This window comes from Aeromonas sp. HMWF016, from assembly GCF_963878195.1.
Classification (GTDB): Bacteria; Pseudomonadota; Gammaproteobacteria; order Enterobacterales; family Aeromonadaceae; genus Aeromonas; species Aeromonas lacus.
This window is the reverse complement of record NZ_CAWNWX010000112.1, coordinates 40,781-129,982: the sequence shown is the minus strand read 5'-3', so window position 1 is coordinate 129,982 and position 89,202 is coordinate 40,781. Positions and strand designations below refer to the sequence as shown.

86 protein-coding genes, 3 tRNA genes and 1 other annotated feature are annotated in these 89,202 nt (G+C 57.8%); of the genes, 49 read left to right on the top strand and 40 right to left on the bottom strand.

What is annotated here, in order from left to right; all coding sequences use genetic code 11:
- From AACS24_RS19535 to acs, 6 genes are all read right to left on the bottom strand, one after another.
- Positions 1 to 603 (bottom strand): sodium:solute symporter family transporter (locus AACS24_RS19535; RefSeq protein ID WP_441296536.1); only part of this gene is annotated, 603 nt, incomplete at its 3' end.
- Complete coding sequence (locus AACS24_RS19530) at positions 593 to 856, bottom strand: YhdT family protein (RefSeq protein ID WP_108571724.1); 264 nt, start codon at positions 854 to 856, stop codon at positions 593 to 595. The genes AACS24_RS19530 and AACS24_RS19535, both read right to left, overlap by 11 nt.
- Before the next feature lie 162 nt (positions 857 to 1,018).
- Positions 1,019 to 2,359 carry an acetyl-CoA carboxylase biotin carboxylase subunit gene (accC, locus tag AACS24_RS19525; RefSeq protein WP_033114123.1) on the bottom strand — a complete coding sequence of 447 codons (1,341 nt, stop codon included), beginning with the start codon at positions 2,357 to 2,359 and terminating at the stop codon, positions 1,019 to 1,021.
- A 15-nt stretch (positions 2,360 to 2,374) separates the two neighbouring features.
- The gene (accB, locus tag AACS24_RS19520) at positions 2,375 to 2,833 is read right to left on the bottom strand and encodes an acetyl-CoA carboxylase biotin carboxyl carrier protein (protein WP_108571716.1); all 459 of its coding nucleotides are present in this window, start codon (positions 2,831 to 2,833) and stop codon (positions 2,375 to 2,377) included.
- Positions 2,834 to 2,869: 36 nt separating this feature from the next.
- Positions 2,870 to 3,319, bottom strand: a complete 450-nt coding sequence (aroQ, locus tag AACS24_RS19515) for a type II 3-dehydroquinate dehydratase (protein WP_041207949.1) — start codon at positions 3,317 to 3,319, stop codon at positions 2,870 to 2,872.
- Between the two features lie 286 nt (positions 3,320 to 3,605).
- Positions 3,606 to 5,552 (bottom strand): acetate--CoA ligase, encoded by a 1,947-nt coding sequence (gene acs, locus AACS24_RS19510; RefSeq protein ID WP_041207951.1) that lies wholly within the window; start codon positions 5,550 to 5,552, stop codon positions 3,606 to 3,608.
- Between the two features lie 170 nt (positions 5,553 to 5,722).
- Here acs and AACS24_RS19505 point away from each other — a divergent pair, with 170 nt between their 5' ends.
- On the top strand, positions 5,723 to 6,001 hold the full coding sequence (locus tag AACS24_RS19505) for a hypothetical protein (RefSeq protein WP_108571715.1): 279 nt from the start codon (positions 5,723 to 5,725) through the stop codon (positions 5,999 to 6,001).
- 57 nt (positions 6,002 to 6,058) lie between these two features.
- Here AACS24_RS19505 and AACS24_RS19500 read toward each other — a convergent pair whose 3' ends face one another.
- From AACS24_RS19500 to AACS24_RS19480, 5 genes are all read right to left on the bottom strand, one after another.
- Positions 6,059 to 8,464, bottom strand: a complete 2,406-nt coding sequence (locus tag AACS24_RS19500; RefSeq protein ID WP_375124332.1) for a sensor domain-containing protein — start codon at positions 8,462 to 8,464, stop codon at positions 6,059 to 6,061.
- A gap of 187 nt (positions 8,465 to 8,651) precedes the next feature.
- Positions 8,652 to 9,020 (bottom strand): hypothetical protein, encoded by a 369-nt coding sequence (locus AACS24_RS19495; protein WP_033114129.1) that lies wholly within the window; start codon positions 9,018 to 9,020, stop codon positions 8,652 to 8,654.
- Between the two features lie 4 nt (positions 9,021 to 9,024).
- A complete protein-coding gene (gene torD, locus AACS24_RS19490) occupies positions 9,025 to 9,690 on the bottom strand; it encodes a molecular chaperone TorD (RefSeq protein WP_108571713.1) in 666 nt (221 codons plus the stop codon).
- 122 nt (positions 9,691 to 9,812) lie between these two features.
- Complete coding sequence (locus AACS24_RS19485) at positions 9,813 to 10,211, bottom strand: GFA family protein (RefSeq protein ID WP_033114131.1); 399 nt, start codon at positions 10,209 to 10,211, stop codon at positions 9,813 to 9,815.
- Between the two features lie 27 nt (positions 10,212 to 10,238).
- Positions 10,239 to 10,535, bottom strand: a complete 297-nt coding sequence (locus AACS24_RS19480; RefSeq protein ID WP_033114132.1) for a hypothetical protein — start codon at positions 10,533 to 10,535, stop codon at positions 10,239 to 10,241.
- Between the two features lie 324 nt (positions 10,536 to 10,859).
- Between AACS24_RS19480 and glyA the strand changes: the two genes are divergently transcribed.
- The 14 genes from glyA (at position 10,860) to AACS24_RS19410 (ending at position 25,116) form a co-directional block, all read left to right on the top strand.
- Complete coding sequence (glyA, locus tag AACS24_RS19475) at positions 10,860 to 12,113, top strand: serine hydroxymethyltransferase (protein WP_108571712.1); 1,254 nt, start codon at positions 10,860 to 10,862, stop codon at positions 12,111 to 12,113.
- Positions 12,114 to 12,192: 79 nt separating this feature from the next.
- Complete coding sequence (locus AACS24_RS19470) at positions 12,193 to 12,669, top strand: hypothetical protein (protein ID WP_108571711.1); 477 nt, start codon at positions 12,193 to 12,195, stop codon at positions 12,667 to 12,669.
- 135 nt (positions 12,670 to 12,804) lie between these two features.
- The gene (nrdR, locus tag AACS24_RS19465) at positions 12,805 to 13,254 is read left to right on the top strand and encodes a transcriptional regulator NrdR (RefSeq protein ID WP_033114135.1); all 450 of its coding nucleotides are present in this window, start codon (positions 12,805 to 12,807) and stop codon (positions 13,252 to 13,254) included.
- Between the two features lie 317 nt (positions 13,255 to 13,571).
- Positions 13,572 to 14,681, top strand: a complete 1,110-nt coding sequence (gene ribD / locus AACS24_RS19460; protein WP_108571710.1) for a bifunctional diaminohydroxyphosphoribosylaminopyrimidine deaminase/5-amino-6-(5-phosphoribosylamino)uracil reductase RibD — start codon at positions 13,572 to 13,574, stop codon at positions 14,679 to 14,681.
- A 55-nt stretch (positions 14,682 to 14,736) separates the two neighbouring features.
- Entirely contained in the window at positions 14,737 to 15,390 is a 654-nt protein-coding gene (locus tag AACS24_RS19455; protein ID WP_108571723.1) for a riboflavin synthase, read from the top strand.
- A gap of 147 nt (positions 15,391 to 15,537) precedes the next feature.
- Positions 15,538 to 16,647, top strand: coding sequence for a bifunctional 3,4-dihydroxy-2-butanone-4-phosphate synthase/GTP cyclohydrolase II (ribBA, locus tag AACS24_RS19450; RefSeq protein ID WP_108571709.1), 1,110 nt, complete (start codon positions 15,538 to 15,540; stop codon positions 16,645 to 16,647).
- 199 nt (positions 16,648 to 16,846) lie between these two features.
- Complete coding sequence (gene ribH / locus AACS24_RS19445) at positions 16,847 to 17,317, top strand: 6,7-dimethyl-8-ribityllumazine synthase (protein WP_033114139.1); 471 nt, start codon at positions 16,847 to 16,849, stop codon at positions 17,315 to 17,317.
- Positions 17,318 to 17,331: 14 nt separating this feature from the next.
- Positions 17,332 to 17,745 carry a transcription antitermination factor NusB gene (gene nusB, locus AACS24_RS19440; protein WP_033114140.1) on the top strand — a complete coding sequence of 138 codons (414 nt, stop codon included), beginning with the start codon at positions 17,332 to 17,334 and terminating at the stop codon, positions 17,743 to 17,745.
- A 57-nt stretch (positions 17,746 to 17,802) separates the two neighbouring features.
- Complete coding sequence (gene thiL, locus AACS24_RS19435; protein ID WP_041207962.1) at positions 17,803 to 18,762, top strand: thiamine-phosphate kinase; 960 nt, start codon at positions 17,803 to 17,805, stop codon at positions 18,760 to 18,762.
- A complete protein-coding gene (locus tag AACS24_RS19430) occupies positions 18,759 to 19,253 on the top strand; it encodes a phosphatidylglycerophosphatase A family protein (protein ID WP_108571708.1) in 495 nt (164 codons plus the stop codon). The genes thiL and AACS24_RS19430 overlap by 4 nt, the downstream gene beginning before the upstream one ends.
- 486 nt (positions 19,254 to 19,739) lie before the next feature.
- On the top strand, positions 19,740 to 21,464 hold the full coding sequence (locus tag AACS24_RS19425) for a dipeptide ABC transporter ATP-binding protein (protein ID WP_108571707.1): 1,725 nt from the start codon (positions 19,740 to 19,742) through the stop codon (positions 21,462 to 21,464).
- A gap of 75 nt (positions 21,465 to 21,539) precedes the next feature.
- The gene (locus AACS24_RS19420; protein WP_108571706.1) at positions 21,540 to 23,096 is read left to right on the top strand and encodes an ABC transporter substrate-binding protein; all 1,557 of its coding nucleotides are present in this window, start codon (positions 21,540 to 21,542) and stop codon (positions 23,094 to 23,096) included.
- A 99-nt stretch (positions 23,097 to 23,195) separates the two neighbouring features.
- The gene (locus tag AACS24_RS19415) at positions 23,196 to 24,170 is read left to right on the top strand and encodes an ABC transporter permease (protein ID WP_041207966.1); all 975 of its coding nucleotides are present in this window, start codon (positions 23,196 to 23,198) and stop codon (positions 24,168 to 24,170) included.
- Positions 24,171 to 24,174: 4 nt separating this feature from the next.
- The gene (locus tag AACS24_RS19410; RefSeq protein ID WP_041207967.1) at positions 24,175 to 25,116 is read left to right on the top strand and encodes an ABC transporter permease; all 942 of its coding nucleotides are present in this window, start codon (positions 24,175 to 24,177) and stop codon (positions 25,114 to 25,116) included.
- A gap of 76 nt (positions 25,117 to 25,192) precedes the next feature.
- On the opposite strand, the gene dxs is transcribed toward AACS24_RS19410, so the two are convergent.
- Genes dxs through xseB form a run of 3 tightly spaced genes read right to left on the bottom strand, consistent with a single transcriptional unit; the run spans position 25,193 to position 28,225 of the window.
- The gene (gene dxs, locus AACS24_RS19405; protein WP_108571705.1) at positions 25,193 to 27,061 is read right to left on the bottom strand and encodes a 1-deoxy-D-xylulose-5-phosphate synthase; all 1,869 of its coding nucleotides are present in this window, start codon (positions 27,059 to 27,061) and stop codon (positions 25,193 to 25,195) included.
- A 21-nt stretch (positions 27,062 to 27,082) separates the two neighbouring features.
- Positions 27,083 to 27,973 (bottom strand): (2E,6E)-farnesyl diphosphate synthase, encoded by an 891-nt coding sequence (ispA, locus tag AACS24_RS19400; protein ID WP_108571704.1) that lies wholly within the window; start codon positions 27,971 to 27,973, stop codon positions 27,083 to 27,085.
- Positions 27,974 to 28,225 (bottom strand): exodeoxyribonuclease VII small subunit, encoded by a 252-nt coding sequence (gene xseB, locus AACS24_RS19395; RefSeq protein ID WP_041207970.1) that lies wholly within the window; start codon positions 28,223 to 28,225, stop codon positions 27,974 to 27,976.
- Between the two features lie 209 nt (positions 28,226 to 28,434).
- Between xseB and pomA the strand changes: the two genes are divergently transcribed.
- The 3 genes from pomA to greA all read left to right on the top strand — a co-directional run bounded on the left by pomA (position 28,435) and on the right by greA (position 30,718).
- A complete protein-coding gene (gene pomA / locus AACS24_RS19390; protein ID WP_041207971.1) occupies positions 28,435 to 29,193 on the top strand; it encodes a flagellar motor protein PomA in 759 nt (252 codons plus the stop codon).
- Between the two features lie 8 nt (positions 29,194 to 29,201).
- A complete protein-coding gene (locus AACS24_RS19385; protein WP_108571703.1) occupies positions 29,202 to 30,095 on the top strand; it encodes a flagellar motor protein MotB in 894 nt (297 codons plus the stop codon).
- Positions 30,096 to 30,241: 146 nt separating this feature from the next.
- Complete coding sequence (gene greA, locus AACS24_RS19380) at positions 30,242 to 30,718, top strand: transcription elongation factor GreA (protein ID WP_041207974.1); 477 nt, start codon at positions 30,242 to 30,244, stop codon at positions 30,716 to 30,718.
- 50 nt (positions 30,719 to 30,768) lie between these two features.
- Here greA and AACS24_RS19375 read toward each other — a convergent pair whose 3' ends face one another.
- Entirely contained in the window at positions 30,769 to 31,353 is a 585-nt protein-coding gene (locus AACS24_RS19375) for a PilZ domain-containing protein (RefSeq protein ID WP_108571702.1), read from the bottom strand.
- A gap of 103 nt (positions 31,354 to 31,456) precedes the next feature.
- Positions 31,457 to 31,753 (bottom strand): ribosome assembly RNA-binding protein YhbY, encoded by a 297-nt coding sequence (gene yhbY, locus AACS24_RS19370; protein ID WP_033114153.1) that lies wholly within the window; start codon positions 31,751 to 31,753, stop codon positions 31,457 to 31,459.
- A gap of 97 nt (positions 31,754 to 31,850) precedes the next feature.
- On the opposite strand from yhbY, the gene rlmE reads away from it, so the two are divergent.
- From rlmE to pnp, 15 genes are all read left to right on the top strand, one after another.
- Positions 31,851 to 32,480 carry a 23S rRNA (uridine(2552)-2'-O)-methyltransferase RlmE gene (gene rlmE, locus AACS24_RS19365; RefSeq protein WP_033114154.1) on the top strand — a complete coding sequence of 210 codons (630 nt, stop codon included), beginning with the start codon at positions 31,851 to 31,853 and terminating at the stop codon, positions 32,478 to 32,480.
- Between the two features lie 45 nt (positions 32,481 to 32,525).
- Positions 32,526 to 34,472 carry an ATP-dependent zinc metalloprotease FtsH gene (gene ftsH / locus AACS24_RS19360; RefSeq protein ID WP_033114155.1) on the top strand — a complete coding sequence of 649 codons (1,947 nt, stop codon included), beginning with the start codon at positions 32,526 to 32,528 and terminating at the stop codon, positions 34,470 to 34,472.
- A 59-nt stretch (positions 34,473 to 34,531) separates the two neighbouring features.
- Entirely contained in the window at positions 34,532 to 35,377 is an 846-nt protein-coding gene (gene folP / locus AACS24_RS19355) for a dihydropteroate synthase (protein ID WP_108571701.1), read from the top strand.
- Positions 35,378 to 35,392: 15 nt separating this feature from the next.
- Entirely contained in the window at positions 35,393 to 36,727 is a 1,335-nt protein-coding gene (gene glmM / locus AACS24_RS19350) for a phosphoglucosamine mutase (protein ID WP_108571700.1), read from the top strand.
- A 131-nt stretch (positions 36,728 to 36,858) separates the two neighbouring features.
- A complete protein-coding gene (gene tpiA / locus AACS24_RS19345) occupies positions 36,859 to 37,623 on the top strand; it encodes a triose-phosphate isomerase (protein ID WP_108571699.1) in 765 nt (254 codons plus the stop codon).
- Positions 37,624 to 37,950 (top strand): preprotein translocase subunit SecG, encoded by a 327-nt coding sequence (gene secG, locus AACS24_RS19340; protein WP_108571698.1) that lies wholly within the window; start codon positions 37,624 to 37,626, stop codon positions 37,948 to 37,950. It abuts the gene before it with no gap.
- 7 nt (positions 37,951 to 37,957) lie between these two features.
- Positions 37,958 to 38,042, top strand: a tRNA-Leu gene (locus AACS24_RS19335).
- Positions 38,043 to 38,133: 91 nt separating this feature from the next.
- Positions 38,134 to 38,210, top strand: a tRNA-Met gene (locus tag AACS24_RS19330).
- Between the two features lie 166 nt (positions 38,211 to 38,376).
- Complete coding sequence (gene rimP, locus AACS24_RS19325; RefSeq protein ID WP_005343544.1) at positions 38,377 to 38,835, top strand: ribosome maturation factor RimP; 459 nt, start codon at positions 38,377 to 38,379, stop codon at positions 38,833 to 38,835.
- A 14-nt stretch (positions 38,836 to 38,849) separates the two neighbouring features.
- Positions 38,850 to 40,349: a transcription termination factor NusA gene (gene nusA, locus AACS24_RS19320; protein ID WP_041207982.1), complete on the top strand. Its 1,500-nt coding sequence runs from the start codon at positions 38,850 to 38,852 to the stop codon at positions 40,347 to 40,349.
- Positions 40,350 to 40,373: 24 nt separating this feature from the next.
- Positions 40,374 to 43,076, top strand: coding sequence for a translation initiation factor IF-2 (infB, locus tag AACS24_RS19315; protein ID WP_041207983.1), 2,703 nt, complete (start codon positions 40,374 to 40,376; stop codon positions 43,074 to 43,076).
- Between the two features lie 55 nt (positions 43,077 to 43,131).
- Positions 43,132 to 43,569, top strand: a complete 438-nt coding sequence (gene rbfA / locus AACS24_RS19310) for a 30S ribosome-binding factor RbfA (RefSeq protein ID WP_033114161.1) — start codon at positions 43,132 to 43,134, stop codon at positions 43,567 to 43,569.
- 1 nt (position 43,570) lies between these two features.
- Positions 43,571 to 44,521, top strand: a complete 951-nt coding sequence (gene truB, locus AACS24_RS19305) for a tRNA pseudouridine(55) synthase TruB (RefSeq protein ID WP_108571697.1) — start codon at positions 43,571 to 43,573, stop codon at positions 44,519 to 44,521.
- Between the two features lie 145 nt (positions 44,522 to 44,666).
- Positions 44,667 to 44,936 (top strand): 30S ribosomal protein S15, encoded by a 270-nt coding sequence (rpsO, locus tag AACS24_RS19300; protein ID WP_005338797.1) that lies wholly within the window; start codon positions 44,667 to 44,669, stop codon positions 44,934 to 44,936.
- Positions 44,937 to 45,105: 169 nt separating this feature from the next.
- A complete protein-coding gene (gene pnp / locus AACS24_RS19295) occupies positions 45,106 to 47,247 on the top strand; it encodes a polyribonucleotide nucleotidyltransferase (protein WP_108571696.1) in 2,142 nt (713 codons plus the stop codon).
- A gap of 106 nt (positions 47,248 to 47,353) precedes the next feature.
- Here pnp and AACS24_RS19290 read toward each other — a convergent pair whose 3' ends face one another.
- The 11 genes from AACS24_RS19290 to AACS24_RS19240 form a co-directional block, all read right to left on the bottom strand.
- Positions 47,354 to 48,412 carry a protein-glutamate methylesterase/protein-glutamine glutaminase gene (locus AACS24_RS19290; RefSeq protein ID WP_108571695.1) on the bottom strand — a complete coding sequence of 353 codons (1,059 nt, stop codon included), beginning with the start codon at positions 48,410 to 48,412 and terminating at the stop codon, positions 47,354 to 47,356.
- Positions 48,409 to 48,900 (bottom strand): chemoreceptor glutamine deamidase CheD, encoded by a 492-nt coding sequence (cheD, locus tag AACS24_RS19285; RefSeq protein ID WP_108571694.1) that lies wholly within the window; start codon positions 48,898 to 48,900, stop codon positions 48,409 to 48,411. The genes AACS24_RS19290 and cheD overlap by 4 nt, the downstream gene beginning before the upstream one ends.
- 5 nt (positions 48,901 to 48,905) lie before the next feature.
- Positions 48,906 to 49,709, bottom strand: coding sequence for a CheR family methyltransferase (locus tag AACS24_RS19280; RefSeq protein ID WP_108571693.1), 804 nt, complete (start codon positions 49,707 to 49,709; stop codon positions 48,906 to 48,908).
- A 57-nt stretch (positions 49,710 to 49,766) separates the two neighbouring features.
- Positions 49,767 to 51,521, bottom strand: coding sequence for a methyl-accepting chemotaxis protein (locus AACS24_RS19275; RefSeq protein WP_108571692.1), 1,755 nt, complete (start codon positions 51,519 to 51,521; stop codon positions 49,767 to 49,769).
- 41 nt (positions 51,522 to 51,562) lie between these two features.
- On the bottom strand, positions 51,563 to 52,132 hold the full coding sequence (locus tag AACS24_RS19270; RefSeq protein WP_042032153.1) for a chemotaxis protein CheW: 570 nt from the start codon (positions 52,130 to 52,132) through the stop codon (positions 51,563 to 51,565).
- 12 nt (positions 52,133 to 52,144) lie between these two features.
- Positions 52,145 to 54,079, bottom strand: coding sequence for a methyl-accepting chemotaxis protein (locus AACS24_RS19265; RefSeq protein ID WP_108571691.1), 1,935 nt, complete (start codon positions 54,077 to 54,079; stop codon positions 52,145 to 52,147).
- A gap of 10 nt (positions 54,080 to 54,089) precedes the next feature.
- Entirely contained in the window at positions 54,090 to 56,300 is a 2,211-nt protein-coding gene (locus AACS24_RS19260; RefSeq protein WP_108571690.1) for a chemotaxis protein CheA, read from the bottom strand.
- Between the two features lie 22 nt (positions 56,301 to 56,322).
- Positions 56,323 to 56,649 carry an STAS domain-containing protein gene (locus tag AACS24_RS19255; RefSeq protein ID WP_104015558.1) on the bottom strand — a complete coding sequence of 109 codons (327 nt, stop codon included), beginning with the start codon at positions 56,647 to 56,649 and terminating at the stop codon, positions 56,323 to 56,325.
- Positions 56,650 to 56,662: 13 nt separating this feature from the next.
- Positions 56,663 to 57,031 carry a response regulator gene (locus AACS24_RS19250; protein ID WP_033114172.1) on the bottom strand — a complete coding sequence of 123 codons (369 nt, stop codon included), beginning with the start codon at positions 57,029 to 57,031 and terminating at the stop codon, positions 56,663 to 56,665.
- Between the two features lie 9 nt (positions 57,032 to 57,040).
- On the bottom strand, positions 57,041 to 58,258 hold the full coding sequence (locus AACS24_RS19245) for a methyl-accepting chemotaxis protein (RefSeq protein WP_108571689.1): 1,218 nt from the start codon (positions 58,256 to 58,258) through the stop codon (positions 57,041 to 57,043).
- A 251-nt stretch (positions 58,259 to 58,509) separates the two neighbouring features.
- Positions 58,510 to 59,598 carry a ketoacyl-ACP synthase III gene (locus AACS24_RS19240; RefSeq protein ID WP_108571688.1) on the bottom strand — a complete coding sequence of 363 codons (1,089 nt, stop codon included), beginning with the start codon at positions 59,596 to 59,598 and terminating at the stop codon, positions 58,510 to 58,512.
- A 214-nt stretch (positions 59,599 to 59,812) separates the two neighbouring features.
- Here AACS24_RS19240 and AACS24_RS19235 point away from each other — a divergent pair, with 214 nt between their 5' ends.
- The 4 genes from AACS24_RS19235 (at position 59,813) to AACS24_RS19220 (ending at position 66,359) form a co-directional block, all read left to right on the top strand.
- Complete coding sequence (locus tag AACS24_RS19235; protein WP_108571687.1) at positions 59,813 to 60,754, top strand: LysR family transcriptional regulator; 942 nt, start codon at positions 59,813 to 59,815, stop codon at positions 60,752 to 60,754.
- Positions 60,755 to 60,882: 128 nt separating this feature from the next.
- Entirely contained in the window at positions 60,883 to 61,491 is a 609-nt protein-coding gene (locus tag AACS24_RS19230) for a LysE family translocator (protein ID WP_181364236.1), read from the top strand.
- 97 nt (positions 61,492 to 61,588) lie between these two features.
- A complete protein-coding gene (locus tag AACS24_RS19225; RefSeq protein WP_108571685.1) occupies positions 61,589 to 63,448 on the top strand; it encodes a peptidase U32 family protein in 1,860 nt (619 codons plus the stop codon).
- 889 nt (positions 63,449 to 64,337) lie between these two features.
- Positions 64,338 to 66,359: a bifunctional 2',3'-cyclic-nucleotide 2'-phosphodiesterase/3'-nucleotidase gene (locus tag AACS24_RS19220; RefSeq protein ID WP_108571684.1), complete on the top strand. Its 2,022-nt coding sequence runs from the start codon at positions 64,338 to 64,340 to the stop codon at positions 66,357 to 66,359.
- A 139-nt stretch (positions 66,360 to 66,498) separates the two neighbouring features.
- Here the strand turns inward: AACS24_RS19220 and AACS24_RS19215 are convergent, their stop codons facing one another.
- Together AACS24_RS19215 and AACS24_RS19210 are read right to left on the bottom strand one after the other, a co-directional pair.
- Positions 66,499 to 66,993 (bottom strand): methylated-DNA--[protein]-cysteine S-methyltransferase, encoded by a 495-nt coding sequence (locus AACS24_RS19215; protein ID WP_108571683.1) that lies wholly within the window; start codon positions 66,991 to 66,993, stop codon positions 66,499 to 66,501.
- Complete coding sequence (locus AACS24_RS19210; RefSeq protein ID WP_108571682.1) at positions 66,990 to 68,534, bottom strand: AlkA N-terminal domain-containing protein; 1,545 nt, start codon at positions 68,532 to 68,534, stop codon at positions 66,990 to 66,992. Before AACS24_RS19210 ends, AACS24_RS19215 begins: the two co-directional genes overlap by 4 nt.
- A 207-nt stretch (positions 68,535 to 68,741) precedes the next feature.
- Between AACS24_RS19210 and AACS24_RS19205 the strand changes: the two genes are divergently transcribed.
- Positions 68,742 to 69,143 carry a VOC family protein gene (locus AACS24_RS19205; RefSeq protein WP_033114181.1) on the top strand — a complete coding sequence of 134 codons (402 nt, stop codon included), beginning with the start codon at positions 68,742 to 68,744 and terminating at the stop codon, positions 69,141 to 69,143.
- Between the two features lie 55 nt (positions 69,144 to 69,198).
- On the opposite strand, the gene AACS24_RS19200 is transcribed toward AACS24_RS19205, so the two are convergent.
- The 4 genes from AACS24_RS19200 to AACS24_RS19185 form a co-directional block, all read right to left on the bottom strand.
- Positions 69,199 to 70,677 (bottom strand): carboxypeptidase M32, encoded by a 1,479-nt coding sequence (locus AACS24_RS19200; protein WP_108571681.1) that lies wholly within the window; start codon positions 70,675 to 70,677, stop codon positions 69,199 to 69,201.
- A 39-nt stretch (positions 70,678 to 70,716) separates the two neighbouring features.
- Positions 70,717 to 71,298 carry a DNA endonuclease SmrA gene (gene smrA / locus AACS24_RS19195; protein ID WP_108571680.1) on the bottom strand — a complete coding sequence of 194 codons (582 nt, stop codon included), beginning with the start codon at positions 71,296 to 71,298 and terminating at the stop codon, positions 70,717 to 70,719.
- A gap of 146 nt (positions 71,299 to 71,444) precedes the next feature.
- Complete coding sequence (locus tag AACS24_RS19190; RefSeq protein WP_071912328.1) at positions 71,445 to 71,594, bottom strand: DUF3149 domain-containing protein; 150 nt, start codon at positions 71,592 to 71,594, stop codon at positions 71,445 to 71,447.
- Between the two features lie 134 nt (positions 71,595 to 71,728).
- Positions 71,729 to 72,619 carry a TraB/GumN family protein gene (locus AACS24_RS19185; protein WP_108571679.1) on the bottom strand — a complete coding sequence of 297 codons (891 nt, stop codon included), beginning with the start codon at positions 72,617 to 72,619 and terminating at the stop codon, positions 71,729 to 71,731.
- An 86-nt stretch (positions 72,620 to 72,705) separates the two neighbouring features.
- On the opposite strand from AACS24_RS19185, the gene AACS24_RS19180 reads away from it, so the two are divergent.
- The gene (locus AACS24_RS19180) at positions 72,706 to 73,038 is read left to right on the top strand and encodes a DUF1904 family protein (protein WP_108571678.1); all 333 of its coding nucleotides are present in this window, start codon (positions 72,706 to 72,708) and stop codon (positions 73,036 to 73,038) included.
- 34 nt (positions 73,039 to 73,072) lie between these two features.
- On the opposite strand, the gene AACS24_RS19175 is transcribed toward AACS24_RS19180, so the two are convergent.
- The 6 genes from AACS24_RS19175 to AACS24_RS19150 form a co-directional block, all read right to left on the bottom strand.
- Positions 73,073 to 73,900, bottom strand: a complete 828-nt coding sequence (locus AACS24_RS19175; RefSeq protein WP_033114186.1) for an SDR family oxidoreductase — start codon at positions 73,898 to 73,900, stop codon at positions 73,073 to 73,075.
- A gap of 122 nt (positions 73,901 to 74,022) precedes the next feature.
- Positions 74,023 to 75,462: an OprD family outer membrane porin gene (locus AACS24_RS19170; protein WP_033114187.1), complete on the bottom strand. Its 1,440-nt coding sequence runs from the start codon at positions 75,460 to 75,462 to the stop codon at positions 74,023 to 74,025.
- Positions 75,463 to 75,962: 500 nt separating this feature from the next.
- Complete coding sequence (locus AACS24_RS19165) at positions 75,963 to 77,900, bottom strand: methyl-accepting chemotaxis protein (RefSeq protein ID WP_108571677.1); 1,938 nt, start codon at positions 77,898 to 77,900, stop codon at positions 75,963 to 75,965.
- Positions 77,901 to 78,017: 117 nt separating this feature from the next.
- Entirely contained in the window at positions 78,018 to 78,902 is an 885-nt protein-coding gene (locus tag AACS24_RS19160; protein WP_108571676.1) for a DMT family transporter, read from the bottom strand.
- A 194-nt stretch (positions 78,903 to 79,096) separates the two neighbouring features.
- Positions 79,097 to 79,173: transfer RNA gene (locus tag AACS24_RS19155), tRNA-Arg, on the bottom strand.
- 50 nt (positions 79,174 to 79,223) lie between these two features.
- Entirely contained in the window at positions 79,224 to 80,378 is a 1,155-nt protein-coding gene (locus tag AACS24_RS19150; RefSeq protein ID WP_108571675.1) for a flagella assembly protein FlgT, read from the bottom strand.
- A gap of 218 nt (positions 80,379 to 80,596) precedes the next feature.
- On the opposite strand from AACS24_RS19150, the gene AACS24_RS19145 reads away from it, so the two are divergent.
- Positions 80,597 to 81,217, top strand: a complete 621-nt coding sequence (locus AACS24_RS19145; protein WP_181364235.1) for a FlgO family outer membrane protein — start codon at positions 80,597 to 80,599, stop codon at positions 81,215 to 81,217.
- 10 nt (positions 81,218 to 81,227) lie between these two features.
- Entirely contained in the window at positions 81,228 to 81,653 is a 426-nt protein-coding gene (locus AACS24_RS19140) for an LPP20 family lipoprotein (protein ID WP_033114192.1), read from the top strand.
- 354 nt (positions 81,654 to 82,007) lie between these two features.
- On the opposite strand, the gene pheA is transcribed toward AACS24_RS19140, so the two are convergent.
- The gene (gene pheA / locus AACS24_RS19135) at positions 82,008 to 83,180 is read right to left on the bottom strand and encodes a prephenate dehydratase (RefSeq protein WP_108571673.1); all 1,173 of its coding nucleotides are present in this window, start codon (positions 83,178 to 83,180) and stop codon (positions 82,008 to 82,010) included.
- Positions 83,181 to 83,218: 38 nt separating this feature from the next.
- Positions 83,219 to 83,340: a sequence feature (Phe leader region), on the bottom strand.
- A 170-nt stretch (positions 83,341 to 83,510) separates the two neighbouring features.
- Here pheA and AACS24_RS19130 point away from each other — a divergent pair.
- The 8 genes from AACS24_RS19130 to AACS24_RS19095 all read left to right on the top strand — a co-directional run.
- A complete protein-coding gene (locus tag AACS24_RS19130; protein WP_108571672.1) occupies positions 83,511 to 84,122 on the top strand; it encodes an HAD family hydrolase in 612 nt (203 codons plus the stop codon).
- 18 nt (positions 84,123 to 84,140) lie between these two features.
- The gene (locus AACS24_RS19125) at positions 84,141 to 84,419 is read left to right on the top strand and encodes a DUF6482 family protein (protein WP_033114194.1); all 279 of its coding nucleotides are present in this window, start codon (positions 84,141 to 84,143) and stop codon (positions 84,417 to 84,419) included.
- A gap of 87 nt (positions 84,420 to 84,506) precedes the next feature.
- Positions 84,507 to 85,343, top strand: coding sequence for a 7-cyano-7-deazaguanine synthase (locus AACS24_RS19120; protein WP_033114195.1), 837 nt, complete (start codon positions 84,507 to 84,509; stop codon positions 85,341 to 85,343).
- A 97-nt stretch (positions 85,344 to 85,440) separates the two neighbouring features.
- Positions 85,441 to 86,013, top strand: a complete 573-nt coding sequence (locus AACS24_RS19115; RefSeq protein WP_108571671.1) for a DUF3157 family protein — start codon at positions 85,441 to 85,443, stop codon at positions 86,011 to 86,013.
- A 173-nt stretch (positions 86,014 to 86,186) separates the two neighbouring features.
- Entirely contained in the window at positions 86,187 to 86,843 is a 657-nt protein-coding gene (locus tag AACS24_RS19110; RefSeq protein ID WP_108571670.1) for an autotransporter outer membrane beta-barrel domain-containing protein, read from the top strand.
- A gap of 172 nt (positions 86,844 to 87,015) precedes the next feature.
- Positions 87,016 to 87,963 (top strand): YbgA family protein, encoded by a 948-nt coding sequence (locus tag AACS24_RS19105; RefSeq protein ID WP_108571669.1) that lies wholly within the window; start codon positions 87,016 to 87,018, stop codon positions 87,961 to 87,963.
- A 146-nt stretch (positions 87,964 to 88,109) separates the two neighbouring features.
- Positions 88,110 to 88,997, top strand: coding sequence for a MerR family transcriptional regulator (locus AACS24_RS19100; protein ID WP_108571668.1), 888 nt, complete (start codon positions 88,110 to 88,112; stop codon positions 88,995 to 88,997).
- Positions 88,994 to 89,202 (top strand): deoxyribodipyrimidine photo-lyase (locus tag AACS24_RS19095; protein WP_258223000.1); only part of this gene is annotated, 209 nt, incomplete at its 3' end. The genes AACS24_RS19100 and AACS24_RS19095, both read left to right, overlap by 4 nt.

Genomic DNA, 89,202 nt, shown 5'->3' with positions numbered 1-89,202 from the left:
TGCCAGCAGGGCGCCGGTGCCGATCAGCATGATGATCCCCTGCAGGGCATCGGTCATCACCACGGCGCGAAAACCGCCGATGATGGTGTAGAGCAGCACGCAACTGGCAAACAGCATCAGCCCCTGCTGGTAGGAGAGGCCGGTAGCGGTCTCCAGCAGGCGGGCGCCACCGATAAACTGCACCACCATGGTGGCGATAAAGGCGAGGATGATGGTGACCGAACCCAGCACCACCACCGCCTTGCTCTGGTAGCGTGCCCACAGCATGTCGTTGATGGTCACCGCATTGACCCGACGGGCGATGATGGCGAACTTCTTGCCCAGTACCCCCAGGGTCAGCCAGACGGTGGGCAGCTGGATCATCGCCAGCAACACCCAGCCCAGACCAATCTTGTAGGCCGCACCCGGCCCACCGATGAAAGAGGAGGCCGAGGTGTAGGTCGCCACCAGGGTCATCGCCAGCACCAGCCCACCCATGCTGCGGTTGCCGATGAAGTACTCCTGCACGAAGTTGCCGCCGGCGCGGTGGCGACTGGCCCAGAAACCGACCCCCAGTACCAGCACCAGATAGATGAAGAGCGGCAGCATCAACTCAAGATTCACGGGCGGGCTCCTTCTGCGGGCTGGTGTGGGTATCGAGCGGGATATCCACGAAGAGGCGATTGACCATCAGGGCGCAGAGGATGATGAAGATAAGTGGCATCACCATGCAGCTGAGCAGGAACCAGAGCGGGATGTCCCACAGCTCCAGATGGACTGGGATGAAATAGGCGGTGCCATACCAGGCAAAGAAGTAGAGCAGGGTCAGCAGCAGACAAAAAGCGGCTTCCCGGCGGGCGAGAGCGAAACGGTTCACCTTGGCCTCCGACAAATTGAGGGGCGCAAGGATAACAAAAAAGGGCCATGTCGCCATGGCCCTTTTTCAGCAGAGGCTTCTTGCGAAGCCGCCTCCCGGCTGGATTGCGGATAAGCAGCGGGCTGCTATCCGGCCGGAAGTGATTGTTCTGCCTGCGAGATCTTACAGACCCAGCTTCTTGTGCAGGTAGTGGATATTGGTACCACCGTGCTGGAAGTTTTCGTCTTTCATGATCTCTTTTTGCAGCGGCACGTTGGTCTTGATGCCCTCGACCACCAGTTCGTCCAGCGCATGGCGCATGCGGGCGATGGCGATGTCACGATTCTCGCCGTAGCAGATCAGCTTGCCGATCATCGAATCGTAGTGGGGCGGCACCTTGTAGCCGGCATAGATGTGGGAGTCCCAACGCACGCCCAGACCACCCGGGACGTGGAAACTCTTGATCAGGCCCGGAGAGGGCATGAAGGTGGCCGGGTCTTCGGCGTTGATCCGGCACTCGATGGCGTGGCCATGGATGCGGATATCCTGCTGGGTGATCGACAGGGGCTGGCCAGCGGCGATGCGCAGCTGCTCCTTGATCAGATCGACGCCAGTGACCATCTCGGTAACCGGATGCTCCACCTGGATACGGGTGTTCATCTCGATGAAGTAGAACTCGCCGTTTTCGTAGAGGAACTCGAAGGTGCCCGCACCGCGGTAACCGATCTCGATACAGGCGCGTACGCAGCGCTCGCCGATGAACTTGCGCATCTCGGCGGTGATGCCCGGAGCCGGAGCCTCTTCCACCACTTTCTGGTGACGTCGCTGCATGGAGCAGTCGCGTTCGCCCAGATAAATGGCATTGCCCTGACCGTCAGCCAGCACCTGGATCTCGATGTGGCGCGGATTCTCCAGGTACTTCTCCATGTAGACCATGTCGTTCTTGAAGAACTGGCCCGCTTCGGATTTGGTCAGCGCGATGGCGCCCGCCAGTTCCGCTTCGTTGCGCACTACGCGCATGCCGCGACCACCACCGCCACCGGCGGCCTTGATGATCACCGGATAGCCGATGCGCTTGGCAATCGCAGCATTGCGTTTGGCGTCGTTGTCGACGGGGCCGTCAGAGCCCGGTACGCAAGGTACGCCAGCCTTCTTCATCGCCTCGATGGCGGAGACCTTGTCACCCATCAGGCGAATGGTCTCGGCACGCGGGCCGATGAAGACGAAACCGGACTTCTCGACCATGTCGGCGAAGTCGGCGTTCTCGGAGAGGAAGCCGTAACCCGGGTGGATGGCAACGGCACCGGTTACCTCGGCAGCGGCGATGATCGCCGGCACATTGAGGTAGGAGTCGGTACTGGCCGGCTTGCCGATACAGATGGATTCGTCGGCCAGCAGCACATGGATGAGCTCCCGGTCGGCGGTGGAGTGAACGGCCACTGTCTTGATCCCGAGCTCTTTACAGGCGCGCAGGATCCGCAGGGCAATTTCACCGCGGTTGGCGATGACTACTTTATCCAACATGGGTGGCGATATCCCTTATTCGATGATGAACAGTGGCTCGTCGAATTCGACGGCCTGACCATTTTCAACCAGGATCGCTTTGATCACACCGGCCTTGTCAGACTCGATTTGGTTCATCATTTTCATGGCTTCGACGATGCACAGGGTGTCGCCGACATTGACTTGCTGACCCACTTCCGCGAACGGCTTGGCATCCGGGCTGGAGGAGCGGTAGAAGGAGCCGACCATCGGGGAGCGCATCAGGTGACCGCTCGGGGTGGCATCTGCGGCCGGTGCAGCGGCAGCCGGAGCAGCAGCAACAGGGGCGGCAACCGGAGCAACAGCCTGTGGCATGATCATCTGCGGTGCGGCAGTAACCTGACCTGCGAAGTTGCGGCTGATGCGAACGGACTCTTCACCTTCGGAGATCTCCAGTTCGGCGATGCCGGACTCTTCAACCAGTTCAATCAGCTTCTTGATTTTGCGGATATCCATTAGCATTCTCTTTCTTCTTTATCTGATCAGTGATTATCAAGCCGCGCGCAGATGGCGCACGGCCGCGGTTAAAGCGAATTGGTAGCCATCGGCCCCCAGACCACAAATGACCCCTTTGGCGACATCAGACAGATAGGAGTGATGACGGAACGGCTCCCTGGCATGGACGTTTGACAGGTGCACTTCGATAAAGGGGATGGCGACACCCAGCAGTGCATCGCGGATGGCGACGCTGGTGTGGGTGAAGGCGGCCGGATTGATGATGATAAAATCCACCTGGCCCATGGCCTGATGGATGCGGCTGATCAATTCGTGTTCGGCGTTGGATTGCAGATGTTCCAGAGTTACACCGAGTTCGCTGGCGTTGAGCGTCAGATCGGCGACGATTTCATCAAGCGTCTTGCTGCCGTAGATACCCGGTTCCCGCTTGCCCAGCAGATTCAGATTCGGTCCGTTGAGCAGGAGAATGCGGTGATTTTGCGACATATTGAGTACATCCTCGATGATAATGCTGCTATCTATCAGCTATCTTGTGGACTACCAGAAATCTAGCCATTTTCTGCGCAAATCGGTGTGCCCTGGCACACAGATTTCGCAATTATATTGATTTCGTGAAAATTAGCAGCATTTTACTGGTCTAATCTCTACATCTGCCTATTTATTGAGCTTCCCCGCCCCGGGAGCGAGGTTCCGGTAGTGCAGGCTGTTTGCACCGTCCCGAAAACAACAAAGCCGGCACGAGGCCGGCTTTGAAAGTGAGTTGGCAGAGGGATCAGGCTGCTTCCGATTTCTCGCGGATCAGCTTGTCCACTACCCCCGGATCCGCCAGGGTGGAGATATCCCCCAGACTGTCGGTCTCACCGGTGGCGATCTTGCGCAGAATTCGCCGCATGATCTTGCCGGAACGGGTTTTCGGTAGTCCCTCGGCCCAGTGGATCACATCCGGGGTAGCGATGGCGCCGATCTCCTTGCGTACCCACTCCTTCACCTCTTTATGCAGCTCGCGGCTCGGCTCTTCGCCGGCAATCAGGGTGACGTAGGCATAAATACCCTGACCCTTGATCTCGTGCGGCACCCCCACCACCGCAGCTTCGGCGATCTTGGGATGGGCAACCAGCGCCGATTCAATTTCGGCGGTACCCATGCGGTGGCCGGAGACGTTCAGTACATCATCCACTCGTCCGGTGATCCAGTAGTAGCCATCGGCATCGCGACGGGCACCGTCGCCAGTGAAGTAGCGGCCGGGGAAGGTGGAGAAGTAGGTCTGCTCGAACCGTTCGTGATCACCGAACACGGTGCGCATCTGACCCGGCCAGGAGTCGGTGATCACCAGATTGCCCTCGGTGGCGCCTTCCAGCGGCTCGCCCATATTGTCGAGCAGCGCCGGCTGTACGCCGAAGAACGGCTTGGTGGCTGAACCCGGCTTGAGGTCGGTCACACCGGGTAGCGGGGTGATCAGGATGCCGCCGGTTTCGGTCTGCCACCAGGTATCGACGATGGGGCAGCGCTCATCGCCTATGGTGCGGTAGTACCACTCCCAGGCTTCCGGGTTGATGGGCTCACCCACCGAGCCCATGATACGCAGGCTCGAACGCGAGGTGCCGGTCACGGCCTCGGTGCCTTTGGCCATCAGGGCGCGGATGGCGGTGGGGGCGGTATAGAGAATGGTGACCTGGTGTTTGTCCACCACCTGACTCATGCGGTTGGTGGCCGGGTAGTTGGGCACCCCTTCGAACATGATGGTAGTGGCACCGTTGGCAAGCGGCCCGTAGACCAGATAGGAGTGACCGGTGACCCAGCCCACATCGGCGGTACACCAGTAGATGTCCTCTTCGTGGTAGTCGAACACATATTTGAAGGTGAGGGTGGCATAGACCAGATAACCGCCGGTGGTGTGTAGTACCCCCTTGGGTTTGCCGGTGGAGCCGGAGGTATAGAGGATAAAGAGCGGATCTTCGGCGTTCATCGCCTCCGGCGGGCAGTCACTGCTGACAGCTGCGGTCGCTTCGTGCCACCACACATCGCGATGGTTGTGCCAGGCAACATTGCCGCCGGTGCGCTTGAGCACGATCACCTTGCTGACCTGGGTATCCGGGTTGGTGAGCGCTTCGTCCACATTCTTCTTGAGCGGCACGGCGCGACCACCACGCAGCCCTTCGTCAGCGGTGATGACGATGCGGGAGCCGGAGTCGATGATGCGGCCGGCCAGCGCTTCCGGCGAGAAGCCGCCAAAGACGATGCTGTGTACCGCGCCGATACGGGTGCAGGCCAGCATGGCGATGGCGGCCTCGGGCACCATGGGCATATAGAGGCAGACCACGTCGCCGCGATGAACCCCTTGGGCTTTCAAGACGTTGGCAAACTTACACACTTCGGCGTGCAGCTCGCGGTAGGTGAGTTTGCGATCTTCGGCGGGGTTGTCCCCTTCCCAGATGATTGCGACTTTATCACCCCGTTCTGCGAGATGGCGATCGAGGCAGTTGGCGGAGACGTTGAGCTGGCCATCTTCAAACCATTTGATGGAGACATGGCCCGGATCGTAGGAGGTGTTTTTTACCCTGGTGTAGGGCTTTATCCAGTCGAGGATTTTGCCCTGTTCACCCCAGAAGGTATCGGGATCCTCGACGGAGGCCTGGTACATGGCGGCGTAGTCGCCCTTGTCGAGCAGGGCGCTGTTGCTGATATGGGGTTTGACCGGGTAGACCTTGCTCTCGCTCATCACTCACTCCTTTGAATACATTTTTTTAATGATTAAGTAACAACTTATACCTTTGGCGGGTGGGGGCAATTAGACTTTTGGATAGACGGCAATATTTGGTTACAGGGTAGTCGATGACAATTAATCAATGAGTCGGTAAAAAGGGGCGTGTTGATTAATTGGAGGTCGTCATGTTTTCCCTGTTGCTCTGTGCATCCCTCTGGCAGTTTGATGCGCCAGTTCCTGCTGGCGAACCTCTGAAAGAGTTCGAGATCACCCATCAGGAGTCCTCACCTGCGCTGCGGGATCGGGTGGCCGATCAGCTTGGTCATGCATGGCAGGCCAAAGATCCCGGCACCAGACTCACCTTCAGCGAGCCTGTCCCCCGTTATGCTGGCGAATCACCGCTGACGCGCATGCTCAATGACCGTGATGATGGTTGGGAATCCCGCTTGCAGATTGAGTGGTAATCCGGTTGGCAGCCAGGAGGCGGATGCCTCCCGGTTGGTGATAATGACTGTCTGCCACTATGAGTGCATGCGTTGATGCAGGTGGTCGCCCATATGGTTGACGTGCAGCGGTTTGCTGAACAGATAGCCCTGTCCTTCGCCGCAGTTGAGTGATTGCAGGAAGGTATACTGGGCCCGCGTCTCGATACCCTCGGCGGTGACCTCCATATCCAGACTGTCGGCCAGATTGATGATGGTGCGGCAGAGTTCCCGGCTATTCTTGTCCTCCGGCAAGGCCTGTACGAAAGCCCGATCGATCTTGATGCGATCGATGGGCAGGGTTTTCAGCAAACTCAGTGACGAGAAGCCGGTACCAAAGTCATCGATGGCAATCTGAACACCGAGACTTTTCAGACGGGTAAAGAGATCCAGACTCTGTTCGACCCGCTGGATAATGCTCTCCGTCACCTCGATCTCCAGCCGCTGTGGCGGAAATCCCGTTTCGCTCAGAATGGCAGCCACCCGCTCCACATAGCCGGGAGATCGCATCTCCCGTACTGACACGTTGACCGACATCCGTGGGACGGGCAGGCCGGCGGCCAGCCAAGCCTGGCCTTGCTCGCAGGCATGGCGCATCACCCACTCGCCAATTTTTTCGATGAGGCCGCACTCCTCGGCAACCGGAATAAAACGGGCCGGGTTGATCATCCCTTCATTCGGGTGTTGCCAGCGTAGCAGGGCCTCCAGACCACTCAGGTGACCATCGTTCAGATCGGTCATGGGTTGATAGAAGATACAGAGCTGTTCCAGCTCCATCGCCTTGAGCAACCCCTGTTCAATCTGCATCCGTTCACGGGCCCGTGCCGCCATGCTCGGGGTGTAAAACTGATAACCGTTGCGTCCCTGGCTTTTGGCTTCATACATGGCGCTGTCTGCCGCGCTGACCAGATTTTCCGGTGTTTCGGCATGATCCGGATACATGGCAATGCCGATACTGGCCGAAATGGCAACCAGCTCATGGTCCAGCTCTACCGGTTCGCGCAGCGCGGCGAGCAGCGTATTGGCCAGAGCAGACAGCTCGTCGGGATGTTCCAGATAGGGAATGAGTACCAGAAATTCATCACCCCCCAATCGGGTGGCCAGATCGTTTTGTTGCAGGCAGCCGTTGATCCGTTCGGCCAACCGCTTGAGCAGTTGATCGCCGACCCCATGGCCCAGGCTGTCGTTGATCAGCTTGAAGCCATCAAGATCGATGAAAAGCAGCCCGAGGCGAGTGTGATTGAGCTGCGCAGTTTTGAGTTCAAGGGCCAGCCGCTCTTGCAGCAGATGGCGGTTGCCAAGTTCGGTCAGTGTATCGTGATAGGCAAGGTGGTTCAGTTCGGCCTCTACCTTGCGGATAGCGCTGATGTCGGAGAGGGCAATCACATAATGCGTCGTGTTGTTGAAACTGTCGTAGACGGCGCTGATCTGCTGCCAGGAGGAGAAGTAGCTGCCATCCTTGCGCAGGCAGACCATCTCGCCATGCCAGGCGTGGTTGCCGGGACGCAGGTTATGCCAGGGATAGTCATGCTCCATGTAGCGCCTTGGGTGCATGATGATGTCCGGCGTTCGTCCTGTCACTTCCTCGGCATCATATTGGGTCAGCATGGTAAAGGCCGGGTTGACTGAGATGATACGCTGTTCGCTGTCGAGGATGATGATCCCCTCAGCCGTGGTATCGAACACCACGTTGGCCTGATGAAGCCGCTCCTCCTGGCGGCGACGGGCTGTGGCATTGTGGATCACACCCATTACTCGCTGACCGACCGACTCGGTGGCGGGCACATGGTCGGCATGAATATCGACCCAGTGACGCTCTTGCTGGGGGGTTAGATAACTCAGAGTGAGGTGGATGGGCTCCCGCCCCAGCAGGGCCGACTTGAGCTGGCGCGCAGATTCCGGTTCAAAGCAGTCGACAAATGTCTGCAAGCCCCCGCGAAAGCGGTTGGCCGGAATGCCGAGAAGAGGCTCTATCTGACCGTCGAACAGCATGCGATCTTCCTCTACATGCCACTCCCACACTCCTATCTGGGCCGCTCGCATCGCCAGTTGCAGCCGCTGCTCGGTTTCATACTGCTCGGTGATGTCACGCACAATGGCAAGGATACCGCTCAGCTCTCCTTGCTCATCGCGCATCGGGCTGTAGGTGGCCTGCCAGCGACGATAGTTGCTGTCGTGGGCTGCAGTCTGGCCGGTGATGGCGATATCGACGTAGGGAATGCCGCTGCGCATGATCTGCTGAAACATGGGTTCCAGAGTCGGCGCCAGTTTCGGAACGACCTCCCGCAGGTGTTTGCCCTGATGCTCCTCGATGGTTTTGCCATTGATGTCGGCCAGCACCTGATTGACCTTGCGATAGCGAAACTCCCGATCGAACACGCCGATGCCCAGCGGCGCAGTGCCCATGAGCTGCTCCAGCACCGAATGATCGGAGAGCTGTGTCATGAGAGCATCGGTATCGTTGCTGAGAGGTTTTCTGTCCATGATGGCCCCGGCATTGACTTATCTGTCATTAACATCGTCTCTGAGTATGGCACGAACTCTCTGACGGGGAGCCAGGCGAGATAGTTACAGCCATACAACGTGCAAGGGGATTGACAGAAATAGAGGCAGGTTATTGAAAGAAAAAGGTTTATCCCTTCTGGCGGCCAAAGGCCTGAACGCCGCGCACAAACACCAGCCAGCCGAGCAGGTGGAAAGGCAGGGCCAGCGCATAGAGTTGCAGCCAGTGGGCACTGCTGCCGCTGCTCTGGATGAAGTCAATCCAGGCTGCCAGCAGGGCCAGCATGCCGGCTATCTGGAAGCGGCGGCGCAACACCACCTCGACACCGAGGTTGGAAAGATAGAGGGTCAGCAGGATGCCGGCAAAGCCGGTGAGCTGGGCAGTACCGTAGAGGTCGCGATCCGGATTGAACAGCAGGGCCGCGAGAGGGGTAATGCCCTGATCCTGCGGGATCAGGGCCAACAGCCAGCATGCAATCAGAAGCAGGGCTGTTTTCATCGGTTTAGCTGGCCTGGGCCGGCTTGACCAGAGTCAGGTAGTTGGCATCCATCTTGAGGAATACCCCCAGCAGACGGGCACTGGCGCCGTAAAAGCCAAACTGGTCGGCGGCGCGGCAGGCAGTTTCGAACTTGTCGAACCAGCCCAGCAGGTGGCCGTGCAGCAGCGCTTCCTGTTCGTCGAGCCAGTTTTCCCGCTCGGCTGCACTCTTTGCTTCCGCCGCGCGGATGATGAGATTGCCCATCAGGTCCAGCTCGATGGCCAGATGGTCGGCAGGCTCTTTGTATTTGTCGCTGACATTGATGCCGAGGCGATCGAGGCGGGCCTGCATCTCGGCCATCGGGGCTTGCATCAGCAACTTGGCATCGCCACGGTAGAGGGACTCGTAGGGCAGGGCACCCTGCTTGGGATCCACCAGAAACAGGCCAGCGAAGTCGGCGGCGAGTTCCTGTTGGCGATCCTGGCGCACCAGCAGGCGGGCGATGGCATCGTTGAGTTCGGCCACGGCGTCGCGCATCGGATCCAGGGTCGAGAGGCTTTTCAGGAAGCTTCGCACATCATAGGTGTCATATTCGGCGATCTGCTCATCACTGAGTTCAGCGGCGAACAGGGTGGAGAACCACCAGTAGAGTTCGGCCCGGCGTTCGCTGGTAGCCATAAAGTCCTGCATTTTTCCTCCGTAGATGGCAATCGGGAGCCTTGATGGCCCCCGATTCTAACGACTTTAAAAATAAAGGAAACGTTGCGGGTCGCTTTGCGCCACCCCGGCGTACTTATGGCAGGTCGCCCGCGTCAGGGGCGAGTCTCGAACTGCGGACAATCATCGCCAATCTGATGCCAGGGCGCTTTGGATCCGACAAAGATATGGAAGTTGGGGCTCTGGGTCGGCACATCGTCGAGGATCCCCAGTCGCAGGTTGATCTTGCCGCTGCTCTGCTTCTCGCTAAAAAGGCTGGATCCGCAATTGCGGCAGAAGGCGAGGGTGGTCTCGGCCGATTTGCGGTAGCGTGTCAGCGCCTCCTCGCCCTGTGTGACGGTGACCTTGCTGCCATCCAGTCCACCGACGGATGCATAGTCGGAGCCGGAAAACTTGCGGCACTCCGAGCAGTGGCAGTTGCCCATGTAGTCGAACTGGTCAGGCAGGGTGAGGTGGATGGCACCGCAGAGGCAGCTGGCGTGTAACTGTTTCATTATCTGTTCCTTGTGCCATTTGGCACATCAGAGAGAGTGGGTATCGTCATCGCGAAAGAGCACCTGCTTGCACTTGGAACAGACCCATTCGCGACGATAATCTGCCAGATGTACCAGCCCCACTTCCATCAATTCGTGATGGCCGCAGTGGGAACAGAAGATGATGTCGCCATCGACCGCCTCCGGGTGGATCGCCAGATACTCCATCTTTGTCGGGAGCTCCTCCCACGCGCTGGTGGGGATATGCTTGCGCTGGCTGGTGTAGTAGACCCAGTAAAACAGAAAAAAGATCGCCAGGATCAGAAAGGTGAGCAGATGATCCATCTTCAATTCCTCCGGTTAGGTGCAGCCCCTCGGATGCATGGCTGCAATCAGCTCCATCATGATGAAATTTGTTTCGAATGAAGATGTTACCGGAAGGCTAACGGGATCGTTGTGATCCCCTTCTGGTTTTGCCCAGTTCAAAAGCAGGGTTGAATGAGACTTTTTGAGTCACGATTGCAGGCCGGGGCGGGCAGGCACTCCTGATTTTTACAACATAAATTCAACATTTTTTTAGGTGGTTGGACTGTCTCTTTGATCCAGCTCACGTTACAATGCGCGGGCCCACTTCACCTATCGCGCAAACGATTTTCAGGAGAGAAACGGATGTTGAAACGTGACATGACCATCGCCAATTATGATCCGCAATTGTGGCAGGCCATCACAGACGAAACCCGTCGTCAGGAAGAGCATATCGAGCTGATTGCGTCCGAGAACTACACCAGCCCCCGAGTCATGGAAGCCCAGGGCTCCCAGCTGACCAACAAGTACGCTGAAGGTTACCCCGCCAAGCGTTACTACGGTGGTTGCGAGTATGTGGATGTGGTTGAAACCCTGGCTATCGAGCGCGCCAAAGAGCTGTTCGGTGCCACCTACGCCAACGTGCAGCCGCACTCCGGCTCCCAGGCCAACAGCGCCGTCTACATGGCCCTGCTGCAGCCGGGCGACACCGTACTGGGCATGAACCTGGCCCACGGCGGTCACCTGACTCACGGCTCTCCGGTCAACTTCTCCGGCAAGCTGTACAACATCGTGCCTTACGGTATCGATGAGTCTGGCAAGATCGACTACGACGATATGGAGCGCCAGGCTGTCGAGCACAAGCCGAAGATGATGATCGGTGGCTTCTCCGCCTACTCCGGCATCGTTGACTGGGCCCGCATGCGTGAAATCGCCGACAAGGTGGGTGCCTACCTGTTCGTTGACATGGCCCACGTGGCAGGCCTCATCGCCGCTGGCGTCTATCCGAACCCGGTTCCCCACGCTCACGTGGTCACCTCCACCACCCACAAGACCCTGGCCGGTCCGCGTGGTGGTCTGATCCTCTCCGCCGCTGACGATGAGGAGCTCTACAAGAAGCTCAACTCTGCCGTCTTCCCGGGTGGTCAGGGTGGCCCGCTGATGCACGTCATCGCCGGTAAAGCCGTTGCCTTCAAAGAGGCGCTGGAGCCCGAGTTCAAGACCTATCAGGCTCAGGTCGTGAAAAACGCCAAGGCGATGGCTGCTACCTTCATCGAGCGCGGTTACAAGATCGTCTCCGGCGGTACCGACAACCACCTGATGCTGGTTGATCTGATCGGCCGCGAGCTGACCGGTAAGGATGCTGACGCTGCGCTGGGCAAAGCCAACATCACCGTCAACAAGAACTCCGTGCCCAACGACCCGCGCTCCCCGTTCGTCACCTCCGGTGTGCGGATCGGTACCCCGGCCATCACCCGCCGCGGTTTCAAGGAAGCCGAGTCCATCGAGCTGACCCACTGGATCTGCGACGTACTGGACAACCACGACAATGATGCCGTGCTGGCCACCGTACGCGAGAAGGTGCTGGATATCTGCCGCCGCTTCCCGGTGTATGGCTGATAAGTCAGACCGTCCGGTTTGAGACCAATGCCACCTTCGGGTGGCATTGTTTTTTATGGCGTTGGGCAACACGGGAGGAATGAGATTGAACCGCGAAGAGAAGATGCAGAGCGAAGAGGCACACTCCTGCGCAGAGCGGGACAAGGCGCTGGAGGCGGAGCTTCGGCTGGCAATCCGCGCCCAGTATCACTTTCGTGCCAGCGAGCAGGGGCTGCTGGCATGGGATGTACGGCGGCTGGTGCGACTGAGCCGTGATCTGCCGCGGCAGGCGGTGGCATTGAGCGACATTGCCGAGCTTGACCGCGATCACTGGTACGGTCATGGCAGCACCAGCCCCACGGTACGCAGCGTGGTCGAGCACTGCCAGCTCATCATGGCGGCGGATCTCGCCTATCCGATCATTCTCGATAGCGCCGGTCGGGTGATGGATGGCATGCACAGGGTCGGCAAGGCGCTGCTGCTGGGCCACAACCATATCGATGCGGTGCGGTTTATGGTCGATCCTGCCCCCGATTATCAGGATTGCGATCCCGATAGCCTGCCTTATGACGACTGAGTTGCCTCCTGGCAATAACGACTGGAAAAATCACGCTTTTGCGCTTTTTACCGCGGTTGGATGGCCGTGCTACACTGGCCGACCTAACACCCGCACCTGTGGCGGGTGCCCCGTTTTGTTAACGCCGGAGGTCAGATGCATTGCCCTTTCTGTAGTGCCGTTGATACCAAGGTGATCGATTCCCGTCTGGTGGCCGAAGGCCATCAGGTGCGCCGCCGTCGCGAATGCCTGCTCTGTCACGAGCGTTTTACCACCTTCGAGATGGCCGAGCTGGTGATGCCGCGGGTCATCAAGTCCAACGGTTCGCGCGAGCCGTTCAACGAGGACAAGCTGCGGGCCGGTATCCTGCGGGCGCTGGAGAAGCGTCCGGTGAGCATGGAAGCCATCGAAAAGGCGGTCAACCACATCAAGTCACGCCTGCGCGCTACCGGCGAGCGGGAAGTCGCCTCCCAGCTGGTGGGCAATTTGGTGATGGATGAACTCAAGGGATTGGACAAGGTGGCCTATATCCGCTTTGCCTCCGTCTATCGCAGCTTTGAAGATATCCGTGAGTTTGGCGAAGAGATCGCCAAGCTGGAGAAGTAACGGCTGCGAACCCCTCCCGGATCGGAGGGGGCATAATCGGCCGGGGCCGCCACGCTGGCTGCCGGCTGGCAAATGGACTGTTACGCCAGTGAAACATCCAAGCTGAGTATTGTTTCGCTGGTGAAAAAATATGAGGGCGTGCGACCGCAATCTGCGAGTCGGCGCCTGCCGCCATGGCAGGAGATGCCATGGCCGATCTGCCCGATGTTGTTGGCGATAAGATGGTGAGCTGCAAGAGGTAAGAGAACGCAACTCATCTTCTTGCCCCATCAGATTGCTGCACCACACGGGATACGTTGCTGGAAACAGGAGCCCGGATGTTTAGTCAAGATGATTACCAATGGATGAGTCGGGCCCTCGAGCTGGCCCGCCGCGGCCGTTACACCACGGCCCCCAACCCCTGCGTCGGCGCCGTGCTGGTCAAGGATGGCGTGGTGGTTGGCGAGGGGTGGCATCAGAAGGCGGGCGAGTCCCATGCCGAGGTCTACGCCCTGCGCGCCGCCGGTGACAACGCCCGTGGTGCCACCGCCTATGTGACCCTCGAACCCTGCTCCCACCACGGTCGTACTCCCCCCTGTGCCGAGGCGCTGATCAATGCCGGCGTGGCCCGGGTGGTGGCGGCCATGGTTGACCCGAATCCCCAGGTGGGCGGACGCGGCCTGCGCATGCTCTCCGAAGCTGGCATCAAGACCGATTTCGGCCTGCTGGCGAGCGAAGCGGAAGCGCTCAACCCGGGCTTTTTCAAGCGGATGCGTACCGCCTTCCCGCGAGTGACCGTCAAGCTGGGGGCCAGTCTCGATGGCCGCACCGCCATGGCGAGCGGCGAGAGCCAGTGGATCACCTCCCCGGATGCGCGCCGTGACGTGCAGCGGCTGCGTGCCCGCCACGATGCGGTGCTCTCCAGCGCCGAGACTGTGCTGGCCGATGGCGCCTCCCTGACCGTGCGCTGGGACGAGCTGCCCCCCTCGGTCAAGGCGAGCTATCCCAAAGAGACCCTGCGCCAGCCGCTGCGGGTCATCGTCGATTCGCAAAACCGGCTCACCCCCGACTTGCCGCTGTTCCAGAGCGAGAGTCCGGTGCTGCTGGCGCGTCACAAGGCGTCCGGCGAGTGGCCCGCGTGGGTGCAGCAGCTGGAGCTGCCGCTGCTGGATGGCAAGCTGGATCTGGTCAGCCTGTTCATGCTGCTGGCCAAACAGAATATCAACTCGGTACTGGTCGAGGCGGGCCCGCGGCTGTGCGGCGCTCTGCTGGAAAAGGGGCTGGTGGATGAGCTGGTGCTCTATCAGGCGCCCAAATTGATGGGCGATGAGGGGCGCGGCCTGTTCCATCTGCCCGGCCTGACCCGGCTGTTCCAGGCCCCCAAGCTCGCCATCAAGGATGTGCGCATGGTAGGGCCGGATATTCGCATTACCGCCAAAATAGCCTGATCTTTCAATGTTCAAGGGGGCAGCAGCTGCCCCCTTCATCAGCAAGGTGATCTGCATGTTTACCGGAATTATCGAAGCGGTGGGGACTCTGGCCGAGCTGCGCCGTCAGGGGGAGGACATGGCCCTTACCGTCCATGCCCCCGCACTGGATTTTAGCGACGTCAAACTGGGTGACTCCATCGCCACCAACGGCGTCTGCCTCACCGTCGTGGCGCTGGGCGACAAGCGCTATACCGCCGACGTGTCGCTGGAAACCCTCTCCCGTACCGGCTTTGCCGCCGCCAAGGTGGGCGATCGGGTCAACCTCGAGAAGGCGCTGATGCCCACCTCCCGCCTCGGCGGCCATCTGGTCTCCGGCCACGTGGACGGGGTAGGGGAAGTGAAAAGCGTCTCCAGCAGCGGCCGCGCCATCGAGTACTGGATCAAGGCGCCGGGGGAGCTCTCCCGCTACATCGCCGAGAAGGGCTCCATTGCGGTGGATGGCATCAGCCTTACCGTCAACGCGGTGCAGGGGGAGCTGTTCCGCCTGACCATCGTGCCCCACACCGCGCAGGAGACCACCATCGCCAGCTGGAAGCCGGGCCACAAGGTCAACCTCGAGGTCGATCAGATCGCCCGCTATCTGGAGCGGCTGATGATGGGCAAGAGTCAGGAGAGCTGCGCCTCCACCCTGACTCTGGACAAGCTGGCCAAGGCCGGTTTTCTCTGATGGTCGGGGGGCTGGCCCCGACCAAAACGATTTTCTGTGATCCCGCTCCGATTGAAATGGGGCCATGCGCCCCAATCTAGAGCAGCATATCTCGCATTCCCGTTGAGCCTGCGGGCTCAATCCCCAAATAGACAGATGGAGTAGCCCATGGCGCTGAGCACAACCCAGGAAATCATTGCCGACATAAAGGCTGGCAAGATGGTGATCCTGATGGATGACGAAGACAGGGAGAACGAAGGGGACCTCATCATGGCCGCCTCCTGCGTCCGTCCGGAGGATATCAACTTCATGGCCCGCTACGGCCGTGGCCTCATCTGCCTGACCCTGACCCGGGATCGCTGCAAGCAATTGGCGCTGCCGCTGATGGTGGATCGCAACAATGCCCAGTTCTCCACCGCCTTTACCGTCTCCATCGAGGCGGCAGAAGGGGTGACCACAGGTATCTCCGCCGCTGATCGCGCGGTGACCGTGCAGGCCGCCGTGGCGGCCAATGCCAAGGCGGCCGATCTGGTGCAGCCGGGCCACATTTTCCCGCTGATGGCGCAGGATGGCGGCGTGCTGACCCGTGCCGGCCACACCGAAGCGGGCTGCGATCTGGCCCGTCTGGCCGGTTTCGAGCCTGCCGCCGTCATCGTCGAGATCCTCAATGAAGATGGCACCATGGCGCGCCGCCCGGATCTGGAGCTGTTCGCCGAGGAGCACGGCATCAAGCTTGGCACCATCGCCGACCTTATCGAGTACCGTAACCAGCACGAGACCACGGTCGAGAAGGTGGCCGAATGCAAGCTGCCGACCGAGTTTGGCGAGTTTGATCTCATCACTTTCCGCGACACCATCGACAATCAGGTTCACTTCGCCCTGAAAAAGGGTGAGGTGCAGGCCGATCAGCCGACCCTGGTGCGGGTTCACCTGCACGACGTGCTGAGCGATCTGCTGCTGACCGATCGCCATGCCGCCCGCAGCTGGCCGCTGCCCAAATCCATGGCCCGCATTGCCGACGAGGGCGGGGTGCTGGTGATCCTGGGGGCGGAAGCCCACGGCGCCGAGCTGCTGGCCCGGGTCAGGGGCTTTGAAGCTGCCGACAAGGGGTTGGCGCCGGAAGGAGCCAAGTGGCAGGGCACTTCGCGCCGGGTAGGCGTCGGTTCCCAGATCCTCAAGGCCCTTGGCGTGAGCAAGATGCGCCTGTTGAGCTCGCCGAAGAAGTACCATGCCCTCGGTGGTTTCGGTCTGGAAGTGGTTGAATACATAGGCGAATAACAGCCACAGTTGCGGCTTGCCGAGGGCGTTATCCGTCCTCGGCAAGTCGTGGAGTATGCCGGCGCATGACCACGCCGGCCCGTTGAATTTGCGATCATGGCCGCTCGTTGCGGCCATGGTTTTTGTCGTGGGTCTGTTGTGCTAGAATGTGCGCACTTTTGACTCCGGCCCTTTTGCTTTCACAGATACAGGATTTCCAATGAAGGTTATCGAAGGAAACATTGCCGCTCCCGAGGCGCGCGTTGCCATTGTCGTTGCCCGTTTCAACAGCTTCATCAACGACAGCCTGGTGAGTGGTGCAGTAGACGTACTGAAGCGTCAAGGTCAAGTGCAGGACAGCAATCTGACTCTGGTGAAAGTACCGGGCGCAGTTGAAATGCCGCTGGTTATCAAGAAGCTGGCCAAGAGCGGCAAATATGACGCCATCGTGGCGGTCGGTACTGTCATCCGTGGCGGCACCTACCACTTCGATCTGGTGGCAAACGAGAACAGCAAAGGCATGGCCCAGGTGATGATGGAGTATGAAATCCCCGTCGCCTTCGGCGTGCTGACTACCGAAAACATTGAACAAGCCATCGAGCGTGCAGGTACCAAGGCGGGTAACAAGGGTGCAGAGGCTGCACTGGCAGCGCTTGAAATGATCAACGTCCTGAAAGAACTGGACGTGTAACGAGGAGAAATGCATTGAAACCGTCTGAGCGCCGTAAAGCCCGTCATTGCGCCACCCAGGCCATCTACCAGTGGCAGATGACCAAGGCCAACGTGGGTGACATCGAAGAGCAGTTCAAGATCGATCAGGACACCAAGGGTGTAGACCTGAACTACTTCCGCGATCTGCTGTTCGGGGTATCGCTCCACTGCAACGAGCTGGACAAGGTCTTCGCACCTTTCCTCTCCCGTCCGCTGGAAGAAGTGGACATGGTGGACAAGGCGATCCTGCGTCTGGCGACCTATGAGCTGACCCGTCGTGATGATGTGCCGCCGCGCGTGGTCATCAACGAAGCGATCGAGCTGGCCAAAGCCTTCGCCGCCGATGACAGCCACAAGTTTGTCAACGGTGTACTGGACAAGGTGATCAAGTCGCTGGACAAGCGCTGATAGCTGCGTTCATCAGCATCTAATAGAGGAGCCAGCTTATCGCTGGCTTTTTACTGTATGGGTGAATTCGAGCTGATTGATAAGTACTTCAAGGTCCCCCACGCCCGCAAGGACGTGGTGATGGGCCCTGGAGACGATTGCGCCCTGCTGACCCTGCCCCCCGACACCCAGCTGGCGGTGAGCACGGATACCCTGGTCAGCGGCGTGCACTTCTTCCCCGACATGGATCCGGTCGATCTCGGCTACAAGGCGCTGGCGGTCAATCTCTCCGATCTCGCCGCCATGGGGGCCGAGCCGCGCTGGGTCTCGCTGGCGCTGACGCTGCCGGCCATCAACGAAAGCTGGGTTGCCGGCTTTGCCGAAGGATTCCTGGAGCTCGCCGAGTACTACAACGTGGCGCTGGTGGGCGGGGACATGACCCGCGGGCCGCTCTCCATCACGGTGTCGGTCAAGGGGTCGGTGCCTGCCGGTCGCGCCCTGATGCGCAGCGGTGCCAAAGCCGGTGACGGCATCTATGTCACCGGCACTCTGGGGGATGCCGCCCTGGCGCTCTCCCACCTGCTGGGCAAACGCACCCTCAACGAGAACCAGTTGGCGGCCGTGCTGCCGCGCCTCGACCACCCTCATCCCCGCATTCTGGCCGGACAGGCACTGCGCGGACTGGCGGGCAGTGCGCTGGATCTCTCCGACGGTCTGGCATCGGATCTTGGCCATATCCTCAAGGCGTCCGGTGTGCGGGCCCAGATCGACCTCGATCTGCTGCCGCTCTCGCCGGTGCTGCAGGATGCGGTGAGCGAGCAGGATGCGTGGCAGCTAGCGCTGGCCGGCGGCGATGACTACGAGCTCTGCTTCACCGTACCGCAGGAGCATCACGGCGCGCTCGATACCGCGCTGGCCCACAGCGGGGTCAAGTTTACCCGTATCGGCCGCATCGTGGCGGGTGAACCGGGCATCGAGTACCTGCGTGGCGAGCAGCCGGTCGAGCTGCAACTGAAAGGGTGGGATCACTTCGCATGAGTCTGTTCACGATAAAGCCCGAGCTGAAACGACTGGATCTGAAGAATCCGCTCCACTTTCTGGCGGTGGGCTTTGGCTCCGGTCTCTCCCCCAAGGCGCCGGGCACCATGGGAACGATCGCCGCCATCCCGCTCTACCTGCTGGTGAGTGGGCTGCCAACCCACTGGTTTATCGCCCTGCTGGTGGTGGGTTTCCTGATCGGTATCCGCATCTGCCAGAGCGCCACCGATGCCATCGGCATACCGGATCACGGCGCCATCGTCTGGGACGAGGTGATCGGCTTTGGCGTCACCATGATAGCTGCGCCGGCCGGTTGGGAGTGGGTACTGGCGGGCTTCCTGCTGTTTCGCCTGTTCGATGTGCTCAAACCCTGGCCCATCTCCTGGTTTGATCGCCGTATCCACGGCGGCCTTGGCATCATGCTGGACGATCTGATCGCCGCTCTGTTCGCCCTCATTTGTATGCAATTACTGGCCGCCTGGCTCGCTTGATTGCCCTCTCCCGGGGAGTGACTGTTACAGCTCTCCCCGATTTATATCTGCCTAATTTTCATTCATCGGCATATGCTGCCGTATATCATCCATTTCACATAAATATTCACTACTCATTCGGGGCCTTACCGCGAACAGAGAATAGTGATAAATGCTGCTTGTTGCGTTCTTGTTGAAATTAAAGTAATGCTAGCGGTAGGTATATGGATATGCGGGCCGTTTTTGTGACTATAGTCATCATTTTTCGCTATGGAAATGGTGGTTATCTGCGCAAAACATTGCGGAATTGTATAACTCAATCATTTACACCCGTGGGCAAACCGTCTAATTTACTCGCGGGTTATTCCAAAAAAATGCAAAAAACCCGCCCGGATCGCTGGTTTAACTGCTACACGGATTGAGCATTAATTGCCCTGAGCAGCACCGGCATCTGCGGCCGATTTATGGACGAATTATTTGGGACGGATGTCCCCCGCAGAGGTAAACATGTCCTTGCTCGAAGTAAAGAACTTGCGGATCGAGTATCCCTCCCGCTACGGGGTACTGGCCGCAGTGAAGGATCTCTCTTTCTCCATCGAAAAAGGGGAGATTGTCGGCGTCGTGGGTGAGTCCGGTGCCGGCAAATCCACCATCGGCAACGCCGTCATCGATCTCCTGAGCCCGCCCGGTCGCATCGCCCGTGGCGACATCTACCTCAATGGCGAGCTTATCTCTGGCAAGAGCCAGAACGAGATGCGGGCCATCCGTGGTTCACGCATCGGTTTTATCTTTCAGGATCCGATGACCTCCCTCAACCCGCTGTTCACCGTTGAACACCAGCTGGTCGAGACCATCCTGGCCAACACCGATCTGTCACGCGAAGCGGCCTTTGCCAAGGCGCTTGATCTGATGAAGGCGGTCGGTATCCCGAGCCCGGAGCTGCGCATCAAGCAGTATCCGCACCAGTTCTCCGGTGGCATGCGCCAGCGGGTGGTGATCGCCATCGCCCTCTCCGGCGATCCTGAACTCATCATCGCCGACGAGCCGACCACGGCGCTGGACGTCTCCATTCAGGATCAGATCCTCCAGCTTATCCGCACCCTCTGCAAGGAGCGTCAGGTGGGCTGCATGCTGGTGACCCACGACATGGGCGTGGTCTCCAACGTGACCGACAAGGTGGCGGTGATGTATCGCGGCGATCTGGTGGAGTTTGGCCGCACCGAGCAGGTGCTGGGCAGCCCTAATCACCCCTATACCCGCAGCCTCATCTCGGCGGTGCCTCGCTCCGACGTGAAGCTGGTGCGCTTCCCGCTGGTCTCCTATATCGAGGATGCCAGCGCGCCGGATACCAATATCGACCTCAAGACCCACTGGCTCGGTCAGAGTCAGGACGAGCGAGCCTATGAAGGGGCGCTGCTGCGGGTGGAGAACGTCGATCTGAAGTTCGTTACCAAGGACTCCATCTTCCCGAGCCGCCGCCAGTATGTGCGTGCCTGCAACAACATCAGCTTCGAGATCTTCGAGGGTGAAACCTTCGGTCTGGTGGGGGAGTCCGGCTCCGGTAAATCGACCATTGCCCGCGCCATCACCGGTCTCTATCCGCCTGATACCGGAAAAATCGTCTTTGAGGGGATCGATCTGACTGCCCTCAAGAGCGAGCGCGAGCGCCGCCCCCTGCGTCGCCAGATGCAGATGGTGTTCCAGAACCCCTATTCGTCGATGAACCCGCGGATGAAGGTGCGCGACATCATCGCCGAGCCGATCCGCTTTCACCAGCTGGCGAGCAGCGAGAGCCAGATCGAGGGGATTGTCGGGGATCTGCTCGATCACGTTGGCCTTGGCCGCGGAGCCGGGGTCAAGTATCCCCACGAGTTCTCCGGCGGTCAGCGCCAGCGTATCTCGATTGCCCGTGCGCTGGCGACTCGCCCCCGTTTTCTCATCTGCGACGAGCCGACCTCGGCGCTGGATGTGTCGGTACAGGCCCAGATCCTCAACCTGCTCAAGGATCTGCAGCAGGAGCTCAAGCTCACCATGCTGTTCATCAGCCACGATCTGCCGGTGATCCGCCAGATGTGCGACCGCATCGGGGTGATGCAGCACGGTCATCTGGTGGAAGTGGCCGAGACCGAGAAACTCTTTACCAATGCCGAGCATGAGTACAGCCGCAAGCTGATCTCCCTCATGCCGGAGTTCAAGGGAATGTCCCGCGAGGGGCTGGAAATCGCAAGCTAGGAGAGCGCCGGTGCGCCGGATGGTCGCTCAAACCCGTTGTTCGTTAATAAAAAAGCCAAAAGCATGGAGAAAAAGATGAAGAAAGGATTTTCCAAGATTGCCCTGGCGCTGTTTGCCGCCGGTTTCGCCTTCAGCGTTTCTGCCGCTGATATCAAGGTAGGCGTCGCCTCCGATGCTACCTCGCTGGATCCGCAGGAGCAGCTCTCCGGTCAGACCCTGGAGATGTCGCACCTGGTATTCGATCCCCTGATGCGTTACACCCAGGATCTGAAATTCGAGCCGCGTCTGGCCGAGAAGTTCGAGCGTGTCGATGACAAGACCGTCCGCTTCCACCTGCGCAAGGGTGTCAAGTTCCACTCCGGTAACGACTTTACTGCCGATGATGTGGTATGGACCGTCAACCGTCTGAAGTCCTCCGTCGACTTCAAGGCGATCTTCGACCCCATCGTTGAAGTGAAGAAGGTAGATGACTACACCGTCGATCTGATCACCGCCAAGCCGTTCCCGCTGATCCTGCAGACCGTCACCTACATCTTCCCGATGGATTCCAAGTTCTACACCGGCAAGACCGAAGCGGGCAAAGACAAGGCCGAGATCGTCAAGAACGGTGACTCCTATGCCTCTACCCACGTCTCCGGTACTGGCCCGTTCACCGTCAAGTTCCGCGAGCAGGGCGTGAAGCTCGATTATGCCCGCAACCCCAACTACTGGGACAAGGCCTCCAAGGGTAACGTCGAGAACCTGACCGTGGTGCCGATCAAGGAAGACGCGACCCGTGTAGCCGCGCTGCTGGGTGGTGATGTGGACGTGATCTACCCGGTTGCGCCGAACGATCTGGAGCGCGTGAAGAATGGCAAGGACTCCCAACTGGTCACCCTGTCCGGTACCCGCGCCATCATCATCGAGCTGAACCAGAACACCAACCCGGCGCTGAAAGACAAGCGCGTGCGTCAGGCGATCAACTACGCCATCAACCAGGTGGGTATCGTCGAGAAGATCAACAAGGGCTTTGGTACCCCAGCCGGCCAGCTGAGCCCGAAAGGCTATGCCGGTCACAACGAAGCGCTGGTGCCCCAGTATGATCTGGCCAAAGCCAAGCAGCTGATGAAAGAAGCAGGTCACGAGAAGGGCTTCAAGATGACCTTCATCGCTCCGGCAGCCCGTTACGTCAACGACGTCAAGATTGCCCAGGCTGTCTCCGCCATGCTGGCCAAGATCAACATCAAGGTGGATCTGAAGACCATGCCGGTGGCCCAGTACTGGCCGGAGTTTGACAAGTGCGCCGCCGACATGCAGATGATTGGCTGGCACTCCGACACTGAAGATACCGCGAACTTCTTCGAGTTCCTGACCTTCACCAAGGATGCCAAGACCGGTATGGGTCAGTACAACTGCGCCGGCTATGCCAACGCAGAGGCTGACAAGCTGATCGAACAGGCCAACGCCGAGACCGATCCGGCCAAGCGTGCCGAGATGCTGAAGAAGGTTGAAGCCATGGTGATCGAGGATGCTGCCTACGTGCCGTTGCACTGGGAAGATCTGGCCTATGGTGCCAAGAAGAACGTCGACATCAAGCCGGTGGTCAACGTGATGAACTTCCCTTACTTCGGCGATCTGGTGGTCGGCAAGTAAGCGAACGCCACAAGGAAGGACGGGGCGGGGTGGTCAGCTGGCCACTCCGCCTGCTAACAGAAGCCTGTGCCACGACACAGGCCACGTAGAAGGACAAGCATGTTTACATTCCTGCTGAAACGGTTCTATCAGGCCGTGATAGTGATGTTCGTCATCAGCCTGGTCGCCTTCTCCATCCAGGACAACCTGGGGGATCCGTTGCGCGAGCTGGTGGGACAATCCGTCTCCGAAGCCCAGCGCCACGAATTGCGCGAGAAGATGGGCCTCAACGATCCCTTCCTCGTCAAATACAGCCGCTTTTTGAAAAATGCGGTGCACGGGGATCTGGGCACTTCCTACTTTTTCAAGCGACCGGCTCTTGAGGTGATCCTCGACAAGCTGGTAGCTACCCTTGAGCTGGTCTTTGCCGCCGCACTGATCATCGTCGTGGTCTCCATTCCGCTGGGTGTCTACTCGGCGATCCGGCCGCGCAGCATTCCCACCAAGATCATCATGGCGGGGAGCAGTATCGGCATTTCGATCCCGGTGTTCCTGACCGCCATCATGTTGATGTATCTCTTCTCCATCCAGCTGGGCTGGCTGCCAGCCTATGGCCGTGGCGAGACCCGTAATCTGCTGGGCTGGGAGTCGGGCTTCTTCACCTGGGACGGCATCAAGCACCTGATCCTGCCTGCGGTGTCGCTCTCTTCCATCATGCTGCCGCTGTTTATCCGGCTGGTGCGCTCCGAGATGCTGGAGCAGCTCTCATCCGAGTACGTCAAATTCGCCCGCGCCAAGGGGCTGGACAACAACAAGGTCTACTACCAGCACGCCCTGAAGAACACCATGCTGCCGGTCATTACCGTCGGTGGTGTGCAGATCGGCACCATGGTGGCCTACACCATCCTTACCGAGAGCGTGTTCCAGTGGCCGGGGACCGGCTTCCTGTTCCTCGAGGCGATCCACCGGGTCGATACCCCGCTGATCACCGCCTACGTCATCTTCGTGGGACTGATCTTTGTGGTAACCAATACTCTGGTCGACCTGCTCTACGGGTTGATCAACCCGACCGTTAACCTGACTGCCAAGGGGTAAGCGCATGACTAATGCTGTAACTGCAAGCCCAAGCCGTTGGGCACGTTTCAAGAACTCCGACATCGTCTACTACTTCCTGCGGGACAAGGTAGCCATGTTCAGCTTTGCGGTGTTCGTGGTGTTCGTGGTGGCTGCCTTGCTGGCTCCCTGGATCGCTCCGCACAACGTCTATGACCAGACCAGCTTTGACCTGATGGATGCCGAACTGCCTCCTTCATGGCTGGATGGCGGCGAGGAGCGCTTCTGGCTCGGCACCGACAACCAGGGACGGGATATCTGGAGCACCATCCTCTATGGTGCCCGTATCTCCCTCACCATTGGTCTGTTTGCGGTGGGGCTGCAGCTCGTGCTGGGGATCGTCATCGGCCTGATCGCAGGCTACTTTGGCGGTCGTATCGATAACCTCTTGATGCGCTTTGCCGACGTGCAGCTGTCGTTCTCCACCATGATGGTGGCGATCATCATCTCCGCCATCTTTCAGGCGACCTTTGGCTCCGAGTTCTACTCGCGCTTTGCCATCGTGATGCTGGTGGTGATCATCGGGATAGCCGAGTGGCCGCAGTACGCCCGTACCGTGCGCGCCTCGGTGCTGGCCGAGAAGAAGAAGGAGTATGTGGAGGCAGCCAAGGTGATGGGGTTCCGCGCCCCGCGCATCATGTTCCGCCACATTCTGCCCAACTGCCTGTCGCCGATTCTGGTTATCTCCACCGTGCAGGTGGCCAACGCCATCATGAGTGAGGCCGCACTCTCCTTCCTCGGTTTGGGGATGCCGGTTGATCAGCCCTCGCTTGGTTCGCTTATCAGCGTCGGCTTCAACTACATCTTCTCCGGCTCCTGGTGGATCACCGCCTTCCCGGGCATCTGTCTGGTGGTGCTGGTGCTGGTCATCAACTTGCTGGGTGACTGGCTGCGGGATGTATTTAACCCCAAGATCTACAAAGGGTAATTCGGGCCAGAAACGCAAAAACAAAAGAAGGGCGCCAGTGAGGCGCCCTTCTTTTGTTTGATAGCTTTAAGCGTTATCAGGCTTGCATCCAGCTTTCGATGCTGCGCTGGATACCTGCATCGTCCAGACCGAGCAGGGCATAGATCTCCTGCTGGGTACCCTGTTCCACGAAGCGATCCGGCAGGCCGAGGTTGAGCACCGGCTTGCACTGTTTGCTGCGCATCAGCAGCTCGTTCACTGCCGAACCGGCTCCACCCATGATGGCGTTGTCTTCGAGGGTGACGAAGTGATCGTGGCTGGCCGCCAGCGACAGCACCAGCGCCTCATCCATCGGCTTGACGAAGCGCATGTCCACCAGAGTGGCATCAAGCGCTTCGGCCGCTGCTTTGGCGTGTTGCAGCAGGGTGCCAAACGCCAGAATGGCGGTGCCTTTGCCCTCTCGAATGATGCGTCCCTTGCCAAGCGCCAGCGCCTGCATCTCCTGCGAGATGGGTGCATCGCTCAGGCTGCTGCCACGTGGGTAGCGCACCGCGGCTGGCCCCTGATGACGGTAGCCGGTATAGAGCATCTGACGGCATTCGTTCTCGTCGGAGGGGGTCATGATCACCATGTTGGGCACGGTGCGCAGGAAGCTGATGTCGAACGCACCCTGATGGGTCGGGCCGTCAGCGCCCACCAGACCGGCCCGGTCGATGGCGAACAGCACCGGCAGCTCCTGCAGAGCCACGTCGTGGATCACCTGATCGTAAGCACGTTGCAGGAAGCTCGAATAGATGGCGACCACCGGCTTCTTGTCAGCGATGGCGAGACCGGCAGCAAAGGTAACCGCGTGCTGCTCGGCAATGGCCACATCGAAGTAGCGCTCCGGATACTGCTGGCTGAATTTCACCAGCCCCGAGCCCTCGCGCATGGCTGGGGTGATACCGACCAGCTTCTCGTCTTTAGCCGCCATGTCGCATAGCCACTGGCCAAAGATGGCCGAGAAGGTGGGTTTGGCACCGCTCGCCTTGGGCAGGGCGCACTCGTCCGGATTGAACTTGGGCACGGCGTGATAACCGATGGGGTCTTTTTCGGCGGGCTCGTAACCCTTGCCTTTCTTGGTCTTGACGTGAAGCAACTGCGGGCCCTTGAGGTTGCGCATGTTGCGCAGGGTCTCGACCAGCGCCTCGATATCGTGACCGTCGATGGGGCCGATGTAGTTGAAGCCGAACTCTTCGAACAGGGTGCCGGGCACCACCATCCCCTTGAGGTGCTCCTCGGCCCGCTTGGCCAGCTCCTTGACCGGCGGCAGACCGGCCAGCACCTTCTTGCCGCCTTCGCGGATGGTGGTGTAGAGCTTGCCGGACATGACCCGGGCAAGATGGTTGTTGAGCGCGCCGACGTTCTCGGAGATGGACATCTCGTTGTCGTTGAGGATCACCAGCATGTCTTTATGGACATCGCCGGCGTGGTTGAGCGCTTCAAAAGCCATCCCCGCCGTGATGGCGCCATCACCGATCACCGCAACGACCTTGCGGCCCAGCCCTTCACTCTCGGCGGCAACTGCCATACCGAGTGCGGCACCGATGGAGGTGCTGGAGTGGCCGACGGAGAGCACGTCGTACTCGCTCTCGCCACGCCAGGGGAAGGGGTGCAGACCATCCTTCTGACGGATGGTGTGGATCTGGTCACGGCGTCCGGTCAGGATCTTGTGGGGATAGGCCTGATGGCCCACGTCCCAGATCAGCCGATCGAACGGGGTGTTGTAGACGTAGTGCAGGGCTACGGTCAGTTCGACCGTGCCGAGCCCGGAGGCAAAGTGTCCGCTGGAGCGGCTGACGGAGCGCAGCAGATATTCGCGCAGCTCGTTGCACAGCACCGGTAGCCGCTCTTTGGGCAGGGAACGCAGCTCTATCGGGGTGTCCGCGAGGGCCAGATTGGGGAAATTGCTAATATCAACGCTCATTTTTTAACTGTTATCCAGCGTTTAGTGGGTTCGCTCGATGATGTAATCGGCGAACGCTTCCAGAATGTCGGTATTGTAGGGCAAGGATTGCAGGGCTGTTAAGGCTTTACCGTGCAGTTCGCGAGCCAGCTCACGGGCGTTTTCGAGTCCAAGCAGGGCCGGATAGGTACTCTTCTCCAGCGCCAGATCGGAGCCCTGTGGTTTGCCCAGGGTGGCGGTGTCACCGGTGATGTCGAGAATGTCATCCTGCACCTGGAAGGCGAGGCCGATGGCGGAAGCATAGGTTTGCAGTGCCGTCAGGGTCGCTTCGTCCACATTCTCCTTGCACAGGGCGCCAAGAGTGACGGCGCATTCGATGAGTGCCCCCGTCTTGTGGCGGTGTACCTGCTCCAGCTCGGCGAGCGAGATCTGGCGCCCCTCTGCCTGCAGATCCAGCGCCTGACCGCCGCACATACCGAGATAACCGGAAGCGCGGGCGAGGGTGCTCAGCATGCGCACCCGGTTGGCCAGCAGTGTCTCGGGCATGGGATGATCGGCCAAAATGGAGAACGCCAGCGTTTGCAGGGCATCACCGGCCAGAATCGCGGTGCCTTCATCGAATGCCTTGTGAACGGTCGGCTGGCCGCGACGCAAATCGTCGTCATCCATGGCGGGCAGATCGTCGTGCAGCAGCGAGTAGGCGTGGATGCACTCCACAGCTGCGGCCGGGCCATCGAGCAGTTCGCTCTTTACCCCCAGCATCTCGCCAACCGCGTAGACCAGAAAGGGGCGAACCCGCTTGCCACCCAGCAGCAAGCCATATTTCATGGCATCGCGCAGGCGCGGTGCCATGGCGGGCAAGGATTCAAGTTGTGCTGACAGACAGTCGTCAATACGCTGACGATGCAGACGGGAAAAATGGTCCAGCGCCACTCACTCTTCTCCTTGTTCTGGCTGGAAGGGGGCAAGCTGGTCACTGCCATCGGCTTTGCTCAGCAGGATCTGGATCTTCTGTTCTGCCTGTTCCAGCTTCTGCTGGCCGGCACGCACCAGATGGACTCCTTGCTCGAACTGCTTGAGCGCCTCTTCCAGCGGGAGGGAACCTTGCTCCAGCTGATGAACGATGGTTTCCAGCTCTTCCAGAGTGGCATCAAAACTCAGGCGGTCGATTTTTTTACTGGCCATGTCCATCCTCGGGGATTGAAAAAAACGGCTTATATTAACATCGACCGCCCACCGGGGGGAGGCTGAAAACGCCAGAGCCGCAAACTCTCGACAAATCGGTCGATAATGAGCCGCCTCTCCCTTCGGATGGAAACTTGCTGCCGGGGCCGCAATAGCAGAAAATTCAACGGCGTATAATAGTGCGTCAGCACAGATGACAGGAGTAGGACGTGGATCTAGGCAGTCTGATAGGCATAGTGCTGGGCTTCGGGGTGGTGATATATGGCATGCTGCTGGGTGGCCCCGTCACCATGTATGTGGACATGCCCTCCGTCTATATCACCATTCTGGGCTCCATCTTTATCGCCATGATGAAGTTCAACCTTGGCCAGTTCCTGATGGCGTTCAAGGTGGCCGGCAAAGCCTTTATGTACAAGGGCGACAAGCTGGAAGATCTCATTACCAAGGCGGTTGAGCTGGCCGATGCATCCCGCAAGGGTGGCTTTCTGGCGCTGGAAGCGGCGGAAATCCCCAATCCCTTCATGAAAAAAGGGATCGATATGCTGGTGGATGGTCACGATGCCGATGTGGTGCGTGGCGTGCTGGAGAAGGATATCGAGCTGACCTCCGAGCGTCATGTCATCGCCATCAAGGTGTTCCGCACTCTGGGGGATCTCGGCCCGGCCATGGGTATGATAGGTACGCTGGTGGGGTTGGTGGCCATGCTGGCAAACATGAGCGATCCCAAGTCTATCGGCCCGGCCATGGCGGTGGCATTGCTCACGACCCTGTATGGCGCCATCGAGGCCAACATGATCGCGATTCCCATTGCCGACAAGCTGGAGCTGCGCAGTGGTGAGGAGCGACTCTGCCGTACGCTGATCCTCGATGCCATCATGGGTATTCAGGATGGCCAGAATCCGCGGGTGATCCAGACCATGCTGCAGAACTATTTGCATCAATCCAAACGCAATAACGGCGCGGAGTAGGGGGCTTTATGTCCAAATGCAAATGTCCGCCACCGGGGTTGCCCGGTTACATGGGGACTTTCGCCGATCTGATGTCGCTATTGATGTGCTTTTTCGTGCTGCTGCTCTCGTTTGCCGAGATGGACGTACAGAAGTTCAAGCAGATTGCCGGTTCCATGGAGAAGGCATTCGGCGTGCAGAATATTCTGGAAGTGAAGGATATTCCCAAGGGGACCTCGGTGATTGCCCAGGAGTTTCGGCCGGGCCGGCCGGAGCCGACCCCCATCGATACCATCATGCAGCAGACCATCGACATGACCCAGACCGAGCTTGAGTTTCTACCCGGCGAGTCGGATCAGGCTGGCGGGCAGGACAAAATCGATGGCAAGCAGACCGGTGGCGATACGGCTCAGGATGCGCACCAGGCGCAGCAGCAATCCAATGAACTGGCCAAAGCGCTCGCCGAACAGATGAAGTCGCAGATCCAGGATGGTGCGATTGAAATCGAGGCGCTGGGTCAGCAGATCATCATCAGGATCCGGGAGAAGGCGTCATTTCCTGCCGGATCGGCTTTTCTGCAGCCCCAGTTCTGGCCGGTTATCCGTAAAGTTGCCGAGTTGCTCAAGGATGTACCGGGGGAGATCACCATCTCTGGCCACACCGATAACGTGGCAACTCATGACGAGCTGTTCCAGTCAAACTGGGAGCTTTCAACCCAGCGTGCGGTAGCGGTTGCTCACCAGATGATCAAGGTGCCCGGCTTCGATCAGGGGCGGCTGGTGGTGCAGGGGATGGCAGATTCCCAGCCGCTGGTGCCCAACAATACCCCGGAGAACCGGCGGGCGAATCGGCGCGTGGAGATCTCCATCATGCAGGGCAAGCCCACAGTCTCGTCACCTATCTCAGTGCCGAAAGCAGAGTGATGATGAGTCGCAAAGCGAGATCTGCATCAGGGGGCTGACATGGATTTTGTGCCGGCTTCATATTAAGATGCCCTATCCGAACCGACTGCTGCGGCTTTCTTGCTGATCGCCGCAGCTTCTATTTTCAAGCAACCCAGGTTTCGACTATGAACCATACTCCGATGACTGTTCGCGGTGCTGAGAAGCTGCGCGAAGAGCTCGAATATCTCAAGACCGAGCTGCGTCCCCAGATTATCGAAGCGATTGCCGATGCCCGTGAGCACGGTGATCTGAAGGAAAACGCCGAATACCATGCTGCCCGCGAGCAGCAGGGGTTCTGTGAAGGCCGCATTCAGGAGATTGAAGCCAAGCTCTCCAATGCCCAGGTGATCGATGTCACCAAGATGACCAACAATGGCCGCATCATTTTTGGCGCGACCGTGACCCTGCTCAAGAGCGAGACAGAGGAAGAGGTTGTCTACCGCATCGTGGGTGATGATGAGGCCGACATCAAACAGAACCTTATCTCCGTCAATTCACCGATTGCCCGCGCCTTGATCGGCAAGGAAGTTGACGATGTGGCCATCGTCAAGACTCCGGCTGGTGACGTGGAGTACGAAGTGCTGGAAGTCGCTTATCTCTAAGCGCTGCAGTATTTGATGGGACAGGGGAGCGGGTGCTCCCCTGTTTCTCTTTACCCGGCCTGATAGGCCTCGGTAAAGGCATCCTGATGACGTTGAAACAACCAGTGGCGCAGGCGCTCTATGTCGCTTTCGCTCATCTGGAAGCTGATCGCCCAGGTGGTGCTGGTCGGGTTGGATTTGATTAACCTGACCAATCGTCCCTGAAGTGGCAGAGGTTCCTCCTCATCGAGACAGAGTTCGCCGTTGAGCTGTGTATCCGCCACCATGCCGAGAGGCATGTTCTCCACGATGAGTCCGTTGAGGGAGAGGCTGAGCACCTGATAGTGCCCCTGCTCGGTGCGCAACCGCGCTTTCTGGCTGAGGCGCCAGGCGCGAGGACGGGCGAACCCCAGCTCCCTGATCACCGGAGCGGATAGACGTGGCTCGATAAAGCCGTCTTCGCTTTGGGTAAAGGTGAGGGGAAAGCGTAGCTGGTGTCCTGCGAAGCGGGCTTCGAGTACGAGGTTGTCGGCTTTTTGCAGCAAGCCAAGCATGGGGCCGTCGAGGTGACCACTCAGGAGATGACTCTCCTGATTGCTCCCCAAGTCCCGCAGCATGGCCAGCTCATCGTCGGTTAGAATTTGATGGTGAGCCATAGCGCGTGTCCGGAAGTATTCATCGCAGGTTAAGGGGTTGGCGACTACTTTGGCAAGCGACTCGGGAAGAAGTGGAAGAAGGAAAGAGCAGCGCTCTTTCCTTTTATTTGCGGGGCAGCTGGATCTTGGGTTCGTTGGCCTGACGATAAATGGTCAGCACATGGCCCATGCTCTGTACTTTGACTGAACCGGTTTCACGGACGATGGCATCCATAACCAGTTGTTTCATCTCACGATCTTCAGACGCAACCTTAACCTTGATCAGCTCGTGATGGTTCAGTGCCAGATCGATCTCGGCCAGTACGCCTTCGGTCAGACCATGCTGACCCAGCAGGACGACAGGTTTGAGGCTGTGAGCAAGGCCCTTGAGGTACTGTTTCTGTTTGTTGTTGAGAATCATCGCAATTTCTTCATAAGTCAGGGTTGAAAGGGGCGTATTCTACCCCCACTTAGCCCTTAATACTAATAACCCTTGTGGTTTTTTAAAGTCGATTATCATGACCCAGAAAAAACATTCCCCCAGTTCAACCCGCTGGTTAAAAGAGCATTTTGACGATCAATACGTCAAAAAAGCCCAGAAGTTGGGACTGAGATCCCGTGCCGTGTTCAAGATCGACGAGATCCAGGGCAAGGACAAACTGCTCAAGCCGGGTATGACGGTGGTGGATCTGGGGGCGGCCCCGGGTGGCTGGTCCCAGTTTGCCATCGACCAGGTCGGTGACAAGGGGCGGGTGATCGCCTGCGATATTTTGCCGATGGATTCCATCGCCGGTGTCGATTTCCTTCAGGGAGACTTTCGGGAGGAAGCTGTACTGGGAGCGCTGCTGGAACGGGTCGGCCCGGACAAGGTGGATGTCGTCATGTCCGACATGGCGCCAAACATGAGCGGTACCCAGCAGGTGGATCAGGCACGTTCCATGTATCTGGTCGAACTGGCGCTGGACATGTGCAATCAGGTATTGCGTGGTGACGGCAGTTTCGTGGTGAAAGTGTTTCAGGGAGAGGGGTTTGATGCCTATCTCAATGAAATTCGTCAACTTTTTACCACTGTCAAGATTCGTAAACCAGACTCGTCCCGCGCTCGTTCACGGGAAGTCTACATTGTGGCTACCGGTTTTAAACTGTAGTACCCTAACCTTCATCGTTAACTGTCAGTCTGCGAGGTTACTGATTTGAGTGACATGGCGAAAAATTTAATCCTGTGGCTGGTCATCGCCGTCGTGTTGATGTCGGTGTTCAATAGCTTCAGCCCCAGCGATACCTCCAGTCGCCAGCTGGACTATTCCAGCTTCGTTAAAGAGGTGACCCAAGAGCAGATCCGTGAAGTGCGGATGGACGGTAAGGTCATTAATGGCGTCAAGCGTACTGGTGAGCGTTTCACCACCATCATTCCGGCGCCGGATCCCCAGCTCCTCAACGACATGCTCAATCACAACGTCAAGGTGATGGGCGAGAAGCCGGAAGAGCCGTCTTTGCTGACCTCTATCTTCATCTCCTGGTTCCCGATGCTGCTGCTGATCGGTGTCTGGGTCTTCTTCATGCGTCAGATGCAGGGCGGCGGTGGCAAAGGCGCCATGTCGTTTGGCAAGAGCAAGGCTCGCCTGATGAGTGAAGATCAGATCAAGACTACTTTTGCTGATGTCGCTGGTTGCGATGAAGCCAAGGAAGAGGTGAAGGAGCTGGTCGACTATCTGCGCGACCCGAGCAAATTCCAGAAACTGGGCGGCAAGATCCCGACCGGCGTACTGCTGGTTGGTCCTCCCGGTACCGGTAAAACCCTGCTGGCCAAGGCCATTGCGGGTGAGGCCAAGGTGCCTTTCTTCACCATTTCGGGTTCCGATTTCGTGGAGATGTTCGTGGGTGTCGGTGCCTCCCGGGTACGCGACATGTTCGAGCAGGCCAAGAAATCCTCCCCTTGCATCATCTTCATTGATGAAATTGATGCGGTCGGTCGCCAGCGTGGTGCCGGTCTGGGCGGTGGGCACGATGAGCGTGAGCAGACTCTGAACCAGATGCTGGTCGAGATGGATGGCTTTGAGGGCAACGAAGGCATTATCGTTATCGCTGCTACCAACCGTCCTGACGTACTGGATCCGGCATTGCTGCGTCCTGGCCGTTTCGACCGTCAGGTTGTGGTGGGTCTGCCGGATGTCCGTGGCCGCGAACAGATCCTGAAAGTGCACATGCGCAAAGTGCCGCTGGCGGATGACGTCAACCCGGCTCTGATTGCTCGTGGTACCCCCGGTTTCTCCGGTGCGGATTTGGCCAATCTGGTCAACGAAGCAGCCCTCTTCTCTGCCCGTGAGAGCCGCCGAGTGGTCTCCATGGCCGAGTTCGAGAAGGCAAAGGACAAGATCATGATGGGCGCAGAACGTCGCTCCATGGTGATGAAAGAGTCCGAGAAAGAGATGACTGCCTATCACGAAGCCGGTCACGCCATCATTGGTCGTCTGGTTCCGGATCATGACCCGGTTTACAAGGTTTCCATCATTCCGCGTGGTCGTGCGCTGGGTGTGACCATGTATCTGCCGGAGCAGGATCGCTGGAGCCACTCCAAGCAGCACCTGGAGTCGATGATTTCCAGTCTGTATGGTGGTCGTCTGGCAGAGGAGCTGATCTACGGTGCCGAGAAGGTCTCCACCGGTGCTTCCAACGACATCGAGCGGGCAACAGACATTGCACGCAAGATGGTGACTCAGTGGGGTATGTCCGAGCGTCTCGGCCCAATGCTCTACGCGGAAGAAGATGGTGAAGTGTTCCTCGGTCGCAGCATGGCCAAGGCCAAGCACATGTCCGACGATACCGCTCGCGTCATCGATGCCGAGGTCAAGCAGGTCATCGACCGCAACTACGCCCGTTCCAAGCAGATCCTTTTGGACAACATGGACGTGTTGCACAGCATGAAAGATGCGCTGATGAAGTACGAGACCATCGACGCCAAACAGATCGATGATCTGATGGCTCGTCGCGAGGTACGCGCTCCGAGCAACTGGCATGACGAGCACGGAGATACCCCGCAAGGTGGTTCTACCGTGGCTGCCGAGGCCAAGCCAGCCGATGAGGCTGCACCGGTGGTGGATGTCACTATCGACAAAGCCAACGACGCTCCGGCCAAATAATCGTGACTCTCCAAACCCCGGGCTTGCCCGGGGTTTTTCTTTATCAGATGGATGTGAACATGCAGTTAACCAGCAAGGGGCTCAGCCTCTCTCTCGATCGTCCCCATGTGATGGGGATCCTCAATGTGACGCCCGACTCCTTCTCCGATGGCGGTAGTTTCAACCAGTTTGAACGGGCAATAGCCCATGCGCGGCAAATGGTCTCGGATGGCGCAACCCTCATCGACATCGGTGGCGAGTCTACCCGCCCAGGTGCGCCAGATGTGAGCGAGCAGGAGGAGCTGGACAGGGTCATTCCTGTTGTGGCGCAGATTGCCCGTGAGCTGGACGTGATGATCTCTCTCGATACCTCCAAAGCGGCTGTGATGCGGGAGGGTTGCAAGGCGGGTGCACATCTGATCAACGATGTGAGGGCGCTGCTGGAGCCGGGAGCGCTTGATGCTGCCGCTGAAGCATGCGTTCCGGTTTGCTTGATGCATATGCAGGGGCAGCCGAGAACCATGCAGGTCGAGCCGCACTATGACGACCTGGTGGGGGAGGTGAGAGCCTTTTTTGACGAACGGATCGCAGCCTGCCTGGCCGCCGGAATAGCCCGTGAGCAGCTGCTGCTGGATCCGGGATACGGTTTTGGCAAGACGCTGGCACACAACTATCAGCTCCTGGCCGCCCAGGGAGAGTTGCTTGACTACGGTCTTCCGCTCTTGGTGGGAATGTCGCGAAAGTCTATGATAGGCAACCTGCTGAACCGCCCTGTGGGTGAACGTCTGGCTGGCAGTCTGGCTTGTGCCCTTATCGGCATGCAGCACGGAGCCAGGATCATCAGGGTTCACGATGTGCGGGAGACCATGGATACGTTGCGAGTCGGCTGGCAGGCCATGACGGGACAAGATTTTATTTCCAGATAATAAAGAGAACAGACAATGGCAAGAAAGTATTTCGGCACAGATGGTGTGCGCGGCAAAGTCGGCGAATATCCCATTACTCCTGATTTTGTAATGAAGCTGGGCTGGGCCGCGGGTAAGGTGCTCTCCAAGAAGGGCACCAAAAAGGTGCTGATTGGCAAAGACACCCGAATCTCTGGCTATATGCTGGAATCAGCGCTGGAAGCGGGTCTCTCTGCCGCCGGTCTCAAGGCCATACTGATGGGCCCCATGCCAACTCCGGCCGTTGCCTACCTGACCCGCACCTTCCGTGCCGAGGCCGGCATCGTTATCAGCGCCTCGCACAACCCCTTCTATGACAACGGCATCAAGTTCTTCTCAGCCGACGGCACCAAACTGCCTGACGAAGTCGAGATGGCCATTGAGGCTGAGCTTGATCACGAGCTCAAGTGCGTTGAATCTGCCGAGCTCGGTAAAGCGCTGCGTATCGATGATGCCGCTGGCCGCTATATCGAGTTCTGCAAGAGCACCTTCCCTTCCAATATGAATCTGGACGGGTTGAAGATGGTGGTCGATTGTGGTCATGGGGCAACCTACCATATCGCGCCTTCAGTGTTCCGCGAGTTGGGGGCCGAGGTGATCACCATGGGCTGCTCTCCGGATGGCCTCAATATCAACGATGGCGTTGGCTCGACTGCCCCCGAGGCACTGGTTGCCAAGGTGCTGGAGTGCAAGGCGGATCTCGGCGTGGCATTCGATGGTGACGGCGATCGCCTGATCATTGTGGATCACACCGGCTACCTGATCGACGGTGACGAGATCCTCTATATCATCGCGCGGGACGCCTTGCGCAACGGTCGTCTCAAGGGCGGTGTCGTCGGCACCCTGATGGCCAACATGGGTCTGGAACTGGCGTTGCAAACCCTGGGTATCCCGTTTGCCCGTGCCAAGGTGGGCGACCGCTACGTGCTGGAGATGATGGAAGAGAAGGGCTGGCGTATCGGTGGTGAGAATTCCGGCCACATTATCTGTCTGGATCAGACCACCACAGGTGATGGCATCGTGGCCGCCCTGCAGGTGCTCACCGCCATGCGCAGTGCCGAGATGCCGCTGGCCAAGCTGCGCTCCGGCATGAGCAAGTTCCCGCAGGTACTGGTGAATGTCCGTTTTGCCGAAGGCAAGGATCCGCTGGCTGCAGAAGCGGTCAAGCAGGAGGTCGCCAAGGTTGAACAGGAACTGGGCGGTCGTGGCCGCGTGTTGTTGCGTAAATCCGGTACCGAGCCCCTGATCCGGGTTATGGTGGAAGGGGAGCACGAGCAACAGGTGCGTGATATGGCTCAGCGCATTGCCGATCAGGTCGAATCGGCGTTTTAATGAGCGCCCAGGGCGGCTTTTTAGCCGCCTTGGTTGTATCTTGTTCAATCGATTCAAAAAAATGAAAATAGCACTTGTCAGCTGACAATCCTCTGGATATTATCAGCCCCGCTTTCGCAAGGGAGTTGCCGATGGGACATCGCAAGCCGTTTGTAGCAGCCAACTGGAAGTTGCACGGTAGTAGGTCGCAATTAGAGCAGTTTACGAGTCAGTGCCTGAAAGGTGTTGATGGTGATGTAGATCTTGTTCTGTGCCCATCCCATGTGCATCTCGACTTTGCCACTTCACTGCTCAGCGAGCAGAAAGTGATAGGGTTGGGGGCTCAGAATGTGAGTCAGCACGAAACGGGCGCTTACACGGGGGAGGTCTCGTGTGAGATGCTGGTTGAGGCAGGGTGTCGATACGTCTTAGTAGGGCACTCCGAGCGCAGGCGTCTCTTTGGTGAGACCAGCTTTATCGTCGCAGAGAAGTTTGCGGCAGCCAGAGCGGCAGGTCTGATTCCCATCCTCTGTTTGGGTGAGTCAGGTGCTGCAAGGCAAGCGAGAAGAACCTTCGAGGTGATCGCAGAAGAGCTGGATATCGTCATAGAGAAAAATGGCGCGATGGCTTTCGATAATGCTATCATCGCCTACGAGCCGATTTGGGCTGTAGGTACAGGTAAATGCGCCACACCCGAGCAGGCACAAGAGGTTCATTCCTTTATTCGTGGTCGCTTGGCGGAGGATACTCCGGTAATAGGTGAGAAGATCAGAATCATCTATGGTGGGAGCGTGACGCCGACCAATGCGAGAGATTTGTTTGCCCAACCCGACGTAGATGGCGGTTTGATTGGCAGAGCGAGTCTCGATAGCGATGCGTTTTTAGGAATTGTTGAAGCGGCAAAGGGTGCAAGTTAAATGTACGAAATTCTTTTGGTCGTTTATCTGCTGGTGTCACTGGCTCTGATTGGTCTGGTGATGATTCAGCAAGGTAAAGGGGCTGATATGGGCGCCTCCTTCGGCGCAGGGGCATCGAACACAGTATTCGGCTCCAGTGGTTCAGGCAGTTTCCTGACCCGAACAACAGCGATTTTGGCTGCTCTGTTTTTCGTAATCAGCCTGGTGCTCGGCTCTATGTCCAGCAACAAGGTTAAACAGGGTAGTGAATGGGAAAATCTGCAACAAACCCAACAGGTTGAGCAGACTAAAGCGCCAGTAAAGAAAGATACTGACGTTCCCGAGTAAGAGTTTTGCCGTGGTGGTGGAATTGGTAGACACGCTATCTTGAGGGGGTAGTGCTCTAGGGTGTGCGGGTTCGAGTCCCGCCCACGGCACCAGTTAAGCAGTGACCCGGGTAACCGGGATGTTATAGCCAAGTCAGTCTTGTATAGAAAGAATGAAGTGGCTATAATCTCGCACGATTTCGGACGCGGGGTGGAGCAGCATGGTAGCTCGTCGGGCTCATAACCCGAAGGTCGTCGGTTCAAATCCGGCCCCCGCAACCAAATTTCACGCATTTCCTACGCTCAGGAAGGCGGTCGCTGCGAGGCGACAATCAGGGTAAAGCGCCAAGCCCCGATTTGACATCGGGGCTTTTTGTTATGTGCGATTTACTCTGAATCGATCTCTATCTGGGCTTTATGCCCTTTTTTTGTTTTTCGGAGGGTGACTTTGGCTACGTTGGAACAACGTTTGACCGATCTGCTCGAGGCTCCGGTCGTTGCCTTGGGTTTTGAACTTTGGGGTATTGAGTTTATCCGTGCGGGTAAACACTCCACCTTGCGCGTCTATATCGACGGCGAGCAGGGCGTGACCGTTGAGAACTGTGCTGAGGTTAGCCATCAGGTTGGCGCCATTATGGACGTAGAAGATCCCATCACCGAGGAGTATTACCTCGAGGTATCTTCCCCGGGTCTGGATCGCCCCCTGTTCAAGGTTGCCCAGTTCGAAAAATACGTTGGCCAAGAGGCGGCGGTAACGCTTCGGATGGCAACAAACAACCGCCGCAAGTTCAAAGGCGTAATCAAAGCCGTGCAGGGCGATATGATCACTCTGACGGTAGATGGTAAGGACGAAGTGTTGGCTTTCACCAATATCCAAAAAGCGAACATAGTGCCGAACTTTGGTTAACGAGGCTATCGGATATGAATAAAGAGATTTTGCTGGTCGTTGACGCAGTATCCAACGAGAAAGCTGTACCCCGCGAGAAGATCTTCCAGGCTCTGGAGACTGCGCTGGCGACTGCGACCAAGAAGAAATATGAAGGCGAGATTGAAGTGCGCGTTGAAATCGATCGCAAGACCGGTGACTACGACACCTATCGCCGCTGGGTGGTGATTGCGGATCAAGCCGCAATGGAGAACCCTTACGCCGAGATCACTCTGGAAGCAGCCCAAATCGAGCAGCCGGAGATCCAGATCGGTGAGTACGTTGAAGACCAGATCGATTCCGTCACCTTCGACCGTATTACTACCCAGACTGCCAAGCAGGTTATCGTGCAGAAAGTGCGCGAAGCCGAGCGTTCACAAGTCGTTGACCAGTTCAAGGACAAAGAAGGCACCATCATCAGCGGCGTGGTCAAGAAGAGCAACCGCGATAACGTGATCCTGGATCTGGGCAGCAATGCCGAGGCCGTGATCTTCCGCGACGACATGCTGCCGCGTGAAACCTTCCGTCCGGGTGACCGCGTTCGCGGCCTGCTGTATGCAGTACGTCCGGAAGCCCGTGGTTCCCAGCTGTTCGTCAGCCGCTCCAGCCCTGACTTCCTGAAAGAGCTGTTCCGCATCGAAGTACCGGAAATCGGTGAAGAGATGATCGAAATCATGGGCGCTGCCCGTGATCCGGGTTCCCGCGCCAAGATTGCGGTGAAGACCAACGATCGTCGTATTGACCCGATCGGTGCCTGTATCGGTATGCGTGGCGCCCGTGTGCAAGCTGTCTCCGCCGAGTTGAGCGGTGAGCGTGCCGACATCGTGCTGTACGATGACAACCCGGCCCAGTACGTGATCAATGCCATGGCGCCTGCTGATGTGGCCTCCATCATCGTTGATGAAGACAACCACACCATGGATATCGCCGTGGAAGCCGCCAACCTGGCTCAGGCCATCGGTCGCAACGGTCAGAACGTACGTCTGGCCTCCCAGCTGACCGGTTGGGAGCTGAACGTGATGACCGTTGAGGACATGCGTGCCAAGCACCAGGCCGAAAACGACCGCATCATGAACCTGTTCACCAGCACCCTGGATATCGACGACGATTTCGCCGGTCTGCTGATGGAAGAGGGCTTCTCCACTCTGGAAGAGATCGCCTTCGTTCCGGTCAATGAACTGCTGGCTATCGACGGTCTGGATGAAGACATGGTCGAAGAGCTGCGCAAGCGTGCCAAAGATGCACTGACCACCAAGGCACTGGCCAAAGAGGAGTCCTTCGATGGCGTCGAGCCCTCTGAAGATCTGCTCAATCTGAACGGTTTGAGTCGCGAACTGGCTTACGCCATGGCCGGTCGTGGTGTTGGTACCTTGGAAGATTTGGCTGAGCAAGGCATTGATGACCTTGCTGGTATTGAAGGGCTGACTGCCGAGAAGGCTGGTGAGCTCATTATGGCTGCTCGCAATATCTGTTGGTTCGGAGAAGAGCAGTCTTAAGTAAGATCAAACGGAGGAAAATGAATGGCAGAAGTATCAGTCAAACAACTTGCCACTGACATCGACACACCGGTTGATCGTCTTCTCCAGCAATTTGTCGATGCCGGTATCAGCAAGAGCAAGGCCGACGACATGGTTAGCGAGTCTGAAAAGCAGACTCTGCTGGCACACTTGAAGAAACAGCATGGTGGTGACGAGGTTGCCGCTCCTGCTCGCATGACTTTACAACGCAAGACCAAAAGCACCATCAGTGTGCAGGGTACTGGCGGCAAGAACAAAGAAGTGCAGGTAGAAGTACGCAAATCTCGCACCTATGTAAGACGTTCGGCGCTGGAAGAAGAACAGCGTCAGGCGGAAGCCGAGGAAACAGCGCGTTTGGAAGCAGAAGCAAAAGCTCGTCGCGAGGCCGAAGACAAGGCCCGTCTCGAAGCGGAAGAGAAGGCTCGCCGTGAGGCTGAGCAGGCTCGTCGTGAAGCTGAGGAAAAGGCGCGAATCGAGGCACAACAAAAGGCTCGACAGGCTCAACAGCCCGCCAAAGCAGCCAGTAGCACAGCTCAGCAAGAGGCAGAAAAGATGGCCAAGCGCGAAGCAGAAGAACTGAAGCGCCAACAGGAACAGACAGCTTTGCAAAAAGCTGAAGAGCTCGCCGCCAAGAAAGCCGAAGAGGCTCGTGTCATGGCAGAGCAGAATGCAGCCCGCTGGGCTGAAGAAGAAGCAGCCCGCGCCAAAGAGAGCAGCGACTACCATGTGACCACCTCCAAGCACGCCCAGGCTGCTGAAGATGAGCTGGATCGCAAGGAAGAGAGCAGCCGTCGTACTGCCGCTGCCGCCAAAGGTCCGAAGAAAGTTGGCCGTCGCGACGATGATCGCAACGACCGCAACTCCCGTGATCCGCGCGCTCGCAAGGGCAAGCGTGGCAAGGTTGCTACCCCGAACGCCATGAAGCACGGATTCAACAAGCCTGCTGCTGCCGTCAACCGTGACGTCATCATCGGCGAGACCATCACCGTGGCCGAGTTGGCCAACAAGATGGCAGTCAAGGGTGTTGAAGTCATCAAGGCGATGATGAAGATGGGCGCCATGGCCACCATCAACCAGGTGATCGACCAGGAGACCGCTCAGCTGGTCGCCGAGGAGATGGGTCACAAGGTTGTGCTGCGTCGCGAGAACGAGCTGGAAGAGGCGGTACTGTCCGATCGTGACGAGACCTCTGAAGCCAAGCCGCGCGCGCCGGTCGTGACCATCATGGGTCACGTTGACCACGGCAAGACCTCGCTGCTGGACTACATCCGTAAGGCCAAGGTTGCTGCTGGCGAAGCCGGTGGTATTACCCAGCACATCGGTGCTTACCACGTTCAGACCGACAGCGGCATGATCACCTTCCTGGATACTCCGGGTCACGCGGCGTTTACTTCCATGCGTGCTCGTGGTGCCAAGGCGACCGACATCGTTGTTCTGGTTGTTGCTGCTGACGACGGCGTGATGCCGCAGACCATCGAAGCTATCCAGCACGCCAAGGCTGCCGGTGTGCCGCTGGTTGTTGCGGTCAACAAGATCGACAAGCCGGAAGCAGATCCGGATCGCGTCAAGACCGAGCTGGCTCGTTACAACGTCATGTCCGAAGATTGGGGTGGAGACTGCCAGTTCGTGCACGTTTCTGCCAAGTCCGGCCAGGGCATCGACGACCTGCTGGAAGCCATTCTGATCCAGGCCGAAGTGCTGGAGCTGAAAGCCGTGGTCGACGGCATGGCCAACGGTGTGGTCATCGAATCCTTCCTCGACAAAGGCCGTGGTCCGGTTGCGACCGTGCTGGTTCAGGAAGGTACTCTGCGTCAGGGCGACATCGTTCTGTGTGGTCTCGAATACGGTCGTGTCCGTGCCATGCGTGACGAACTGGGCCGCGAAATCAAGGAAGCGGGTCCGTCCCTGCCGGTGGAAATCCTGGGTCTGTCCGGCGTTCCGTCTGCCGGTGACGAAGCAACTGTGGTTCGTGACGAGAAGAAAGCCCGCGAAGTGGCTCTCTATCGTCAGGGCAAGTTCCGCGAAGTCAAACTGGCTCGCCAGCAGAAGGCCAAGCTGGAGAACATGTTCTCCAACATGACCGAAGGCGAAGTCTCCGAAGTGAACGTGGTGATCAAGGCCGACGTACAGGGTTCTGTGGAAGCGATCTGCGATGCGCTGGTCAAGCTCTCCACCGATGAAGTGAAGGTGAAGATCGTGGGTTCCGGCGTAGGTGGTATCACCGAAACCGACGCGACTCTGGCTGCTGCATCCAGCGCCATCCTGGTTGGCTTCAACGTCCGTGCCGATGCTTCTGCTCGCAAGGTTATCGAAGCCGAGAGCCTGGATCTGCGTTACTACTCCGTCATCTATGACCTGATCGACGAAGTGAAGCAGGCCATGAGCGGCAAGCTGGCTCCCGAGTATCGTCAGGAGATCATCGGTCTGGCCGAAGTGCGCAGCGTCTTCAAATCACCGAAGTTTGGCGCAGTTGCCGGCTGTATGGTTACCGAAGGTGTGGTCAAGCGCTCCAACCGTATTCGCGTTCTGCGCGACAACGTGGTTATCTATGAAGGCGAGCTGGAATCCCTGCGTCGCTTCAAGGATGACGTCAACGAAGTCAAGAACGGCTACGAGTGTGGTATCGCGGTCAAGAACTACAACGACGTACGCGAAGGCGACCAGATCGAAGTTTACGAGACCGTTGAAATCCAACGGACTCTGTAAGCCGAGAGTCAGACAAAATAGGGGGCCATGGCCCCCTTTTATCGCAGGATAGAATATGGCCAGAGAATTCAGCCGGACCCGTCGGGTCGGACAGCAGATCCAGCGTGAAATCGCGCTGATCCTGCAGCGTGAGGTGAAAGACCCGCGCATCGGCATGGTGACCGTTTCCGATGTGGAAGTGTCCCGTGACCTTAACTACGCCAAGATTTATGTCACCTTCTTGCAGCTGGAAAATGATGCCGAGCGCATCAGTGAAGGGCTCAAGGCGTTGACCGAAGCGGCTGGTTACATCCGTAGCCTGCTGGGCAGTGCCATGCGTCTGCGCGTGGTGCCCGAGCTGCGCTTTTTCTATGATCAGACGCTGGTTGAGGGGATGCGTCTCTCCAACCTGGTGACCAATACCATCCGTGAAGACAAGCGCCGCATGGCGGAGTCAGGTCGTGACGAAGAGTCCGACGTGGCTGCGGATGATAACGCTGAGGATAAAGGCTGAGATGACTCGAAGACGTCGTTTCAAGGGCCGTGATGTTCACGGCATTCTGCTGCTGGACAAACCGACCGGCCTGACCTCCAACGATGTGTTGCAGAAGGTCAAGCGTATCTATAACGCCGCCAAGGCCGGTCATACCGGTGCGCTGGATCCGCTGGCGACCGGCATGCTGCCGATCTGCCTCGGCGAGGCCACCAAGTTTTCCCAGTATCTGCTGGATGCCGACAAGCGTTACGAAGTGACGGCCAAACTGGGTGAGCGCACCAACACCAGCGATTCCGATGGTGAAGTGGTTGCGACCCGTCCGGTCAATGTGGCTGTGGGTACCCTGATCGAGGCGCTGGACCAGTTCCGCGGCCCAATCATGCAGGTGCCGTCCATGTATTCCGCGCTCAAGCACAACGGCCGTCCGCTCTACGAGTATGCCCGCGAGGGGATCGAGATTGAGCGTGAAGCCCGTCCCATCACCATTTTCGAGCTGAAACTGATCAGCTTTGAAGGGGACGAGGTGAAGCTGGAAGTGCACTGCAGCAAGGGTACCTACATTCGCTCTCTGGTCGATGATCTGGGCGAGGTACTGGGCTGCGGTGCTCACGTCACCCAGCTGCGCCGCACTCAGGTAGCCAGCTATCCCTATGAGCGGATGCTGACTCTGGAGCAGCTCGAATGCATCTTCGAGCAGGCCAAGAACGAGGCCATTCCGCCGCGCGAAGTGCTCGATCCGCTGCTTCTGCCGATGGATACCGCCGTGGCATCCCTGCCCGAGGTGAACATGCTGGCGGTAGTCGCCGCCTATGTGAATCAGGGTCAGGCGGTGCAGGTACCGGGGGCACCGGCCAGCGGTCAGGTTCGCATGACAGTCGGCCCGGAGCGCGAGTTCATCGGTGTCGGCGAGATTGATGATGATGGCCGTGTCGCGCCCAAGCGACTGGTGCGTTATCACGACGAGGAGTGATCCTCTGGCGGTATAGGACATCTCTTTCCCGTTTCGCCTCTTTATCGTTGCGAAAAGGGACGGGGACGATTATTATACCGCCCTCATTTCACGGCTGAATTAGAGATTGGCTGTGAACCTTTAAACACTCTACTGGAGTATTACCATGTCTCTAAATGCTGAGATCAAAGCTCAAATCGTTGCTGACAACGCTCGTTGCGCCAACGACACTGGCTCCCCCGAAGTGCAAGTTGCCCTGCTGACTGCCCAGATCAACCATCTGCAAGGTCACTTCAAGGAGCACTCCAAGGATCACCACGGTCGTCGCGGTCTGCTGCGCATGGTTTCCCAGCGTCGTAAGCTGCTGGACTACCTGAAGCGTAAAGATTCCGAGCGTTATGCTGCTCTGATCGCCAAGCTGGGTCTGCGTCGTTAATCGACCATCAGATTTCGCGAAAAAGGGGAACCTCCGGGTTCCCCTTTTTTATTGCTCTTCGCAGGTTGTCGCCGCCCTCACAGAATTCGCGTCGCCGCTTACCTTTTGCATCGAATCAAGTATACTTGTGCGCGAATTTAAAGAGCCAAATTGTAAAAAGGAAATTCACGTGAATCCTATTGTAAAGTCATTCCAGTACGGTCAACACACCGTCACTCTGGAAACCGGTGTGATGGCCCGTCAAGCCACTGCGGCCGTTATGGTCAGCATGGACGATACCTGCGTATTTGTGACCGTCGTCGGCAAGAAAGAGGCCGATCACGGCCGTGATTTCTTCCCGCTGACCGTCAACTACCAGGAGCGTACCTATGCTGCTGGTCGTATCCCGGGTGGTTTCTTCCGTCGTGAAGGCCGCCCGAGCGAAGGCGAGACCCTCATCTCCCGTCTGATCGACCGTCCTATTCGTCCGCTGTTCCCGGAAGGCTTCCTCAATGAGGTTCAGGTCGTTGCGACCGTGATGTCCGTGAATCCGGCCGTATCCCCCGACATCGTTGCCATGATCGGCGCCTCTGCTGCGCTGGCCATCTCCGGTATCCCGTTTGGCGGCCCGATTGGTGCTGCTCGCGTGGGTTACATGAACGGTCAGTACGTACTGAACCCGACCACCACCGAACTGCCGCAGAGCGATTTGGATCTGGTGGTTGCCGGTACTGCCAACGCGGTACTGATGGTTGAATCCGAAGCGGCCATCCTCTCCGAAGAGGTGATGCTGGGCGCCGTGGTATTTGGTCATGACCAGATGCAGAACGTGATCAATGCGATCAACGAGTTTGCCGCTGCCGTCGGCACCAAGCCGTGGGACTGGACTCCGCCTGCCGTCAACGAAGCACTGAAAGCCAAGGTTGCCGAGCTGGCGACCGCCGAGCTGGGTGAAGCCTACCGCATCACCGAGAAGGCTGTTCGTTACGAAACCATCGCTGCCATCAAGGGCCGTGTGGTTGAGCAGGTGATCGCTTCCGGTGTGGAAGAAGATGCCAAGAAGATCGGTGAAGAGTTCCACAGCCTGGAAAGCCGCATCGTTCGTGGTCGTGTCGTACGTGGCGAGCCGCGTATCGATGGTCGCGATCCCGAGATGATCCGTGCCCTGTCCGTTGCTACCGGCGTTCTGCCGCGTGCTCACGGTTCTGCCCTGTTCACCCGTGGTGAAACTCAGGCCATGGTCGTTGCGACCCTGGGTACCGAGCGTGATGCCCAGAACATCGACGAGCTGACCGGCAACCGAGCTGATCGCTTCATGCTGCACTACAACTTCCCGCCATACTGCGTCGGTGAGACCGGCATGATGGGTAGCCCGAAGCGTCGTGAAATCGGTCACGGCCGTCTGGCCAAGCGCGGTGTTGCTGCTGTGATGCCGAGCGCTGACGAGTTCCCGTACGTGGTTCGTGTGGTTTCTGAAATCACCGAATCCAACGGTTCTTCCTCCATGGCCTCCGTGTGTGGCTCCTCTCTGGCGCTGATGGACGCGGGTGTGCCGATCAAGGCCTCCGTTGCCGGTATCGCCATGGGGCTGGTGAAGGAAGAAGAAGGTTTCGTCGTGCTGTCCGACATCCTGGGTGACGAAGATCACCTGGGCGACATGGACTTCAAGGTTGCCGGTACCACCGAAGGTGTGACCGCACTGCAGATGGACATCAAGATCGAAGGCATCACCAAAGAGATCATGGAGATTGCCCTGAAGCAAGCTCGTGGTGCTCGCCTGCACATCCTGAAAGTGATGGACGAAGCCATCCAGGCTCCCCGTGCAGAGATCTCCGATTTCGCCCCGCGCATCCACACCATCAAGATCAACCCAGAGAAGATCAAGGACGTTATCGGTAAAGGTGGCTCCGTGATCCGTGCTCTGACCGAAGAGACCGGCACCAACATCGAGCTGGATGATGACGGTACTGTCCGCATCGCCGCCGTTGACGGTGACGCTGCCAAAGAAGCGATCCGCCGTATCGAGGCCATCACCGCCGAGATCGAAGTGAACCGCATCTATGAAGGCAAGGTTGTTCGTCTGGCCGACTTCGGCGCTTTCGTCAACATCCTGCCGGGCAAGGATGGTCTGGTTCACATCTCTCAGATCACCGACGCTCGCGTGCAGAACGTGGCCGACTACCTGAAGATCGGTGACGTGGTGAAGGTGAAGGTACTGGAAGTGGACCGTCAGGGCCGCGTACGTCTCTCCATCAAGGAAGCGAACGCGCCGGCTGAAGCAGCTCCGGCTGCCGATGCTCCGGTTGCTGCTGAAGCACCTGCTGCAGAGTAATCTGCTTGCCTGAAACCGGGCTGATTCCGGTTGCAGTAAACAGTCCGGCTCCCCTTGGGGAGCCGGATTTTTTTATGGGCAATGGCGGAGATCCCGGTCAAAGGAGTTATCTGCCGAGGATGGCATGATGCATCTCCTGCAGAGGAAGTACATGGCGGGCTGCCGAGAGTTTGATCGCCTCCTTGGGCATTCCAAAGACAACGCAAGAGGCTTCATCTTGGGCATAGGTGTTGGCACCAGCTTCCAGCATTTCGCGCAATCCTCGGGCACCATCATCCCCCATGCCGGTCATGATGATGCCGGTGGCGTTCTTGCCGGCATATTTGGCCACGGAGCGAAACAACACATCTACCGAGGGGCGATGACGGTTGATAAGAGGGCCATCGACTACTTCGACGTGGTAATAAGCTCCGCTGCGCTTGAGCATCATGTGTTTGCCGCCCGGCGCGATCAGCGCCAGTCCCGGGATTACCCTGTCATTGTTTTTGGCTTCTCTTACCTCTATTTGACACACCCCGTTGAGACGTTCGGCAAACATGGCGGTAAATTTTTCCGGCATGTGCTGCACGATCACGATGCCGGGACTGACCCGGGGGAGGGCGGTTAGGACAGCTTCCAGCGCCTGGGTGCCCCCCGTGGAGGTGCCGATTGCGATGAGCCGCTCGGTGGTTTGTGCCATGGCGTGTTGGTTGGGGGACAACATGACATCGGCATTCAGTTTGGGATTGGTCGTGCGGGGCGCCGGTTTGCCGAGCCGCTTGATATTGGCTTGCGCAGCGGCTCGTACAGCCATAGCCAGATCATGGGCTGACTCCTGCAAGAAACTCTTTATCCCCATGGTTGGTTTGGTGATGATATCGACCGCTCCGGCCGCCATTGCCTGCAGGGTGGTTTCAGCCCCTTGTTCGGTCAGAGATGAGCAGATAACCACAGGAGTTGGATGCTCTGCCATGATCTTGGTAAGAAAGGTGATGCCATCCATTCGTGGCATTTCCACATCGAGGATGATGACATCGGGCCACTCTTTCTTCAGCTTGTCCTGGGCAAAAATCGGGTCTGAGGCTGTTGCGATAACCTTGATATCTGGCTCCTGCTCCAACACTGCTTGCAAGACCTGTCTGACCACGGCGGAATCATCCACCAGCATGACCCGGATCTGTTTCATTCTCGCGACTCCCGTTGATGTGGCAGACGATGATGGCGCAGCCAGACACTACCGCTATTGAGCTCGAAAATCAGACTCCGGTGGCCATAGTGGCCAAGATGATGAGCCTTGATATCAAGTCCCAGGTGTTTGGTCAGCTGCCAGGCTGCCTGAATATTTCTGGTGGCGACATTGTTGTCACTCTGGATGTACTCTGGTGCGTCAAACATGTTGCCCCCTCCAAACAACTTCACCTCGTACTCCTGAATGGGGGCGGGATACTGGGCAATCGCCTTTAGCAGCAGGGTGATGGCCTCATCGGCATAGCGTCCATCCAGCTCGGTGGTGGGGGCTCCCCGGGTTGGCAACATGTAATGGCACATACCGCCCTGTTTCTGCTCCGGATGCCACAAGGTGATGGCCACGCAGGAGCCAAGGAAGGTTTTTATGTGCACATCTTCCTTGCCAAAGAAGAGCTCACCCGGCTGCAGGATCACCTCCCGTACCATGCTGGTTATCTCTTCTGGTAGATTGAGGGAGAGACAAGCTGCAAACCATGCGGCAAGCCGTGCAGGCTTTCTGCATGGCTGACCAGCAGATAGCCGCCATGTTTCAGCTTGGGAACCAACCGTTGCAACACTTGTGCTTTGGTCTCCTTGTTGAAGTAGATCATGACATTACGGATGAAGATGACGTCAAACATGCCAATGTCGGGCAGTTCCTGATTGAGGTTGATCTGCATGAAGCGGACTTTTTCCCGCAACTTGCGATCGATGATGAAGATGCCCTCCTGCAGGCCGATTCCCTTGAGGCAGTATTTCATCAAAAAAGAGAGCGGTATGTTATGGGCGCGTTCTATTGGATAGCGCCCGCTCATCGCCTGCTCAAGCACCCGTGATGAGATATCCGAGGCCAAGATCTCCCAGCCGAGTGTGTTCCGCTTCTCTGCCAAGGTCATGGCAAGGCTGTATGGCTCTTCACCAGAGGAGCTGGCAGCACTCCAGATCCTCAATGTGCGATCTGCCGGTATGTGTGTTAGAACCTGTTGGGTCAGAAAATCAAAATGTTTGGGTTCTCTGAAGAAGTAGGTTTCATTGGTTGTGAGCAGATCGAGAGCCAGTTGCAGTTCGCCACTCCTGTCGGCCATGATGAACTGAAAATAATCGTCATAACTTTCCAGCCCGTAGTGACATACCCGCTTTGCCAGCCGACTGGCGACCAGCGCTTTTTTGGCAGGGGACATATCAATCCCCGCCGTCTGATGCAGCCAGCGTTGGAAACGGGAAAATTCGTCATCATGCAGCTGGATTTGGTACAAGTGCCTATGCCTCCACCAGAGATATTCAGAAGAGAGGCAATGCCTCTCTTTTCATGGTTAAAACCGGACGAAATCAGAATCATTGAGTGGACGCGATTGACCGGCTAATCGCTCCTGGTTTTTGTTATTCCCCTCGGTACCGAAATGCCCTTTGGTATTGTGATGCGGAGACTTGCCGTTGGCTTTGTTCTCTTTGTGTGGTTCCTCCAGAGTGAAGAACTCCATGGCAAGTTGTAGTTGTTCTGCCTGAGTGCTCATCTCCTCCGCCGTTGCCGCCAGCTCTTCGCTACAGGATGCATTTTGCTGGGTAACCTGGCTGAGCTGGTTCATGGCGAGGTTGATCTGGCTGACGCCGGTTGATTGCTCAGTGGATGCTGCACTGATCTCCTGAACAAGATCCGATGTTTTGTTGATAGAGGGCACCATTTGATCCAGAAGGTGCCCAGCTTTCTCTGCCATATCCACGCTGCTGGATGCGAGTTCGCCAATCTCTTGTGCCGCGATCTGGCTGCGCTCGGCCAGCTTGCGTACTTCAGCTGCTACCACGGCAAAGCCTTTGCCATGATCTCCTGCCCGGGCGGCCTCTATTGCCGCATTGAGCGCCAGCAAGTTGGTTTGATAGGCGATGTCGTCGATGATGCCAATCCGTTTGGCTATCTGCTTCATGGCATCGACGGTGAGTTTGACGGCCTCACCGCCCTCTATCGCCTCTTTCGCGGCCTTGCTGGCCATGCCATCGGTGATTTGGGCGTTATCGGTGTTCTGGTTGATGCTGGCACTCATCTGCTCTATTGATGCGCTGGTCTCCTCCATGCTGGCTGCTTGTTCACTACTCGACTGGCTGATGGATTGAGCTGTTGCACTAACCTGTTCTGCTGCACTGGATAAGTTATCCGAGGCACTTCTCACCTCTGTCACTATATTGGTCAGGGAGGCAATGGTCTTGTTGAGTGCATCCTTGGTGGTACCGAATATGCCGGGGTAATCGGCTTCAATGTGCTGGGTCAGGTCTCCTTTGGCCAGAGACTGGACTATCCGGATGACATCGCTCAGCGTACTGTCGATCACTTCGGCAATCTGGTTTATCCCTTCCCCCATCGCTTGGAAAAAACCGCTCTTTCCTGCGAGATCCATACGGTGGTGCAGTTCGCCGTTGATGACAGCTTGAACGAGATCAGACATCTCTCTTTCTATAGTCACCTCTTTGGTTCTGTCTGCCCACTCGACAACGGCACCAAGTCGTTCGCCATTGTCATTGAAGACCGGATTGGCGATCAGAGAGAAGGTTCTTCCCCCCAGCTTGATTTGGGTACGATAGGTGCTGCTCAATTTTGCCAGCATGGCGCGCTGATGACCGGGATGCTTGTGAAAGCTATCAATATTTGCCCCCATCAGCTGGTTGGCGTTGAAGCTGTATAGTTCCTTTTTGATATCCCCTTCCGCCGTATTGAGCATCTCGGTCACGGCTTCGTTCATGTAGATGATGTCGAAATTGGTATCGGCGATCATCACATTGGTTGTGGCGCAGTCGAGCGCTTTGCGAACCAGCCGGTTTTCATGGAGGAGGATCTGATTGTTATTAAGCTCCTCCCTGTAGCTCTCCAGCTTGTCGTTCATCAGAGTGACAAGTTCATTGATGCTGTGGCCGGTCTCTAGTAATGCGCCATTAAAACCGGAGAGATCGAGGGGGCTGGGCGGTGTATCTTCGATTAATGCTTGCTGGATCTGTTTCATAGATGTCAGTAGCCGAGTCTGCTGGTGGGCTTCTGCTGTAGCGTTGCCGAAGAGTTTGCCAAAGAGTGATTGAGTCATGAGCGTGTCCTTTTGCTGCATGTCATGGTGTAGATACCGGTTCAGGAAAGTTGCAGATTACTCTGCGGTAAACGAGCCTGCGGCTGGGTTATTTCGTTGAGCTGGGCCATCTCCTCCAGTGACAGGACTTTTTCGGTGTCGATCAGAATGACGAACTTGCCATTCACCTTGCCCATTCCGCTGATGAAGTCAGCCCTGATTTTTGCACCAAAACTGGGGGGCGGTTCGATGTCGGATGGGGGGATGCCTAGTACTTCAGATACTGAATCGACTACAACACCGATATCATGACCAGCCGGCTCATCGCCTTGCTGCGGCATTCCTTCAATGATGACTATGCAACTTCTGCGTGTAATGTTTGAGGGGGCGCAGCCAAAACGGGCACTCAGATCCACGACAGATACCACAGATCCCCTCAGATTGATCACCCCGCGTATAAAGCTTGGCATCATGGGAATTGGAGTAATGTTGCCGTATTCGATGATCTCTTTGACGCCCAAAATATTGATGGCAAACATCTCGTTGTTAATAAGAAATGTCAGGTACTGGGCGTCGCCTGATTGTTCGTTCAATGTTGCCGGCGGCAGCGTGATATTGGTTGAACTGTTCATGCGGTCCTCCGGTTAAAAGTGAATAAAATCAGCTTCATTCAGGGATGAAGATGGGGGCTGATGTGGCGGAATAGCCCGTTGTGGTGGGGCAATAAAGCTTCCTCTGGGGGGAGATACTTTATGGTTTTTATGGCTCTGCTCATACTGACTGACACTGGTTTGCGGATTTTTCTCCAGCGAGAAAAAGGACATGGTCTGCTGCAGTTCACTTGCTTGTGAGCTCATCTCTTCCGCTGTGGCTGCCAACTCTTCGCTGCTGGCCGCATTTTGCTGTGTTACCTGATTAAGTTGACTCATTGCCAGACTGATTTGGTTGGCTGCGCTGGCTTGTTCAGAGGAAGCCGCATTAATTTCCTGAACCAGATCGGATGTTTTGCGGATCGAGGGGACAATTTTTTCCAGCAAACTGCCAGCACATTCAGCCTTGCTGACGCTGTCGGAAGATAGCTCACCAATCTCCTGCGCGGCGACCTGGCTGCGTTCAGCCAGTTTTCGAACTTCAGCCGCGACCACAGCAAAACCTTTACCATGTTCTCCGGCGCGGGCAGCTTCGATGGCGGCGTTCAGTGCCAGAAGGTTAGTTTGGTAGGCAATATCATCGATAATGCTGACTTTCTTGGCTATTTGCTGCATGGCTGCCACGGTTTGCTGAACAGAGCGTCCACCTTCGGTTGCCTCTTTTACCGAGTTGCTGGCCATGCTGTCGGTGATTTTGGCATTCTCAGTGTTCTGATTGATGCTGGCACTCATTTGCTCAATGGATGCACTTGTCTCCTCGACGCTGGCTGCTTGTTCGCTGGTTGCCTGGCTTAATGCCTGTGCTGTGTTGCTCACCTGGTTGGATGCATTGGTGAGGTTATCTGCGGCGTTGCGCACCTCTTCAATAATGTGTGTCAGTGCCACTATGGTTTGGTTCAAGCCATCTTTTGTCTGACCAAAAATCCCGGGGTAGGGCTCGTCAATACGTTGTGTCAGGTCTCCCTTGGAGAGAGAGGTTGCAATGCGCATCACATCCTCAAGGCTGGTATCCGTGACATGAGATAACCGGTTCAATAGTTCTGATACACGCTTGATATAACCTTGGCGGTTTTCCAGTGTAATTTTATGGCTGAAGTCCCCATCTTCCACGGCTGCTGTCACCAGCGTTTCAATATCTGTAATCAGGGCACCGAGAGTCTTGACCATGTTATCCATGGCTAGCAGCAACTGGCCTGCTTCGTCATTTGACTCAATTTTTATCGATACATCGAGGTTGCCTGCCGCGAGACTATTGGCAACATTCAAGGCTTGTTCAATGGGGGTGATAATACTTTTTATCAGCATGGTGCCGAACCAAGCTGCGATAACCATGCCTGCAATGATGACGGATGCCATTGTAATCAGCATGTTGTGGTACCAGGACTGAGCGGCAGCGTATTCAGATTTGGCTACGCTCAGCTGCAAGGTAACCAGTTCAGTTATTTTATTGCCTATCGGATCGATGGATTCGTAGAGCGCGCCATCGAAATTGTTGAGCATGCCGGGGATCATCCCATGTTGCGTAGCCAGAAATTTTTCCAGTTTGCCAATGTCCCTATTGGCTGCGCTAAACAGGTTAATGGCTTCGGAGGATAAACGTTGTTCCTCACTGGTGAGCGTGGTGGATTGGTAATTCTGCCAGACCTGTTTGATCTCTTGTTGAGCTTGCTCTATCTGGGTAAGCGCCTCTTCTGCCGTGATGAGGCCTGCATTGGCTTTATTGATGTTGTCGATGATGGATACGGCGTAGCGATCAGAGATGGTTTTCAGTTGCTTGAGTGGAACCACCCGGTCGTTGTATACCCGTTGCAACCCTGTATTGCTGCTCTGCATATTATATAGGCCAAGGCTGCCAACTCCGAGCAGAAGTGTGCAAAGCAGGCAAAGCAGAACAATGAGGCGTAATTTTATGGTGGAGTTTTTAAACATATGTGACTCCTCAGTTGATGCTGATGTGGGGTTGGATTGATGGGGGATTTAATCGGCTAAATTGCCCTGATTCCTGGTTTATTGCGTGCTGAATAAGCGATGGAATATCGAGGATAAGAGCAATTTCTCCTCCTCCCAAAATGGTTGAACCACTTATTCCCTGCAGCCGCTGGAATAATTTACCCAGAGGTTTGATGACAGTTTGAAACTCTCCCAGCAACTCATCGACTACCAGTCCAGATTTTTTCCCTGCATAACTCACCACTACAATATTCTCACGACGCCCCTTGATGCCTTGGGTATCAAAGTAGTGCTGCAGACGAATGAAGGGCAGCACTTCACCTCGCAGGTTGATGTAATTTCGTCCTTGTGTATCGGCCAGAGCGTTCGGGGTTAATTCTACGCACTCGATCACCATATCCAGCGGGATCACATAATGGGTATCGCAGACCCTGACCAGAAAACCGTCGATGATGGCGAGTGTCAGCGGAAGGCGGATTTGCACTCTGGTGCCCTTGCCTGGGATGCTGTCGAGTTCAACTGTGCCACGCAGGGCAGTAATATTGCGTTTGACCACATCCATACCGACGCCGCGGCCGGAAAGATTGGTAATCGCTTCGGCAGTGGAAAAACCGGGCTCGAAGATGAGTTGGTAAATCTCCTGGTCTGTCAGCGTACTGGTGGTACTGATCAAGCCGCGTTCAATGGCTTTTTGCTGGATCCTTGCCTTGTTGAGGCCAGCGCCATCATCCCTGATTTCGATAACGATGCTGTTAGAGTCATGGTAGGCGTTGAGATTCAACGTTCCTTTGGAGGGTTTGCCCGCAAGGAGGCGTTGCTCGGCCGATTCGATACCATGATCCATCGCATTTCTGACCAGATGCATGAGCGGGTCGCCGATCTTCTCCACGACGGATTTGTCCAACTCGGTTTCTGCACCTGATATTACCAGGGTGATTTCTTTGTTTAGCTCCTGACTTACATCTCGTACAACTCGTTGAAAGCGGTTGAAGGTATCACCAATGGGGACCATTCTCAGGCGCAATGCATTATCGCGGATCTCTTCCACCAGCATGGCGATCACCGATGTGGCTTCCTGTAGCTGGGCTTCCCTGATTCGCTGCGCGAGCAAGTTTGCCCCTGAGCTGGCGACTACCAGCTCCCCAACCAGATTGATCAGGTCATCCAGCTTGTCGGCATGTACCCTGACGTAGCGTCCCTCCTTGTTTTTGCTCTCTTTGGTCTGGTTTTGTTTTTTCAGTGCAGCATCGACAACGGCTTCATTGACAGCGCCTTGCGCGATGAGGATTTCACCAAGCTTGGGCGCGATTTCATTGGATGTTGCTTGCTGGATTTGTAGTCCAGCGGCCAGCTCTTCTGCGGTCAGTGCTCCGGTGTTGACCAGTAGTTGCCCCAGCATGGCGTTATCTTCCGGCAGCGATTCAATGAGATTGATGAACTCGGTGATCTTGCTGTGGGGGGGGAGAATGACAATCTGGCAGTCATCTCTGACAAATTCAAAGACGTCGCTGATGGCAGCCTTATCTGCTTGGGAGTCAAAATCAATTTCGTAACCGAGATAGCAATTTTCCGGATCAAATTGACCCCAATCCGGTATGGCCTGGTGAATGGTTTCCAGTGCACTGATAGTACCGAGCGTGCAGAGATAGCGCAGAAAGGCCGCAGGATCCATGCCGTTGCGCAGCACGTCCGGGCCAAAGCGCAAAGAGATATGCCATAGCGATGCTGAGCTGGTGACAGCTTCCTCTTTTTCTATTTTGGCTTCGGGAGTGGGCACAGTATCTGGCAACGTGGTTTGCGGTACGCATTGGTAACGGGTGAGAGCGAGCCGCAAGCGCTGATCCTGCATTTCGTCGCTATCGCTCAATGCAGAGCCCTGTTCGGCTACGACGCTAATGAGTAGCTGGATGTGGTCACAGCTCTCCAGCAGATCCTTTATCAAGGGAGAGGTGACAACAAGCTGCTGGTTTCTTATCTGGTCGAGCAGATCCTCTACGATGTGGGTAAACCCGACAATCGGCTGCAGCCCAAACAGCCCTGCAGAGCCTTTGATTGTGTGAGCCGCACGGAAGATGGCACCTATCAATTCACCATTATCTGGCTCACCTTCCAGTGAGAGTAGAGCGGACTCCATCTCTTCGAGTAGATCACGCGCCTCGGCAATATAGGTTTGTAAAGCCTGATCAAGATCGATACTCACAGTGACTCCTTGTCATGCTGGCTCAGGGCCGCTCGTCATGAGTGATGAGAGTTGGATCGCCAAAGAATCCGGATAATTGGCAAAGTTCCAGAAGTTCCAGCACGATGTTGCTATGCCAGACCAGCGAGAGGGGGTAACCCTGTTGCTGTGCACTTTTTTTGGCTGCGATCAGCAGTTGGAGTCCCGCACTATCTATCTCGGCAATATTTGCCAGATTGAGTTCCAGTTCCCGTCCTTGATAGAGCAAGGGGGTGAGTGCCTCTTTGATTTCGCCCACTGTGTATATGGTGAGCTCGTCAGGTAGTGTTACCACTGTCTTGTTATCCAGCATCTCGCTTTGCAATGACATATGAGCTCCGGCATCATGGCATGATCAGTTTGGATACCGCGGAGAGCATCTGTTCCGGCTGGAACGGTTTGACTACCCATGCTTTGGCGCCTGCAGCTTGACCTTCCTGCTTTTTGCTATCCTGCGACTCTGTCGTCAGCATGATGACGGGAGTGAATTTGTAGCTGGCCAGCTTTTTCGCCTCTTTGACAAAGGTGATGCCATCCATGTTGGGCATGTTGACGTCGCTGATGATCAGGTTGATCTTCTTGCCGTCGAGTTTTTTGAGCGCGTCCTTGCCATCACAGGCTTCCATTACCTCATAACCGGCTCCTTTGAGCGTCATGCCTACGACTTGGCGAATGGTTGCCGAGTCATCCACGATCAGGATCGTTTTGCCCATATATCTCTCCTAGAAAAATGTGATGTCAGCGCTGCTTGTTTGCGCTTGGACTGTACGGGTAGTGCGACCATGGTGAATATTGCGTTGCTCATCGGTTGCGTATGAGAGCTCCATATCAGCCAACCACCGGTTGGCATCGATCTGGATTGGTCCCGAGTGCTGGTTGTTTTGCTCCGATTGCAGGTGGTTCGAGAGGTTCTCCATATTTTTCCGGATATGGCTCAGGATCTGGCTGACCCTGTCCTGAAATTGCAGTGAGACAATAACGCTGGAGATTTCGCGATGGATTTCGGTGCTTTCGTTTTGCAGTAAAGACGCTGACTCAGCCAGACTGTCGGTGGCATGACGAAAGCGGCTCAGCACTTGCTCGATGGTTTGCTCGGAATTTAGGGCCGAGGCGTGATCCCGTGCCGCGGCATTTTCGGCAATCTGAAAAGCACGGCTGATTCCTGTGTTGATGGTGTCGACTTTATCCGTCATTTTTTGGGCTGTTTCGCTTGAGAGGCGTGACAGGTTGCGCACTTCATCCGCTACCACGGCAAAACCACGTCCGGCTTCGCCAGCACGTGCTGCTTCAATGGCTGCGTTGAGTGCCAGCAGGTTGGTCTGGGAGGCAATCTTGGCAACATCCATCGCCATGGCATTGAGTTCGATAGTGTAGGTTGTCAGGCTCTTTATCTCGGCCAGCATGGCATCCCGATTGGCTTGCGCCGAGTGCAAGATGGCAACGACTTCATTGAGCTGTTGTTGGCTTTCGCTAAGAACTCCTGCCATGCCACGAGAGTTGGCATCTCCCAGTTCCCCCGCAGCAAGATGAGAGGCATTGACTGCCTCTTCCAGCTTGGTGGCCAATCCGCTGAAGCGTTGAGTCAGATCGATCATTGCCTCTTCGGTCTGTTGGCGAGAGTTTTCAATCTGTTTTGACCAGATGGGGAGAACTTTTTCACATACCTGTTCGAGACCAGCAATGGAGTGGGCATGTACGCTGTTATCTATGGCCACAGAATCAGCTGCGCGAGTTTGCTGGTGGTGCAACTGCTGATGGAAATGGCGAGATGTCCAGAGAGAGGCCCCGCAGGAGAAGAGCACGGTAACAAGCAGGTAAATGAGCGAAAGGGCGCCGGCGAGCTGTAATAGCAGGCAGCTCAGCACGCCAAGACCGATACCGCAGAACCAGCAAACCGGTTCCCAAAGCGGTGTGTTTACGCCACTTTTTGGTTGTGTCATTTGAAGTTTTATCCCAGTGCAAAATTTTTAGGGGTTCAAGAGCCAATGGTTTTAATGTGAGGGTCTCTTGAATCTCTTTCTTTATTTATAGTTGGCACAATAAGGGTAGCGTAAAAAAAATAATTGGCTGCAAATTGGTCTGTTATGACAGGTAGCCAGAGGCACTGTTAAGGGGACAAGAACAGGAGTTGGGTGAACTGGATAAAAAAAGAGCCTGCAGTTGCAGGCTCTTTTGCTGAAAACAGTAGATGTCAGGCTTCGTTGGCGTGGGCCTTTTGGCAACCTTCCACGGCGTGGGCAATCAGCTCCAGCGCGCTCTTGTCGCACGGCGGCAGTTCAGCCTCGCACTTACTGATAGGGGTAACACGATCGCCCCACTTGATGATGGCTGCACCCCAGGTTAGACCAGCACCAAAGGCGGCTGTCAGCAGATATGAGTTCGGTTTGACGCGGCCCTGCTCCAGCGCTTCGCACAGGGCGATAGGCACGGTAGCTGCGGAGGTGTTGCCGTAGTTTTCGATGTTGACCATCACCTTCTCCATCGGCGCATTCATCCGCTTGGCGAGGGTTTCGATGATGCGGATATTGGCCTGATGGGGAACGATAAGGTCGATCTGCTCGGGGGTGATTCCAGCCTGAGCCAAAACGGTAGAAGTCGCTTCGCCCATACCGCGTACGGCACGCTTGAAGATCTCCTGACCTTCGAAGTTGAAGGTGAACAGACCGTCGATATCGGCAAAACGCACCCGATCGGTGCCGAAGTTAGGTACGTGCAGGATCTCGCGAGCTTCGCTGTCACAGCCGAGTTTGTTGGCGATCAGGCCACACTCTTGTTCGCTTGCCTCGATCACCACGGCACCGGCACCATCACCAAACAGCACGGCGGTATCGCGGCGTGCCCAGTCCAGCAGGTAGGTGAGGCGTTCGGCACCGATCACCAGCACCTTCTTCATCATGCCGGTCTGTACCAGCGAGGTGGCAACCGAGAGGGAGTAGACGAAACCGGTGCAGGCAGCGTTGAGATCGAATACGGCGGCGTTTACGGCGCCCAGTTTCTTCTGCACCGCAGAGGCGGCGCTTGGCAGCAGGTTGTCTGGGGTGGCGGTAGCCAGGATGATGCCATCGAGGTCGCTCGCTTCGAGACCTGCACAGGCGAGGGCTCGACGGCCAGCCAGAGTGGCGAGATCCGAGGTACTGACATGAGAGACCCGACGCTGCTTGATGCCGGTACGGGGATAGATCCACTCGTCTGACGTATCCATGATGGTGCTGAGGTCATCGTTGGTCAGCACGGAGGGGGGCAGGCATTTGCCCCAGCCGGTGATATTGGCGTATTTCATCTTGTTACCGCTTCTCAAAGTGGATCGCCCGCGGGCGGAAAATCGTGCAATTATGCCGCACGAGACAACCACTGTCATCTTGTGGTCATGGTTATGTGCTGGGGCTATCTGGCAAGAAAGGGTCGCAACGTGCTGAACATGGCTGGAAATTTTGCTTAAAACGAGATGCTTGCTTGCCCTAAGATAGGCGTTTCGCCACCGATGAGGGTATCCCTTGCTCAGAGCCAATCTCAACTTGCTGCCCACCCTCAAGGTACTGCTGGAGACCCGCAATATCAGCCGCGCCGCCGAGCTGCTGCACCTGAGCCAGCCCTCCATCAGCAAGCAGCTTGCCCAGTTGCGTTGCGAGTTTGACGACGAGCTGCTGGTGCGGGAGGGGCAACGCTGGCTGTTGACGCCGCGCGCCGAACTGCTGGCCGCCCAGCTGGCTGATTCTCTCGGGGCGCTGGAGCGGCTCTACGAGGCGCCCGGGTTTGACCCGAGCCGCTGCGAGCGGGTATTTCGGCTCGCCTCTTCTGATTATGTGGCCCAGCATATCCTGCCCGATATCTGCGCCGCGCTCGCCAAAGAGGCGCCGTTGGCGGCGCTGGAGTACAGCTTGTGGGACAAGCGTCAGCTGCCGCAACTGTGGCAGTCCGAGCTCGATCTGGTCTCCACCATCACCGAGCAGGTACCGGAGCAGATCCGTGGTCTGCATCAGGGGGAAGATCGGCTGGCGGTGCTGATGGGACGTCACCACCCGCTGGCGGGCAAGGCGCTGAGTCTCGATGACTATCTGGCTTGGCCTCACCTGCAGGTGAGCGGCGGTGGTGACAAGGACAGTCCGGTGGAGCAGGTATTGGCGCCGCAGGGACTGGGTCGGCGCTGGTTTGCCAGGGTTCCCTTCTTTCAGGCGGCGGTGGAGGTGTTGCTACGCACCGATTGCCTGATGACCACCCCGGCCCATATCGCCTGGCAGCTCTCCTGCGCCCATGGGCTCACCTTTGTCGACCTGCCGTTTGCTACCCGTGACCAGCAGTATCATCTGCTGTGGCACCAGCGCCACCATCAGGATCCGGCCCACCGCTGGTTTCGCGAGCTGGTCTACCCCTTCCTGCGGGATCACCTGCAACGTACCGTCGGCGAGAGCCGCAAGCAGCTCGGCCAAGGGTGCTAGCTACAGTCAGTTGTCTCGTTGTATAGCCATTGGTTATGGAATCTATTCATAACTTTCACTACTGGCATAATGGCTCAGCCCGTACCCTGAATGCAGAGCATCATATCGAGCATATAAAGAGGAAAAGCATGGAACTGACGAGTTGGCTGGCACTGGCTGCAATCTGCGTGATGGGCGCCATCAGCCCAGGGCCGAGTCTGGCGCTGATCATCCGCAACACGGTGCAGGGCGGACAGGGGCACGGCGTCGCCACTGCGCTCGGTCACGGCCTCGGGGTTGGTATCTATGCGCTGGTCACCGCGCTTGGCCTCTCCATCCTGATCACCCAGACCCCGATCCTGTTTGATCTGATCCGCTACGGCGGTGCTGCGTTTCTTGCCTGGCTTGGAGTGAAAGCCCTGCTGGCCAAGCCTGCCAATGGTGAAGCAAGTGAAGAGGTGCACCAGCTGCGTGGTCGGCAAGGCGCCTTTGAAGGTTTTATGGTGGCCTTCCTTAACCCCCAGCTAGCGGTTTTCTTTATCGCCCTGTTCAGCCAGTTTGTGCGGGCCGATACCGGCTGGAGCGAAGGGGGCATCATGATGCTCACCGCTGGCGGGATCGATGCCGTCTGGTACGTGCTGGTGGCGCTGGTGCTCTCTCGTGGCCCTGTGCTGGCGTGGCTTAAAGCCAAGTCTTTTGTCATCGATAAGGTCAGTGGGCTGGTGCTGCTCGGGCTGGCGCTCAAGGTGGTTATGTAATCCTGCATTTCGCAGATACCTTAAGCGGGATCAAGGCAAGCAAACTGCAGATGATCTAGAGTAGCCGTCATTTGCTGTCCGCCCTGATCCCGAGACCATGCACCAGAACAAGCATTCCCTAAGCCACAACAACCGGTTGGAGCTGCTGGCTCCGGCCAAGAACCTCGCCTACGGCATCGAAGCCATCAACCATGGCGCTGATGCTGTCTACATGGGCGGCCCTGCCTTTGGCGCCCGCAGTGCGGCGGGCAACTCCCTCGAAGATATCGAAGCGTTGGCGCGCCACGCCCACCGTTTCGGGGCCCAGGTCTTCGTTGCCTTTAACACCTTGCTGCACGATCACGAGCTGGAGCAGGCGCGGCGGCTGACCCACCAGATCTACGAGGCGGGGGCCGATGCGCTCATCGTGCAGGACATGGGGCTGCTGGCGCTCGATCTGCCACCCATCGCGCTCCATGCCAGTACTCAGACCGACAACCGCACGCCGGAGAAGGTGAAGTTTCTGCAGGATGTGGGCTTCTCTCAGGTGGTGCTGGCGCGCGAACTGTCGCTGGCGCAGATCCGCGAGATCAGTGCGGCGACCAATGTGCAGCTGGAGTTCTTTATCCACGGCGCGCTCTGCGTCTCCTACAGCGGCCAGTGCAACATCAGCCATGCCCGTACCGGCCGCAGTGCCAACCGCGGTGAGTGTGCCCAGCTCTGCCGTCTGCCCTGCTCGCTGCAAAAGCCGGATGGTGAAGTGCTGGTGGCCGACAGTCACCTGCTGTCCCTCAAGGATATGGATCAGACCGACAACCTGGAGGCTTTGATTGAGGCGGGGATCCGCTCCTTCAAGATTGAAGGGCGTCTCAAGGGGCTCGACTACGTCAAGAACGTCACTGCCTGGTATCGCCAGAAGCTCGACGCCATTCTCGACACTCGCTCCGATCTGGTGGCTGCCTCTGCGGGTCGTTGCAGCTACAGCTTCACGCCTGATCCCAAGAAGAGCTTCAACCGCGGCAGCACCGACTACTTCCTCCATGGTCGCCAGCAGGGGATCGACTCTACCAAGAGCCCGAAATATGTGGGCGAACCGCTGGGGCGGGTCACCAAAGTCACCAAGGATGGTATCGAGATTGACGGCAAGCAGGTCACTCTCAACAACGGCGACGGTCTCGGCTTTTTCAAGCCGAACAACGAGCTGGTGGGGATGCGCCTCAATAAAGTGGAAGGTAAGCAGTTACTCCTGTCAGAACGCATGCCAGGTCTGAAAGTGGGCACCGAGATCTACCGCAACCACGATCAGGCGTTCAGCAAGATGCTGGAAAAGGCCAGCGCGGATCGCCGCATCCGGGTCGATATGGTGCTGGCAGAGTGCGATGATGGCTTGTGCCTCACGCTCACCGACGAGCAGGGCATCAGCGCCGCGGTGACCCTACCATGCGACAAGCAGCCTGCCGACAATCCGGAGCGGGCGCTGCAACAGGCGCGCGACCAACTCGGTAAACTCGGCAACACCCTGTTTGTGGCACGCAAGATTGAGTTGGCATTCACTCACCCGCTATTCATTGCCGCATCACAGCTTAACGGCTTGCGTCGGGATGGCATAGCTGCGCTGGAGGCGGCGCGTGTGGCTAGCTACCAGCGCCCCGAGCGACGCATTGCTCTGCGGGATATCAGCTATCCCCAGCACCGTCTCTCCTACCTTGGCAATGTGCTGAACAGCGCCGCCGAGCAGTTCTTCCGCGAACACGGGGTGGAGCGCCTCGCCCCCGCCTATGAGGCGAACAAGGAGGAGCGGGAAGTGGTGCTGATGATCACCAAGCACTGCATCCGCTACAGCCAGAACCTCTGTCCGAACGAGGTGCCCGGTCTCAAGGCCGAGCCGCTGGAGCTCAAGATGGGTAAAGACACCTTCCGTCTGCGCTTTGACTGCAACCGCTGCGAGATGCATGTGATGGGAAGTTTGAAGAAGTGATTGCCGAACCGCGGCTCTGTTAAGTCAGAACTGAGTCGGGAGGAAATGAAAAAGCCCCCGGAGTTTGGCTCCGGGGCTCTGCTTTTGGCGATTACTGCTGGAACTGCTCAGCCGCTTTCAAGCTCTGAATGGAGCTTTGTGTTCCTATTCGGCTGAATGAGATTAATTGGGTCACTACGTTGTCACCGACTTTGGGTAATGCATTTATTTCCAATACAATATCGATATTTAATAAATTCAGTATATAAGTATCAGGTTTGGCTCCCTCATTGGATTTTTAAAAATCCATATATCAATCAGCCAATGCTCACAGATTATTACGAATGGTTCTTTCAGTTACTGAAATAATACTAGCTGACGCTTTTACGCTGACATTCTTATTCTGTGCCGGGCGGGTATTGTTCAGGCGTTGTCGATCATTTTTCTCCATTAAATAGGGTGTCACCGGTAGTTATGCAGTGGCTATTTCTATTAGTACTCTATTAATAGAGTTCGGATGAAAATGAGTGGTAATTAAGCGTGATTGTTCGGAACTGAAAAGTAAATCCAATTTCAAATGGTTACATCCTCATGTTGCAATGTTCTTTGGATGTTGCATTACTGCTGAAATATGACTGGGGTGATGGGACACCTATTAACTGGCAGCAGATATTGAAATGGGCTGCTTTTTTATAGCGGTTTATATGTTGTTCAGACATTGTTTTTGTTGTTATTAATTGGTGTTGTTTTAAGTTAAGACTCGTTGTCAGAGCATATGAAAGGCAGATAGTGATATGAGCCATTTATGCAGTTTTGCTCACATGAATCTGTCTGGTTTGCAGGTAGAATGTACGGGCTGGCATTAACGATAAACACAACATAAAGTGAGAAACAACTCATGACTATACCAATGAAGACGACCCTCACGCTGAGCTCGGTGGCCGTATTGCTGCTGCTCTCCGGTTGCAATAGCGATAATGGAAAAGCCGCCCCCGGAGATGTCAATCTGCGTCTGATCGAGACCTCCGATATTCACTCCAATCTGCTTGGTTTTGACTACTACCAGAACAAAGTCGACCACTCTCTCGGGCTTTCCCGTACTGCGCTGTTGATCCATAAAGCCCGTGAGGAAAATGGCAACAACCTGCTGATCGATAATGGCGACCTGATCCAGGGTACGCCGTTGTCGGATTACGTGTTTGCGCAATACAAGGGCAATCCGGATTACCTGAAAAAGCTGGGGCATCCCGCCATCAATGCGCTCAACCAGTTGCAATATGACGTCGGCAACCTCGGTAACCACGAGTTCAATTATGGCCTCGACTATCTGGCCGATGCGCTGTCGGGGGCCAATTATCCGGTCTTGAATGCCAACGTGTTCGATGCCCGCGATTTCAAACGCGACGGCAATGGCAAGATCGACTGGAATGCCATGCCCAACCGTTTCAAGCCTTATGTGCTGCTCGACCGTCAGGTGAAGGACGTCAATGGCAACGTGCAGACGGTCAAGGTTGGGGTACTGGGGGTAAATCCGCCCCAGATCATGCAGTGGGATCGCCGTAATCTGGAAGGCAAGGTCATCGTGGCCGATATGGTCGAGACGGCTGAGCACTACATCCCCGAAATGCGTGCCAAGGGTGCCGATCTGGTGGTTGTAGTGGCTCACACCGGTATCACGGGGACGCCGCAGGAGCCCTTTATGGAGAACGCTGCGGTTTATCTGGCACAGGTGAAAGGCGTTGACGCTCTGTTGCTGGGCCATGCCCACAAAGCTTTCCCTGGCGAGTATCCGGATGTCGCCCAGGTCGATAATGCCCAGGGCCGGATTGCCGGCGTGCCTGCCGTCATGCCGGGGGTTGCGGGTAACCATCTTGGGGTTATCGACCTGAAATTGACCCAGAAGGATGGCCGCTGGCAGGTGGTTTCCAGTCACTCGGAAGTGCGGCTGGTCGACAAGAGCATGGATGTGCCGGGAGATAGTCAAATCGAGGCGTTGGTCGACAAAACCCATGATGCAACCAACCAGTGGCTGGCCGATCCTATCAGCGAGATCGCCAAGCCCATCTACAGCTTCTTCTCGGTAGTGCAGGACGATGCCTCCCTCCAGATCGTGAGCGATGCCCAGAAGTGGCACATTGATCAGGTGAAGGCGGATTGTCTGAGTCATAACGGGGTGAATTGCGCCCTCAACGAGGATCTGCCGGTTTTGTCGGCGGTGGCGCCGTTCCGTGGTGGCCGCAACGGCCCGAACGATTTTACCTGGGTGCCAGCGGGCAAGATCTCCCTGCGCAACGTGGCGGATCTCTATGTCTTCCCCAACACCCTGCAAGTGACCAAAGTTAACGGTGCGACGGTGAAAGAGTGGCTGGAGAAGAGCGTCAGCCAGTACAACCATATCGTCCCCGATGCCAGCAAGGTGCAGTGGCTGGTGGTCGATGACTTCCGCCCCTATAACTTCGACATGATCAAAGGGGTGCAATACAAGATTGATATCACCCAGCCAGCCCGTTATGACCAGGATGGCAAGCAGATCAGCGATAAGCACAGGATCACCGAGCTCACCTATCAGGGCAAACCGATCGACCTGAAGCAGAACTTCTATGTGGTCACCAACAACTATCGCGGCAGCGGTGGCGGCAATTTCCCGGGCATCGACAGCAAAGCGGTAGTGCATGAAGATCCCATGGAGACCCGCGAAGTGCTCTCTGCTTACGTCAAGGAGATGGCCAAGCAGCATCCGGAAGGGTTTGAGCAGAAAGTGGATAACAACTGGAGTCTTGCTGCGTTGCCGGCCGGGGCCAAGGTGTACTTCTACTCCTCAACCAACCCGGAAACCGAAAAACTGGCGGGGAGTAAGCTGAAGCGAGTCGAAGGGGTCAAGCCGAATGATCCCAAGTTCGTCAACCACGCGATCTATCAGCTGGTTGAATAGGCTGCGAGCGGTGCATCGCCATGAGTGATGCATGGTTGTAGTTGTAATGGCAGAACCCTTATGCCCCCGTTTCGGGGGCATATTTTTTCTCGACCCGATTGGGTGGCGCTGGTTGATACCCCTCTTCGGCCTGCGCGCGCTATTGCGCGGTGGCTAGCTCCCTCTCCTGCTTCTCCAGTGCCAGCAGCACCTTTTTAATCTCCAATCCCCCCGCATAGCCGGTCAGGCTGCCGTTTTGGCCGATCACCCGATGGCAGGGGACGATGATCGAGAGCGGATTGCGGCCGTTCGCCGCGCCCACTGCCCGTACCGCATTCGGCTTGCCGATGGCACGGGCAATATCGCTGTAGCTGCGGGTTTCGCCATAGGGGATGTCACACAGCGCTTGCCACACTGCTTGCTGAAAGGCGGTGCCACGAGCCGCAAGGGGCAGGGAGAAGCGCTGCAAGCGACCGGCAAAATAGGCGTCAAACTCGGCGAGGAAGGGGGCCAGCGCTGCAGCGTCTTGCTGCCAGCCGCTCATATCGGGCAGCGCCCGCAGGCCCGCGACAAAATCCACATGCACCAGACCATGCTCGTTGATGGCAACCAGCAGATCGCCGCAGCGGGTCGGCAGAATATCGTAGCGGATCATGATGTTATTTCCTGTTGTTGGTTGCCGGACTGCGCTTCATTGCCTCCGGTATCGATAAGCAAGGCAGGCGCTTCGCTCATGGCGTGCCACAACCAGCTTGCGGCATAGCTGCGCCACGGCTGCCATGCGGCACTCTGCGCCAATACCTCTTTCACCGGTAGTTTGGCGCCTCCCCCGAGCGCTTTTTGCAGTACCAGATCGGAGGCGGGGAAGGCATCGGTATCGAGTCCGCAGCGCAGCCGCCAGTAAGCGACCGTCCAGGGGCCTATGCCCGGTAGTGCCAGCAACTGGTCGTCACTGGCTGTCGTGAGGGTCATCTCGCCGCTGGCCAGCGCCTCGGCCACTCCCCGCAGGGTGCGAATGCGGCTGCCGGGCATGCCGATGCCGTCGAGATCGAGCTCACACAGCTGGGTGGGGGTCGGCAGTTGCGCCACCCCGAATTGGGCCTCGGTGCGGGCCACCAGTCGCCCGAGTATGGTGATGGCCCCCTTGACCGAGACCTGCTGGCCGACGATGGCGCGCAGCATCACCTCGTACTCGTCCCAGCCACCCGGCAGTCGCACGCCGGGCCAGCGTGTCTGCAAACGGCCCAGTAGCGGATCCTGAACGAGCTGAGCGCCGATCCGCTGCATGTCGGCATCGAGATCCCACATCCTGCGCACCCGATAGAGCAGATCAGGCAGCGCGGCGAGCGGCAGATCATGGACGGTGAGCTGCAGGCTGTGCCCCTTGCCCTGTGCGATGCGCACCACTGCAACCTGATCGCCAACCAGATAGCGCCGCTCATACACCTCGCCATCCACCCGCTCCAGTCCGGGGATCGCCCGCAGCCGATAGAACGCCAGCATGGCCGCCACGTCATACGGGGGGCGGTAGGGTAGTTGCAGCGTCAGCGTTGCCCCACGCTGGCCTGAAGCACAGTGGTCGGCCATATCGTCGCAGCCTTCCTGTTGGCGCAGGGTGCGCGGGGCCAGCCCATAGGCGTTCAGCCAGGCATCGTTGAAGCGGCGGATGCTGGCAAATCCGGCGGCAAACGCGATATCGGTGATGGGCAGCCGAGTCTCGGTCAGCAATCGTTTCGCCAGCAGCAGGCGGCGCGTCTGCTCCACCTGCTTTGGCGAGGCGCCAAGGTAGGCCTCGAACTGGCGGCGTAGCGTGCGCTCACTGATACCGGTTTCTGCGGCTAGTTCGGCGAGCGTGCTGTCCGCCAGCTCGCCGCGATCGATACGCGCCAGCAGCCGTGTCAGCTGAGCAGGCAAGTCGCTGCGAGCGGCGGGCGCCAGCTCAGGGCGGCAGCGCAGACAGGGGCGCAGGCCATACTGCTCGGCGGCAGCAGCGCTCGGGAAGTAACGCACATTGTGCTCGTGCGGCGGACGTGCCGGACAGACTGGTCGGCAGTAGATGCCGGTCGAGATGACGCCGGTAAAGAAGCGGCCATCGAATCGCGCGTCGCGGGCGAGCCGTGCGGCGTGGCACTGCTCGCGGCTGAGGGCGTTGATCTGGTGATCCTGTGGCTGGTCACGCTCGTGCTGCGGCGTCATGGCATGGCTCTCTTGCTGGTGGGTGCCGGGTGTTTGCTGATGCGGCACAAAAGGGATGAGTGAGAGACTAAGCAGGATCGCGGGTGATGACTAGCCAGAAACGGACAGAGATAGCAATTAAGTTTGCGCGGAATGTGCGCTGAAACAGGTGAAGGTCATGCGCAACTGTGCGAAGGTGGTTGGGCCTTTATCACCGAGGATTGCACTATGCCAGGTCCCGCCCGTGCCGGCGCCCTGATCTACGCCAGGGAACCGGGCTTGCTGAGCCACTTTTATCGAACCTTGCTGCAGATGGAGATCCGCAGTCAGAGCGAGCAGCTGATCGTGCTGGAGAACGGTGACATCCAGCTGCTTGTGCATGCCATCCCCGAGCCCTATATCGGACAGGTCGTTATTACAACGCCGCCAGCGCTGCGCGAGCAGGGGGCCATCAAGCTCTTCTTTACCGTGCCAAGCCTTGCGTGGGCGGAGGCGAAAGCGGCGGATCTCGGTGGCGGCTTGCTGCCGCAGCAGTGGTCCGGGCCTGGGTTCGTGGTGCGCAATGCGTTTGACCCGGAGGGTAACATCTTGCAACTGCGCGAGTTTTTGAACGCGCAGGATCCACTCTGACACGGATCGTTTGCCAATAAAAAACGGGGCCTTGTCGCCCCGTTTTTTATTGCTGTCACCTCAGATAGCGCTGTTCCAGATGCTGGCGCAGCCAGTGCGGGTTCAGCGCCTCGCCGGTAGCGCGGCTGATCAGCTCATCCGTGCTGTAGCTGCTACCCTGCGACCAGATATGGCGGCCGAGCCAGGCGAAGATCTCCGGCAGGCGGCCTGCGGCGATCACCTCACTCATGCTGCCGAGCTCTTTCTCCAGCGCAAAGCGCAGCTGCGCGGCATACATGGCGCCGAGCGTGTAGCTCGGGAAGTAGCCGAAGGAACCGTCAGTCCAGTGGATATCCTGCATGCAGCCATTGCGGTAGTTGCCCTTGGTGGAGAGCCCCAGCCACTGCTGCATCTTCGCATCCCACAGTTCGGGGATGTCTGCTACTTCGATCCGCCCTTCTATCAGATCGCGCTCCAGCTCGTAGCGCAGGATGACGTGGGCAGGATAGGTCACCTCATCCGCATCGACCCGGATAAAACCGGGTTCGACCCGGCTGTAGAGTCTGGCGAGATTGGTCGGGCTCAGGGCCGGCTGATCGCCGAAATGGGCGCGAATATGGGGCGCCAGCAACGAGAGGAAGGCGGGATCGTGGCCGAGCTGCATCTCGCAAAACAGGCTCTGGCTCTCGTGAATCGCCATGGAGCGCGCCTCGGCAACCGGCTGCCCCGACAGCTGGCGTGGCAAGCCTTGCTCGTAACGGGCGTGGCCGGTTTCATGGACTATGCCCATCAGGCTGGAGATGAACTCCTGCTCGTTGTATCGGGTGGTGATGCGCACATCGGTCGGTACACCGCCGCAGAAGGGGTGACTGCTCACATCGAGCCGGCCGTGGGCAAAGTCAAAACCGAGCAGCCCCATTACCTCCTGACCGAGCGCCTGCTGGGCGGCGATGGGGAAGGGGCCTTGCGGCAGCAGTACGGACTCTTCCTTCTGCCGCTCGCTGACCTGCTGGATAAGGGGCGGCAGCCAGCGGGCGAGATCGCCGAAGATCTGATCCAGCCGCTCGCTGGTCATGCCCGGCTCATAGAGTGCCAGCATGGCGTCGTAGGGGCGCACGCCGAGCTTGTCTGCCCGCAAACGTGCCACCTCGCGGGAGAGCTTCACCACCTCTTCGAGATTGGGGGAAAAACCGGCCCAGTCGTTGTTTTTGCGCTGGCTGCGCCAGGCGTGCTCGCACTTGCTGCCGGCGAGCGACAGCGCCTCGACCAGCTCGCCGGGCAGCAGGCTGGCATCCTGCCACTGGCGCTTGATTTCGCGCAGGTTGGCGCGCTGCACCTCGTCCAGCTGCTCGCTCTCTGCCTTGGCAATCCAGTCGCCAAGTTCCGGGGCTGTGCGCTTGTGGTGGATGATGAGGCCGAGCTCGGCCAGCGCTTCGGCACGCGCCTCATTGCCCCCTTCCGGCATCATGGCAGCGCGATCCCAGCCACAGATGGCGGAGAGGTGGTTGAGGCGGTGTAGCTGTTGCTGGTGCTGTTCAAGTTTCTGGTATGACATGGTGTTGTCCTTGTGATCGTCCCTGACGGGCGCCCGGGATCAGCCGAGGCGCTTCTGGTGGCGTTCGCGGTTTTCCGCTTTCTTGCGCTCGCTCTTGCGCAGCAGCACATAGAGGGCACCGCTGCCGCCGTGGCGGCGCTCGGCGCTGTGGATGGCCATTACCGCCGGCAACTGCGGCAGCCAGGCGCTGACATAGCTTTTCAGCAGGGCGCGCGGCGTGCTGCGCTCCCCCTTGCCGTGCAGGATCAGCAGGCAGCGGATATCGCGCTGCTCGCAATCGGTGATGAACTGCACCAGCGTCTGGCGCGCTTCATTGAGCGTTTTCTGGTGCAGGTCCAGGCTTGCCTGTAGTTCGTATTTGCCGAGCCGCAGCTTTTTGTAGACCCCTTCTTGTACGCCATCGCGCTTGAAGCCGGTGATCTCGTGCGGGTCGAGCATCTCGATCGCCTCCATGGTGAGGTGATCGAGCGCCAGCTGCTCGGCAGTGGCGGCCTGACGACGGGCCAGCTGAGCTTCTGTCGGGGCGGATTTTCCCCCCTGGGGATGGATATTGTCGCTGCGAATGGGCCTGACATCGGCCACTTCATTCAGAAAAAGCGAGAGTTCGTCGCTATGTGACACGGCAGGCTCCCCATATGAAACAAAGTGGGGGACATTATAGCGGTGCCAGCCGATCCGCAAAACGATCGTCCGGTTTAATAGCGCGGGGAGGGATGAACCGGGGGCCGGAGACGAAACAGGCGGCCAGTTGCTGCCGCCTGTGGGGGTTACTTCTCTGCTTTGGGTGGTTGCGAGTGCATCACCTTGTAGATGAAGTAGGCAGCGTAAGAGCTGATCAGGATGAAGGTGCCGATAATCACCATCATCGACATCAAGCCCACGCTGTTGCCAAACATCAGATCCAGCCAAAAGTCCATTTCATTGCTCCTGTCACCCGGTGGATGACAGGCATCATAAATACCCCTTTATCTGCAGGGAGATGATCCCGATCAACTCCCTATGAGATTGTTTTATGACCAGTGACAAACTGTGATGAATCTCACTCGAATCCTTATTTGGTGCTTTGCAGCACGGTTGGCGTGGTCAGCAGAGTGACGCGCCACCCCTGCTGCTCCAGCAGCGCCAGCAGTCCCTGCTCGCCGTAAAGATGCAGCGCGCCGACCACAATAAAGCTCTCGTTGGGCAGGGTCTGCCACTTTGCCAGCCAGTTGTGGTTGCGCTCTGCCAGCAGGGTTTGCTCCATCCAGCTCTGCAGGGCGGGCGGTGCCATCTCCTCCTTGAGCAGATTGATAAGCGTTGCCTCGTCCCCTTGCTGCCACGCCTTCATCACGGCGGCGAAGCCGGTGTCGAGCATTGGCAGTTCGTCGAGGGTGCTGGAGAGCATCAGGGTCTGGTTGTCACCCACGCTGGCAAGATAGCCGAGCTGCTCCAGCAGGGTCTCGAAGCCCACCACGGGTTTGCCCTCTTTGGCGGCCAGTGCGGCAAAGTGTTGATCTATCCCGAGCTCGCTCTTGAAGTCGGAGCGGGCCATGGCGGCCTGCGTCAGGGTGATGGCAACAAACCAGGGGCGCAGCGGGGCGAGCGCAGCTTCATTGAGGCCAAGACGCGCGCCAGCCATCAGGGTGCGCTGGTAGAGCTCGGCAGGCAGATGCTCTTTGAGTGCCTTGCCATCTACCAGGCGGGTGAGAGAGCCCATCTCTTGCCACTGCTCTTGCGTGATGCTGTTCATGTCGACTTCCATCACCAGTACACGGCTCTGCAGCCAGGCCCGTTCGACAGCTTCCGGTAGCGGATAGAGGGAGGGCTTGCCCGCATGAATGGAGCCCAGCAGCCAGTGTTGCTGGTTGCCCTTGCTGATCTTGTAGAAGGCGGGATCGGCAAAGGCGCTGAGCGGCAGCAGCAGGCAGAGTAGAAAGGCAAACAGGGAGCGCTGGAATTTCATGGTGATCCTTATCCGGGCTGGTGACTTCTTTTCATCGCAGGAGACTCTATGATAAGTGCTCATTTCCGATAGCCAAGAGGTTTGCCATGCCCCATCTTCGTTTTCGTGCCGTTTCACTCGATACCCTCAAGGAGATCAGCGCGCCACTGCTTGCGGATCTCTGTGCCCTCACTGGTGGTAAGCCGGAGTTCGTCACCATGGAACGGGTCGAGAGCCACTGGGTTCGTGACGGTGAACTGGAGTCAGGTTTTCCGTTTGTCGAGCTGCACTGGTTTGCCAGGCCGCAGGAGCTGCAGGATGCGGCAGCAGGCCTTATCACCCGCCATCTGAAGGCGGCGTTGGGGGAACAAACCTATGTGGTAGTGCAGGTTTTCCCCATCGATAAAGGCGCCTACTACAGCAATGGCGAGCACTATTGAGCGAGGCGATGCAGGTCGTCGCCAGCGCAAGGGATCAGGCTGACTTTGCCAATAGCTTGTCGAGCCAGCGAGTGGGCAGGATCCGTCTTAGCAGGGCAAAAATTCTGGTCGGGGTGGTGACCGGATAGCGCGCTTTGGGGCGAGCGCTGGTCAGTGCATGGATCAGTGGTGGCAGACAGGCTTCGCTTGGCAGGGTAAAGCCGCGGGCGCCGCCCTCGCGCTCCAGCCGGTTGAGGGTCTGCTGGTAGGCAGCCTGATGGCGACTCTTGGTCGGGTCGATATGGCGCAGAAAGGCGGCGCGGGCATTGGCCCGAAAACGGGTATCGATGGGGCCCGGCTCAATCAGGCTGATATGGACGCCGCTGCCGGCCAGCTCGAGGCGCAGGGTATCCGAGTAACCCTCCAGCGCAAACTTGCTGGCGTTGTAGGCGCCGCGATATTTCATGGCGACCAGCCCCAGCACCGAGCTGTTTTGCACGATCCGCCCCTCTCTGGCCTCCAGCATGGCGGGCAGCACCTGACGAATGAGGTGATGCCAGCCAAACAGGTTGGTGTTGAACTGCTCGCGTAGTGCCTCGGTGGGCAGATCTTCCAGCGCCCCCGGTTGGCCATAAGCGCCGTTGTTGAACAGGCCATAGAGGCGACCTCCAGCAAGATGGAGTGCAGCACTGGCTCCGAGTTCGATGGAGGCGGGATCCGCCAGATCCAGCTGTACTGCCAGCAACCCCTGCTGCTGCAAGCGTTCCACATCCTCTGCCTTGCGTGCCGATGCGATCACGGTAAAGCCGTGCTGACCCAGCGCCTGCGCGGCAGCCAGACCAATCCCGCTGGAACATCCGGTGACAAGAACAAATCGGGGCATAGGGAGATCCTTGTGAGAGGGGCGACGGATGGAAAGTGGGAGTCTGTCAGCATGTTAACCTGCTGATCGGGGAAAAGAAAACCGGGCCAAGTGGCCCGGTTTGCTGACATCGTATTGCCTGATTACATGATGGTAAACGGCATGATGATGTGGAATTTGACGTCGTGTTCGGATTGGAACATGTTCGGATAGTACCAGTTTCCTTTCTCATCCTGCATGTTGTTGTAATCGGTGTAGTGCAGTTTGAACAGAGTGCCTTTCAACTTGCCATCCTGCACGGTATACATGACGTCAAAGTTGGCTGCCCACTCTTTGCCATCCACACGGGTGCTATTGCCATTTTCGGCATCCCAGCCATAGGCACCGGATACACCAACAGACCAGCCAGGGGCACCTACCAGATCATCCAGAGAGCGAGTTACACCGGCAAACAGTGCTTTCTCGTTGTTTTCGTTCCAGTCTGAGCGGGAGTCCCACCAAATTTCGTTGGCACCCTGGGAGTTGCCGTAGCCTTTGGTCAGACGGGGCAGGTAGTTCCCCATGTCACCTTCAGCTTTAGTCCACAAGCCTTCCAGGCGGAAACCATAAGGACCCATGGCCCAAGCGGCAGTCAGAGCTTGCTGCCATGCAAGACCGTCATAGTCAGTGTTGTCAGTTTCGGAACCGTAGAACTGATAACTGGTGGTGAGGCCACCCAGCACGTCAAACTTGTGAGCCAGTTTGAAGTGGTAGCTGTCCATGTAGCCTTCAGACTGACCGAAAGAGCCGGTAACGGCAGTGCCATTCTCAAAGGTATAGCGAGCAGCCAGGGCGTGGATGTAGTCGATCTGGTTTTCATCAGAGTACTGGGTAGCAGCACCGGCGTAGTTGCCAGCTTTGGAGAAGCCGTTGGTATCTTTGAACCAGGGGGCCTTGTACTCGTCAGCGATGGCATAGGTCAGGTAGAGGCCGCCGAAGTTGCCTTCAATCTGGCCACCACGATAGGTACCTGGCTGATAGGACCAGTTAACACCCATTACGCCCGGAACATAGAGCTGGGTCAAACCACCCTTGGCAGTCAGTGCTCCGTCCAGGAATTTCAGTTTCAAAGCAGCATTGGAGAGACTGGCACCATTTTCGGAGAGACCATCCCCTTGTGACCAGCTGTTGCCCCAGAAGGAGAACTCGTTCTCTTCGTTGACACCGTTGCTTTCGTCAACAGCAAGGTTGGCAGCAGCGAAGCCACCTACATCAACACCGATCATGTCCCATGCATAGCCGGAGTTGAAGTTCAGTGCTACCTGTGCAGTAGAGTGGCTGAGGTTGGTATGATACTTGCCATCTTGGGCAGGTACATATTTGCCATCGTCATCGTAGTGGGCTTCTTGGCCCTGTTTGCGGTCACGTTCACGCTGGAAGTAGAAAATACCACCAGTCAGCTTGGAATCATTGACGAAGGCTTCGTAGGATTTGCCGTAGGTTGGGCTCATCATGTCCTGAGCTGCCAATGCCATACCGGGTGCTACCAGAGCGGCTACCACAGCGGCACTCAACGCGGCGCGCTTGAAGATCACTTTTTCCATTTTGTATTGCTCCTGATTTTATGGACTTAGCTTTTTTGTTCCGGCAGTCGGCATCTGGCCTACCGCTCGGTATTGGCATTGCAATCAAAACCCCGCAGGGCAAAAAATCGTTCAGTTTGATGTCTGCGACCCCGATGTCTTGGCACATCTGTGGCACTGCAGTTCTGTTCATCACTCTTTGTATTTTTATGTTCCGATTCTTGGCTATCGGACAATCACAAGAGTACGTTCGCGGTGCGAAATATCAATGAAAAGTTCCCGCCAAGTTTCAAAAGTATGACAGAGTGCAAATATTCATTGCGTCGAGGCGAAGGGCTCTCATTCCACGTCATGCGGCCATGAGAGCCATTTTCAATGGGTTGCAGAATGAGGTGGGGTGCGAGCAGGGCGACGGCCTGTCTGTGGTCAATATTAACCTGCAGGTAACAGATAATTTTGCGCAACAAAAAAACTCTCCCGCTGACAGGCGAGAGAGGGGCGGGGCTGTTAGCGCGCAATATTCAATTTGGCTGACCCAGGATCAGCGGGATCTGGCGGGCCTGATAGTGAATGTGGGAGGAGACCTGCACCGAGAGCTGGTTGACCTGACTGGCATGCTGATGAATGCGGGCGATCAGGTCGGCAAAGCTGGCCAGTTTGTGCTCCTGACTTTTGGCATTGTCGGCGCCTTGCAGGGCGATCACTGCGGTATTGCGGGCTATCTCCCGCACGGCCTGGGTGGTTTCCCGGAGTCGCTCGGCCTGCTCGCGCTGGCTGTTTGCCTCGCTGGTGATGCGGTCGAGCACGGTTCCAAGCTGGTTGCCTGACTGGGTCAGTCGCCCGAGGATCTCGGTGATCTGGTTGAGCGAGCGCTGGGTGTTGGCAGAGAGATGGCGCACCTCATCGGCTACCACGGCAAAACCGCGCCCCTGCTCGCCGGCACGGGCGGCTTCGATGGCAGCATTGAGGGCCAGCAGGTTGGTCTGCTGGGCGATGTGGCCAATCACGTCGACGATGGCGGTCACGTCGCTGACCGAGCGTTTGAGCGCCTGCAGTGCTTCGCCGCTCTCGTCGATGGCAAGTCCGGTCTGGGTGGTCGCATGCAGCATGCTGCCAACCAGTCCTTCACTCTGGCTCATGGCCTGTTCGTTGTGGCTGGCATGGCGGGCTATCTCGGCCGCTACCTGATGCACCTCGCCAGCCAGCTGATTGAGTTCTCCCATCATCTGGCCGCTTTCATCGACGACCTGCTCGGTGGTGCGGGTGCTCTGGTGGATCTCCTCTACCTGGCTCACCATCCCCTGCAGGCTGGTTGAAACCGCCGAGAGTTGCCCCGCTTTCTGCTGCTGATCCTGTTGCAGGCGGCCAATCAGGCGGTTGTAGCTGGCGACTATGTCTCCCAGCTCGTTGTGCTCGCCAGCAGCAGGCAAGGGTTCCGCTTGCCCGGTGTTATCCAGCTGCAGAAAGGCGTGACGCAAGCGCAGCAAGGGGGCAAGCAGCCAGCGGCGCTGCACCAGCGCAAAAAGGAGGGCTACCGCCACCAGGATCAGCGCCAGCGTGCCGAGTATAGTGGCCAGTCTCTGGTTGACGGCTTGCCGTTCGCTGGCAATCGTGTCGCCCATCTCGCGGGTGAGCTGCACCATCCGGCTGATATCCTGCTGCACGGCATGGCGGGCAGCCTGCTGTTGCTGCAGCGCCATGCGGCTGTTGGCCAGCTCCTGTGGATAGCGCTTGATGAGTGATTGCACCTCGCTGCGCGGCTGATCACCTATCTCCTTGCGTTCAGGCTCTCCCAGAGTGAATTCGTCCGCCGCTGGCTGTTCATAGATGCCGAGCAGTGGCAGAGCTTGCAGCTGGTTCGCCTGCTTCGCCATCCCTTCCAGTTCGAGAGTGAGCCCTTCCAGCAGTTTGCTGCTTCCCTGCTCCATGTAGCTTTGGCGCTGGTGACCGAGCTGCGACAGGCTGGCCAGAATCTCCGAGGCTGCCAAGCGGTATTGCCGGGCAGCATCGGCCTGTTCCCCGCCTTCACCCTGTTCTCCGTAGCGCAGCATAGCCAGCGCCTGACTGGCGATCTCGTTCTCGGCATTTTGCAACAGCAACTGGCTGTTGCCGGAGAGCTTGCCCGCCGCCTGATAGTCGTGCTCGATGCGCTTGCCCATCTCCTCCAGCTGATGCTGCAGAGGGGCGGCTATCTCTTGTGGCTGATTTGCCAGCGCAACCAGAACCTGTGTGCGGATCTTCTCTGCGGCGGCCAGTTGCTGGGGATCGCCTGCGGCGAGGTAGTCACGCAGGCTGTTTTGCAACGCGACCGTGACCTGTTGTTGCAGCGCCTCATGTTGTCGTTGAGTCTGCTCGGTCTGTGCCAGCTGTTGCCACCCCCGGTAGAGCGCCAGCGCCTCGCCTCCCGCGACCAGCAGTAGAACAAAGGAGGAGAGGGTGACGTAGTGGGCAATTTTCACGATGTTGTTCCTGTCAGCTGTAGACCATCCATGGGGCATGGCCTGAGCCTAACGGGGAGTGATGGCGTTTTTATGACACCATTTTTACCGCATCGATTTTTGCCAGTGCAGCAGGGGTTAGCGGGCGGTAGAAATAGCTGAAGGCGCTTTTTTGCTCCGCATGCCGATCAGGGCGCCGCCCATGATCAGGGCGCCAGCCAGCAGATGGCGCGAGGTCAGCTCCTCTCCGTTCAATGTCACCAGCAGCAAGGTACTCAGTAGCGGGGTCAGGTAGGCAAGGGCGCCGATCCGGCGCGGATCGCCGTCTCGCAGTGCCAGGTACCAGGTAACGAAGGCCGCCCCCATGGGGCCAAGGGCCAGCCCGATGATGAGGCTCCAGTCGCTGGCCTGGATCTGTGCCAGTGGCAGAGGCCCCTCCAGCAGATGGGCGAGCAGCAGAGCCAGCACGCCGGCCGGCAGACAGGCTGCTGCAGTGACCACGGCAGGCGCCGGTGGTAGACGACGCGACAGTACCGAGTAGGCGCCCCAGATGATGGCTGCACCCAGCGCTAGCAGATAGCCGGGCAGATAGGCTTGCTGCAGTTGCAGCTCGCCATCGACCATCACCAGCATGGAGCCAGCCAGACCGCAGATCCCTGCCAGAATGTGGCGAAGGTGGAGGGGATGATTTGGCAGCAACAGCGGGGTGAAGAGGATGATGCAGAGCGGCCAGAGGTAGTTGATGAGGTTGGCTTCAAGCACCGGGGCGTGGCGAAAGCTCATAAAAAGCAGCAGATGATAAAAGAGCAGGGCTGTGATGGTAATCAGCCAGGTGAGCGGGCTGGCCCGCCACTGGCGCCAGAACGGCAAGGCACCGGCCCCGCAGAAAAACAGCACCAGTCCCACCAGAACGAGCGGTGACACGCTGACAATACGCGACGTCAGTGCCGCCAGCGAAGCCCACAGCACAATGGTCAGCAAGGCAAAACCGGTGGATCTATCCCACCAGGAACAACCGGACATCCAACACTCCTTTGCAAGATGAAGCTGCTGGCTTTGGGCTCGGGGCCCAGCCAAAGAGAGCCAGTCTATCAGAGAGAGTGCAAGCCCAGAATGCGGAAAGCAGAGGGCAATAACGGATGGGGGAGAAAGGATTTGCTGTCGCTAAAAACGACCAAGGGGCTGGCACCATGATGATGCCAACCCCTTGTTTTATATGGCGCTCCCGACTGGAGTCGAACCAGTGGCCTGTCCCTTAGGAGGGGACCGCTCTATCCTACTGAGCTACGGGAGCCTTGTGGCGGGCATTATACAAGAAGCAACTCCCTTTTAAACCCTTGATTCCTATTCCAATACTGCCAAATCCCCGTTCTGGATGTTGAACGGTGAATATTTGTTCTGGCTGCGGATGATGGCGCCGTCGTCGAATACCTGCACCACCTCGAACAGGCCGTCGGCCGGGTTGCGCATCATGCGGGACTTGCCGTAGGGGTCGATGAAGTCGGCATTGTGCTGGATCCGGAACTGGTCGCCGAGTTTGACGCCGTTGCGCCGGCCGAGATTGATGTAGGGGCCGCGTTCGTTCTGGCCGACCACCCGGGCGGTTACCGGGGCGCAGGTGAGCTGGGCCACCAGATCCTGAGCGGCCTGCTGCAGCTGGTAGTTGACCTCCTGACCGTAGCTCGATTGCCAGAACTGGCCGCTGTTGCTGCCCACCTGATCCCGTTTGCCGAAGGTCCAGGTGGCGCGCCCTTCATAGACCTTGCGGTTGATCAGGCTGCCGTTGATGCCGTCGAACAGGTAGAGCTGCATGCGAAAATTGCGGACGGGATCCTGAAACCAGCTGGTCAGCTGGTTGCCCTGTGGCTCGATGGAGAGATCGTCGATGCTGCCGAGCACCAAATATTGGCTGTCGGTGCGAAGGCTGAGGGCCTTGATCTCCTCGAGGGCGCTGCGATCCCCCTGTTGCAGGTGAAGCGGATCAATGCGCAGGTTTTCATCCAGCCACTGGCGCACCGCCACCCCTTGTTGGGCGTTGGCGAGGGTTTCGAACAGCCGGCGCGAGAGATTTTCCGGCATGTCGTCCATGGCGCCGTAGCTGGCCTGATCGGGGTAGCGCAGGCGTAGCCTGACCAGTGTCAAATCCTTGGCGAAGTGTTGGGTCTGGCAGATCTGGCGTTCGGCCTGAATGTCGGCCACCAGGGTGATGTACATGCGGCCATTGCGCACCTCTTCCCGTTTGAGGCGGTACTGGCGAATGTCACCGCCGGAGCGGATCTGGATCTGCTCGGATCGCAGGCTGCCATTTTCCAGACGCTGGACGCTGGAGACGGCGGCACCACTGGCCAGCAGCGCCTGACGCAGGGCATCGCGAGTCGCCTGTTCGCGGGCGTAGACTTCATCCCCCCCCAGAATGGCGGCACTGCCCTGCGCTTCGATAAGCTCGGCGCGGGCGCTCAGGCTGGCCAGCAGCAGGGTCAACAGCAGCGGTAATTTCATAGCAGATACCTTGATTAGGCGACTCGCAGCCTCTTCTCTTGAAGAGGGCATTGCGGGCCGACATGGATCACAACAGTTGTTCGATGGCGTTTTTCTGACCATCCGCCAGAGATTGGCTCAACAGCGAAGCTTTCAGCAAGAATCATGCCTCATTCCTGGCTCAAGGTTTGGCCGACGCGTCCGATAACAGATCAGGTGCAGATACAGGAAAGGTATCCATGAACAAATTCATCACGGCGTTGGCGCTCGCTCTGGCATTGGCTGGCTGCGGCTCCGACCCTATCAATCGGGATCAGGGTGATCCGCGTCAGGCGGCGCAGGGGATGGAGCTCAACTGGCTGGTAGCACGCATGACCGATCAGCTGATGGAGCGCAAATCGCTCTCCACCCTGACCGATCCCATCGCGGTAGCCTCTTTTGTCGATCTCGATACCCTGCAGGATACCAACTGGATGGGGCAGCAGATTGAGGAGAGCTTTATCTACGAGCTCAACCGTCGTGGCGAGGTGGTGGTGGACTTCAAACTGACCGGTAGCATCAAGGTGACGCCGCAGGGGGATTTTGTGCTGAGCCGCAACTACAAGGAGCTCTCCTCCCGACTGCCCATCTCCCGCATTCTGGTCGGCACCTTCAGCCGCAACAGCAAGGGGATCCTGGTCAACGCCCGCATCATCGACATGCGCACCAAGATGGTGGAGACCACGGCCCAGAGCCTGATCCCGCAAAAATATCTGTTCGGTGCCAACAACTCGTTTGGTCGGGCATCGATCAATCGCGGTTATCTGATGCGTGACAGTCAGGCCCGGCCGGGTGGTCATCTGGTCAACCTGACCCCATAAGGAGCGAGTCATGAAGATGTTGTTTGGTTGCCTGCTGGCTCTCTTGCTGACGGGTTGCAGCTACAACCGGGTGATGGATTACACCCAGGGTGGCAAGCCCGATGATTTTCCGGTGCTCAAGGCGGTGGGCTATGCGGTGATCGACATCCAGCCCGGCCCCTCCCAGTCGGAGAAGATGCTGCAAGCCATTCGTGCCTCCAAGATGGATGCTTACCGTGAACTTGCCGAGCAGCTCAATGGCCAGCAGGTGCGCGGCCAGAGCAGCTACCGCGATCTGACCCAGACCTCCAACTCGCTGGATGTGTCGGTGGCAGGCGTGGTGCGCGGTGCCCGGGTGGTGGCCTCCTATCCGCGCGGCAACACCTATGCCACCGAGATGGAACTCGATACCCGCGCCCTCTACAACATCAACCAGCTGATGGCCGGTCAGTTCTGATGTGAAGCGGTAGGCAGATGAGCCATCAAGGCGAGCCAGTGGCTCGCCTTGTTGTTATCCGGGGGAGGCATCGTGGTGGCGCGGGAGGTGTGAGAGGGCTTTTGATGGGCAATTTGACCCTCGCAAGGGCAGTTTGATAGTGCAAAATCGTCAAGTAATGGTGTATGACAATAGCCACTCATTTACTTTTTTAGAACAATAAATCGATTCCGGAGCGGCGAATTTCCTTCTCTGAGGCCCTTGCTGAGCCCTTGGTCTTGCCCTGACGGCAGAAAAAACAGAGGCGGGCATGATGCCCGCCTCTTGCCGATCCGGCTGCGTTATTTGCCCAACGGCACTATTTACCCATCACGACTATTTACCCATCAACACGGGTGGCACTGCGGTGGGTTTCACATCCTCGCTCGGGTAGCAGCCAAGCACCTTGATATAGCGGGTGATCTTGGTCAGCTCCACCAGTGCGGCCTGCATCGCCGAGGTCTGCAGGTTGGCGGAGACGTCCAGATAGAACATCTCTTCCCACGGGTTGCCCTGCACCGGACGGGACTCCAGCTTGGTCATGTTGATCTCGTGGCTGCGCAGTACCAGCAGCGCCTCCACCAGTGAACCCGGTTTCTGGGAGGTGGACATGATGAGGGTGGTCTTGGCCGGGATCTGCGGCGCCACATCGATGGGCTTGCGCGCCACTACGATAAAGCGGCTGTAGTTCTCTTTCTGGTTGGCAAGCTGCTCGGCCAGCACGTCCAGGCCATACAGTTCGCCGCCGGCTGCGCTGCCGATGGCCGCGGCCTCCGCGCTCGCCAGCTCTTTTACCTTCATCATGGCGCTGGAGGAGGAGTCGCAGATCTCGTGGCGCGCTCCTTCCAGCTTGCTCAGATAGTGGGAGCACTGCTGGAACACCTGTGGATGGGCATAGAAGGTCTTGATGCGGCCAAGCTCGGTCGGTACGGCGGTCAGGATGCAGTGCTCGATGGGATAGGTGAGCTCGCCGACGATGGAGAGGCTGGTGTGCTGCATCACGTCATAGACTTCGTTGATGGAGCCCGAGCTGGTGTTCTCGATGGGCAGCACGCCAAAGGCGGCGCGGCCCGACTCCACCGCATCCAGCACTTCGCGGAAGTTCTGGCAGTTCACCTCGATCACCTGATCCTTGTAGCGCGCCAGATATTTGCGAGCGGCGAGGCTGGAGTAGGAACCGCGCGGCCCCAGATAGGCGACGCTGGTCATCGGCTCCTGCTGCTCCGGGTTGAGCAGGCTCTGCAGATAGGCCTGCTGGGAGAGCACCGAGTCCTCGATGATGGTGTGGTAGATGCGGGTGATGTACTGGGCATCCAGCCCCAGCACGCGCCCTTTCTGGATCAGGGCGACCAGCAGCTCCTGCTCCCGCTGGTGGTCACGGATGGGACGGGGATTGGCCTGTTTGGCTCGGGCCACCTCGATGCTGAGGGTCTTGCGTTTCGCCAGCAGGGCAAGCAGCTCCTGATCCAACCGGGTGATGTCTTGTCTGATCTCGTCGAGCGTTGCCATGATTGTTCCCTATCCAAGTAATCGATTGATATTAATGCAAAAAAAAACCTCCGCTAGGGGAGGCTCGATTCGTCTTTGCTTGCTGCTCACACGACGACAGGCCTTCCCTCAAGCGGGCCGGATAAACGAGAAAGCAAAGAAGAATGTTGGCTGCATGGTCAAAATCCTGATTGTAATGCCCTAACCATTAAGGGATTTGCCAGTCTGTTGCAAGTAAAACTTGCCCGCGGACGGGGATGGGGGCAGGGTATCCGGTTAAGAAAATGAGTATGGATGATGTTCCATTGACTCTGTTTTGACGACATCAACAGGATGGGGGAGGTGAAGACGATGGCGATTATTTTCGATCTGGGACGGGTGGTGGTGAGCTGGGATCCGGTGGGTATTGTGCGTTCGGTGCGTGGCCCGCAAGGGGCTGAGTCGCTGGCGGAACAGCTCTTTAACCACCCGGACTGGCTGGAGGTGGATCGGAGCACCATGTCGCTGCACACCATGGCTCGTCAGGCAGAGAGTAGAACCGGCCTGAGCGCCGCAGAAAACCTGGCGATTTTGCAGGCGGTGCCTCCTTCGCTGCTGCCAGATCCCGCTATGCTAACCTTGATGGCCGAGCTGCACGGAGCGGGCCATTCGCTCTATGCCCTCTCCAACATGGGGCACGCCAGCATCGACTGGCTGGAGCAGCATCAGGATTTCTGGCGTTTTTTCAGCGGCAAGGTGGTCTCGGCGCGGGTGCGGATGATGAAGCCGGAGCCGGATATCTATCGCTACCTGCTGGTGTCGTTCGATCTCAAGCCGGCAGAGTGCATCTTCATCGATGACAGCCCCGCCAACGTAGCGGCGGCAGAGGCCCTTGGCATCAGGGGCATGGTCTTCACCGACGCGGCGAGTTGCCGCCAGCAGCTGGTTGAGCTGGGCTGTTTGCCCGCCACCGGCAAGGGGTAATGCCCCTTTGGGAGCGTTATGGAGCATGGCCGGTTTCGCAATTGGCTCAGTCACTATCCTGAGTCGAGCCTGCTGATCGCCTGCAAGGATGGCAGCGGTTATCAACTATGCATCGAAGCGGAAGGGGAGTGCCTCTGCCTGACCGACAGCGAGGGAGGGCGCCTCACCTTCACCTCGCTGGAACAAGCTGAGGGTTTCCTTCGTGCTCACCAGATCCATCAGGCCCGGCTGCGGGTTTATGATGCCCAGAACGAGGATGTCGGGGCCGAATCGCAAGAGATAATTATCAAGTTTTAACCACAAATCCTGACCTTTTTAAGGGTCTATTCAGCTTGCCCGTTGCACAATGCCGGAACCTGTTGTTGATCCGCCGGAGCTGTTGTCATGGGTGCCAATGTCGTTCTATTGAATCAGGGATATGATCATGCGTTCCTGGCCCGCGAGCAGCAGATGCTTGAGCGGCTGGCCGGGTTTGAGGAGGTCGTGGTCTCTTTTTCCGGGCGACTGGAGTCCTGTTACAGCATCGACATGTGCCGTGCCAGCGGCGTGAAGATCCATGCCATCACCTTTGACAATCCGACCCGCAGCCGCAGCGAAGTGGCGCGAGCCCGCCGTTACTGCCAGCGCTACGGTATCGATCACTGGATTATCAAGACCGACGAAATGATCTTCTGTGATCGCCTGCCCCACATGGAGGGGTTGATCGATCCGGTGCGCCGCTTGCGTGAACATGTGGGGGCACATCCAAAGTGGAATCATCTCCCGCTGCTGGTGCCGGCGGCGCTGGAAGAGCGGGATGAGTATCTGGCTGAATTCGGTTCTCTGCCTGACCACACTATCTGGTTCTTTGCCGATAACCAGATGACCCGGCGGGATTTTCGCTATGGCTTCAACAAGCGCGAACTTGGTCGCTGGGGCAAGGGGGGCAATGGCTGCCTGAGCCATCGCTTCACCAATCCACGGTTGCTTGAGCAGCGTTACCTGCGGATGGTGGATCAAGCCGAGCAGATGCTGGCCGACATGGGGCTGGACGAGGCGCAGGTGTTTTTTCACACCCTCTCCGATTGCGGCATGACCCTGGCCCGGGTGCGTCTGCCTGAACACCAGCGGGCGCAGGCCTTTGATCTCCAGCCGGATATCCTGATGGCGCTCAAAGGAACCGAGTTCGATCTGGTGACCCTCGACATGGTACAGGAAGAGCGCCACGACCGGGCTATCTAGGTTCCTGTGACAGCGGGAACGTGAGTCCCGTCATAGGCAAGGAGGGGCGCGACTGTTTATACTGTCGCCCTTTCACCCGTTACCGAGTGTTCATGCCATGAAATCTTTCTCCCGTCTGCTGGTTGCTCTCTGTCTCTCGCCCGTGTTGGCGCAGGCTGCTCCTGTTACTCAGGTGACCCTGCCTGATGGTCGTCAGGTGCAACTGAACGATGACTTCACCTGGGAATATCTGGTGGTCAAGCCGGCCGAGCCCGTCAAGGCGCTGGCCGAAGGGGCGAAAGCAGGCGCAGTGGTCGCGGTAGCGGCCCCCGTGCTGACCGATCAGGCCAAGGCACACCCCGAATTGCTGTCACAGGCGGCGCGCGACGGGATTGTGGTCAAGCTCGACAAGGTTGAGGGGACCGATCCCCTGATGCTTACCTTTATGGTGGGCAATACCGGTACCCGCAATGTGGTTGGTGTCCGTGGCTGGGTCACGCTCTTCAGTCAGGAGGGGGTACAGCTCTCCCGTCAGGAGGCCCGTTTCTGGGTCGCCGAGAATCGTCTGCCGGAGACCTACCTGCGCAAGGGGCAGGAGCGTCCATCACTGGCACTCGAGGTTGCCCGTCCGGCCGGATTGACCGGTCAGCCGCTGGTGCGAGTCGAGATCGACGAGGTCGTCTTCCGCTGATTTTTACCGGCTGGCGTGAGCCTCACGCCAGCCATTTGTAACTCCTGTCATCATCCGCAATATCTGCTTACATCTGACATGATTTGGCAACAGCTTGCCGCTCGGCAACGCCATGCCTTCCTCGCACAATGACTCCATACCAGCTCGACGAGCTTATCAATGGAGTTAATGAGATGAAAAAGAGCGCTGTTTCCCTTCTGGTTCTGGCCGGTTTTGCTTCTACCTCTGCACTGGCACAGGATGCTTTCAGCTACGCCAAGGGCGCGGCTACCTGGGCTCACACCAAGTCTGATTTTCTCAAGTCCGATCAATTCGGCGGGGACTTCTCGCGGGATAATGGTGGCTCACGTGACTTTGGCGGTTTGACTCTGGACTTGTCCAAATCCTTTGCCGATCACTTCTACGGCCGTTTGCTTTCCGAGGGTACCTCAGCCCAGAGCGGCAATGACAGCATGGGCATCGGTAGCTTGGGTGTCGGTGTCTTTACCCCGCTCAGCACTGGCCTGAACCTCTACGGTGAAACCGGTGTGATGGGTTATACCCTGGAGCGAGAGGTGATGAGCAACGTTGACAATAAGGGTTGGGATGCAATTGTGCGCAAAAGCAGCGGCAGCATGTACGGCGAAGTGGGCCTGCGCTACGACATCGGCAATGTCGAGCTCTCCACTGCCTACCGCTACGCCAACATGACCGGCGATATGCACGACTTCAAAGTGGGCGGCGCCTACAAGCTCAACCAGAACTGGGCACTGACTGCCGACTACACCTACCGCAAGTGGGATGTGCAACAGGGTTCCATCTCCAGCCTGGGTGTGAAGTACAGCTTCTAATTTTCCGTACCTTAGTGTCTTGTGCTTGCCCATGGCGTTTGCCATGGGCTTTTTTGTTTTCCGGTGATCCTCTTTTTCTCCTTGTGTCGTATCAGTTGGCAATAGTTATACAACTTCCATTTCTTTGTATAACTGCTATAACTGAATCAATGCTTATACAAGGAGCGTCATCATGTACAAGATTAAAGTCGGTATCAGTGCCTGCCTGCTGGGACAAGAGGTGCGTTTCGACGGGGGCCACAAGCGCTCCAGCTTCTGCGAACGGGATCTTGGCGCTCACTTTGACTATCACCCCGTCTGTCCCGAGATGGCTATCGGCCTCGGGGCACCCCGCGCCGCCATCCGGCTGGTCAAGCGCCATGGCGAGATCCGTGCCGAGGCGAGCAACGGCAGCTTCGACGTCACCGAAAAGCTGATTGCCTTCAGCGAGCAGAAAGCCCGTCAGCTCGACTTTATCTCCGGTTATATCCTCTGTGCCAAATCCCCCAGCTGTGGTATGGAGCGGGTGAGAATTTATGGCGCCAACAATGAGGGGAGTGCCAAGGAGGGGATCGGCCTGTTTGCCAAGGCGTTGATGGAGGCCAACCCCCTGTTGCCGGTCGAAGAGGATGGTCGCCTGTGCGATCCCATCCTGCGGGAGAACTTCGTGCTGCGGGTCTTTGCCTACCACGACTGGCAGCAGCTTTGCGCCCGCGGCATCACCGCCTCGGCGCTGATCCGCTTCCACTCCCGCTACAAGTATCTGGTGCTCTCCCATGCCACCACCCACTACCGGGCGCTCGGCAAGCTGCTCGGCAATCTGGGCAAGTCCGCCAACTTGCAGGAGGTGGCCGACAACTACATCAAGGGGTTGATGGCTGCACTGACCCTGCGGGCCAACCGTCGCAGCCACACCAATGTGCTGATGCACCTGCAGGGCTACTTCAAGCGGGTGCTGACCCCGTCCCAGAAGCAGGAGCTTGCCGATACCATCGACAAGTACCGCACCGGCATCTTCCCCTTGCTGGTGCCGCTCACCCTGATCCGTCACTACCTGCGCGAGTACCCCAATCCCTATCTCGCCGAGCAGGTTTATCTCAATCCGCACCCCGATACGCTCAAGCTGCGCTACGGGCTCTGAGAATGCTGTTTTGTGCGGTCGAGCAGGTCTATATCGACCATCATCCCAACACGCTGAAACTGCGTTACGGGCTCTGAATCCGTTCTGTTGCCCCGGTGCATGGCTTGCGCCAGGGCGCTTTACACCTCTGTTTGATGGACGTTGTCATGTCTGATTTATCGCAAGAAGTTGCTCCTCTGGCTGATGAGGGGATCTACCCCATTCGCGAGGTATCCCGTCTCACCGGCGTCAACGCCGTGACTCTGCGCGCCTGGCAGCGCCGCTACGGGCTGGTGCAACCGGCCCGTAGCGAAAAGGGCCACCGCCTCTACAGCGAGCAGGATATTCGCCAGATCGGCGAGATCCTGAGCTGGCTGGAGCGGGGGGTGAGTATCGGGCAGGTGAAGGGGCTCTTGAGTGAACCCCATTCCGAGCCGGTGAGCGATCACTGGCAGCAAACCCTGGAACAGTTCAGCCAGGCGCTGCTCGCCTTCAATCAGCGCAAGGCGGAGGCCGAGCTCAACGATCTGCTGGCGAGCTACCCGTTCGAGCTGGTACGCAGTCGGGTGCTGCAACCGCTGGTGGAGCGGCTGCTGGGACTGTGGCGTGAGCGGCCCGATGGCGAGCTGCTGCAACAGGTGTGGCTGGGCTGGCTCCATACCCGCTTCGCCCGCCACCTGATCGAGCAGGAGAAGGGGGGGCCGGTCACGCTGGCTAGCTGGGGACAGGTCGGCCCTCTCGATCTGGTCTGGGCCGCTTACGAGCTGATCGGTCAGGGCTATGAGGTGCAACTGCTGGGGGCGGTCGAACCTCGCCATGCCAGCCTGCTTGAGGGGCGTGCTGCCACCCCCTGGCTGGTGCTACTGGGGGCAGGGCTTGGCAAGCAGGAGCTGGCCGCCGGGTGGCCCGCCGGCACGCGCCTGTTTGGCGAGCTGGGGCGTCTCTACGATGATGAGTGGCTTAAAGCTCACGGCTGGCAGGCGAGCCTTGCCGAGCTGATGGCAGACGTACCAGTTGCGGCTGGCGCCAGCGGACGCGGGAGGAAAAAGTCATGAAGCTGGTCTGGTTGCGCAATGATTTGCGCCTTGCCGACAACCCGGCGCTACGGCATGCCTGCGCCGGTGATGAGCCGGTCGCCGCGCTCTTTATCATCTCCCCTACCCAGTGGCGGCAGCACAAAATGGCTCCTATCCGTCAGCGCTTTATGTTGGCGCAGGTGGATGAATTGGGCCGTGAGCTGGCGGCGCTCGGCATCCCGCT

Coding starts and splice junctions, on each gene's coding strand:
- AACS24_RS19115 (WP_108571671.1), top strand. CDS start 85,441: ATGAAATCTTTCTCCCGTCTGCTGGTTGCTCTCTGTCTCTCGCCCGTG.
- pheA (WP_108571673.1), bottom strand. CDS start 83,180: ATGGCAACGCTCGACGAGATCAGACAAGACATCACCCGGTTGGATCAG.
- AACS24_RS19205 (WP_033114181.1), top strand. CDS start 68,742: ATGCCAGGTCCCGCCCGTGCCGGCGCCCTGATCTACGCCAGGGAACCG.
- aroQ (WP_041207949.1), bottom strand. CDS start 3,319: ATGTCGCAAAATCACCGCATTCTCCTGCTCAACGGACCGAATCTGAAT.
- truB (WP_108571697.1), top strand. CDS start 43,571: ATGACTCGAAGACGTCGTTTCAAGGGCCGTGATGTTCACGGCATTCTG.
- AACS24_RS19505 (WP_108571715.1), top strand. CDS start 5,723: ATGTTTTCCCTGTTGCTCTGTGCATCCCTCTGGCAGTTTGATGCGCCA.
- AACS24_RS19210 (WP_108571682.1), bottom strand. CDS start 68,534: ATGACGCCGCAGCACGAGCGTGACCAGCCACAGGATCACCAGATCAAC.
- AACS24_RS19220 (WP_108571684.1), top strand. CDS start 64,338: ATGAAGACGACCCTCACGCTGAGCTCGGTGGCCGTATTGCTGCTGCTC.
- AACS24_RS19125 (WP_033114194.1), top strand. CDS start 84,141: ATGGAGCATGGCCGGTTTCGCAATTGGCTCAGTCACTATCCTGAGTCG.
- secG (WP_108571698.1), top strand. CDS start 37,624: ATGTACGAAATTCTTTTGGTCGTTTATCTGCTGGTGTCACTGGCTCTG.
- dxs (WP_108571705.1), bottom strand. CDS start 27,061: ATGAGCGTTGATATTAGCAATTTCCCCAATCTGGCCCTCGCGGACACC.
- AACS24_RS19270 (WP_042032153.1), bottom strand. CDS start 52,132: ATGAACAGTTCAACCAATATCACGCTGCCGCCGGCAACATTGAACGAA.
- yhbY (WP_033114153.1), bottom strand. CDS start 31,753: ATGATTCTCAACAACAAACAGAAACAGTACCTCAAGGGCCTTGCTCAC.
- AACS24_RS19100 (WP_108571668.1), top strand. CDS start 88,110: ATGTCTGATTTATCGCAAGAAGTTGCTCCTCTGGCTGATGAGGGGATC.
- AACS24_RS19275 (WP_108571692.1), bottom strand. CDS start 51,521: ATGACTCAATCACTCTTTGGCAAACTCTTCGGCAACGCTACAGCAGAA.
- AACS24_RS19485 (WP_033114131.1), bottom strand. CDS start 10,211: ATGAAACAGTTACACGCCAGCTGCCTCTGCGGTGCCATCCACCTCACC.
- rlmE (WP_033114154.1), top strand. CDS start 31,851: ATGACCCAGAAAAAACATTCCCCCAGTTCAACCCGCTGGTTAAAAGAG.
- AACS24_RS19120 (WP_033114195.1), top strand. CDS start 84,507: ATGGGTGCCAATGTCGTTCTATTGAATCAGGGATATGATCATGCGTTC.
- torD (WP_108571713.1), bottom strand. CDS start 9,690: ATGCAGGACTTTATGGCTACCAGCGAACGCCGGGCCGAACTCTACTGG.
- glyA (WP_108571712.1), top strand. CDS start 10,860: ATGTTGAAACGTGACATGACCATCGCCAATTATGATCCGCAATTGTGG.
- AACS24_RS19430 (WP_108571708.1), top strand. CDS start 18,759: ATGAGTCTGTTCACGATAAAGCCCGAGCTGAAACGACTGGATCTGAAG.
- greA (WP_041207974.1), top strand. CDS start 30,242: ATGAACCATACTCCGATGACTGTTCGCGGTGCTGAGAAGCTGCGCGAA.
- AACS24_RS19190 (WP_071912328.1), bottom strand. CDS start 71,594: ATGGACTTTTGGCTGGATCTGATGTTTGGCAACAGCGTGGGCTTGATG.
- AACS24_RS19415 (WP_041207966.1), top strand. CDS start 23,196: ATGTTTACATTCCTGCTGAAACGGTTCTATCAGGCCGTGATAGTGATG.
- infB (WP_041207983.1), top strand. CDS start 40,374: ATGGCAGAAGTATCAGTCAAACAACTTGCCACTGACATCGACACACCG.
- AACS24_RS19495 (WP_033114129.1), bottom strand. CDS start 9,020: ATGAAAACAGCCCTGCTTCTGATTGCATGCTGGCTGTTGGCCCTGATC.
- rbfA (WP_033114161.1), top strand. CDS start 43,132: ATGGCCAGAGAATTCAGCCGGACCCGTCGGGTCGGACAGCAGATCCAG.
- AACS24_RS19170 (WP_033114187.1), bottom strand. CDS start 75,462: ATGGAAAAAGTGATCTTCAAGCGCGCCGCGTTGAGTGCCGCTGTGGTA.
- rpsO (WP_005338797.1), top strand. CDS start 44,667: ATGTCTCTAAATGCTGAGATCAAAGCTCAAATCGTTGCTGACAACGCT.
- AACS24_RS19230 (WP_181364236.1), top strand. CDS start 60,883: ATGGAACTGACGAGTTGGCTGGCACTGGCTGCAATCTGCGTGATGGGC.
- AACS24_RS19180 (WP_108571678.1), top strand. CDS start 72,706: ATGCCCCATCTTCGTTTTCGTGCCGTTTCACTCGATACCCTCAAGGAG.
- AACS24_RS19500 (WP_375124332.1), bottom strand. CDS start 8,464: ATGACACAGCTCTCCGATCATTCGGTGCTGGAGCAGCTCATGGGCACT.
- AACS24_RS19480 (WP_033114132.1), bottom strand. CDS start 10,535: ATGGATCATCTGCTCACCTTTCTGATCCTGGCGATCTTTTTTCTGTTT.
- AACS24_RS19410 (WP_041207967.1), top strand. CDS start 24,175: ATGACTAATGCTGTAACTGCAAGCCCAAGCCGTTGGGCACGTTTCAAG.
- tpiA (WP_108571699.1), top strand. CDS start 36,859: ATGGGACATCGCAAGCCGTTTGTAGCAGCCAACTGGAAGTTGCACGGT.
- AACS24_RS19245 (WP_108571689.1), bottom strand. CDS start 58,258: ATGACACAACCAAAAAGTGGCGTAAACACACCGCTTTGGGAACCGGTT.
- thiL (WP_041207962.1), top strand. CDS start 17,803: ATGGGTGAATTCGAGCTGATTGATAAGTACTTCAAGGTCCCCCACGCC.
- AACS24_RS19455 (WP_108571723.1), top strand. CDS start 14,737: ATGTTTACCGGAATTATCGAAGCGGTGGGGACTCTGGCCGAGCTGCGC.
- AACS24_RS19140 (WP_033114192.1), top strand. CDS start 81,228: ATGAAGATGTTGTTTGGTTGCCTGCTGGCTCTCTTGCTGACGGGTTGC.
- folP (WP_108571701.1), top strand. CDS start 34,532: ATGCAGTTAACCAGCAAGGGGCTCAGCCTCTCTCTCGATCGTCCCCAT.
- AACS24_RS19425 (WP_108571707.1), top strand. CDS start 19,740: ATGTCCTTGCTCGAAGTAAAGAACTTGCGGATCGAGTATCCCTCCCGC.
- glmM (WP_108571700.1), top strand. CDS start 35,393: ATGGCAAGAAAGTATTTCGGCACAGATGGTGTGCGCGGCAAAGTCGGC.
- ribD (WP_108571710.1), top strand. CDS start 13,572: ATGTTTAGTCAAGATGATTACCAATGGATGAGTCGGGCCCTCGAGCTG.
- AACS24_RS19150 (WP_108571675.1), bottom strand. CDS start 80,378: ATGAAATTACCGCTGCTGTTGACCCTGCTGCTGGCCAGCCTGAGCGCC.
- AACS24_RS19110 (WP_108571670.1), top strand. CDS start 86,187: ATGAAAAAGAGCGCTGTTTCCCTTCTGGTTCTGGCCGGTTTTGCTTCT.
- accC (WP_033114123.1), bottom strand. CDS start 2,359: ATGTTGGATAAAGTAGTCATCGCCAACCGCGGTGAAATTGCCCTGCGG.
- AACS24_RS19265 (WP_108571691.1), bottom strand. CDS start 54,079: ATGTTTAAAAACTCCACCATAAAATTACGCCTCATTGTTCTGCTTTGC.
- ribH (WP_033114139.1), top strand. CDS start 16,847: ATGAAGGTTATCGAAGGAAACATTGCCGCTCCCGAGGCGCGCGTTGCC.
- AACS24_RS19385 (WP_108571703.1), top strand. CDS start 29,202: ATGTCCAAATGCAAATGTCCGCCACCGGGGTTGCCCGGTTACATGGGG.
- acs (WP_041207951.1), bottom strand. CDS start 5,552: ATGAGCGAGAGCAAGGTCTACCCGGTCAAACCCCATATCAGCAACAGC.
- AACS24_RS19130 (WP_108571672.1), top strand. CDS start 83,511: ATGGCGATTATTTTCGATCTGGGACGGGTGGTGGTGAGCTGGGATCCG.
- AACS24_RS19215 (WP_108571683.1), bottom strand. CDS start 66,993: ATGATCCGCTACGATATTCTGCCGACCCGCTGCGGCGATCTGCTGGTT.
- AACS24_RS19290 (WP_108571695.1), bottom strand. CDS start 48,412: ATGAAACAGATCCGGGTCATGCTGGTGGATGATTCCGCCGTGGTCAGA.
- AACS24_RS19225 (WP_108571685.1), top strand. CDS start 61,589: ATGCACCAGAACAAGCATTCCCTAAGCCACAACAACCGGTTGGAGCTG.
- AACS24_RS19175 (WP_033114186.1), bottom strand. CDS start 73,900: ATGCCCCGATTTGTTCTTGTCACCGGATGTTCCAGCGGGATTGGTCTG.
- AACS24_RS19105 (WP_108571669.1), top strand. CDS start 87,016: ATGTACAAGATTAAAGTCGGTATCAGTGCCTGCCTGCTGGGACAAGAG.
- ribBA (WP_108571709.1), top strand. CDS start 15,538: ATGGCGCTGAGCACAACCCAGGAAATCATTGCCGACATAAAGGCTGGC.
- xseB (WP_041207970.1), bottom strand. CDS start 28,225: ATGGCCAGTAAAAAAATCGACCGCCTGAGTTTTGATGCCACTCTGGAA.
- AACS24_RS19240 (WP_108571688.1), bottom strand. CDS start 59,598: ATGAAATACGCCAATATCACCGGCTGGGGCAAATGCCTGCCCCCCTCC.
- AACS24_RS19375 (WP_108571702.1), bottom strand. CDS start 31,353: ATGGCTCACCATCAAATTCTAACCGACGATGAGCTGGCCATGCTGCGG.
- AACS24_RS19145 (WP_181364235.1), top strand. CDS start 80,597: ATGAACAAATTCATCACGGCGTTGGCGCTCGCTCTGGCATTGGCTGGC.
- AACS24_RS19470 (WP_108571711.1), top strand. CDS start 12,193: ATGAGATTGAACCGCGAAGAGAAGATGCAGAGCGAAGAGGCACACTCC.
- AACS24_RS19160 (WP_108571676.1), bottom strand. CDS start 78,902: ATGTCCGGTTGTTCCTGGTGGGATAGATCCACCGGTTTTGCCTTGCTG.
- nusA (WP_041207982.1), top strand. CDS start 38,850: ATGAATAAAGAGATTTTGCTGGTCGTTGACGCAGTATCCAACGAGAAA.
- cheD (WP_108571694.1), bottom strand. CDS start 48,900: ATGGTACGGGAGGTGATCCTGCAGCCGGGTGAGCTCTTCTTTGGCAAG.
- AACS24_RS19255 (WP_104015558.1), bottom strand. CDS start 56,649: ATGTCATTGCAAAGCGAGATGCTGGATAACAAGACAGTGGTAACACTA.
- AACS24_RS19200 (WP_108571681.1), bottom strand. CDS start 70,677: ATGTCATACCAGAAACTTGAACAGCACCAGCAACAGCTACACCGCCTC.
- AACS24_RS19420 (WP_108571706.1), top strand. CDS start 21,540: ATGAAGAAAGGATTTTCCAAGATTGCCCTGGCGCTGTTTGCCGCCGGT.
- AACS24_RS19250 (WP_033114172.1), bottom strand. CDS start 57,031: ATGGGCAAAACGATCCTGATCGTGGATGACTCGGCAACCATTCGCCAA.
- AACS24_RS19185 (WP_108571679.1), bottom strand. CDS start 72,619: ATGAAATTCCAGCGCTCCCTGTTTGCCTTTCTACTCTGCCTGCTGCTG.
- nrdR (WP_033114135.1), top strand. CDS start 12,805: ATGCATTGCCCTTTCTGTAGTGCCGTTGATACCAAGGTGATCGATTCC.
- accB (WP_108571716.1), bottom strand. CDS start 2,833: ATGGATATCCGCAAAATCAAGAAGCTGATTGAACTGGTTGAAGAGTCC.